General features: G+C 65.5%; 106 protein-coding genes, 2 pseudogenes and 1 riboswitch (1 of these 109 running past the window's edge). Of the genes and pseudogenes, 40 read left to right on the top strand and 68 right to left on the bottom strand.

Annotated features, from left to right (window positions below):
* Nucleotides 1-1,743 carry the 5' portion of a methyl-accepting chemotaxis protein gene (locus tag AKG11_RS07415; protein WP_245290166.1) on the bottom strand. 432 nt of this gene lie to the left of the window's left edge, so the window shows 1,743 of its 2,175 coding nt (coding positions 1-1,743); its start codon is at nt 1,741-1,743; its stop codon lies off the left edge, out of view.
* A gap of 252 nt (nt 1,744-1,995) precedes the next feature.
* Between AKG11_RS07415 and AKG11_RS07410 the strand changes: the two genes are divergently transcribed.
* A complete protein-coding gene (locus AKG11_RS07410) occupies nt 1,996-2,748 on the top strand; it encodes a TlyA family RNA methyltransferase (RefSeq protein ID WP_050743446.1) in 753 nt (250 codons plus the stop codon).
* Nucleotides 2,745-3,995: a class I SAM-dependent RNA methyltransferase gene (locus AKG11_RS07405; protein WP_050743445.1), complete on the top strand. Its 1,251-nt coding sequence runs from the start codon at nt 2,745-2,747 to the stop codon at nt 3,993-3,995. The genes AKG11_RS07410 and AKG11_RS07405 overlap by 4 nt, the downstream gene beginning before the upstream one ends.
* Nucleotides 3,996-4,002: 7 nt before the next feature.
* Here the strand turns inward: AKG11_RS07405 and AKG11_RS07400 are convergent, their stop codons facing one another.
* From AKG11_RS07400 to AKG11_RS07380, 5 genes are all read right to left on the bottom strand, one after another.
* Nucleotides 4,003-4,761: an SDR family oxidoreductase gene (locus tag AKG11_RS07400; protein WP_050743444.1), complete on the bottom strand. Its 759-nt coding sequence runs from the start codon at nt 4,759-4,761 to the stop codon at nt 4,003-4,005.
* A 131-nt stretch (nt 4,762-4,892) separates the two neighbouring features.
* Nucleotides 4,893-6,986: a methyl-accepting chemotaxis protein McpU gene (locus AKG11_RS07395; protein ID WP_024271033.1), complete on the bottom strand. Its 2,094-nt coding sequence runs from the start codon at nt 6,984-6,986 to the stop codon at nt 4,893-4,895.
* Between the two features lie 300 nt (nt 6,987-7,286).
* The gene (locus tag AKG11_RS07390; protein ID WP_050743443.1) at nt 7,287-8,042 is read right to left on the bottom strand and encodes a crotonase/enoyl-CoA hydratase family protein; all 756 of its coding nucleotides are present in this window, start codon (nt 8,040-8,042) and stop codon (nt 7,287-7,289) included.
* 82 nt (nt 8,043-8,124) lie between these two features.
* Nucleotides 8,125-9,921, bottom strand: coding sequence for an acyl-CoA dehydrogenase (locus AKG11_RS07385; RefSeq protein ID WP_050743442.1), 1,797 nt, complete (start codon nt 9,919-9,921; stop codon nt 8,125-8,127).
* Between the two features lie 185 nt (nt 9,922-10,106).
* Nucleotides 10,107-10,706 (bottom strand): BA14K family protein, encoded by a 600-nt coding sequence (locus tag AKG11_RS07380; protein ID WP_023515275.1) that lies wholly within the window; start codon nt 10,704-10,706, stop codon nt 10,107-10,109.
* Nucleotides 10,707-10,912: 206 nt separating this feature from the next.
* Here AKG11_RS07380 and AKG11_RS07375 point away from each other — a divergent pair, with 206 nt between their 5' ends.
* The gene (locus AKG11_RS07375; protein WP_050743441.1) at nt 10,913-12,007 is read left to right on the top strand and encodes a glycoside hydrolase family 25 protein; all 1,095 of its coding nucleotides are present in this window, start codon (nt 10,913-10,915) and stop codon (nt 12,005-12,007) included.
* A 28-nt stretch (nt 12,008-12,035) separates the two neighbouring features.
* Here the strand turns inward: AKG11_RS07375 and AKG11_RS07370 are convergent, their stop codons facing one another.
* The gene (locus AKG11_RS07370) at nt 12,036-13,139 is read right to left on the bottom strand and encodes an FAD-binding oxidoreductase (RefSeq protein WP_023515273.1); all 1,104 of its coding nucleotides are present in this window, start codon (nt 13,137-13,139) and stop codon (nt 12,036-12,038) included.
* 1 nt (nt 13,140) lies between these two features.
* Nucleotides 13,141-14,385 (bottom strand): aromatic ring-hydroxylating oxygenase subunit alpha, encoded by a 1,245-nt coding sequence (locus AKG11_RS07365; protein ID WP_050743440.1) that lies wholly within the window; start codon nt 14,383-14,385, stop codon nt 13,141-13,143.
* 102 nt (nt 14,386-14,487) lie between these two features.
* Nucleotides 14,488-14,685, bottom strand: a riboswitch (cobalamin riboswitch).
* A 298-nt stretch (nt 14,686-14,983) separates the two neighbouring features.
* Here AKG11_RS07365 and AKG11_RS07360 point away from each other — a divergent pair.
* Complete coding sequence (locus AKG11_RS07360) at nt 14,984-15,589, top strand: DUF6656 family protein (RefSeq protein ID WP_023515271.1); 606 nt, start codon at nt 14,984-14,986, stop codon at nt 15,587-15,589.
* A 16-nt stretch (nt 15,590-15,605) separates the two neighbouring features.
* Here AKG11_RS07360 and AKG11_RS07355 read toward each other — a convergent pair whose 3' ends face one another.
* Nucleotides 15,606-16,679, bottom strand: a complete 1,074-nt coding sequence (locus tag AKG11_RS07355) for a diguanylate cyclase domain-containing protein (RefSeq protein WP_050743439.1) — start codon at nt 16,677-16,679, stop codon at nt 15,606-15,608.
* Nucleotides 16,680-16,830: 151 nt separating this feature from the next.
* On the opposite strand from AKG11_RS07355, the gene AKG11_RS07350 reads away from it, so the two are divergent.
* A complete protein-coding gene (locus AKG11_RS07350) occupies nt 16,831-17,805 on the top strand; it encodes an L-threonylcarbamoyladenylate synthase (protein WP_050743438.1) in 975 nt (324 codons plus the stop codon).
* A gap of 62 nt (nt 17,806-17,867) precedes the next feature.
* The gene (locus AKG11_RS07345) at nt 17,868-19,298 is read left to right on the top strand and encodes an FAD-binding oxidoreductase (RefSeq protein WP_050743437.1); all 1,431 of its coding nucleotides are present in this window, start codon (nt 17,868-17,870) and stop codon (nt 19,296-19,298) included.
* Between the two features lie 105 nt (nt 19,299-19,403).
* Here AKG11_RS07345 and AKG11_RS07340 read toward each other — a convergent pair whose 3' ends face one another.
* Complete coding sequence (locus AKG11_RS07340; RefSeq protein WP_050743436.1) at nt 19,404-21,725, bottom strand: DUF1217 domain-containing protein; 2,322 nt, start codon at nt 21,723-21,725, stop codon at nt 19,404-19,406.
* A gap of 262 nt (nt 21,726-21,987) precedes the next feature.
* Between AKG11_RS07340 and AKG11_RS07335 the strand changes: the two genes are divergently transcribed.
* Nucleotides 21,988-22,551 carry a DUF6101 family protein gene (locus AKG11_RS07335; protein WP_023515266.1) on the top strand — a complete coding sequence of 188 codons (564 nt, stop codon included), beginning with the start codon at nt 21,988-21,990 and terminating at the stop codon, nt 22,549-22,551.
* A 169-nt stretch (nt 22,552-22,720) separates the two neighbouring features.
* Complete coding sequence (locus AKG11_RS34465; RefSeq protein ID WP_024271035.1) at nt 22,721-22,891, top strand: hypothetical protein; 171 nt, start codon at nt 22,721-22,723, stop codon at nt 22,889-22,891.
* Here AKG11_RS34465 and ubiA read toward each other — a convergent pair whose 3' ends face one another.
* A complete protein-coding gene (gene ubiA / locus AKG11_RS07330; protein ID WP_023515264.1) occupies nt 22,892-23,845 on the bottom strand; it encodes a 4-hydroxybenzoate octaprenyltransferase in 954 nt (317 codons plus the stop codon).
* Between the two features lie 76 nt (nt 23,846-23,921).
* Entirely contained in the window at nt 23,922-24,725 is an 804-nt protein-coding gene (locus AKG11_RS07325; protein ID WP_371260046.1) for a MipA/OmpV family protein, read from the bottom strand.
* Between the two features lie 174 nt (nt 24,726-24,899).
* Here AKG11_RS07325 and AKG11_RS07320 point away from each other — a divergent pair, with 174 nt between their 5' ends.
* From AKG11_RS07320 to AKG11_RS07310, 3 genes are all read left to right on the top strand, one after another.
* Nucleotides 24,900-25,139 carry a hypothetical protein gene (locus tag AKG11_RS07320; protein WP_023515262.1) on the top strand — a complete coding sequence of 80 codons (240 nt, stop codon included), beginning with the start codon at nt 24,900-24,902 and terminating at the stop codon, nt 25,137-25,139.
* A 147-nt stretch (nt 25,140-25,286) separates the two neighbouring features.
* Nucleotides 25,287-26,558 carry a phosphoribosylamine--glycine ligase gene (gene purD, locus AKG11_RS07315; RefSeq protein WP_050743581.1) on the top strand — a complete coding sequence of 424 codons (1,272 nt, stop codon included), beginning with the start codon at nt 25,287-25,289 and terminating at the stop codon, nt 26,556-26,558.
* Between the two features lie 105 nt (nt 26,559-26,663).
* Nucleotides 26,664-27,140, top strand: coding sequence for a plant virulence effector HPE1-like domain-containing protein (locus AKG11_RS07310; RefSeq protein WP_050743434.1), 477 nt, complete (start codon nt 26,664-26,666; stop codon nt 27,138-27,140).
* Between the two features lie 102 nt (nt 27,141-27,242).
* On the opposite strand, the gene AKG11_RS07305 is transcribed toward AKG11_RS07310, so the two are convergent.
* From AKG11_RS07305 to AKG11_RS07280, 6 genes are all read right to left on the bottom strand, one after another.
* Nucleotides 27,243-27,737 carry a 2-thiouracil desulfurase family protein gene (locus tag AKG11_RS07305; protein ID WP_023516158.1) on the bottom strand — a complete coding sequence of 165 codons (495 nt, stop codon included), beginning with the start codon at nt 27,735-27,737 and terminating at the stop codon, nt 27,243-27,245.
* 13 nt (nt 27,738-27,750) lie between these two features.
* On the bottom strand, nt 27,751-29,865 hold the full coding sequence (gene glyS / locus AKG11_RS07300; RefSeq protein WP_050743433.1) for a glycine--tRNA ligase subunit beta: 2,115 nt from the start codon (nt 29,863-29,865) through the stop codon (nt 27,751-27,753).
* A 183-nt stretch (nt 29,866-30,048) separates the two neighbouring features.
* Nucleotides 30,049-30,528: an SRPBCC domain-containing protein gene (locus tag AKG11_RS07295; protein WP_050743432.1), complete on the bottom strand. Its 480-nt coding sequence runs from the start codon at nt 30,526-30,528 to the stop codon at nt 30,049-30,051.
* Nucleotides 30,525-30,947: an ArsR/SmtB family transcription factor gene (locus tag AKG11_RS07290; RefSeq protein WP_245290244.1), complete on the bottom strand. Its 423-nt coding sequence runs from the start codon at nt 30,945-30,947 to the stop codon at nt 30,525-30,527. The genes AKG11_RS07295 and AKG11_RS07290 overlap by 4 nt, the downstream gene beginning before the upstream one ends.
* Before the next feature lie 52 nt (nt 30,948-30,999).
* Nucleotides 31,000-32,943: a DUF2207 domain-containing protein gene (locus AKG11_RS07285; RefSeq protein ID WP_050743430.1), complete on the bottom strand. Its 1,944-nt coding sequence runs from the start codon at nt 32,941-32,943 to the stop codon at nt 31,000-31,002.
* A 14-nt stretch (nt 32,944-32,957) separates the two neighbouring features.
* Entirely contained in the window at nt 32,958-33,506 is a 549-nt protein-coding gene (locus AKG11_RS07280) for a LemA family protein (RefSeq protein ID WP_050743429.1), read from the bottom strand.
* A gap of 201 nt (nt 33,507-33,707) precedes the next feature.
* Between AKG11_RS07280 and AKG11_RS07275 the strand changes: the two genes are divergently transcribed.
* Nucleotides 33,708-33,905, top strand: coding sequence for a hypothetical protein (locus AKG11_RS07275; RefSeq protein WP_050743428.1), 198 nt, complete (start codon nt 33,708-33,710; stop codon nt 33,903-33,905).
* A gap of 57 nt (nt 33,906-33,962) precedes the next feature.
* Here the strand turns inward: AKG11_RS07275 and AKG11_RS07270 are convergent, their stop codons facing one another.
* Complete coding sequence (locus AKG11_RS07270; RefSeq protein ID WP_050743427.1) at nt 33,963-34,667, bottom strand: SDR family oxidoreductase; 705 nt, start codon at nt 34,665-34,667, stop codon at nt 33,963-33,965.
* Between the two features lie 128 nt (nt 34,668-34,795).
* On the opposite strand from AKG11_RS07270, the gene gcvA reads away from it, so the two are divergent.
* On the top strand, nt 34,796-35,710 hold the full coding sequence (gene gcvA / locus AKG11_RS07265; RefSeq protein ID WP_023515128.1) for a transcriptional regulator GcvA: 915 nt from the start codon (nt 34,796-34,798) through the stop codon (nt 35,708-35,710).
* Nucleotides 35,711-35,737: 27 nt separating this feature from the next.
* Here the strand turns inward: gcvA and AKG11_RS07260 are convergent, their stop codons facing one another.
* The 6 genes from AKG11_RS07260 to AKG11_RS07235 form a co-directional block, all read right to left on the bottom strand.
* Nucleotides 35,738-36,700, bottom strand: a complete 963-nt coding sequence (locus AKG11_RS07260; RefSeq protein ID WP_037405784.1) for a glycine--tRNA ligase subunit alpha — start codon at nt 36,698-36,700, stop codon at nt 35,738-35,740.
* A 92-nt stretch (nt 36,701-36,792) separates the two neighbouring features.
* The gene (locus AKG11_RS07255) at nt 36,793-37,863 is read right to left on the bottom strand and encodes a dTDP-glucose 4,6-dehydratase (RefSeq protein WP_023515126.1); all 1,071 of its coding nucleotides are present in this window, start codon (nt 37,861-37,863) and stop codon (nt 36,793-36,795) included.
* Between the two features lie 268 nt (nt 37,864-38,131).
* The gene (locus AKG11_RS07250; protein ID WP_023515125.1) at nt 38,132-38,323 is read right to left on the bottom strand and encodes a hypothetical protein; all 192 of its coding nucleotides are present in this window, start codon (nt 38,321-38,323) and stop codon (nt 38,132-38,134) included.
* A gap of 27 nt (nt 38,324-38,350) precedes the next feature.
* Nucleotides 38,351-39,226 carry a S49 family peptidase gene (locus AKG11_RS07245; RefSeq protein WP_023515124.1) on the bottom strand — a complete coding sequence of 292 codons (876 nt, stop codon included), beginning with the start codon at nt 39,224-39,226 and terminating at the stop codon, nt 38,351-38,353.
* Between the two features lie 78 nt (nt 39,227-39,304).
* A complete protein-coding gene (locus AKG11_RS07240; RefSeq protein WP_050743425.1) occupies nt 39,305-40,111 on the bottom strand; it encodes a tRNA1(Val) (adenine(37)-N6)-methyltransferase in 807 nt (268 codons plus the stop codon).
* Complete coding sequence (locus tag AKG11_RS07235; protein ID WP_037405787.1) at nt 40,108-40,329, bottom strand: putative signal transducing protein; 222 nt, start codon at nt 40,327-40,329, stop codon at nt 40,108-40,110. The genes AKG11_RS07240 and AKG11_RS07235 overlap by 4 nt, the downstream gene beginning before the upstream one ends.
* A gap of 108 nt (nt 40,330-40,437) precedes the next feature.
* Here AKG11_RS07235 and AKG11_RS07230 point away from each other — a divergent pair, with 108 nt between their 5' ends.
* The 5 genes from AKG11_RS07230 to AKG11_RS07210 all read left to right on the top strand — a co-directional run bounded on the left by AKG11_RS07230 (nt 40,438) and on the right by AKG11_RS07210 (nt 46,132).
* Entirely contained in the window at nt 40,438-41,454 is a 1,017-nt protein-coding gene (locus tag AKG11_RS07230) for a polyprenyl synthetase family protein (RefSeq protein WP_023515121.1), read from the top strand.
* Nucleotides 41,455-41,765: 311 nt separating this feature from the next.
* Nucleotides 41,766-43,607 (top strand): tetratricopeptide repeat protein, encoded by a 1,842-nt coding sequence (locus AKG11_RS07225; RefSeq protein ID WP_023515120.1) that lies wholly within the window; start codon nt 41,766-41,768, stop codon nt 43,605-43,607.
* A gap of 8 nt (nt 43,608-43,615) precedes the next feature.
* Nucleotides 43,616-44,527 (top strand): 4-(cytidine 5'-diphospho)-2-C-methyl-D-erythritol kinase, encoded by a 912-nt coding sequence (locus tag AKG11_RS07220; RefSeq protein ID WP_050743424.1) that lies wholly within the window; start codon nt 43,616-43,618, stop codon nt 44,525-44,527.
* Nucleotides 44,514-45,062, top strand: a complete 549-nt coding sequence (gene moaB, locus AKG11_RS07215; protein ID WP_023515118.1) for a molybdenum cofactor biosynthesis protein B — start codon at nt 44,514-44,516, stop codon at nt 45,060-45,062. Before AKG11_RS07220 ends, moaB begins: the two co-directional genes overlap by 14 nt.
* Before the next feature lie 77 nt (nt 45,063-45,139).
* Nucleotides 45,140-46,132 (top strand): calcium-binding protein, encoded by a 993-nt coding sequence (locus AKG11_RS07210; protein ID WP_050743423.1) that lies wholly within the window; start codon nt 45,140-45,142, stop codon nt 46,130-46,132.
* A 36-nt stretch (nt 46,133-46,168) separates the two neighbouring features.
* Here AKG11_RS07210 and AKG11_RS07205 read toward each other — a convergent pair whose 3' ends face one another.
* A complete protein-coding gene (locus AKG11_RS07205; protein ID WP_050743422.1) occupies nt 46,169-46,699 on the bottom strand; it encodes a glycosyltransferase family protein in 531 nt (176 codons plus the stop codon).
* Between the two features lie 171 nt (nt 46,700-46,870).
* On the opposite strand from AKG11_RS07205, the gene AKG11_RS07200 reads away from it, so the two are divergent.
* The 5 genes from AKG11_RS07200 to AKG11_RS07180 all read left to right on the top strand — a co-directional run bounded on the left by AKG11_RS07200 (nt 46,871) and on the right by AKG11_RS07180 (nt 50,349).
* Nucleotides 46,871-48,028, top strand: a complete 1,158-nt coding sequence (locus AKG11_RS07200) for a PA0069 family radical SAM protein (protein WP_037405793.1) — start codon at nt 46,871-46,873, stop codon at nt 48,026-48,028.
* 237 nt (nt 48,029-48,265) lie between these two features.
* Nucleotides 48,266-48,934 carry a ribonuclease HII gene (locus AKG11_RS07195; RefSeq protein ID WP_050743421.1) on the top strand — a complete coding sequence of 223 codons (669 nt, stop codon included), beginning with the start codon at nt 48,266-48,268 and terminating at the stop codon, nt 48,932-48,934.
* A 77-nt stretch (nt 48,935-49,011) separates the two neighbouring features.
* Complete coding sequence (locus AKG11_RS07190; RefSeq protein WP_023516710.1) at nt 49,012-49,326, top strand: ArsR/SmtB family transcription factor; 315 nt, start codon at nt 49,012-49,014, stop codon at nt 49,324-49,326.
* On the top strand, nt 49,323-49,682 hold the full coding sequence (locus tag AKG11_RS07185; protein WP_023516711.1) for an SRPBCC family protein: 360 nt from the start codon (nt 49,323-49,325) through the stop codon (nt 49,680-49,682). Before AKG11_RS07190 ends, AKG11_RS07185 begins: the two co-directional genes overlap by 4 nt.
* A 43-nt stretch (nt 49,683-49,725) precedes the next feature.
* Nucleotides 49,726-50,349 carry an ATP-dependent Clp protease proteolytic subunit gene (locus AKG11_RS07180; protein ID WP_050743420.1) on the top strand — a complete coding sequence of 208 codons (624 nt, stop codon included), beginning with the start codon at nt 49,726-49,728 and terminating at the stop codon, nt 50,347-50,349.
* A gap of 34 nt (nt 50,350-50,383) precedes the next feature.
* On the opposite strand, the gene AKG11_RS07175 is transcribed toward AKG11_RS07180, so the two are convergent.
* Complete coding sequence (locus AKG11_RS07175; RefSeq protein ID WP_050743419.1) at nt 50,384-51,070, bottom strand: helix-turn-helix transcriptional regulator; 687 nt, start codon at nt 51,068-51,070, stop codon at nt 50,384-50,386.
* A 78-nt stretch (nt 51,071-51,148) separates the two neighbouring features.
* Between AKG11_RS07175 and AKG11_RS07170 the strand changes: the two genes are divergently transcribed.
* Nucleotides 51,149-52,033: a DMT family transporter gene (locus AKG11_RS07170; protein WP_050743418.1), complete on the top strand. Its 885-nt coding sequence runs from the start codon at nt 51,149-51,151 to the stop codon at nt 52,031-52,033.
* Between the two features lie 75 nt (nt 52,034-52,108).
* Here the strand turns inward: AKG11_RS07170 and AKG11_RS07165 are convergent, their stop codons facing one another.
* The 12 genes from AKG11_RS07165 to AKG11_RS07110 form a co-directional block, all read right to left on the bottom strand.
* Complete coding sequence (locus AKG11_RS07165; RefSeq protein ID WP_023517407.1) at nt 52,109-52,594, bottom strand: F0F1 ATP synthase subunit B; 486 nt, start codon at nt 52,592-52,594, stop codon at nt 52,109-52,111.
* Nucleotides 52,595-52,604: 10 nt separating this feature from the next.
* On the bottom strand, nt 52,605-53,258 hold the full coding sequence (locus tag AKG11_RS07160) for a F0F1 ATP synthase subunit B (protein ID WP_023517408.1): 654 nt from the start codon (nt 53,256-53,258) through the stop codon (nt 52,605-52,607).
* A gap of 87 nt (nt 53,259-53,345) precedes the next feature.
* Nucleotides 53,346-53,573 carry a F0F1 ATP synthase subunit C gene (locus tag AKG11_RS07155; RefSeq protein ID WP_024270186.1) on the bottom strand — a complete coding sequence of 76 codons (228 nt, stop codon included), beginning with the start codon at nt 53,571-53,573 and terminating at the stop codon, nt 53,346-53,348.
* A gap of 66 nt (nt 53,574-53,639) precedes the next feature.
* A complete protein-coding gene (locus AKG11_RS07150; RefSeq protein WP_024270187.1) occupies nt 53,640-54,392 on the bottom strand; it encodes a F0F1 ATP synthase subunit A in 753 nt (250 codons plus the stop codon).
* 61 nt (nt 54,393-54,453) lie between these two features.
* Nucleotides 54,454-54,849 (bottom strand): AtpZ/AtpI family protein, encoded by a 396-nt coding sequence (locus AKG11_RS07145; RefSeq protein ID WP_023512461.1) that lies wholly within the window; start codon nt 54,847-54,849, stop codon nt 54,454-54,456.
* A gap of 260 nt (nt 54,850-55,109) precedes the next feature.
* Nucleotides 55,110-56,285: a cell wall hydrolase gene (locus AKG11_RS07140; RefSeq protein ID WP_050743578.1), complete on the bottom strand. Its 1,176-nt coding sequence runs from the start codon at nt 56,283-56,285 to the stop codon at nt 55,110-55,112.
* A 222-nt stretch (nt 56,286-56,507) separates the two neighbouring features.
* A complete protein-coding gene (locus tag AKG11_RS07135) occupies nt 56,508-58,409 on the bottom strand; it encodes a potassium transporter Kup (RefSeq protein WP_050743417.1) in 1,902 nt (633 codons plus the stop codon).
* 13 nt (nt 58,410-58,422) lie between these two features.
* Nucleotides 58,423-59,406 (bottom strand): magnesium transporter CorA family protein, encoded by a 984-nt coding sequence (locus AKG11_RS07130; protein ID WP_050743416.1) that lies wholly within the window; start codon nt 59,404-59,406, stop codon nt 58,423-58,425.
* 139 nt (nt 59,407-59,545) lie between these two features.
* The gene (locus AKG11_RS07125) at nt 59,546-60,721 is read right to left on the bottom strand and encodes an Mrp/NBP35 family ATP-binding protein (protein WP_050743415.1); all 1,176 of its coding nucleotides are present in this window, start codon (nt 60,719-60,721) and stop codon (nt 59,546-59,548) included.
* A gap of 115 nt (nt 60,722-60,836) precedes the next feature.
* The gene (locus tag AKG11_RS07120; protein ID WP_023512466.1) at nt 60,837-61,580 is read right to left on the bottom strand and encodes a helix-turn-helix transcriptional regulator; all 744 of its coding nucleotides are present in this window, start codon (nt 61,578-61,580) and stop codon (nt 60,837-60,839) included.
* 84 nt (nt 61,581-61,664) lie between these two features.
* The gene (locus tag AKG11_RS07115) at nt 61,665-62,402 is read right to left on the bottom strand and encodes a helix-turn-helix transcriptional regulator (RefSeq protein ID WP_023512467.1); all 738 of its coding nucleotides are present in this window, start codon (nt 62,400-62,402) and stop codon (nt 61,665-61,667) included.
* A 263-nt stretch (nt 62,403-62,665) separates the two neighbouring features.
* A complete protein-coding gene (locus AKG11_RS07110) occupies nt 62,666-63,454 on the bottom strand; it encodes an IclR family transcriptional regulator (RefSeq protein ID WP_050743414.1) in 789 nt (262 codons plus the stop codon).
* A 102-nt stretch (nt 63,455-63,556) separates the two neighbouring features.
* Here AKG11_RS07110 and AKG11_RS07105 point away from each other — a divergent pair, with 102 nt between their 5' ends.
* The 5 genes from AKG11_RS07105 (at nt 63,557) to AKG11_RS07085 (ending at nt 67,708) form a co-directional block, all read left to right on the top strand.
* Nucleotides 63,557-64,318 (top strand): SDR family NAD(P)-dependent oxidoreductase, encoded by a 762-nt coding sequence (locus AKG11_RS07105; RefSeq protein WP_050743413.1) that lies wholly within the window; start codon nt 63,557-63,559, stop codon nt 64,316-64,318.
* On the top strand, nt 64,318-65,253 hold the full coding sequence (locus tag AKG11_RS07100) for a 2-dehydro-3-deoxygalactonokinase (RefSeq protein ID WP_050743412.1): 936 nt from the start codon (nt 64,318-64,320) through the stop codon (nt 65,251-65,253). The genes AKG11_RS07105 and AKG11_RS07100 overlap by 1 nt, the downstream gene beginning before the upstream one ends.
* Nucleotides 65,254-65,312: 59 nt before the next feature.
* Nucleotides 65,313-65,951: a 2-dehydro-3-deoxy-6-phosphogalactonate aldolase gene (locus tag AKG11_RS07095; RefSeq protein ID WP_050743577.1), complete on the top strand. Its 639-nt coding sequence runs from the start codon at nt 65,313-65,315 to the stop codon at nt 65,949-65,951.
* Nucleotides 65,948-66,832, top strand: coding sequence for an SMP-30/gluconolactonase/LRE family protein (locus tag AKG11_RS07090; protein ID WP_023514077.1), 885 nt, complete (start codon nt 65,948-65,950; stop codon nt 66,830-66,832). The genes AKG11_RS07095 and AKG11_RS07090 overlap by 4 nt, the downstream gene beginning before the upstream one ends.
* A 198-nt stretch (nt 66,833-67,030) precedes the next feature.
* Nucleotides 67,031-67,708: a PRC-barrel domain-containing protein gene (locus AKG11_RS07085; RefSeq protein ID WP_050743411.1), complete on the top strand. Its 678-nt coding sequence runs from the start codon at nt 67,031-67,033 to the stop codon at nt 67,706-67,708.
* 78 nt (nt 67,709-67,786) lie between these two features.
* Here AKG11_RS07085 and AKG11_RS07080 read toward each other — a convergent pair whose 3' ends face one another.
* Nucleotides 67,787-69,334: a trimethylamine methyltransferase family protein gene (locus AKG11_RS07080; protein ID WP_245290243.1), complete on the bottom strand. Its 1,548-nt coding sequence runs from the start codon at nt 69,332-69,334 to the stop codon at nt 67,787-67,789.
* An 88-nt stretch (nt 69,335-69,422) separates the two neighbouring features.
* Here AKG11_RS07080 and AKG11_RS07075 point away from each other — a divergent pair, with 88 nt between their 5' ends.
* Nucleotides 69,423-70,349, top strand: coding sequence for a LysR substrate-binding domain-containing protein (locus tag AKG11_RS07075; RefSeq protein WP_023514080.1), 927 nt, complete (start codon nt 69,423-69,425; stop codon nt 70,347-70,349).
* A 3-nt stretch (nt 70,350-70,352) separates the two neighbouring features.
* Here AKG11_RS07075 and AKG11_RS07070 read toward each other — a convergent pair whose 3' ends face one another.
* Nucleotides 70,353-70,688: a PilZ domain-containing protein gene (locus AKG11_RS07070; protein WP_023514081.1), complete on the bottom strand. Its 336-nt coding sequence runs from the start codon at nt 70,686-70,688 to the stop codon at nt 70,353-70,355.
* A 115-nt stretch (nt 70,689-70,803) separates the two neighbouring features.
* Nucleotides 70,804-72,159 carry a putative bifunctional diguanylate cyclase/phosphodiesterase gene (locus AKG11_RS07065; RefSeq protein WP_023515451.1) on the bottom strand — a complete coding sequence of 452 codons (1,356 nt, stop codon included), beginning with the start codon at nt 72,157-72,159 and terminating at the stop codon, nt 70,804-70,806.
* Nucleotides 72,160-72,449: 290 nt separating this feature from the next.
* On the opposite strand from AKG11_RS07065, the gene AKG11_RS07060 reads away from it, so the two are divergent.
* Complete coding sequence (locus AKG11_RS07060; protein ID WP_050743409.1) at nt 72,450-73,457, top strand: calcium-binding protein; 1,008 nt, start codon at nt 72,450-72,452, stop codon at nt 73,455-73,457.
* A 21-nt stretch (nt 73,458-73,478) separates the two neighbouring features.
* On the opposite strand, the gene AKG11_RS07055 is transcribed toward AKG11_RS07060, so the two are convergent.
* Nucleotides 73,479-75,176, bottom strand: a complete 1,698-nt coding sequence (locus tag AKG11_RS07055) for a response regulator (protein WP_050743408.1) — start codon at nt 75,174-75,176, stop codon at nt 73,479-73,481.
* Nucleotides 75,177-75,483: 307 nt separating this feature from the next.
* Between AKG11_RS07055 and mutL the strand changes: the two genes are divergently transcribed.
* Both mutL and AKG11_RS07045 read left to right on the top strand, forming a co-directional pair.
* Complete coding sequence (mutL, locus tag AKG11_RS07050) at nt 75,484-77,292, top strand: DNA mismatch repair endonuclease MutL (RefSeq protein ID WP_023515454.1); 1,809 nt, start codon at nt 75,484-75,486, stop codon at nt 77,290-77,292.
* A gap of 251 nt (nt 77,293-77,543) precedes the next feature.
* Entirely contained in the window at nt 77,544-77,777 is a 234-nt protein-coding gene (locus AKG11_RS07045; protein WP_050743407.1) for a DUF2093 domain-containing protein, read from the top strand.
* Between the two features lie 64 nt (nt 77,778-77,841).
* On the opposite strand, the gene lpxK is transcribed toward AKG11_RS07045, so the two are convergent.
* From lpxK to AKG11_RS07015, 6 genes are all read right to left on the bottom strand, one after another.
* Nucleotides 77,842-78,882, bottom strand: a complete 1,041-nt coding sequence (gene lpxK / locus AKG11_RS07040; RefSeq protein ID WP_050743406.1) for a tetraacyldisaccharide 4'-kinase — start codon at nt 78,880-78,882, stop codon at nt 77,842-77,844.
* 239 nt (nt 78,883-79,121) lie between these two features.
* On the bottom strand, nt 79,122-79,856 hold the full coding sequence (locus AKG11_RS07035; RefSeq protein WP_023516989.1) for an HAD family hydrolase: 735 nt from the start codon (nt 79,854-79,856) through the stop codon (nt 79,122-79,124).
* A 13-nt stretch (nt 79,857-79,869) separates the two neighbouring features.
* Nucleotides 79,870-81,183: a lipid IV(A) 3-deoxy-D-manno-octulosonic acid transferase gene (gene waaA, locus AKG11_RS07030; RefSeq protein WP_023516990.1), complete on the bottom strand. Its 1,314-nt coding sequence runs from the start codon at nt 81,181-81,183 to the stop codon at nt 79,870-79,872.
* A 108-nt stretch (nt 81,184-81,291) separates the two neighbouring features.
* On the bottom strand, nt 81,292-81,528 hold the full coding sequence (locus AKG11_RS07025) for a DUF4170 domain-containing protein (protein ID WP_024271172.1): 237 nt from the start codon (nt 81,526-81,528) through the stop codon (nt 81,292-81,294).
* A 61-nt stretch (nt 81,529-81,589) separates the two neighbouring features.
* Nucleotides 81,590-82,396, bottom strand: a complete 807-nt coding sequence (locus AKG11_RS07020) for a 3'(2'),5'-bisphosphate nucleotidase CysQ (protein ID WP_050743405.1) — start codon at nt 82,394-82,396, stop codon at nt 81,590-81,592.
* A 4-nt stretch (nt 82,397-82,400) separates the two neighbouring features.
* Entirely contained in the window at nt 82,401-83,747 is a 1,347-nt protein-coding gene (locus tag AKG11_RS07015; protein ID WP_050743404.1) for a TldD/PmbA family protein, read from the bottom strand.
* Nucleotides 83,748-83,857: 110 nt separating this feature from the next.
* On the opposite strand from AKG11_RS07015, the gene AKG11_RS07010 reads away from it, so the two are divergent.
* Complete coding sequence (locus AKG11_RS07010) at nt 83,858-85,651, top strand: monovalent cation:proton antiporter-2 (CPA2) family protein (protein WP_050743576.1); 1,794 nt, start codon at nt 83,858-83,860, stop codon at nt 85,649-85,651.
* Between the two features lie 76 nt (nt 85,652-85,727).
* On the opposite strand, the gene AKG11_RS07005 is transcribed toward AKG11_RS07010, so the two are convergent.
* Genes AKG11_RS07005 through AKG11_RS06995 form a run of 3 tightly spaced genes read right to left on the bottom strand, consistent with a single transcriptional unit; the run spans nt 85,728 to nt 89,165 of the window.
* On the bottom strand, nt 85,728-86,594 hold the full coding sequence (locus tag AKG11_RS07005; RefSeq protein ID WP_050743403.1) for a patatin-like phospholipase family protein: 867 nt from the start codon (nt 86,592-86,594) through the stop codon (nt 85,728-85,730).
* Between the two features lie 42 nt (nt 86,595-86,636).
* Nucleotides 86,637-87,197 (bottom strand): 16S rRNA (guanine(966)-N(2))-methyltransferase RsmD, encoded by a 561-nt coding sequence (gene rsmD, locus AKG11_RS07000; protein ID WP_050743402.1) that lies wholly within the window; start codon nt 87,195-87,197, stop codon nt 86,637-86,639.
* A 6-nt stretch (nt 87,198-87,203) separates the two neighbouring features.
* A complete protein-coding gene (locus tag AKG11_RS06995; protein ID WP_050743401.1) occupies nt 87,204-89,165 on the bottom strand; it encodes a pseudouridine synthase in 1,962 nt (653 codons plus the stop codon).
* 70 nt (nt 89,166-89,235) lie between these two features.
* Here AKG11_RS06995 and AKG11_RS06990 point away from each other — a divergent pair, with 70 nt between their 5' ends.
* Complete coding sequence (locus AKG11_RS06990; protein ID WP_050743400.1) at nt 89,236-89,679, top strand: nucleoside deaminase; 444 nt, start codon at nt 89,236-89,238, stop codon at nt 89,677-89,679.
* On the opposite strand, the gene AKG11_RS06985 is transcribed toward AKG11_RS06990, so the two are convergent.
* From AKG11_RS06985 to AKG11_RS06965, 5 genes are all read right to left on the bottom strand, one after another.
* Entirely contained in the window at nt 89,680-90,165 is a 486-nt protein-coding gene (locus tag AKG11_RS06985; protein ID WP_023513630.1) for a GNAT family N-acetyltransferase, read from the bottom strand.
* Between the two features lie 3 nt (nt 90,166-90,168).
* Nucleotides 90,169-90,783 carry a hypothetical protein gene (locus AKG11_RS06980; RefSeq protein ID WP_023513631.1) on the bottom strand — a complete coding sequence of 205 codons (615 nt, stop codon included), beginning with the start codon at nt 90,781-90,783 and terminating at the stop codon, nt 90,169-90,171.
* A gap of 169 nt (nt 90,784-90,952) precedes the next feature.
* Complete coding sequence (gene ileS / locus AKG11_RS06975; protein ID WP_050743399.1) at nt 90,953-93,844, bottom strand: isoleucine--tRNA ligase; 2,892 nt, start codon at nt 93,842-93,844, stop codon at nt 90,953-90,955.
* Nucleotides 93,845-94,253: 409 nt separating this feature from the next.
* The gene (locus tag AKG11_RS06970; RefSeq protein ID WP_050743575.1) at nt 94,254-95,234 is read right to left on the bottom strand and encodes a bifunctional riboflavin kinase/FAD synthetase; all 981 of its coding nucleotides are present in this window, start codon (nt 95,232-95,234) and stop codon (nt 94,254-94,256) included.
* 14 nt (nt 95,235-95,248) lie between these two features.
* The gene (locus AKG11_RS06965) at nt 95,249-96,097 is read right to left on the bottom strand and encodes a TIGR01459 family HAD-type hydrolase (RefSeq protein WP_023517185.1); all 849 of its coding nucleotides are present in this window, start codon (nt 96,095-96,097) and stop codon (nt 95,249-95,251) included.
* 319 nt (nt 96,098-96,416) lie between these two features.
* Here AKG11_RS06965 and groES point away from each other — a divergent pair, with 319 nt between their 5' ends.
* From groES to AKG11_RS06950, 3 genes are all read left to right on the top strand, one after another.
* Entirely contained in the window at nt 96,417-96,713 is a 297-nt protein-coding gene (gene groES / locus AKG11_RS06960) for a co-chaperone GroES (RefSeq protein WP_024271046.1), read from the top strand.
* Between the two features lie 53 nt (nt 96,714-96,766).
* Nucleotides 96,767-98,407 carry a chaperonin GroEL gene (gene groL / locus AKG11_RS06955; protein ID WP_023517468.1) on the top strand — a complete coding sequence of 547 codons (1,641 nt, stop codon included), beginning with the start codon at nt 96,767-96,769 and terminating at the stop codon, nt 98,405-98,407.
* A gap of 592 nt (nt 98,408-98,999) precedes the next feature.
* Complete coding sequence (locus AKG11_RS06950) at nt 99,000-99,446, top strand: hypothetical protein (RefSeq protein WP_050743398.1); 447 nt, start codon at nt 99,000-99,002, stop codon at nt 99,444-99,446.
* A 6-nt stretch (nt 99,447-99,452) separates the two neighbouring features.
* Here AKG11_RS06950 and AKG11_RS35680 read toward each other — a convergent pair whose 3' ends face one another.
* The 8 genes and pseudogenes from AKG11_RS35680 to AKG11_RS06915 form a co-directional block, all read right to left on the bottom strand.
* Nucleotides 99,453-100,094, bottom strand: a complete 642-nt coding sequence (locus AKG11_RS35680; protein ID WP_256364419.1) for an EAL domain-containing protein — start codon at nt 100,092-100,094, stop codon at nt 99,453-99,455.
* A 65-nt stretch (nt 100,095-100,159) separates the two neighbouring features.
* Nucleotides 100,160-102,019 (bottom strand): annotated as a pseudogene (locus AKG11_RS06945) (diguanylate cyclase domain-containing protein); the annotation flags it as partial.
* Nucleotides 102,020-102,434: 415 nt separating this feature from the next.
* Nucleotides 102,435-103,652, bottom strand: a complete 1,218-nt coding sequence (locus AKG11_RS06940) for an NAD(P)/FAD-dependent oxidoreductase (protein WP_050743574.1) — start codon at nt 103,650-103,652, stop codon at nt 102,435-102,437.
* Between the two features lie 105 nt (nt 103,653-103,757).
* On the bottom strand, nt 103,758-104,465 hold the full coding sequence (locus AKG11_RS06935) for a glutathione binding-like protein (RefSeq protein WP_023516045.1): 708 nt from the start codon (nt 104,463-104,465) through the stop codon (nt 103,758-103,760).
* A gap of 130 nt (nt 104,466-104,595) precedes the next feature.
* Nucleotides 104,596-105,291: an ATP phosphoribosyltransferase gene (gene hisG, locus AKG11_RS06930; RefSeq protein ID WP_023516046.1), complete on the bottom strand. Its 696-nt coding sequence runs from the start codon at nt 105,289-105,291 to the stop codon at nt 104,596-104,598.
* Entirely contained in the window at nt 105,288-106,421 is a 1,134-nt protein-coding gene (locus AKG11_RS06925) for an ATP phosphoribosyltransferase regulatory subunit (RefSeq protein WP_023516047.1), read from the bottom strand. The genes hisG and AKG11_RS06925 overlap by 4 nt, the downstream gene beginning before the upstream one ends.
* Nucleotide 106,422: 1 nt before the next feature.
* Complete coding sequence (gene hisS / locus AKG11_RS06920; RefSeq protein ID WP_050743397.1) at nt 106,423-107,946, bottom strand: histidine--tRNA ligase; 1,524 nt, start codon at nt 107,944-107,946, stop codon at nt 106,423-106,425.
* 86 nt (nt 107,947-108,032) lie between these two features.
* Nucleotides 108,033-108,668: a helix-turn-helix domain-containing protein gene (locus AKG11_RS06915; protein ID WP_050743396.1), complete on the bottom strand. Its 636-nt coding sequence runs from the start codon at nt 108,666-108,668 to the stop codon at nt 108,033-108,035.
* Between the two features lie 248 nt (nt 108,669-108,916).
* Between AKG11_RS06915 and AKG11_RS06910 the strand changes: the two genes are divergently transcribed.
* Nucleotides 108,917-109,348: a hypothetical protein gene (locus tag AKG11_RS06910; RefSeq protein ID WP_023517095.1), complete on the top strand. Its 432-nt coding sequence runs from the start codon at nt 108,917-108,919 to the stop codon at nt 109,346-109,348.
* A 157-nt stretch (nt 109,349-109,505) separates the two neighbouring features.
* Here the strand turns inward: AKG11_RS06910 and AKG11_RS06905 are convergent, their stop codons facing one another.
* Nucleotides 109,506-109,724, bottom strand: coding sequence for a hypothetical protein (locus tag AKG11_RS06905; protein WP_130518699.1), 219 nt, complete (start codon nt 109,722-109,724; stop codon nt 109,506-109,508).
* Nucleotides 109,725-109,883: 159 nt separating this feature from the next.
* Nucleotides 109,884-110,510, bottom strand: a complete 627-nt coding sequence (locus AKG11_RS06900) for a DNA-3-methyladenine glycosylase I (protein WP_050743395.1) — start codon at nt 110,508-110,510, stop codon at nt 109,884-109,886.
* Nucleotides 110,511-110,728: 218 nt separating this feature from the next.
* Between AKG11_RS06900 and AKG11_RS06895 the strand changes: the two genes are divergently transcribed.
* Nucleotides 110,729-111,469, top strand: coding sequence for a L,D-transpeptidase (locus AKG11_RS06895; protein WP_023515777.1), 741 nt, complete (start codon nt 110,729-110,731; stop codon nt 111,467-111,469).
* 72 nt (nt 111,470-111,541) lie between these two features.
* Here AKG11_RS06895 and AKG11_RS06890 read toward each other — a convergent pair.
* A pseudogene (locus AKG11_RS06890) lies at nt 111,542-112,292 on the bottom strand (IS630 family transposase); the annotation flags it as partial.

Below are 112,292 nucleotides of genomic sequence, written 5' to 3'. Positions count from 1 at the left end.
GCGTGCTGCCTGCGCCGAGCGCTGTGCAAGTTCCCGCACCTCCTGCGCCACGACGGCGAAACCCTTACCGGCCTCGCCCGCGCGCGCCGCCTCGACACCCGCATTGAGGGCGAGCAGGTTGGTCTGGAAGGCGATCTCGTCGATGACACCGAGAATGTTGGAAATCCTGCTGGACGACGTCTCGATGCGCTTCATCGCCTCGACCGCGCCGGCAACGATCTCGCCGGATTTCAGAGCGCTGCGGTTCGCTTCGCTGGCGACGCTGCGCGCCTCTTCCGCCCGCTTCGTCGAACTCGCCACATTGGCCGTGATCTCGTCGAGTGCCGCGGCCGTTTCCTCCAGCGAGGCGGCCTGTTGCTCCGTACGCTTGGAGAGATCGTCGGCGCTCTCGCTGATCTCGCGCGAACCGTCGTCGATGGAGGTGCTGGAGAGCGCGACGGAGCCGAGCGTTTCGCCAAGCTGTGCGACGGCCGAGTTCAGGTCATGGCGCAGCTGTTCGAAATCGGGCGCGAAGGGTTCGGTCAGCTGGAAGCTGAGATCGCCGGACGCAAGGCGGCGCAGGCCGCCGGCAAGCCCCGAGGTGGCCTGCTGCAGACGCGCCTGCGCCGAAGCTTCGGCCTCGTCCTGCAGGCGGACACGCTCGGCCTCGGCACGAGAACGGTTCTCCGCGGCTTCCGCTTCCAGACGGCGATTGGCGATGGCCGCCTGACGGAAAACCTCGACCGCGCTGGCCATCTGGCCGATTTCATCCCGGCGGCTGGCGAAAGGGATGGCCGAGGCGGTGTCACCGCCGGCAAGTTGCGTCATCGCCTTTGTGGTGGCGACGATCGGGCGGGAAATCGAACGGCCGATGAGAAGGACCGTGGCGGCGATCGCCGCGATGGCCGCAAGGATCGCGGCGATCGCGATCCTGTGCGCCATCTCCAGGGCGCTTGCGCTTTCCGACTCGGCCTTCGCCTTGTCCGAGGCGATGGCGGCCGATACCCGGTCGAAGAACGGCTCGACGGCGGCAAAGGCCCCGGAGACACCGGCGCTGGCTGCAGCCTCGGTCTCGGCAATCGCCGCATAGTCCTCGAAAGCCTTGCCGTAGGTGTCCAGCGCCTTGAGGATGGTCGCCTGGTTTGCGGCACCACCGAACCTGTCCACCGGCGCGCTGGCAAAAGCCGCGCGCTCCTCGGCATGCCTGGCGACGTACTTCGCGTCGCGGCGCATGATGAAGTCCTTCTCGTGGCGGCGCATCATCAGCATGCTGACCTGGAGGCCCTTGTCGTCGACGGTCTTCAGCAGCTCCTCGATCGAATGCACGGCCGACCGCATGGCGCCTTCCCGCCCGGACGACGGATCAAGCCCGAGCGCAATGCTCGCATCGGCGAGCGTTGCGAAACTCTTGCGGTAGGCCGCATACCCTTCCGAGATCGCCTGGAGGTCAGCACGGGTCGCCGGCGCTTCGATGAGGCCGTCGAGCGTGGCAAGCGTCTTCTCCGCCCGCGCGGAAATCTCCTTGTGGGCGGCGGTGTATTTCTCGTCCCGTCGCAGCAGGAAATCCTTCTCCGCCCGCCGGTTCTGCAGGAACTCGGTCTCCAGCACCAGCAGCTGCGCGTCGGCGCTGCGATGGCGCTCGACGGTAACGCGGTAGTCGTCGGAGATGCGCTTTTCGACTTCGAAAATGCCGACGATGAGAAGGATGCCCGCGACAGCAATCGGCGCCATCAGGCCGATGCGGTGTGACAGACGAAAGGTCATGCATGCTCCTTGCGCCCGCACCGGGCGGGCCGCTCGTTCATGGGATTTTGTGGATGCCCCCTGCTCGGGAGTCATAGGGCAAAGCGCCGTCGTCATGCCGGCTTATGCTTAACAAATGCTAATTGTCATAATTTAAGGAGCGATGAATATAGCTCAACAGTTTTAGGGTTTTCATCTGTTCCAGCGAGCCTTGCCGGGCGCAACACACCGTATGGGGCTTGCCACCCGGGGCGTGAGGCGTCATGAGAGGCGATGTCCCAAACTACAGAAACCATCCGCCTCGACCAGCTCCTGCTGAATGCCGGCCTTGTCGCCAGCCGCTCGCGGGCGCGCGACGCCATCACGCGCGGCACCGTGCGCGTCAACGGCCGCGTCGTCACCAAGCCGAGTTCGAGCTTTTCCCCCTCCGTCACCATCGAGATCGACGATCCCGCCCAGGCCTATGTCTCGCGCGCGGCGCTGAAACTGAAGGCCGCGCTGGAGACCTTCGGGTTCGATCCCGCGGGCCTTGACTGCCTCGACATCGGCGCCTCCACCGGCGGCTTCACCGAGATCCTGCTGGAGCGCGGCGCAAGCCACGTCGTCGCGGTCGACGTAGGCCACGACCAGCTTCACCCGCGGCTCATGGCGGATGCCCGCGTCACCAGCCACGAGGGCCTCAACGCCCGCGTGCTCGACGCGGACCATCTCGACGATCGTACCATCGGCGGCGTCGTCTCCGACGTTTCCTTCATCTCGCTGAAACTGGCGCTGCCGCCGGCCCTCTCGCTCGCCGAGCCCGGCGCCTTCTGCGTGCTGCTCGTCAAGCCGCAGTTCGAGGCTGGGCGCGAGGCGATCAGCAAGGCGGGCCTGCTGAAAGACCCGGACAGCGCGCCGGCTGTTGCGGCCGAACTGGAGCGCTGGCTCGTCGAGGACATGGGCTGGCAGAGCCTCGGCCTCATTCCCTCACCGATCGCCGGCGGCGACGGAAATGTGGAGTTTCTTCTGGGAGGCCGCAAGCCATGACGACGGAAACGCTCACCATCGCCCGGCTCGGCAGCGGCGGCGACGGCATTGCGGAGGCAGCCGGTGGCCCGGTCTACGTGCCCTTCACCCTGCCGGGCGAGACGGTCGCCGTCGCGCGCGTCAAGAACCACGGCACGGTCATGTCCATGTCGGTCGCCTCGCCCGAGCGGGTGGAACCGGCCTGCGCACATTTCGGCCCCGACGGCAAGAACGGCACCTGCGGCGGCTGCACGCTGCAACACGCCTCCGATGCGCTCTACCACGACTTCAAGCGCGACCTCGTCGTTCATGCTTTGAAGAGCAAGGGCCTGACGTCCGAGGTCGCCCCGCTCGTCATCGCCCGGCCGGGTGAACGCCGCCGCGTCGTCTTCACCGCACGCCGGACGGAAAAGGAGATGCTGCTCGGCTTCAACCAGGCCGGCAGCCACCACATCGTCTCCATCGACCACTGTCCGATTTCGAGCGACGGCATCATGTCCATGCTGGAGGCGATCCGCCGGGTGGCCGCCGCCATCGCCACCTCGGCCGAGCCCTTCCGCGTAACCGTGCTCGAAACCCTTTCCGGCCTCGACCTTGCCTTCGAGGGCGTGAAGAAGGTGGGCGACAAGGAGCGGCGCGCCGTTACCCAATGCGTCCTGTCACTGCGCGGCATTGCCCGGGTTTCCAGCGACGGCGAAATCCTCATCGAGCCGCAGAAGCCGGTGATCGATTTCTCCGGCGTGCGCGTCTTCCCGCCCGCCGGCGGCTTCACCCAGGCGACGAAACCGGCCGAGGACGCCATGGCCGAGCTGGTGCTGGACGCGCTCGGCAAGGCCAAGCGCGTCGCCGATCTCTTCGCCGGCTCCGGCACCTTCGCGCTGCGTATCGCCCGGCAGGCCAAGGTGCATGCGGTGGAAGGCGAGGAAAAGGCGCTGAAGGCGCTCGACCAGGCCGCACGCAACACGCAGGGCCTGAAGCCGGTGACGGTGGAGCGGCGCGATCTCTTCCGCCGCCCGCTGATGGCCTCCGAGCTGAAGGTGTTCGACGCCGTGGTCTTCGATCCGCCGCGCGCCGGGGCGGAGGACCAGTGCAAGGAGCTTGCCCGCTCCGGCGTCAAGACCATTGTCGCCGTCTCGTGCAATCCCGTGAGCCTTGCCCGCGACCTCGCGATCCTCACCGCCGCCGGCTACCGCATCCGCCTCGTGACACCGATCGACCAGTTCCTCTGGTCGGCCCATGTCGAGGCGGTGGCGGTGCTGGAGAAGTAGGCCTCGTTCAATCGACCTGCGTGGCGAACACCCCGCCATCGTCCGCGTCCAGCACGATGGAGAGGGAAACGTGGCGCGGGCGCGTGACGGCGAAGAGCACGGCTTCGACCACATCCCGCGTGGTGCCGCGCGCGCCCTTCGCCCGCTCGGCCACCGCAGCCCATTCCGGCGAACCCGGCTGAACGTCATCGAGATAGGGCGGGTGCACCACGATGGAGCGCAGGGGCGTTCCCGCCAGCATCTGCTGCAGCCCCTCCGCGATGGCAGCCTGGGCACGCTTTGCGGCGTAGAAGGGCACGGACACATCCCGCATGAGCGCATTCGGCAAGCCGCTGATCGAGCCGATCGTCACGATGTCCGGATGGCTGGACTGCCGCAGCAGCGGCAAGAGGCCCTGCGTGAACAGAAACGTACCGGTAACGGCGGAATTGACGGTGCTCAGCACGTCTTCCGCCCTGTGCGGCTCGTCGCTCGCCCCCAGCCACATCGCGCCGTTGTTCACGAGGAGATCGACACCACGCTGCAACCGGTTGATCGCCTCGACGCCGCGCTGCACGCTTTCGCTGCTGGCAAGGTCGACCTCGATGCAGGTCGGACGGGCGCCCGTTGCCTGCCAGACGGTCTCCGCGACGCGCTCAACCGCCGCCAGGGTGCGACCGCACAGGATGAGCTCGCACCCCGCTTGCGCAAGGGACATTGCAAGCGCCGCTCCCAAGCCGCGGCCCGCGCCGGTGATGACGGCCGTACGTCCCTGTAATTCAACCATTTTCTGCCTCTGCTATCTGAACTGCGTTCGGGTCGCCTATAGATGGAGCGCCATCGGCCGCACGGCAAGAAGTGGCCAGAAAAGAGAAAGGCCCGGGATCGCTCCCGGGCCTTTCCATGGTTCCCTATGCCTCAAGCCGCGCGGCGTGCCGGTGTTGCGGCGTAGCCGGCACCGCCCGAGCCAAGCTTGAACTGGGCGAGCAGCGCGGAGAGTGCGGCTGCCTCGCCGGCAAGGCCGTGGCTGGCGGCGGTCTGCTCCTCCACCATGGCGGCATTCTGCTGCGTGCCCTGGTCCATCGTGTTGACCGCAGTGTTGATCTCCTGCAGGCCCGTCGACTGTTCGCGCGCGGCAAGCACGATGGCGTTCACATGGCCGTTGATCTCCTGCACCTCGCGCACGATGGCTTCCAGTGCGGCGCCCGTCTCGTCGACAAGGGAAACGCCGGAGCGGACCTGCTCGCCGGAGGCGGTGATTAGCGCCTTGATCTCCTTGGCCGCGTTGGCCGAGCGCTGGGCAAGCTCACGCACCTCCTGTGCGACGACGGCAAAGCCCTTGCCCGCCTCGCCTGCCCGGGCCGCTTCCACGCCGGCATTGAGCGCGAGAAGGTTGGTCTGGAAGGCGATGTCGTCGATGACGCCGATGATGTTGGAAATCTCGTGCGAGGACTTTTCGATGCCCTGCATGGCCGAGACGGCGCGGCGGACGACATCGCCCGACTTCTCCGCGCCCTGACGGGTGCGCGAGACGAGCGAGCCGACTTCTTCCGCGCGGCGCGTGGAATCCTTCACCGTCGTGGTGATCTCTTCCAGTGCGGCGGCGGTTTCCTCCACGGAGGCGGCCTGCTGTTCGGTGCGCCGGGCGAGATCGTCGGCGGCCGAGCGGATTTCCGTGGCGCCGGCATCGATGGCGCGGGCGTTCTGGCCGACCGTCGTCATTGCCGTGTGGAGCTTGGTGAGCGAGTGGTTGAAGTCGGTGCGCAGGCGATCGAGATGGCCGACGAAGGGCTTTTCGATACGGTGGGCAAGATCGCCCTCGGCAAGACGGCCGAGGCCGTCCGCAAGCGCCTCGACGGCGTGCTGGATCTCGCCGGCTTCGCGCGCCTTGACGGCTTCGCGCTCGCGGCGCTCGCTTTCGGAGAGCACGCGGCCTTCTTCCGCAGCGTTTTCAAGACGGGTGCGCTCGATGGCATTGTCGCGGAAGACCGCGACGGCAGCAGCCATGCGGCCGATCTCGTCGGTGCGGTTCTCACCGGGAATATCCGTGCGGACGTCACCCGCGGCGAGCTTGTCCATGGCCGATGTCATATCCTTGACCGGGCGCACGACGAGGCGGGAGAGCACGGTGGCAAGGAAGCCCATCATGACGACGACGGCAAGGATCGTGGCGATCGTCGCGGCGATGCGGAACTGGTCGATCGCCGCATAGGCCATGCCGCTGTCGATGGTGAAACCGAGATACCATTCGACCGACGGCAGACCGGTGACCGGCACGAAGGAGACGAGCACCGGCTTGCCGGCATAGGTCGTGTGCGTGATGCCGCCGCCGATGGCCGGCGTTGTCTCGGGGAAAGCATCGGTGAGCGTCTTGGTGACGAGCGCCTTGTCCTGGTGCACGAGGATCTGGCCGTTCTTGCTGACGAGGAAGGCGAAGCCCGTGCCGCCGAGATCGACCGAATTGACCATGTCGACGAGGGACTTCAGCGAGAAGTCGCTGCCGGCGACGCCCAGCAGCTTGCCGTCGTGCTTGACGGGTGTCGCGGCGCTGATGATCAGGTCGTTGGTGGAAGCGTCGATATAGGGCTCGGTCAGCACGCTGCCGTTTGCCTTGACGGCATCCTGATACCACGGGCGCTTGCGCGGATCGTACCCCTCGGGCATCTCCGATTTCGGCCACTGGGTGAAGAGGCCCGTCTCGTCGCCGACATAGGTGGTCATGAACTGGCTGACGAGAACGTCATTCTGCAACACGGCTTCGATGCCCGTCGCATCCACGGCCTTGCCGGCGGCATTGCCGGCCATCTCGGTCAGCGAGACGCGGGCATTCAGCCAGTTGGCGATGCTCTGGGCGGCCTGCTTGCCGGAACTGTCGATGCTTTCCTCGACGGAATTCGTCAGGACGCTGCGCTGCAGGCTGTCGATATAGAGGGAAAAGCCGGTGAAGGCGGCAACGACGACGAGGGACGCGACAACGAGAATGCGCGTCATCAGATTGGAGCGCTTGGCCATGGGCGATGTTCTCTGGGGCGCCGCGCCGGAAACGGCGGGGACGCGATGCTGAACGGCATGCCGAAAGGCGAAAAATCGGGCGCATCATGCGGCCGCCGGCTGGACGCCGGAGAATGCCGCACAATAGGAAAACGTGTTTAAGGCACCGTTAAAATTGACAGACCACAAATGGGGTGTAACCGGTGCCTGCGGAACGGGGTGCGGAAAATCGACCGGATCGGGAGGCGCCGAAAGGCGCTCCAACCCACCAATCTGCCGGTTTTCCCGGCGGAAGAGCGGTTCCCGCTTTCAGGACCGGTTCTAGCGACGGGCCATGAAGGCTTCGAAGGCGGCGCGAGCTTCCGGGCTCTTCAACTGCGCCGCGAAATGTTCGGCCTCCTCGTCGATCCGCCGTGCCACATCCGCGCCGTCGCCCCGGATAAGGGTGCGGGCGATGGCGAGCGCCCTCGGCGGCTTGGCGGCAAGACGCACGGCGGCGGCGAGCGTGTCGCGCTCCACCGCGGCGGGCTCGACGACGGCATAGACGAGGCCCGCCTCCCGCGCTGCGGTGGCGGAGAAGCCCTCCCCCGCAGCCAGCAGCGCGAAGGCCCGCTGGTGGCCCATCAGGCGGGGGGCGAGAAGGCTGGACGCCGCCTCCGGCACCAGCGCCAGGTCGACGAAGGGCGTGCGGAACTCCGTGCGGATCGAGGCATAGGTGAGGTCGCAGTGCAGATGGATCGTCGTACCGATGCCGATCGCCAGACCGTCGACGCCGGAGACCAGCGGCTTGCCGTGCGCAGCGAGCGCATGGAGAAAATCGACCACCTCGCGCCCCATCGTGCCGCCCATTGCGAAGGCGAGGAAATCGTTGAGATCGTTGCCGGCGGAAAAGCAGCCTTCCGAGCCGAGGAAGACGGTGGCGCGCACGCTGTCATCCGCATCGCCGGCCTTCAGCGCGTCGGTCATCGCCTGGTACATGGCGCGGGTGATGGCGTTCTTCTTGTCGGGGCGGTTGAGGCGGATCACCTGGACGCCCGGCGCGTTTTCCGGGTGCTCGATCAGGATGTGGTCGGTCATGGGTATCGGTTTCCTTCGCCGGATGGCAATCGTACGGGGCCGGCCCCCTCTGCCGTAGTCCTATCGGTTCGATCGCGGCATCCTATCCCAGCACCACACGTGCGGCTTCAAGGCTCCCGGCACCGGAGATCACCCGGTCGCGCAGCGCCGCCGTCTCGCCGATGATGTTTTCCGCGGCGAAGCGGCACAGGGCGGCCCGTTCGCCGTTGCGACCGTCACCGCCATCGGCAAGCGCGCCCTTGGCGAGATAGGCCCCCGTCAGCACCAGGCCGAAGAGGCGCTGGTAGGGCGTGGCACCGGCAAGCGCTTCGGCCTGCCTGCCCGCGGCGAGCGTGGCGAGCAACCATTCGGTGGCGGCTTCGAGATCAGCGATGGCAATATCGAGGCGCTCGCCGGTTTCGCCGAGATCCGGCGTATTTGCCGTGCCCGCACGAAGACGGGCCTTTTCGGCGATCTCGCGCAGTTCGCCGACAAAACCCCGCACATGGCCACCATCCGACAGCGGCAGCTTGCGCGTGACGAGGTCGATGGCCTGAATGCCGTTGGTGCCCTCGTAGATCGGCGCGATGCGGGCATCGCGATAGAGGCGGGCGGCGCCCGTCTCCTCGATGAAGCCCATGCCGCCATGCACCTGAACGCCGAGCGAGGCGACGTCGACGCCGGCATCGGTGGCGAAACTCTTGGCGATGGGGGTGAGCAGGCTGGCGCGCTCGGCCCAGTGCCGTGCCTCCGCGCCATGACTCATATCCACCGCGTGGGCGCAGGCATAGGTGATGGCGCGGGCGCCCTGGGTCAGCACCTTCATGGTCAGGAGCATGCGGGCGACATCTGGATGCTCGATGATCGGACTCATGCCCGAACCCTGGTCGCCACCGTGCCAGCCCGGCGCCTTGCCCTGCGTGCGCTCCTTCGCATAGGCGATCGCCTTCTGCATCGCGGCCTCCGCGATCGCCACGCCCTGCATGCCGACAGCGAGGCGTGCGTTGTTCATCATGGTGAACATACAGGCGAGACCCCGGTTCTCCTCGCCAACCAGCCAGCCGATGGCGCCCGGCTCGTCACCGAAGCGGCCGTCGCCGTAGATCATCGTGCAGGTGGGCGACGCATGGATGCCGAGCTTGTGCTCGATGGAATGGCAATAGGCATCGTTGCGGGCGCCGAGCGATCCATCCACGCCGACCAGGAACTTCGGCACGAGGAAGAGCGAAATGCCGCGCGTGCCGGCCGGCGCATCCGGCAGACGGGCAAGCACCAGATGCACGATGTTGTCGGTGAAATCATGCTCGCCATAGGTGATGAAGATCTTCTGGCCGAAGAGGCGATAGGTGCCGTCGTCACGGCGTTCCGCGCGGGTCTTCATCACGCCGAGATCCGAGCCGGCATGGGGCTCGGTGAGGTTCATCGAGCCCATCCATTCGCCCGACACCATCTTCGGCAGATAGGTGGATTTCAGGTGGTCCGAGCCGTGCGCCGTCAGCGCCTCGATGGCGCCGATCGTCAGCGTCGGGCCGATCGCAAAGGCCATGGAGCCGCTGTTCCACATTTCGAGCGCGGCGACGTGCAGCATGTGCGGCAGGCCCTGCCCGCCGAAATCGGGCGAAGCCGTCAGCGAGTTCCAGCCGCCTTCCGCCCAGGCCTTGTAGAGCGCCGGCCAGCCGTCGGGCATCGTCACCGCGCCATCGGCGAGGCGGGCACCCTGTCTGTCGCCGATCTCGGCAAGCGGCGCCACGGCTTCCGTGGCGAACCGGCCGGCTTCGGAGAGGATGGCATCGACGAGGTCGTCCGAGAGATCGCCGAGATGGCCGCCTTCGAGCGCGGGCGCAAGGCCCGCCACATGCTTCAGCGTGAACGCAATCTCCTCGACCGGCGCCTTGTACATCTCTATCCTCCTCCGGCCGCCTGCCCGCTTCGGCGGGGCGATCCGCTGGCGCACAGATTATTGATTTTTACGTAAACGTCAACTTGCGATGAGGCCCCAGAAACGGAAACGGGCCGGCCGGTCTCAACGACCGGTCAGCCCGTTCCAGGAGCCGGGGGACCGCCGGCTCGGAGAGGATTGCCCTATCAGCTATAGGGCGAGATGCACTGGCGGCGCGGACCGTTGTAGGGCTGGAACGTGTTGTCGTAGGCCCTGTACGAACGATAGCGGTTTGCGCACCAGTTCACATGCGAACCACCACCGCCGACATAGGTCCGGTCGTTGGCAATCGCGCCGCCGATGATGGTGCCGATGCCGAAGGCGGCAAGCGGGAACCAGTAACCGTCATAATAACGATAGCCCGGGCGCTGGTAGCGGTAGCCGCGATGGCCGCGGTACCAGCCGTAGCGGTCACCGCGGTCACGCCAGCCCACATCCCGGTCGCGATAACGGTAGTCGGGACCACGGTAGCGGCGGATATCGCGCCAGCCCCGATCGTCGTTCCAGCTGCGCCCGCGGCGCCAGCCGTCGTCGCCCCGCCCGCGGTCAGCGCGCCAGCCACGATCGGAATTCCGGCGCACCCAGATACGGCGGTCATGGTCGCGAACGAGCTGCACATCGTTGCCGCCGGCCGCGGTCGTCTGCACCTTCGGAACCCCAAGCGGCATGGCGCTGGCCGGCACGACCGGGGTGGCGGCAAAGAGCGCCGACATGGCGACCGCCAGGCATTTGTTGAGAAATCTCATGACACTTCTCCCTGAGAGGGCCTTTCGACTGTTGCTCGAACGGCAATTTGAACGCGAAACGCACCAAAGTCCCTTTCGTTCCATATGCGATCTTCTCGCGCGCGATTCAATGTTCAACGCCGGGTTTTGTGCATGTTAGCCATCCGTTAACCATGTTTCGCGCACCATGCGCACTTGCGCCGGCGCGATATCGAACAGGAGCGTCCATGAACCCGAAGCATCTTTCCGGCCTGGCCGCCCTTCTCCTGCTGGCCGCCCTGCCCTTTTCAGCAAGCGCCGCGAACGTCGAACCGTGGAAGAAGCCGGAAAACGCCATCGTCATCGATGCCTATGAGCTGAACGAGATCGACTGGTCGGAGATGCTGTCCGACACGCGCATTGCCGGCTTCATCTCCAAGGCGTCCGACGGCCTGCCGGAAAGCTTCAGCTGCAAGGGCGAGCACAGCGGCGACACGGTGGCGCATTGCAAGACCATGTGGCGCAAATATGCGGTGAGCCGCGAACTCTACGAGACCCGCCGGCTGCTCGCCCGCTCGAAAGGGCTGCTCTGGGGCGCCTATCACCTCGCCCGGCCGGGCAATCCGATCGATCAGGCCAACCATTTCCTCGACTATGCCAATCCCCAGGACGACGAGATGATGGTGCTCGATATCGAAGGCATCGATCCCGACAACTACATGTCGCTGGAGGATGCGCAGGTCTTTGCCGGACACATCAAGACGCGCACGGGCCGCTATCCCGTGCTCTACACCAACCATTCGACCGCCCGGTTCATCGCCCTCAACCGTGACAGGTATCGCATCCTCTCGCGCCTGCCGCTCTGGTATGCCCGCTACAAGCCGGGCATCGAGGACGCCTTCCCGATGGGCAACTGGGACAATTACGCGCTCTGGCAGTTCTCCGCCGGCGTCAACTGCTCGAAACGGCGCTGCCCCTACCGGGTGAAGGGCGCGCTGACCGATATCGACGTCAACGTCGCACCGATGACCAAGGCGGCGCTCGGCAGGGCCTGGGCCTTCGGCGAACTCCTGCCGGAAAAGCCCTTCGAGCCCGTCGACACCATGCTCACCGCCTCCATCCCGTCGGGCGGCAGCTTCAAGGCAACGGTAAGGGCCGAGGCCGAAGCCGGCACCGGCGCACAGACGGCCGGCGCCGTCACGCTCGCCTCGGGCGCGACAGCATCCTTCCCCGTCGCCGTGACGGCCGAAGTCCGCGCCGGCATCATGGCCAAGGGCACCGCGACCACCACGGTCGGCCGCCGCCTGGTCGAGGTGACGCCGCTGAACTATCAGGATTTCTGAAACGCTTGCGGCGGGCGCAGGCCCGCCCCTACGCCTCGATCTGCACGTCGCCGACCGGTCGCGAGCAGCAGGCAAGGATGTAGCCTTCCTCGATCTCGTCGTCGAGGATGCCGCCGTTGTGGCGCATGTCCACCTCGCCAGAGAGCTTCATCACCCGGCAGGTGCCGCACAGGCCGCCTTCGCAGGCCGCGCCGATGCGCACGCCGGCCGCCCGGGCGGTCTGGAGGATCGTCTGGCCGGGCGGGCATTTCGCATCCTTGCCGGCCATGGTGAAGGTGACGGTCGCAACGGCATTGGCATCGACGTCGTGCTCACCGGCGCCGGCGCGGATGGCGATCTCCTCCGGGGCAGGCGCTGCGGCCGGCTGGAAGCTCTCCTCGTGGTAGCGCTCCATGTTGAAGCCGCAAACCTTGAGAAGGTCTCTGACGCCGCGCATGAAAGGTTCCGGGCCGCAGCAGAAGACGGTGCGCTCGCGAAAATCCGGCGCGAGCAGCGAGAGACGGGCGGCATCGATGCGGCCGCGCAATCCGTGCCAGCCGTCGCGCGGATTGTGCCCCTCGACGACGAAGCCGAGCGTCAGGTTCGGCATCTGCGCGGCAAGACATTCAAGCTCCGCCTTGAACAGCAGATCCTCCGGCTTGCGCGCGCAGGTGACGAAGGCGACGTCGGACTGCGGCGCGCAATCCGACATCCAGCGCGTCATCGACATCATCGGCGTGACGCCGGAGCCGGCCGAGATGAAGAGATACTTTTCGGCGGGATAGCGCACGAGGGAGAAGTCGCCGAGCGGGCCGAAGGCCTTCAGCTTCATGCCGGGCTTCAGGTTGTCGAACATCCAGCGCGTGCCGATCGAGCTCTTCTGCGCCTTCACCGTCACGGAAACGGAGAAGGGCCGCGAGGGCGTCGAGGAGAGCGTATAGGTGCGCAGGACGGGATCGTCCTGCGCAACCGGAATTTCCAGCGTGACGAACTGGCCGGGCAGGTATCGGAACCAGTTGTCGCGGTCGGACCGGAAGGTGAAGGTCATCACGTCTGATGTCTCCACCGTTACGGCAATGCATTCCAGCATGTGCTGGCGATCGTTCCACGGATGAAGCTCGTCGAAATGGCGGAAATGGCTTGCGATCGTCATGTCATGCCACCCGCGAGAGCGGCTTCTTGGCGCCGTCGAGCCGATCGACCATGAAGTTCACGTACCATTCGACGAACTGCATGACGCCCCCCTCGTCTTCCGGCGAATAGGGGCCGGGCTGGTAGGCCGGCGAGCGGATGCCGAAGGCGTTTTCCTCGACGATGCGGCGGTCCTGGTCGTTGGTCTCGGTCCAGACATGGGTGAGCTCGTCAAGGCGGTAATCGACGCCCTCGACCGCGTCCTTGTTCACCAGCCATTTCGTCGTGACCTGCGTCAGCTCCGGCCCAAGCGGCAGAACGCGGAAGGTGATGGCATGGTCGGCGAGCACATGGTTCCAGGTCGTCGGATAGTGGAAGAGCAGCAGCGTGCCGATGTGGTTTTCCAGCACATCGTTCGACAGCGGGCGGTTGACGGCGCGGGCGCCGGACATCGTGTAGCTCTCGGCATCCTGGATGAGCGGCATGCGGGCCGCGCGGAACTGGCCGGTCGACGACATGCGGAATTCGCTCGGCAGGCCCGCCGCCTCGCATTTCTCCCAGTGCGCGGCGATGACGGGATCGTCCTTGGCGCCCTGCACGCCGGTGGCGCTCGGCGCCTCGGGATAGGTGCGGCAAAGCTCGGGATGGTTGGCGGCGCAGTGATAGCACTCGCGGTTGTTTTCCCAGACGAGCTTCCAGTTGCCCTTCTCGACGATCGTGCTTTCGAAGGCGACCTTGGTCTCCCCGAGGCGGTGACGGGCAAGATAGGGCTCGACCAGGTTGCGGAAAGCGGAAAAATCCGGCGCCTCGTTTGCAAGGCAGATGAAGATGTATCCGCCGACGGTCTCGCAGTGCACGCGCTTCAAACCGTGCTGGCTCTTGTCGAAATCCTCGGCCATGTGGCGGGCGAAGAGCAGCGAGCCATCCAGCTCGTAGGTCCACTGGTGGTAGGGACAGACGAGCTTGGCCGAGGACCCCTTGTGCTGCGTGCAGACGCGCGAGCCGCGGTGACGGCAGGAATTGTGCAGGGCGCGCACGGTCCCCGTGCGGTCGCGGGTGATGACCACGGGATAGTCGCCGACCTGCACGGTAAAATAGTTGCCGGCCTTCGGGATCTCGCAGTCATGGCCGATGAACAGCCAGTCGCGATACCAAATCGTCTCGAGATCGAGCCTGTAGTGATCGGGGTCGATGTAGAAGGCCTGCTCGAGGCTGTGGCCCTCGCGCCGGTTCTTGAGCTTGCGGAGCACGTCGCTGCTGATGTCCATGCCGGATCCTCGATATCCTGTTGGGGATGAGGCGCACGGAAGGAGACGGCATCCGGGCGCGGGGGCGCCGGACTGCACGCTTCCCGGCCGCCCGCCGCAGCCAGTCACGATCATTCCCAAGGCTGGTTTCCGGGCTCAGGAGCGTCCGTCAGGACCGTCGCGGCGCCTTCCCGGACTTTCTGTCCAGTGGCGTCTCGCCGCGCGTTTCTCCTACACCGTTGCGGGGGCAGCGCCGGATTTCAACCGGCTTCCCAATTCTCCGCTCTTCGTCAGAACGGCACCTCGAGTGTTCTTATCTAAACGCAAGACCCGGCAAACGACATGTCAGTTAGCGACATGCCATTCCGATTTGGCGACAGAGATAAAATGGGCAGAGGCAAGCCAACCTCAGGCCTAATTGCATATATTTCAATCAATTATGCAAAAGAAACGAGCAGCATGAATACCCTTTTGGCCACCTGGCCTGCCCGGTGACACAATTGTCATATTGCGACCCCTCCGGAACCTTTGGAAAAAGCGGGGGCGGATTGGCAAGGAATGCTTAACGCCGTTTCCATAAACTTCATCGCATCGGGGCGCGAGGATGGAGTGCCGACGCGTGCAGCAAACCAAGTTCCGTTACTACGACGCAGTCGCCTACAAGCGCGCGAATCAGCCGAAATCGGCCGCCCATACCGAGTTCCTGCGCACCGGCCGCATCGACCGGAATGTCAGCTGGAGCCCGAACGAGAAGCGCTACCTCAGCTACCAGGAAGTGGCCGAGCGTACCGGCCGCAAGCTGGAAAATGCCGGCAGCGTCACGCATGACCGCATCAACGGCTTCCACCAGTCGATCCGCTTTCCCAAGCTGATCTTCCACCGCACGCTCGCCCAGACGCCGCATCTCGGCTATTGCCACATCACCGTCGCCAATTCCCGCTTCGCGGAATTCGAGAATGTGCAATGGGCCTTCTACATGGCCAATTTCTTCGCCGAGATCGGTGAGGAGGAGCAGTTCTTCGCCGACATCTCGAAGAAGGCCGGGCGGATGTATTTCGCCGTCGCCATCACGCCGGCCGAAGAGGAAGGCCGTCTGCAGATCGACCGCAAGGTGCGCGGCAACGGCGTGCTCTTCCGCACCGACGATCCGAAGCTTGCCATGAAGAACGTGCTGATGCTAGGCGCGCACAACGAGGCGCTGCGCAAGATCATCCGGGCGCTCTAACCCCTACCCCGCTGCGTCAGGCCACCCCGGACGGCCGGTAGATCAGCCATTCCTTGCCGGCCGGCACCTCGTCGCCGCGGCCATAGACGACGATCTGGTCGCCGCCCGCGCCCCGCGCCTCCGCCAGTGCCCGCTCGCAGGCCGCCGAAAGGTCGAGCGCGCTGTCGGCACGGTCCGCCATGCACACGCCGGCAGACAAGGTGAGGTGACCCAGATTGCGCCCGGTGCGCGGATCGCGCAGCGCCACCGTCTGGAAGGCGGCCCGCAGCAGGTCGATCAGCCGCGTCACCTCCCCTTCGTCAGCGGTGCGAAACAGGAAGCCGAAGCGCAGGCCGTCGAAACGCACGGCCAGCTCGCCGGCGGGAAAAGCCTGGCGGATAAGGCCGCCGTAGAAGGTGACGAGATGATCGGACAGGGCCTCGATCTGGCCGGCGGAGAACCGCCGCTCGGCATCCACCTCGGCGATCGCGACGCCGCAGAGCATCGGCAGGTCCGGATTGGCATAGACCCGGGCGAGCGCCTTGTTGAAGGCACGGCGGTTGCCGAGCTTCGTCGGCGGATCGACGAACTTCATCGCCTCGAATTCCGCCATCTCCTTCTGGATGCCGTCCATGACGACCGATTGCGCGGCGACCTTCTCCGCCATCTCCGCCGTATGGGTGACGCGCAGTTCGGTCGCGCGCTGCAGCGCCTCGAGCGAGGAGCCGAGTGCGCCCTCTCCGAGGCTGCCGGCATCACGGATGACCTGCGAGGCCTCGCCGATCAGGCGGCCGTAATCCGACAGCGAGGTGCGTTCCTGGCTGAGCAGATCCATGAAATTTGCCATCTCGTTGCTGATGGCGCCGGCCGAGCGCTGCAGCACGCCCGCCTCATGCTGGTGCGGCAGATACTTGCGGCCGAGTTCGTCGAGCGCGCCCTGCGTCTTGTATTTGCCGAGCGCGATGAAATCGCGCACCAGATCGGGATTGCACCCCGCATAGGCCTCGTAGACCAGTTCATAATTGCGCGGCAGGCCGTCGATGCCCATCTGCTTCATCGCCGTTGCGACGCGCAGGGCGATATCGGTCGTCGAGGATTTCTTATGCGCCATCAATGCGGACCTGCTGCTTGATTTTTCAACCCTCCATAGCAGCCACCACTTTCGGCCGATCTAATCCGGTCGCTCGCATTTTAGGCAATGGGCAACCCTTGGCTTTTGCGGGAAAAGCCCTGTAAAGGAAGCCCGGACAAGGAAGGGCGACATGGCTGATATCGTGGATACGCGGACGGATGCGGAGACGGCGCTGGCCCGGGCCTGCGAAGCGCTCGGCCGGGGCGTGCCGGTCGCCATTCCCACCGAGACGGTCTACGGCCTTGCCGCCGACGCCACCAATCCGCTGGCCATCACGCGCATCTACGAGATGAAGGGACGGCCACGCTTCAATCCGCTGATCTGCCACATGGCCGACCTCGCCATGGCAGAGGAGCATGCGGTCTTCGATCCGCTGTCGCGCGCGATCGCCGAGGCCTTCTGGCCGGGGCCTCTGACGCTCGTGTTGCCGATCCGCCCGGAAAGCGCCATCCATCCGCTCGCCCGCGCCGGGCTCGACACGATCGGCATCCGCGTGCCCAAGGGCTTTGCCAGCCGCCTGCTGTCGGCCTTCGGCCGACCTCTTGCAGCGCCGAGCGCCAACACGTCCGGCCGCATCAGCCCGACCACCGCCCGGCATGTCGCCGAGGATTTTGGCGCAAAGCTCGAGCTGGTTCTGGATGCCGGGCCGGCCGTCGTGGGGCTGGAATCCACCATCCTCAAGGTCGAGGGTGACACGATCCGCCTGTTGAGGCCGGGCGGGCTGGATGCCGCCGAGGTCGAGCGCGTCACCGGCCTGAAGGTGGTGCGCAACGAAAAGGCGGGGGCCGCGATCGAGGCGCCGGGCATGCTTGCCTCGCATTACGCGCCCGATGCGCCGGTGCGGCTCAATGCACGCGACGTGGCGCCCGGCGAGGTGCTGATCCGCTTCGGCGGCGCGGCATTGCCCGGCGAGGCCGATGCCGCACTGGTGCTGGACCTCAGCCCCAGCGGCGACCTTGCGGAGGCCGCCGCCAATCTCTTCGGCTACATGAAACGGGCGGATGCGGCCGGCGCGCGCGCGATCGCCTTCGCGCCGATCCCCTCCCGCGGCCTCGGCGAGGCGATCAACGACCGACTGCAACGCGCGGCTGCCCCGCGCGGCTGACCGCTGCGAACCGATCCAAGCGCACCAGCCCTGTGCGAGGCGGTGCCAACGAGGACAGAGCCATGACCCAGGCGACGCTTGCCCCAGATCTCATCGACCGCTTCGCCACCATCACAGGCCCGGCCCACGCCCTGACGGCGGAGCGCGACATCGCGCCCTATCTCGTCGAAAGCCGGGGGCTCTATCACGGCACCTCGCCGCTCGTGCTGCGGCCGGGCTCCGTCGAGGAGGTCTCGAAAATCCTCGCGCTCGCCACGGAAACGCGCACGGCCATCGTCCCGCAGGGCGGCAATACCGGCCATGTCGGGGGCGCGGCGCCGCGTGAAGGGGCGACGGATGTCGTGCTGTCGCTCTCCCGGCTCAACCGCATCCGCGATGTCGATCCGGTCGGCAATGTCGTCGTCGCCGACGGCGGCTGCGTCCTCGCGGAGATCCAGAAGGCGGCCGAGGCCGCGAACCGGTTGTTTCCGCTGTCGCTCGGCTCGGAAGGCTCCTGCCAGATCGGCGGCAACCTGTCCACCAATGCCGGCGGCACCGCGGTGCTCGCCTATGGCAACATGCGCCAGCTCTGCCTCGGCCTCGAAGTCGTTCTGCCGACCGGCGAGGTCTGGAACGGCCTGCGCCGGCTGAAGAAGGACAATACGGGCTACGACCTGCGCGACCTCTTCATCGGGGCGGAAGGCACGCTCGGCGTCATCACCGGCGCGGTGCTGAAACTCTTCCCGCGGCCGCTCGGCCACGAGGTGGCCTTTGCCGGGCTGAAATCCGTCGCGGATGCGCTCGCCCTCTTCGAACGTGCCTCCAGCCGCTGCGGCACCGCGCTGACCGGCTTCGAGCTGATGCCGCGTCTCGGCGTCGATTTCACCACGCGGCACATTCCGGGCGTGCGCGACCCGCTTGCCAGCCGGCATGACTGGTACGTGCTCGTCGATATCTCGACATCCGACGCGGCGGAGACCGCCGCGCGCATGATGGAGGCCCTGCTGGCCGAGGGCATCGAGGCCGGGCTCGTCGAGGACGCGGTGATCGCCGCCAGCGAGGAGCAGCGCCGGGCGCTGTGGCACATGCGCGAGAGCATGTCGCCGGCGCAAAAGCCGGAGGGCGGCTCGATCAAGCACGACGTCTCCGTGCCGGTCTCGGCCATCCCGGCCTTCATGGCGGAAGCGGATGCGGCGGTCATGAAAGCCATCGACGGCGCGCGCATCTGCTCCTTCGGCCATATGGGCGACGGCAACATCCACTACAACATTTCCCAGCCCGTCGGCGCCGACAGGGACGCCTTCCTCGGCCGCTGGCGCGAGATCAACGACCTCGTGCACGCCATCGTGCTGAGCTATGGCGGGTCGATTTCCGCCGAGCACGGCATCGGCCAGCTGAAGCGCGACGAGCTCGCGGCGGTGCGCGCGCCGATCGAGATGGACCTGATGGCAAGGATCAAGCACGCCTTCGACCCCGCCGGCATCATGAACCCCGGCAAGGTCGTCAGGGGCTAGCCTATTTCCGCTTTTCTTCGAACAGCGAAAACGCTCTCTCTATCTGTTTGATGCCGTTCCGGGCGTAAAACCGCGCCGCGCTTCTGCTGGAATTGCGCCAGGCGATCAGCCGCCGGTGCGCAGCTGCGCCAGCGACATCATGAGATCGGCACTGATGCCGGCCGAACCCGAACTGGTGAGCACGGAGAGCGCCGGATCCGTCGTGCTCTGGTTCTCGAGATCGTAGAGCACGGAGAACTTCACGATCATCTTGGAGACCTTCTCCGGATCCTGCAGGTCCTTCAGCTCGAGATAGCGCTCGACCATGTCGGCCTGGGCGTCGACATCGGCGCTCGCGATCTCGTCGGGCAGCTGGTAGAGCACCTTGAAGACTTCGAAGAGCGCGTCGTCGGCCAGAAGGTCGTAAGGGTTCGAAACCGTTTCCGCCTTGCGCTCGAAATAGAGCGCGAGGCGCACGCCGGCATTGTCGTTGCCAGCATCCGCCTCCAGCTTCTGGCGCACGTAGCCGTCGATCGTCTGGTAGATGCCGCGGCGCGACTGAATCTCGGCATCGTCCTGCCGCTCGACCTGGCCCTCGGCATTGAAGTTGAACGAGGCCACGATCTGGCGATAGGCGCGGTCGGGCTGCTGGTTGGCAAAACTGTCGGGGTCGTCGAGGTCGGAGGTGAAGATCTTCGCCATGAACTCCGCATCGACGCTCTTCGTATCGATGCCGTTGGCCGTCAGCACGAAGGCGACGAGACGCGGATCGGACAGGAATTCCTTGACGCTGTCGATCTTCTGCATCTGGAGGGAGTAATATTTCGCCTCCTCCTCCGCCAGTTTCTTGTCATCTTCCGTTCCGAAACGGGATTTGGCCGTCACATAGGCGCGCGACATGACGAGGATCTCGGATTCGGACTGTGCCAGCTTCGGCGCGGTGATATTGCCGTCCGACCCGAAATTGAACGCCTTGGCGAATTCGACGAAGCGCGGGTCGCCGAGCTGGTACACGTAGCTCTTCGGATCGTTGAGATCGCTCTTCAGCACGTTCTTGACCGTCAGGGCCGAGACCTTGGCCGGATCGAAACCGAAGGCCTTCAACGCGAAGTCGTAGAGGCTCGCCTCGCCGACGAACTCGTTGACGGTCTTCACCGCGCCGATCTGGCTCTTGAACCGCCGGATGGCCAGCTCGTCCGCCTCGTCGTCCTTGTCATTGTAGCGGCTCATGTAACCGGAGGCGACCGTTGCGGTCTGGGTCGCGGTCTGCGCCGCATCGCCGGCGGCCAGCGTGCCGTCCTCCTGGAAATTGAAGGCGGCGCGCAGGGCGAAATAGGCTTCCTTGTCCGATCCGCCGAACTTGTTGATGTAGCTGTTGGCGTTGTTCGGGTCAGGATCGCTGGTCAGGATGTTGGCGATGGTCGAGCTGACGATCGACAGCTTGTCGAGGCCGAAGGCCACCTTGAGATAATTGACCATGCGCGGATTGCCGGCAACCTCGCTTGCCGTCGTGACGCTGCCGATCCGGCTTTCGAAATACTCCTTGTGGATCAGCGCGGCGGCCGATGTCGCGCGCGGATTGGAGAGCGTGTAGAGCTCGGTCGTGCTGGTCTTCTGGCTGGCGTTCTGCACCGTGCCGGCGACCGCCGTGCCATCGGCGGCGAAATTGAAGGCGCTGGCGAGCGTGCCGTATTTCTCGGCATTGGCGATGATGGCGTTCTGGCGGACGATCTCGGCCTTGAGCTGGGCGATGCGGGCCGCGTTGGCGTCGTTGGGTTCGAGTGTCGCCAGCTCGTCATTGGCCGCCTGCATGGCTGCCTGCGCGGCGGTCGCCTTGGCGCCGAACTCCGTGTTGAAGTAGCTGGCGGGATCGTCGAGGTCGCTGGTCAGCACCCCGCGGATCGTCTGGCGCGACCAGGTCGACGGATCGATGCCGAAGGCCGTGAAGACGTAGCTGCGCAGCCGGTCGTTGTTGAGCAGCTGGTCGACGCTCGTGACCGTGTCGATGACGGCATTGTAGTAGCGCGTCTCCTCCTTGATCGCCGCGCCGGCATTGGCCGCCGTCGCCGAATAGAGGCCGATGATCTCGTCGAGCTGCACCTCGGTCTGCGCCGAGGCGGTCGACGCCTCGAAACTGAAGGCGGTTGCGAATTCCCGGTAGCGCGAATCCGTCAGGAGGTTGACGAAGCTGTTCGCATCCGACGTATCGCTTTCCAGCACCTTGCGCATGAAGGCGGTGGCATAGGTCATCTCCTCCAGGCCATAGGCCTTCATGGCATAGGAATAGAGCTGGTAGTCGTCGAGGAACGCGTCGACGCTGGTCACCTTGCCGATGTTTTCCTTGTAGTACTCGGCCTCGCGCGCGGTGACCGTCTCGCTCGCCGTGCGGTCCAGCGACACCAGCATGTCACGCGCGATGAGGTTGTAGCTCGTATAGGTGGACAGCATCGGAGGGATCTCTTTCGACAATGCGGGCGGGCCGATCAAGGGCCACTCTCGCGCGCGGGGCTTGTCCCGACCTGTCGCACGCGTTCACCTCTCCTAAACCCTAGCCCGTGCGGTTTTGCTAACCATCAGGAACTGCAAAGTTTTCTTAACCGCGATTTTTAAGCGGCTCGGAAGGGGGTGCGCCTATTCTCGCCCTCAGAGGACGAAAAGTCCCGATGAGAAGACCGGACACCGGCTCTCAAGGAAAACAAGGGCGAAAGACATGCTGAATACCGTTTCCAAGCCGGCCTGGGCCGGCACCACGCTCCGGCTCGATCCCAAGCGCTTTCCGCAGCAGGTGACCTTCGAGCTGCGCGCCGAGGGAACCGACGCCACCATCACGCTTGACGAACGCGGTGCCGTGCTGCGCAAGGTCCTGCCGTCCAGCGGCCTGCCGCTCTCGATCGCCCTGCCGGCCCGCGCCTTCAAGGGCGTCGCCGCCCGCGCCATCGACCACGGCAACGGCGACGTGACCGTCACCCTCGAACTGCACCACGACGATCCGGACCTCTGCATCCCGCTCCTGGTGGCGCACGACCTGTGCGATATCGCCGCCGACTGGCGCAGCTGGGCCGAGGCCTACCGCATCCCCATGCTGATGGTCGAGGCCGACGGCATCGCCCGGCCGCTCGACGACAACCTGACGGTCGGCAGCCGCCCCGCCAAGCAGCGTCGCCGCCACTCCTACTTCGCCGACCGCCGCCCCCGCTTCCTGGTGCGCCGCACCACCGGCAAGCTCGGCGTGCAGATGAAGATCGACGGCCGGGAAATCATTGCCCGGCGTTGAGCCTGAGACAGCCGCATGACCTCCAGAAAAGCCGGCCGTTCCCTGCGGCCGGCTTTTTCGTGCGCCCTTGCCTGTTCCCTCCGGAACACTTTTCCCGTGCCCGGCGTGGGAAACAGCGTTCAACACACCGGGTTCGTACCGGGGAACGCGAAGCAAGGGACAGATCACGATGGCAAAGTTCTTCACCACCCTCCTCGGCCGCATCCGCACCGTCGACAGCGCGACCGTCGATCGCGTTCGCCCGCCACGCCGCGGTTTCGAGATCGCCCTTCATCCGACAACGCTGCGGCGCGGCGAAGACCGCCCGCAGACCGGCTCGCGCGGGCCGCGGCACCGCTGATCAGGCGAACGGGATGGCGACGGTGAGCGCAAGGAAGAGGCAGAGGCCGACGACGCCGTTGAACTTGAAGAGTGCGAGGCACTGTTCCGGGTCGTCGATGTCGAGCGTGGCGATCTGCCAGGCGAGCATGGCGGCAGCCACGCCGAGGCCGAGCCAGGCGACGATGCCGATGCCGGCAAGCCAGAAGGAAAGCGCGACCAGCACGACCGTCAGGCCGTAGAGGCCGATGAGCCATCCCGCGGTCTTCTCGCCGAAGAGGCGCGCGGTGGAACGCACGCCGATCAGTGCATCGTCCTCCTTGTCCTGGTGGGCATAGATCGTGTCGTAACCGATGGTCCAGGCGATGGCGGCGACGTAGAGCGCCAGCGAGGCGGCCGACACTTCGGAAAATTCCGCCGCCCAGCCCATCAGCGCCCCCCAGGAGAAGGCCATGCCGAGGAAGAATTGCGGCCAGTCGGTGAAGCGCTTCGCGAAGGGGTAGATGGCGACGATCGCCAGCGAGGCGATGCCGAGCACGATGGTGAAAAGATTGAACTGCAACAGCACGACGAGGCCGACAAGCGCCTGCAATGCCATGAAGATCTTCGCCTGCCGGCGCGTGACGCGGCCGGAGGGCAGCGGACGCGAGCGGGTGCGGGCCACCGCCTGGTCGATCTCGTGGTCGACGAGGTCGTTGTAGGTGCAGCCGGCGCCGCGCATCGCGACGGCCCCGACGAAGAAGAGGAAGAGCTGCGTGACGAAGCGCGCAAGATCGAAGGTGCCGATCGCCGCCGAGACATTGGCCGCCAGCGCCGCCGACCAGAGGCACGGCAGGAGGAGAAGCTGCCAGCCGATCGGCCGGTCCCAGCGGGCGAGCTGCGCATAGGGCCAGGCCGCGCGCGGCAGCACGCGGTAGACCCAGTTTCGGGACGGCGCATCGGCGACGCGGCCGGAATCGGAGGGAGAGCTGATCATTCCCCTAGATCGCAAGCCGCCCGGCGCCGGTCAAGCCGGCACCGCGCCGCAGGGCAGGTCGCGCGCGCCGAAAAGGTTACGGCAGCGTGAAATCGAACCGGTAGGTGGCGGAAAGGCCGATCAGCACCTGATCGCGGCTGCCGCGCTCCTTGACGAGGCTCGACTTGGCCGCATCGCCAACGAGGCGCTTGTATTCGGCAAAGGCGCTCGTCTCGATCTTCTCGTTGACCTGCCAGGTGATCGCCGCGCCCGCGCCCACCGAGTGGATGCCGCCGTCGGGATCGTAGGCGGAAAGACCGGACTTGGCGACCTGGTTCGGTTTCACGCCATAATAGGTGTCCATATAGTCGTTCGAGGCAAGCGTCACACGCGGGCCGGCCGAGATGCGCACATCCGGGCGCACGTCGACGAAGGCGTCGGCCGCGATATCAGCAACGATACCGTCATGGCTGCGGATGCCGTGGCGCACCTCGCCGCGCACGCGCAGCCAGTCCGTAGGATAGGCTTCGGCGAAGGCGCCGAGTTCGCCGCCGAACTTCACCGGGGTCAGGCCGCGCAGATCCTTCGAATCGTCGTCGTCACGCGGCATGACGAGTTTACCCGTCGCACCGGCACGAAAGCCGCCATTGTCGATCAGCGCGAAGGACGGGTTGTCATTGCGCGAGGAGAAGCGGACGGTGCTGCCCGCCTTGCCGAGCGAGATCATCGGCGTGACCTGGAACAGGTATTTTTTCGCCCCCTCGTAGCGCGGCGCGGCAAAGCCGGCGGCGCCGACCTTCAGATACCAGTCGCCGGACCAGAAATAGCCGCCTTCGCCGGCAAGGGCGGAAACGGGCGCAAAAAGGAGAGCGGCCGCAGTCATTGCGGTCGAAACACGGATACTCAAGACACAATCCTCGCTTCACCGGCAGACCCGCCGCGGGCTGCCGAAACCTTTGATTGCGTGAACATTAGCTGCGTTTCATTACCGCTTTGCTAACCATCCCGCCTGGCGGCGCGCGGAACGATTCGGCCGTGCCGACGTTTTTGCGGGGAACGAACAAGGAGTTTCCCGATGACCGTCAGCACGATGGAACTTAAGCTGCAGGCGATCCGCAACGACAGCGGCCTTTCCCGCAAGGAGAAGATCGCCAGGCTGGAAAAGCTGCGCACCGAAGCCCGCGCTCTCCAGCGCGCCGCCACCGAAAGCGCCATGGTGGAGGATGATGGCTGGTACGAGGACGTGCACCTGATCGACACGGAGCTGGAGGCGCTCGGCCGTACCGTGGAGGAAAAGGGTGCGGCGACCCTATAGGGGCGGTACCGTACAGTCGCGGCAGCGGGATGAGGGGCAAACCTGACATTCTCCTGCCCGCGCGCGCTCCCGGTCCCCGCAGCCCTTGACCTTTCAGCCCCATCCCCTTAACCCGCCAGCAACGAAGGACGGATCGAGGATATGGGCATGAAGGTTCTGTTGATCGGATCGGGCGGACGCGAACACGCCCTTGCCTGGAAGCTGGCGCAATCTCCCCTCCTCGAAACGCTCTACGCCGCCCCCGGCAATCCCGGCATCGCCGACTGCGCCACGCTCGTCGCGCTCGACATCGAGGATCATGCGGCCGTCGCGGCCTTCTGCAAGGAAAACGGTGTCACCTTCGTGGTGGTCGGACCGGAAGCCCCGCTGGTCGCGGGCATGGCCGACGTGCTGCGCACCGCCGGCATCGACGTCTTCGGCCCCTCGGCCGCCGCCGCGCAGCTCGAGGGATCCAAGGGCTTCACCAAGGATCTCTGCGCGAAATACGACATTCCCACCGGCGCCTACCAGCGCTTCACCGATGCCGCGGCCGCCAGGGCCTATGTGGAGCGCGAAGGCGCGCCGATCGTTATCAAGGCGGACGGACTTGCCGCCGGCAAGGGCGTGACGGTCGCCATGACGCTCGACGAAGCGCTGGCCGCCGTGGACGACTGCTTCGACGGCGCCTTCGGTGCGGCGGGCGCGGAAGTCGTGGTGGAGGCCTTCCTCGATGGCGAGGAGGCGAGCTTCTTCTGCCTGTGCGACGGCGTGAACGCCCTGCCGCTCGCTTCGGCGCAGGACCACAAGCGCGTCGGCGACGGCGACACCGGCCCCAACACCGGCGGCATGGGCGCCTACTCGCCCGCCCCCGTCATGACGCCCGACATGGTCGCGCGCACCATGAAGGAGATCATCGAGCCGACGATCCGCGGCATGGCGGCAGACGGCCACCCCTTCCAGGGCGTGCTCTTCGCCGGGCTGATGATCACCGCCAAGGGCCCTGAGCTCATCGAATACAATGTGCGGTTCGGCGACCCGGAATGCCAGGTGCTGATGATGCGGCTCGAAAGCGACCTGCTCCCGATCCTGCATGCGGCCGCGACCGGCCGGCTCGACACGGTTTCCGCCAGCTGGCGCGATGCCCCGGCGCTCACCGTCGTCATGGCCTCGAAGGGCTATCCCGGCGCCTACGAGAAGAACACGCCGATCCGGGCGCTACCGGCCGACGACGCAGCCAGCAAGGTGTTTCATGCCGGCACAGCCCTGAAGGACGGCCAGCTGGTGGCGACCGGCGGGCGCGTGCTCAACGTCACGGCCGTCGCCGCGACTGTCGCGGAGGCGCAAAAGGCCGCCTATCAGGCGCTCGACCAGGTGGAATGGGACAACGGCTTCTGCCGCCGCGACATCGGCTGGCGCGCCGTCGCGCGCGAAAAGGCGTGAGGTCCGGCACGAAAAACGCCGGATCGCTCAAATTTTACCATTTCCCCTGACGGGACCGTAACCGGCGGGCGCTATTCTCCCTACAACCATAAGGGAGAACCGTTGATGCGCACCCTGCTGCCGACCTTTGCTTTCATGCTTCTCGCCACCCCCGCCCTTGCGGGTTCGATCGAGCCCGTTTCCGGCGCATCGTCCGAGGGGTCGAGCATTTCGGCGGTCCGCTGCGGCGACTGCCCGGCGCTGAAGCCGAAGCCCAAACACGCCACCTACCAGGTCGATGCCATCGACCCCGGCACGCAGAAGGTGGAGATCCGCGAGGAGAACGGCGAACGCAAGATCTTCCGCACCGAAGCCTGGATGGGCGGCTCGCCCGTGCTCTTCGTCAGCAAGGCCCCGGCGGAAGTCCGGCAGGCGGCCGCTGTCGAAACGACGGTGGACGAGAAGGCCACGGCCGTGGAAACCGTCGATGCCGGCGCCCATACCAGCGCGCTCGACGAGACCGCCGCCCGCAAGACGGCGGCGGCCGGCATGGCAACTTCACAGGAGTTTGATCCGTCAGGGTTTGAACTTCGGGTCAACTGACCCCATAGTGGGCACGCCCTGCCTCTCAGTCCCTCCAGGCTGACAGGAATCCGCGGAAGCGGACGTTTTGCGCCCCTGACCTCAAGCGGGGGCGCAGGCGTATCAGCCCCTCTCTCCGAGATCGCCGACCAGCCGATCGACCTCCCGGTCGGAATAGACCGCGATGCCGCCGCGCCGCAGCAGCGCCGCCGTCACTCCCTGCCCCGCATGCCGGATACCTGAAAACGTGCCGTCATAGACGAAGCCGGACCCGCAGGACGGGCTGCCGTCGATGAGCAGCGCATGCCGGCAGCCATTCTCCCGCGCCACGTCGAGCGCAATGCGCGCGCCCGCGATGTAGGCGGCGGAAACATCCCCACCGGACACTTCCAATACCCGCGCCCGGCCGTCGAGCACATCCTCGCCGTCAAGCCCGTTCTCGATCTCCGCTGGCGGCCGCGGCACCTGGAAGCCGCCGGAAAGCTCCGGACAGAGCGTCACCAGCCGCCCCTCCACTCGCCAGCGCTCGACCGCGCCATGGACAAGCGGCTTGGCCGACCCGTTGTACCGCACCGGCAGACCGGCAAGACAGGCGCTGATGAGGATCTTCGCCGACATCAGCGCCCTTCCCTCATCCCGCGATCTTGGAGAAATCCGCGACTGTGCCGGTTGCGGCGCGGATGGCGGAGAGCAGGGCGAGGCGGTTGGCGCGGATGGCGGGGTCCTCGTCGTTGACGAGCACGTCGTTGAAGAACTGGTCGACCGGGGCACGCAGCGCCGAAAGAGCTTCCATGGCGGAACGGAAATCTTCCTTCGAAACGGCGGCAGCGGCGTCCTTCGTCGCGGTCTCGACGGCGGCGTGGAGGGCCTTTTCGGCATCGAGCAGGAGAAGGTCGGCCGAGACGGCGCCTTCGACGACGGTGCCTTTCTTCTCTTCGGCGGCGAGAAGCTGCGTGGCGCGTTTGGTGCCGGCGAGCAGGTTCTGCCCCTCTTCCGAGGTGATGAAGGCCGTCAGCGCCTCGACGCGGCGGGCGACCATCAAGAGATCATCGGCTTCGGGCGTCAGCACGGCATCGATGAGATCGTGGCGCGCGCCCATGTCGCGGAGATAGACCTTGAGGCGATCGTGGAAGAAGGCAACGAGGTCCGGATCCTTCGCGACGGAGGCGAGCGGCAGGCGGATGTTCTTTTCGAGCAGCATGCGGATGACGCCGAGGGCGGCGCGGCGCAGCGCGTAGGGGTCCTTCGAGCCGGTCGGCTTCTCGTCGATCGCCCAGAAGCCGATCAACGTGTCGAGCTTGTCGGCGAGTGCGACGGTAAGACCGACCTTGCCGGCCGGTACGCGGTCCGAGGGGCCCTGCGGCTTGTAGTGATCCTCGATCGCCTCGGCCACCGCGGCGTCCTCGCCCTGGAGCGCGGCGTATTTCCGGCCCATGATGCCCTGCAGCTCCGGAAACTCGCCGACGGCCTCGGTGCGCAGGTCCGCCTTGGCGAGCACCACGGCCCGGTCGACGAGCGCCGCATCGGCGCCGATGACGGGGGCAAGTTCGCCTGCAAGCGTGCGGATGCGCTCGACGCGGGCGCCCTGGGTGCCCAGCTTGGCATGGAAGGTGACGTTCAGCGCGTCGAGCTTGGCCATGCGCTGGTCGAGCGGCTTCTTCAGGTCGAGGCCGAACTTTTCGGCCGATGCCTTCAGCGTGTCGAGGTCCGGCAGGTCGCGCTGGTCGCGCAGCCAGAAGTGCTTTGCATCGGAAAGACGGGCCCGAACGACCTTGCCGTTGCCGTGCACGATCTCCTTGCCGCCGTCCTTCGCCTCGATGTTCGAAATGAGGATGAAGTGGTTGGAAAGTGTTTCAGCGCCCGGCTTGCGGGTGACGAAGCATTTCTGGTTCGTCTTGATGGTGAGGCGGATGATTTCCGAGGGGATCGCCAGGAACTCCTCCTCGAAGGTGCCCATCAGCACCTGCGGCCATTCGACGAGGCCGGAGACCTCCTCCAGCAGGCCCTCGTCCTCGACCAGTTCGAGGCCATTCGCAAAGGCGATGTTGCCCGCATCCGTCGCGATGATCTGCTTGCGGCGTTCGGCATCGAGCACGACCTTCGCCTTCTCCAGATTGGCGACATAATCCTCGAAGCGCCGCACGGTGATCGCGCCCGGCGCATGGAACCGGTGGCCATAGGTAACATTGCCGGCGACGAGCCCGTCGACCTCGAAGGGCACGATGCGGGTTTCCTCCGTTTCCGAGCCGAAGGTGCAGACGATCGACTGCAGCGGGCGCACCCAGCGCAGCGCACCGGGCTTGGCCGAGGCGGCGCCGGAGCGCATCGATTTCGGCCAGGGGAAGTTGCGGATGATGCCCGGCATCACCTCGGCGATGATCTCGTCGGCCGGGCGGCCCGGCTTGACGATGTGGGCGACGTAGAAATCGCCCTTCTTCGGGTCCGAATGCACATGGGCTTCGGAAACCGATGCGAGGCCCGCCTTGCGCAGGAAGCCCTGGATCGCCTGTTCGGGGGCCGAGGTCGCCGGGCCCTTGATGTCCTCGCGCACGTCGCTCGAGCGGGCATTGAGGCCGCGGATATCGAGCGTCAGGCGGCGCGGCGTCCAGTATTCGCGCGCACCCTCATAGGTCAGGCCCGCATCCACCAGCGCGTCCGTGACGAGCTTCTTCAGATCGCCCGCGGCCTTCCGCTGCATGCGGGCGGGGATTTCCTCGGAGCGGAGTTCAAGCAGAAGATCGGGCATGTCAGCTTTCCTCGCCCTCCCCTTCGCCGGAGAGGGCCGGCGCAGCGGCCGGAGTGGGGTCAAAATCGTGCGCCTCTGCTAGCAAAGTTCGGCGGTGCTGTTCAACGGCAAATGTGCGCCCCGCCGGCCAATCGCGCCGAATAGGCGGACCGGACGGCGTTCCCGCCGGCCCGCGCTTGCCGTTCAGGCGGCGACGCTGGCCGCCACTTCCCTCGCCAGCTGCTCGAGCAGCCCCCGCGTTCCCTCCTTGCGGCCGTCGATGTTGCCGTCGCGATAGGCGCCCTGCTCGGTGAGGAGAAGACGCGTTCCGCCACCCTCCGCCTGAAACTCGGCCGTCAGCAGCGAGGCGGAGAGCGGTGCCCCGTCCAGCGTCATTGCATAGGCGAGGATGACGCATTCCCCCTCGCGCACCTCCAGGAAGGTCGTCTCGTTGGTCAGCACGACATCCGCGCCGGGCGGGCTGAACTTGCTGAATTCCTGCGCGCCGGCAGCGACGCTCCCGGCGGGCCGATATTCGTGCACCGTCCAGCCGTCAGAGCTGATGAGCCAGCGGTAACGCGCCTCGGCTTCCACATAGGCGGCAAAGACCTTTGCCACGGGCGCATCGTAGAGACGGTCGAGCGTGAAGCTGCCGTGAATGATCTTCGGATCGGTCATGTTCATTCCTCTTCCTTGGTTTCTTTCAGATAGGCATCGAGATGGTCGAGCTTGCGCTCCCACGGCCGGCTTTGCGCGGCAGCCCAGCGTTCCAGATCCTTCAAGGCCCCCGGCTTCAACGACACGGTCCGCACGCGGCCGACCTTTTCCGACACGATCAGCTTCGCCTCTTCGAGCACGCCGAGATGCTGCATCACCGCGGGCAGCGAGATCGGCGCGACCTGCGTAAGGCCGCTGACGGAGCACGGCCCCTTGGCCAGCCGCTCGACGATACGTCGGCGCACGGGCTCGGAAAGGGCGTTGAGCAGGATGTCTATCGGGTCTGAATAGTTAGGCATACGCTTAAGTATTGGAAGGCAACCTTCCCTGTCAACAAAAAACTTCAGCCGCGACTTAAGTGTTTGAGAAACGCGCTCCTGCGGCATGTGCCATCGACGGAGCAAGCCAGCTGCAAATGATTCTGCCTGAGCCGGCCGGCTACCAGCCGCCACCTCCACCGCCACCGCCGCCGCCCCCGGACGAGCCGCCACCGCCGCCCGAGGAGAAGCCGGAAGAGGAGCTTTTCGGCGGATCCGGCAGGGAGGAGGTCATGGTGCTCGCCATGGAGCCGGCAAAGCCGCCCATGCGATCGGAAAACCGGCCGGAGGAGAAGCCGTCGCCACGGTACCAGGCGGGCTGGTAGGCGGCAGCGGCGGCACCGGCTGCCGCGGCGGCGACGAGCCAGCGGTCGAAGGTTTCAGACCAGGGTTTCTCGACGCCCAGCGCCACGGCATAGGGCAAGAGGGTCTCGTAGTGGCGCGGCGACATGTCCGGCGCGCCGGCCATGTTCATGCGGTCCTTCTCGGCAAGCGTCAGATACTGGCGCAGGCCCTCGATGCCGTCCATCATCCTGCGGCCGAGCGGCGTCGGCGCGCCCATCAGGAAGAAGAAGACGAGATTGGTGACGACGATGCCGCCGACGGCGGCAAAGAGCGGCATCTGGCCGGCGGCGGCGCTGGTGACGAACAGCGCGAGGATGATGCTGCCGAAGACCGTGAGGAAGACGAAGCCGACGAAGGCGATCATAACGACGGCGAGGATGCGCGCGCCGAGCGACTTCGCCCGCCGGAAATTCTGCCCGAGCGCCAGCGCGAAGATGGAGATGAAGACCGAGGCGAAGACCGGCAGGATGACGAGCGCGATGCCCTCCTCCGGCAGCGAGCCGAAGATGAGGAGAGCCGCAAGGCAGACGAGCGACAGGAGAATGCCGCAGATCACCTGCGGCCAGTTGGCAAGGTAATATTTGTAGCGGTGCTCCTTCTCCATCGCCTCGCTGAAGTCCAGGCCGAGCGTCTGCACCCGCTTGCCGTTCGACTTGTCGATGATGAAGGTGCTGCCCGCCGAGCCGACGGTCTTCAGCAGGGTCGCCTCGCCGGTCGGCAGCGCGCCTTCGACCGGCTTTTCCGTCCGGGTAACGGTGATCGAGGTCTTCAGGTCCTTCAGTTCGACGAGCCCCTTGACCGCAAGGTTGAGGAAGGCGGCGGAAATCGCCGTCCAGCCCTGCCCGCCGAAGCCTTTCTCGTCGATATAGTTGACGAGCGCCGGCGACAGGCCCTCCGGCGCATCCCAGCGCGGCACGATGACGCCACGCGCCGGATCGCGGCCCACGGAAAGCCAGGCCCAAAGGTAATAGCCGACGACCAGCACGAGCCCGCCGAAGGCGAGGAAAAGGTTGCGGTTGTCCTTGAGGAACAGGGTCCGCTCTTCCGCCGCCGTCGGGCGATCGATGCTGCCGGCCGGCATTTTCACGCCGATCGTCAGCCCCTCGTTCGGGCCGAGTTCGCGCGTCGTCTCGAAGGTTGCGCGGTTGCCCTGGTTTTCGCTGCGCGCGTCCTTGCCCGTGGCGCCGAGCGGTCCGGTGAAGACGGTCAGTTCCTCCGCCCGCACCCCCTCGGGCAGGGTCACCGTCGCCGTGGCCTTGTCTATCGGAAAGGCCCATTCGGTGCCGGTGACGTTCCAGAAGAGTTCGTCATGCGTGTTGAAGAAACGGATCTGCCGCGTCGTCTCGTAGGTCAGGCGATACTGGTGGAAGCCGGGATCGAGGAGCACGTCGGCCGAGCCGAAATAGATGCGGATGCCGCGGCGGATGGTTTCCGTGCGGTAGGGCTCCGGCCGGCCGTCCCGCTCGACGCTGAGGATCTTGAAGCCCACCTCCCGCTCCCGCCCGCCGGCGTCGACGAAGGTCAGCGGAAAATCGCGATAGATGCCGCGGCGGATCTGGTTGCCCTCGGCGTAGACGCGGATCGTTTCCGTCACGGTCAAGGTGCCGTTCTTCGCGACAGCGATGTCGGAATGATAGCGGTCGAAATACTCCTCCGCCCGCGCCGCGTTGCCAGCCAGAAGGCAGAGCCACAGCGTCAGGACAACGGCAATCCGCATCATGAAGGGCTCCGGTATTAGAACTTGACGGTCGGCACGACCCGGTCGGCCGGGTTCTCGATCTCGAAATAGGGCGCCTTCAGGAATTTGAAGAGGCTGGCGACGAGATTCGAGGGGAAGCTTTCGACCTTGACGTTGAGATCGCGGGCGGCGCCGTTGTAGTAGCGGCGGGACATCTGGATCTCGTTTTCCAGTGTCTCCAGCGTCTCCTGCAGCTCGGCGAAGTTCTGGTTGGCCTTGAGGTCCGGATAGGCTTCGGCCAGCGCGAAGATGCGGCCCAGCGCCTGGCTGAGCAGGCCTTCCGCCTGCGCCCTGCCTGCGACGTCCCCGGCCGGCACGGCCTGCGCCCGGTTGCGCAGCTCCACCACCTTTTCCAGCGTGTCCTTCTCGTGCGCGGCGTAGCCTTTCACGGTTTCGATCAGGTTGGGGATGAGGTCGGCGCGGCGCTTCAGCTGCACGTCGATGCCGGACCAGGCCTCCTCCTTCACCTGACGGGCTTTGACGAGGCCGTTGTAGAGAATGATGGCGTAGAGGACGACCACCGCCGCGATTGCCAGACCGATCATGAAAGTCTCCGCTCGTTCTTTGTCTCGGGCACGACCTTAGCATCCGCATCGCCGCAGAAAAGCCCCCCAAGGGGCCTGGCGCCGTCTCCTCTTCCTCAAAGCAGGCGAGCGCCCGCAAACCCTGTCACCCCGGGAACCGCGCCACGGCGCGCTTTGGCCGATAGTCGCTTCACCAACCACACGAACCCTGAAGCAACCGCCATGAAAGCCCTCGTCCTCCCCATCAACGTTCTCGGTTTCACCGCCCTCTTCCTCGCCTACACGATGGGCGCTGCGGTCGACCGTCCGAAGGGTGTACGCCGGGCGCTCCAGACCTATGCCGGCCAGCTTCCCACCGGCGCGATGCCGACGCTGAAGCCCGTCTGGGAACTCGGCGTGAAGGTTTCGACCCTCGCCTGAAGAAAATGCCTCCCCGGCCGGACCGGAGAGGCACAACGAGGCATCCTGCTTTCCGCCTCAGATCGCGCGCGTGATGCCGCCATCGACGCGGATGTTCTGGCCGGTGATGTAGGCGGCGCCATCGGAGGCGAGGAAGGCCACCGTCGCGGCGATCTCCTCGCTCGTGCCGTAACGCTTCATCGGCACACCGTCGCGCCGCTCCTCGGTCGCCGGCAGGCTGTCGATCCAGCCGGGCAGCACGTTGTTCATGCGGATGTTGTCGGCCGCATAGGTATCGGCGAAGATCTTGGTGAAGGAGGCAAGACCCGCGCGGGCGACGGCCGATGTCGGGAACATCGCGCTCGGCTCGAAGGCCCAGGCGGTGGAGATGTTGATGATCACGCCGGACTTCTGCTTCTGCATGACCGGGGTGACGAGGCGCGTCGGGCGCACGGCGTTGAGGAAATAAACGTCGATGCCAGCGTGCCAGTCCTCGTCCGTCAGATCGAGGATCGGCTTGCGCGGGCCGTGGCCGGCGCTGTTGACGAGGACGTCGATACGGCCCCAGCGTTCCAGCGCCCCATCGACGAGCCGCTTCAGGTCGTCAATCGACTGGTTCGAGCCGGTGACGCCGAAGCCACCGGTCTCGGCGGCCAGCGCCTCGCCCTTGCCGGAGGAAGAGAGGACGGCGATCTTGAAGCCATCCGCCGCCAGCCGCTTTGCCGCCGCCGCACCCATGCCGCTGCCGCCAGCCGTGATGATTGCCACTTTTTCTACTGCCATCGCTTGTCTCCCTCTTGAGAACCAGTTGCGGGCAAGCCGCCTTTCTTCATTTTCCGCCAAGTGATATCATTGCTCCAGCAGGAGTGCGAGCCAGTTCCACTCTCATCATCCAGTAGAAAATCTACTCCATGACAGACGCCATACGACGCCTCCCCCCACTCAACGGCCTGCGTGTTTTCGAGGTGGTGACACGGCATCTCAATTTCCGGCTGGCTGCCGAGGAGCTCGGCGTCACCCAGGGCGCGGTGGCCCAGCAGATCCGCGGGCTGGAGGCCGAACTGGGGCTAAAACTGTTCGACCGCCAGCCGCGCATGCTCGCGCTCACCGAGGCCGGGCGCAGCTATGTCGCCAACGTCCGCCGCGCCTTCGAGCTGATCGCCGAGGCGACGGAGGCCCTGCGACCGGAGCCGCAGCACCTGACGATCAGCGTGACGCCGACCTTCGCCTCGAAATGGCTGATCCCGCGCCTGCCCGAATTCACCGCAGCCCATCCGGACATCGACCTGCGCATCCTGGCGACGGACCGGATCTCCAATTTCCAGACGGATGCGGTGGATCTCGCCGTGCGTTACGGCCGCCCGCCCTTCGGCCCGGGGCTCGATGTGGACCTCCTGTTCGAGCAGGTGCTGGTAGCCGTCGCCAGCCCGCTGCTCATCGAGAAGCTGGGGAACCCGACACACCCGGAGACCTTCGCCCGCTACGCGCTGCTGCACGATGCGCATGACTTCTGGCCGCAATATCTCGAAACGGTCTTTCCGGATGGCACGCCCGCGGCAGCGAAGAACATCCGCTTCAACCAGACCGCCCATGCCATCGAGGCCGCGATCGCCGGCCAGGGCATGGTGCTGGCGAGCCAGTTCTTCGTCGAGGAGGATATCCGCACCGGGCGGCTGGTTCGCCTGTTTGCAGGCGACATGCGTGCGGGGGCGGACTTCTATGCCGTCTCGCCCCGCAAGCCGCGCCACGCCGCATCCGTCGCAGCGGTTCGCGCCTGGCTGGCCACCACCGGCGGCCAGGCCTTTCGGAGCCCGCGTTTCCGCTGAAAGACGGAAACGCGCGGAAAAACAGGCTCAGGCCGCGTCCTTCGTCCAGTTCACGCCGCCGGCATCCGTCAGCAGGAAGGCCTCGCCGCAGGCCTTTGCCAGCGTGCGCACGCGCAGGATATAGCTCTGGCGTTCGGTGACGGAGATCACGCCGCGCGCATCGAGCAGGTTAAAGACGTGGCTGGCCTTGATGCACTGGTCATAGGCCGGCAGCACGCATTTGTGCAGGCGCTGGTTTTCCGCATCGCCCGGCGCGCCGGCCGCGAGCAGCGCCTGGCATTCCTTCTCCGCATCGATGAAATGGCGGTGCAGCATGGCCGTATCGGCGAATTCGAAATTGTGGCGGGAATATTCCTGCTCGGCCTGCAGGAAGACGTCGCCATAGGTGATCTTTTCAGCGCCCTCGCGGCCGTTGAAATTGAGGTCGTAGACATTGTCGACGCCCTGAACATACATGGCGAGGCGCTCGAGACCGTAGGTCAGTTCGCCCGCAACGGGGGAGCACTCGATGCCGCAGACCTGCTGGAAATAGGTGAACTGCGAGACTTCCATGCCGTCGCACCAGCATTCCCAGCCGAGGCCCCAGGCGCCGAGCGTCGGGCTTTCCCAGTCGTCCTCGACGAAGCGCACATCGTGCAGCAGCGGATCGAGGCCGATGGCGGCCAGCGAGCCGAGATAGAGCTCCTGCAGGTTCGACGGGTTCGGTTTCAGGATGACCTGGTACTGGTAATAGTGCTGCAGGCGGTTCGGATTCTCGCCGTAACGCCCGTCGGACGGGCGGCGCGAGGGCTGCACATAGGCGGCGCGCCACGGGCGCGGACCGAGCGCACGCAACGTCGTTGCCGGGTGGAACGTGCCGGCGCCCACTTCCATGTCATAGGGCTGAAGCACCGCGCAGCCCTTGTCCGCCCAGTAGTTGTGCAGCGTCAGGATCAGCCCCTGGAAGGAGCGCGTCGGGTTCATGTGGTCAGGCAGGGCGGCAGGGGTCATCGGTTTCGTCCGGGCATTCTGGAAAAAGGTGCCGGACTGGTGCCACGATGCGCCTTGGGGGTCAAGGGTTTCGGCCCCCGGCCCCGCATGCATCAATGCCGTTCGAGCGAACGAAAGAGCCCGGAGCCGGCCGCCTGAGTGACGGCCTGCACGCGCTGCGGGGCGAGATCCGGCACATGCCGCACCTGACGGCGCAGGCCGACCGGAATGCGTGCGCCATACCAGGCGGCAAGCATGGGTAACTCGCGGCGCAGTGTGCCCTTCGCCTGCCAGCCGAGCGCCTTCAGCGCCCGCGTGTCGAGCGGCGGACGGCTGACATTGTCCGGCCGGCCAGCCGTGAAGCTGACGCCGGAAACCGGGTCCTGCACGGCATCGAGGACAAGGCGGGTGATTGCAAGAATGTCGAGGAAATCGTCGCCGGCGACATTGTAGGTGGCGTTCTCCGCCCCGCGCGTCACCACTGCCCGCAGCGCCGAACAGAAATCCGCCATGGTGACGAAGCCGCGCGTCTGCAGGCCGTCGCCATGCACCGGAAGCGGACGGCCGACGGCGGCAAGCTCGAGGAAGCGTGGCAGCAGTTTTTCCGTGTTCTGGCGCGTGCCGACGATGTTGACGGGGCGCAGCACGCGGATATCGAGATCGAACGAGCGGCGCAGGCCGGCGATCAGCATTTCGGCGGCGGCCTTGGAAGCGCCGTGCGGGTTGTCCGGCAGGAGCGGCGCAAGCTCGCCCATCGGCTGGCCATTGCCGGCGCCGTAGACCTCGGCGGAGCTGACATGGATCATCAGCGGCACGCGGCGGCGCCCCATCGCCTCGACCAGCACCTGCGTGCCGAGCGCATTGGCCAGCGTGAACCGCTCCGGCACCGAGAAGGCGCGCTCGACATGGCTTTCGCCCGCCGCATGCACGACGAGGTCGGCATCCTTCAGCATTTCGGTGACGAGATCGAGATTGCCGACATCGCCATCCTGCAGCGTCACGCGGCCGGTGCGGAAGGCGGCATCGAGATGCGACATGTCGGCGGCATAGGTGAAGGCATCGAGCACGCGGATGCGCGCATTCGGGCAATGGGCGAGCAGATCATCGACGATGTGCGAGCCGACGAAGCCGGCACCGCCCGTTACAACGATGGTGCGAATCCAATCGAGGTCGAGCGAGGCCATGCGCATTCTCCGTTCACTGCCGGGCCTCCCTCATGGCGGCCCTGACCGCTAGATCGGCCTTCCTGCGCGCGGGGGCAACGCCGGCCGGCAGACGCAAAAGCATAAATCCCGCGTTAACCTTACGGAGCGTGGTTAATGTGCCGGAGCCGCACGGCAGGCCTTCTGCTCCAGTCCCGCGCTGGCACACAGTCGTATCGCGGCGACCGGTTTTTTCAACGTGCCCGCGAACCGAAGGTGTAAAATGCTTGGAAGCCGGGCTGACACAGCCCTAGTCGTCGTCACGGCGCAGGCGGTATTCGCCGGTTTCCGGATCCTTGACGAGCGTGCCGTTGGCGCCGGTGCGGCGCTCCTCCTCGGAACGCTTGCGTGCCTTGCTGAGGCGCTCGGCATCGGCCACGAACTTGCGATAGCCGAACCAGGCAAGGCCGACGACCAGCAGCAGAAAGATGATCTGGGCCATCGCCCCTCCCCTCGTTTTCCCGGCGCCTTATCCGGAAAGGCCGAAGCGGCCCCACAGCGCCTTTTCTTCCGCGAGGCCCGCCACGGCGGCCACGCCCGCAGAGCCTATACGCTCCGCCACATCCGATGAAAGCCCCCCGATGCCCGGCGCCTTGCGACCAAACAGCCCCTTGGGCGCGGAGACCAGCTCCAGCCGCGTCTTGTCGCCATACCGCTTCTTCAATTCCGAACGCATGTCGGCAAGGCCGTCGACGAGGCCGAGCGTCACGCCGCGCCCGCCAGTCCAGAACAGGCCGGAGAAGAGATCGGGATCGTCGGCGAGTTTCGCACCGCGGCGCTCCTTCACCATGTCGATGAACACCTGATGGATCTCGAGCTGCAGGGATTTGAGGTATTCGATCTCGTTTTCACGCTCGGGCTGGAACGGATCGAGGATCGCCTTGTTCGTGCCGGCCGTATAGACGCGGCGCTCGACGCCGATCTTCTTCAGCATTTCCGGAAAGCCGAAACCACCCGAGACGACGCCGATCGAACCAACGATGGAGGTCGGGTCGGCATAGATCTCGTCGCCAGCGAGCGCGATCATGTAGCCGCCGGAGGCCGCCACGTCCTCGACGAAGACGAGCACACGCTTGTTCTTCTCCGCCGCGAGCTCGCGGATGCGCTGGAAGATCAGTCGCGACTGCACGGGCGAACCGCCCGGCGAATTGATGGAGATCGCGACAGCGGGTGCGTCCTTGTAGGCGAAGGCCTTTTCGAGCGCCGGCGCGGCGGTGGCCAGATTGAGCGGCGGCCGGAACTGGCTGCCCGACGCCATGATCGCCCCGTGCAACCGGACGACCGGGATCGCGACACCCTCCTTGCGGAACCTCTTCGGCACCAGCGTCTTCAAAAATCCGGCCATCGCGCGATCCTGTCTCCTGTTCGTTTGCCCGGCTGATGTATGCACGACGAGCGAAAACGCAAGACAATCACGGAATATTCAGGGCTTCGACAGGCGTGGATAGCTTGTTCGACCGTTGTTGAGATCGTCGACGAAGGGGGTGAAGGCGTGCCGGCCGGGCTCGTGCATGACGAACGGCATGCGCAGCGTCAGTCTGGCGCGCGAGCCCTTGATGGCGGTGACGAGGATGCGCAGGGCCGGCTCGCCGGGGCGGGGATGGAGCGCCGTGATCTCGATGCCGCCGAAGCGACGGCCACAAGCGGCGACAATATCGGCGATCGATTCCGGCCGGGCGATGAGGGAAAGCTGGCCGCCCGGCTTCAGGATCGCGCCCGCCGTCCGGATCCAGCGTTCGAAGAGGTTCTGCTCCATGGCATGGGCCTCGGCCTTCAGCGCATCCGGCGTGCGGCTGCCGATGCGGTCGTTGAAGGGCGGGTTCATGATGACCTGATCGAAGGCCTCGTCGGCAAGGCCCGCCGCGACACGCGCCGTGCCCGCGAGCCCGACATCGGCCTCCAGCACGCCGACACGGGCGGAAAACGCGGCGTTTGCCGCAAGCGCTATCGACTTGCGGGCAAAACCTGCCATCAGCGGCGAGCGCTCGACAAGCAGCACCTCCGCCTTTTCGTTGCAGGCGGCAACGGCAAGGCCGGCAGCCCCCGCCCCCGCACCGAGATCGGCGACGCGCGTCGGCCCCTCGTCGTCCACCAGCGCGGCGAGCAGCATGGCATCCATGCCGGAACGATGGCCTATGCCCTTCGGCTGGACGACGTGGAAGCGGCCGCGATGGAAGGCGTCGATGGTCTCGGTGGCCGGTTTTTCCGGCGCCGGGTCGGCTTCGCTCACGCCCGCAGCTCCGCCACCAGACCCGCATCCGTCAGGATCTGCCGGGCCTCGTCCTCCCGGTCGCTTTCAACCAGGAAGCGGCGCGGCAACATCCCGAGCGAACCTTCGAGGATGCTCATCGCCTGATCGGCGATCAGGCAATGGATTCCGGCCTCCTTCATCAGGCTTTCCGCAAAGGAGAGCAGGACGGCGTCGTTGGTGCGGATCAATTCGATCATTCCGGTCGTTTTCCAGCCATAATTGGGGAGGCGGGACAATTCGCCTCTTGCCGCAGGAAGCCCCGCTTTCTATTGTCTTTCAACAAAAATGAACAGGAGTCCGGGCATTTGGGCGTCGTGATACCGCTTGAAGAAGGCAAAAACAAACAGGCATCGGTGAAGCCGCTCGTCGATCTGACAAAGGCCGACATGGAGCGGGTGAACCAGCTCATCCTGTCGAAAGCCGGCTCCGACGTCGCGATGATCCCGGAGGTCGCCAATCACCTGATTTCGTCCGGCGGCAAGCGTCTGCGCCCGATGCTGACCCTCGCCTCCGCCGCAATGTTCGGCTACGACGGCGACCAGCATATCAAGCTCGCGACCAGCGTCGAGTTCATGCACACGGCGACGCTGCTGCATGACGACGTGGTGGACGAGAGCGACATGCGCCGCGGCAAATCCACCGCTCGCATGATCTGGGGCAACCAGGCGAGCGTGCTCGTCGGCGACTTCCTGCTCGGCCAGGCCTTCAAGATGATGGTGGAAGTGGGGTCGCTGGAGGCGCTTGATGTGCTCTCCACAGCCGCCACCGTGATTGCGGAAGGCGAGGTGCTGCAGCTCTCCGTCGCCAAGAACATGGAGACGACCGAGGACGACTACCTCCAGGTCATCCGCGCCAAGACGGCGGCGCTCTTCGCCGCGGCCGCGGAAGTGGGCCCCATCATCGCCAATACCAGCCGGGCCGAGCGCAATGCGCTGAAATCCTACGGCATGAATCTCGGCCTCGCCTTCCAGCTCGTCGACGATGCGCTCGACTACGGCGGCAAGGCGGCCGATCTTGGCAAGAACACCGGCGACGATTTCCGCGAGGGCAAGATCACCCTGCCGGTCATCCTCGCCTGGCGGCGTGGCACGGCGGAAGACCGCGCCTTCTGGCGCGAGGCCATCGAGGGCGGAAAGAGCGACGAGGCGAACCTCGAGCGCGCCTTCGGCCTCATCACCCGTTATGGCGGGCTGACGGACACCATCGCCCGTGCGCAGCACTACGGCATGATCGCCCGCGATGCGCTGGCGCCTCTGCCGGCCTCGCCGTGGAAGAACGCCCTGCTCGAAGTCATCGACTTCTCCATCGCCCGCGTGAGCTGATCGGCGGCCACCCAGGCCTGTTGCCATCAGAGGCGGCCGTGGCGGAACGGCCGCCCTCTTGTGACGCTTTCATAGCGGCAACGTCGGTGCTCGAAGCGCGCCGTTCCATCTCGCGCAAGACGAAAACGATCCAGCAGGATTTTCTTGCCGCACCGCGCCAAAAAAGCCATTCTCTACCGTCATGAGTCCGTGACTGATTTGGGCGCCATCGTGGCTGAATTTGCCGCGGCAGGTCCTATATGAGGGTTGCGGCGTCCTTGCGAGGATGCCGCACGGGGCGGACTCCATAGATTCTGGCGAAAGGCATTTTGATGCGGCATTCCCTTTTCCTTCGGCTTTTCTCCGGCGTGGCGCTTGCGGCCAGCATAGCGTTCACCGGTCCTCTGGCGGCATACGCGGAGGAAAAGCCCGCAGCCGCGGCCGCAGAGGAAACGCCGTTCGACCCCTTGAGCGTCAATACGTTCTCCGGCGCCTTCCTTGCCGCCCGCACGGCCGACTATGACAAGGAATACGAAACCGCCGTCGCGCTCTACAAGATCGCCCTGCAGTTCGACCCCACCAACAAGGACGTCAAGCAGCGCCTGATGGTGACGCAGCTGATGAACGGCGAGTTCGAAGAGGGCGTCAAGCTGGCCGACGCGCTGCGCAACGACCCGGCCGTCGAGCGCATCACCGCCGTGGTGCGCGGCATGGAGGCGATTCGCAAGCGCGAATACAAGAGCGCCGAAAAAATCCTCGTCTACAAGGGACCGAACGACCTCGACCGCATGATGAACGACCTCCTGCTCGCCTGGGCCAAGTTCGGCGACGGCAAGTCGAAGGAAGCAATCAAGCTGATCGGCGGCATGGAGGGACCGGACTGGCTGGCCATCTTCAAGAACTACCATGCCGGGGCGCTGGCCGCCGCGGCCGGCGACAAGGCGACGGCGCGTGCGCGCCTCAACGACGCCATTCTCGACCGCAACGGCGCCAGCGCCGCGCCGGACACCTTCATCCGCGCCGTGATGGCGCTTGCCCGTCTCGAGGCTCATGAGGGCAACAAGCAGAAGGCGCTCGATGCCATCTCGGTCGGCGACAACTTCATCACCAGCTATGCGCCGCTGAAGGCGCTGCGCCAGAGCATCGAAGCCGGCGAAAAGCAGGAGCAGCAGGTCCGCAACGCTGCACAGGGCGCTGCCGCCGTGCTCTTCTCTATCGGCGGCGCGCTCAACCGCGACGGCGCGGAAGACATCGTCTCGCTCTATCTCCAGGCCGCCCGCGCGCTCGACCCCGACAGCGACGACATGCTGGTGCTGCTCGGCGGGCTGGCCGAGAACCAGAAGAAGCCGGAGCGGGCGATCGAATATTACCGCGCCGTGCCGGAAAAATCGCCGATGCGGCGCATTTCCGAGCTGCAGCTCGGCCTCAACCTCGCCGATACCGGCAAGGTTCCCGAGGCGAAGAAGCACCTTCAGGCACTGATCGAGGCCGATCCGTCGGACCTTCGTTCCTACCTCGCGCTCGGCAGCGTGCTGTCGGATGCCAAGGACTACAAGGACATGGCCGCGCTTTACGATCGCGCTGTCGCCGCCATCGGCCCCGTTCCGACGCGCAACCACTGGAGCATCTTCTTCCAGCGCGGCATCGCCTATGAGCGCCTGAAGGAATGGGAGAAGGCCGAGCCGAGCTTCCGCAAGGCGCTGGAGCTGAACCCGGAGCAGCCGCAGGTGCTGAACTATCTCGGCTATTCCTGGGTCGACATGAACATGAACCTCGACGAAGGCTTGGACATGATCCGCCGGGCCGTCAGCATCAAGCCGGATGACGGCTATATCGTCGATTCGCTCGGCTGGGCCTACTACCGCCTCGACCGCTTCTCCGACGCCGTGGCGGAGCTGGAGCGGGCGGCGGAACTGAAGGCCGGCGACCCGACGATCAACGACCATCTGGGTGACGCCTACTGGCGCGTCGGCCGCAAGCTGGAAGCCACCTTCCAGTGGAACCGCGCACTCGGCCTGAAGCCGGAAGAGGCGGAAATCCCGAAGATCAAGCTGAAGATCGAGAACGGCCTGCCGGAGCTGAAGAAGACCGAGCCGGCCTCCGCCGAAGCCAAGGACGAAAAGCCGGTGCAGAACCCCTCGCCCGAGGGCACGGCGGCCGACCGCAAGTCCTGACGCGCCCTATGGCTGACGCCGACGCCTTGTCGGGGTTTGCGGTGGTCGAGCCGGCCCCGGCCAAGATCAACCTCGCGCTTGCCGTCACCGGCCGGCGCGAGGATGGCTACCACCTCCTCGACAGTCTCGTGACCTTCACCGCCTTCGGCGACCGCATCGGCCTTGCGCCGGCCGCCGAGGACCGCTTCACCCTGTCCGGCCGTTTTGGCGAAGCGCTTTCGGCCGACGCCGACAACCTCGTGACCCGCGCCCGCGACCGGCTGCGCGCGGCGCTCGCCCCGATAGGCCAGGCGACCCCGCCCGTGCACATTCATCTCGAGAAGAACCTGCCCATCGCGTCGGGCATCGGCGGCGGCTCGGCGGACGCGGCCGCGACGCTGCGCGGCCTCCTCTCGCTGTGGCGGGCGGTTCTGCCTGGCGACACGCTGGAGGCGCTTGCCCTCGGCCTTGGCGCCGACGTGCCGATGTGCCTTGCCAGCCGTCCGCTGCTCGCGCGCGGCATCGGCGAGGCAATCACCCCCGTCGCCCTGCCGGCCCTTCCCATGGTGCTGGCCAATCCGCTCGTCGGCGTTTCGACGCCTGCCGTCTTCAAGGCACTCGCCTCGCGGAACAACCCGCCGCTTGCCCTTGCGGGCGCCGCTGGCTGGGCGGAGGCGCTTGCGGGCCTGCGCAACGACCTGGAGCCCCCTGCCCGCACGCTCTGCCCGGAGATCGTCGCGCTCTCCGAAAGCCTTGCGACAACAGGTCCCGGCCTGGTGCGCATGTCCGGTTCCGGCGCGACCTGCTTTGCGCTATACGATACGGACGCGGCCGCAAGAGGCGCGGCAGCGGCACTCGCGCGCCGGCATCCGCACTGGTTTTTCACCGCCACGCGCACGCTTGAAGCGAAAGGCAAAGGAGCCGACGATGGCGCATGTTGACGAGACGAGACCCTTCATTCCCGTCGGCATCGCCGTGCTCACCGTCTCCGACACGCGCACGCTCGACACGGACCGTTCCGGCGACACGCTGGTCGCACGCATCACCGAGGCCGGGCACCGCCTTGCCGACCGCGCCATCGTGACGGACGACGTGGCCGCGATCCGCGCCAAGGTGGAAGCCTGGACGCGCGACGACGCGGTGGACGTGGTCATCACCACGGGCGGCACGGGCTTTACCGGCCGCGACGTGACGCCGGAGGCACTGGAACCGTTGTTCGAAAAGCGCATGGACGGATTTTCAGAAGTCTTCCACCGTATCTCCTACGACAAGATCGGCACCTCGACGATCCAGTCGCGCGCGACCGGCGGCGTTCTCAACGCCACCTTCATCTTCGCGCTGCCGGGCTCGCCCGGCGCCTGCAAGGACGCCTGGGACGGCATCCTGAAGGCGCAGCTCGACTATCGCCACATGCCCTGCAACTTCGTGGAAATCATGCCGCGGCTCGACGAGCACCTGAAGCGCACGGCCGGCTGACCTGTTCCCCGGGGGACTGCGCGCCTCCCGCCGCACCCCTATGACTTTCCCGGCATCACGGAGCTGAGGAGAGACAAATGGCACGCACGATCACCGGAACCAACGGCGCAGACCGCATCGTCCAGGGCGGCAACATCAACAACACCGAACTGACGATCTTCGCCCGCGGCGGCGCGGACACCATCATCCTCAACCGCACCGACGATTTCGGCGGCCGCAACCAGGTCGATGCCGGCAAGGGCAACGACAGCGTCGTCAACATGAAGGAAGACGGCAACGTCATCCTGCTCGGCGCCGGCAACGACACCTATGTGGGCACCGGCTTCGGCTCCTTCGTCAACGAGCGTGCCGATATCGTCAAGGGGGGCTCCGGCAACGACAAGATCGTCGTCAGCACCTTCAAGAGCAGCTATTTCGGCGAGAGCGGCAAGGACAGTTTCTTCTCCGTCGGCCAGCAGAACACCTTCCACGGCGGCTCGGGCACCGATTCGATCAGCTACATCGCGCGCGACGACGACACCGTGCTCGGCGGTTCCGGCGTCGCCATCGATCTCGGCGCAGGCCTGGCGCAGACTGTCGCCAATCGCTTCGAACGCCTCATCAGCATCGAGAATGCCGCCGGCACGGGCGTCGCCGACGCCATCGCCGGCTCCAGCGTCGGAAACGTCCTGAGGGGCCTTGGTGGCGACGACGAGATTGCCGGGCGCGGCGGCAACGACGTGCTCGTCGGCGGCCGCGGCCGGGACCTGCTGCAAGGCGACAGCGGTGCCGACCGGTTCGACTTCAACGGCGTGCTCGATACGGCGTCCGGCGCGCGACGCGACGTCATCCTCGATTTCAACAGCGGCGAAGGCGACCGCATCGACCTGCGCGACATCGATGCCGATGCCGGCCGCGGCGGCAACCAGGCCTTCGATTTCATCGGGGGGAACAGCTTTTCCGGAACGGCCGGAGAGCTGCGCTTTTCCGGCGGGATCGTTGCCGGCGACACCAATGGCGACGGCGAGGCCGATTTCGAAATCGAGCTTTCCGGCGTCGGCAGCGTCTTCCGCGGTGATTTCCTGCTCTGAGAAAGGCACGGCACGGCCGCCGTCAGCCGGGGTTGCTCAACCGATCTCCGCCCGCATGGCCTTTGCGACCCAGGCCGGCACCAGTTCCACGGCGAGGCGGCGAACGCCGGCGCCCGTGGCGATGTCGGCGAGCGTCATGCCGGTGCGCACGGCGGCCGAGGCCTGGCGCTTGCTGACGAGATACCCCTGCTCCAGCGGCGCGCGGCGGCGCGCAAGGCGCTGGAAGAACGGCCGGCGATGGCTGCGCGAGCCCAGGAACTGCGCCGGATTGCGGTTGACCGCCACATGGTCGACGACGGCGTCCACCCAGCCCGACATCGGCCGGGCACCCGGCTCCAGCAGCAGCAGCCAGTCGCCACGGGCGGAGCCCACCACATCCTTCATGTCCCAGCTTGTCAGGAAGTGGCAACCGGCGGCGTCCGCCACCTCAGAGGAACCGTCGCGCGAGCCGTGATCGAGCACGATCACGTCGCGAACGACCCCCTCGACGGCGCCGGAAACCAGCGCCGACAGCGTCTGCGCAAGCTCGGCCTCATTGTCCCGGCATTCCATGATGATGGTCAGCATGTCCTCCCATACCGCATTGCAGCATCGATTTCCACCGCAGGCTTCCGTGATGTTTCCTGCATGGTTAGGCAGCATGGTTAGCGGCACCCTGAAATTTGTTCTTGCATTGTTCTCATTCGCGCGATAGGAATATAGTCATTGAATCGGGGCCTGTCCCCGGCGGAGACACCCATGAACGATCTGGCCAGCCTCAGGCAGGGCGCCCTTGCGCCCGGCCATGCGAAAGACGTTGCCGAAGCGCTGATGGCCGAGACGGGCATGCGCGTCGAGAGCGAGCGCCGGCGCGGCCGGGGTGCGGGTCTCAATTTCACCGGCCGCTTCGAACCGATGACGCGGGAGACCTTCGACGACGGCTGGCAGACGCTGGAGGAGCTGCCGCCCTTCCGCACCGAGGTGCAGGTGGAGAAGCCGCGCACCATCATCACACGCAACGAATCGCCCGACATCCCCTTCGACCGGTCGATCAACCCCTATCGCGGCTGCGAACACGGCTGCATCTACTGCTTCGCACGGCCGACCCATGCCTTCATGGGTCTGTCCGCCGGCCTCGATTTCGAGGCGCGGCTGTTTGCCAAGCCGGATGCGCCGAAGCTGCTGGAGCGGGAGCTTTCCAAGCCCGGCTATAAGCCGCGCGTCATCGCGATCGGCACCAACACCGATCCGTACCAGCCGATCGAGAAGGAATGGCGCATCATGCGGCAGATCCTCGAAGTGCTGGATGCCGCCAATCATCCGGTCTCGATCGTCACCAAGTCGGCGCTCGTGCTGCGCGACATCGACATCCTCTCGCGCATGGCGGCACGCGGCCTTGCCTGGGTCGGGCTATCCGTCACCACGCTCGACCGCAAGCTCGCCCGCACCATGGAGCCGCGCGCTGCAACGCCGCCGCGCCGGCTGGAGGCCATCCGCACGCTTTCGGAGGCCGGTATTCCCGTCGCCATCATGATGGCGCCGATCATTCCCGGCCTCAACGACCATGAGATCGAGCGCGTGCTCGATTCGGGCAAGGCCGCCGGGGCGCTGGAGGCGAGCTATGTGCTGCTCCGCCTGCCGCTGGAGGTGAGCCCCCTCTTCCGCGACTGGCTGCTGCGCCACTACCCGGACCGCTACCGCCATGTCATGTCGCTGGTGCGCTCCATGCGCGGCGGCAAGGACTACGACGCCGAGTTCGGCAAGCGCATGAAGGGCGCCGGTCCCTATGCCTGGCAGATCGCCCGCCGTTTCGAGATGGCGGCCAAGCGGCTGGAGTTGACCCGCACCCGCCGCAGCCTTGCCTGCGACCAGTTCGTGCCGCCCTCGGGCAGCGGCGTGCAGCTCTCGCTGCTGTGAGGCGGAAAGTTTTCCGCCCGCGTTCCCCAAAGCGTTTGGCAGGGCAAATCGCGCCGCCCTCCCGAAGGGACTGACAGCGCGGGGAGATCCGGTTCGGCCCGAGGCGGACGGACTGCAAAACGAAATCTCGCCGGGCGTCCGCGCCCGGCCTCTTCTTCCGGTTTGCCTTTCCCCGGGGCACACCGGCGCTCCTCCGGCGTCCGCCTCCTGCCGGAGGACTTGCAGGGAATCGGATGGATGTGCGAGGTTCGCCGCATGTCCCGTACCGCATCCTCCGATTCCCGCCTTCTTTTCGACCTCCCCGAAGGGCCGGATTTCCAGATGGAGATCGCCGCCCGCAAGCGCGGGATCTGGCCGGTGGCCGGCACGGACGAGGCCGGCCGCGGGCCTTTGGCAGGCCCCGTCGTCGCCGCTGCCGTGGTGCTCGACCCGGACAACATTCCCGCTGGGCTCAACGATTCCAAGCAGCTCAATGCCGCAAGGCGCGAGGCGCTCTTCACGCTGATCCTGCAGTCAGCCTTCGTCTCCGTCGCCTCCAGCTCATCGCGCCACATCGATACCAGCGACATCCGCAAGGCGAGCCTCGACGCCATGCGCCGCGCCGTGGCCGGCCTGGAGGTTGCGCCGAAACTCGTGCTTGCCGACGGCCGCGACGTGCCGCCGGGCCTTGCCTGCGAGGGCCGCGCCGTCGTCAAGGGCGATGCCCGCTCGCTCTCCATCGCCGCCGCCTCCATCATCGCCAAGGTGATGCGCGACCGCATGATGGCACGCGCCGAGGACACCTATCCCGGCTACGGCTTTGCCATCCATGCCGGCTATGCCACCGAGGTGCACCGCAAGGCCATCACCACGATCGGCCCCTGCCGGCTGCACCGCATGAGCTTCCGCCCGCTCCGCCAGGACTGAACCCGGCGAAAACCAGCCGCTCCTGCCGGCATGAAGGGCCATTGCAAATCAGATAAGTCTATGCTTATCTCATTCTCATGATCGAGAACGAGATATTCAAGGCCCTTGCCGATCCTACGCGCCGCACGATCTTCGAGAAGCTGGCGGACGGCGCCATGAATGCCAGCGCCCTGCGCGAAGGCATGGAGATCAGCCAACCCGCCATGTCCCAGCATCTGGCGGCGCTGCGCAATGCAGGGCTGGTGCGCGAGGAGCGGCAGGGGCGTTTCATCAACTACGAGGTCGATCCGGACGGGCTTGCGCTCATCGCCGGATGGCTCGCGAGGTACCGGGCCTACTGGCCGGCACGGATCGACGCCCTCAAGGATTTGCTGAAGGACATGGACCAATGAGCGACAGGCAGGCCGGGCAGGCAACGGATCTCGTGCTCGAATACGACCTCGACGCACCGACCGAAAAAGTGTGGCGGGCGATCAGCATTCCGGCCTTCCGCGAGCGGTGGCTGCCCGACGGCGCGCTTACCGATGCCGAGCCGATCCTGGCGGCGCCCGGCGAGGAAATCCGCTTCAGGATGCGGGACCGGGAACCGCCCCATCTCGAAAGCGTCGTGGCGTTCCAGCTACGCCCGAATGAACAGGGCGGCACCACGCTCCGGATCGTCCACGGCCTTGCGGACGCGCGCGTCGCGCCGCGGCCCCTCAACGACAATGGCAACGACAACGGGCGCACGCTGATGCGCGCCGCCTGACCTACCCCCTCCCCGAAACAATCCGGAAGACAGGAGTTCGCCCATGCGCGAAACGATGCAACTCGTCCCTATGGTCGTCGAACAGTCCAGCCGGGGAGAACGCTCCTTCGACATCTATTCCCGCCTTCTGCGCGAGAGGATCATCTTCCTCAACGGCGAGGTGAACGACACTGTGTCCGCACTCGTCTGTGCACAGCTGCTGTTCCTGGAGGCCGAGAACCCGCAGAAACCGATCCAGCTCTACATCAATTCGCCCGGCGGCATGGTGACCAGCGGCTTTGCGATGTACGACACCATGCGCTACATCCGCGCGCCCGTTCACACGCTCTGCATGGGCACGGCCCGCTCGATGGGCTCGTTCCTGCTTATGGCCGGCACCCCCGGCATGCGGGCCGCCCTGCCCAATGCCAGCATCCTCGTCCACCAGCCCTCCGGCGGATTCCAGGGTCAGGCCTCCGACATGCTCATCCATGCCGAGGAGATCCTGAAGACCAAGCAGCGCATGACGCGGCTTTATGCCCGCCATTGCGGGCGCAGCTACGAGGAATTCGAACTGGCTATGGATCGCGACCGGTTCATGACAGCCGAGGAGGCGCAGGACTGGGGCCTGATCGACCGCATCCTCACCGAGCGTGACGTTCTTGAGATACAGCACGCCGGTCCGTGAGCGGCGCTTCGGCGATCGATAGGCGCCACCCGTCTCACGACGGCATGGCCCGTTTTGCCATCCACTCCGCCATGATCTGACGGCTGTCCACGGCAAACGTCGCCTCGAGCACCGTGGACCTGACGATGCGTTCGGCCCGGAAATGCCGGAAGTCTCCGCGCAATTCGCACCAGGCCGCAATCAGCGTGACATCGACATAATAGACCGTGGCGATCGGCCAGATCGTCCGCTGCGTGCGGCGATCCTGTTCGTCGCGATAGGTGATGCGGATCTTCCGGCAGGCACGAATGGCGTTGCGCACGTCGAGCAGAGCGATGCCCTCGGGGCGCACGGTGTCGCCTTCGGAGACCAGAAAGCGCGGGGCCTGCAACTGCGCACAGAGTTCCGCCGGAATGGCGTGCTGGAGCTTGCTCAGCACGCTTTCCGCCGCATCCTGCAACTTGGGATCCCGAATGCGGTGAACGAGGTGCGCGCCGATGGAGATGGCCTCCACCTCCTCCATCGTGAACATCAGGGGTGGCAGGTCGAACCCCTTGCGCAGCACATAACCGAGCCCCGGCGCGCCCTCGATCGGCACGCGCCGGGCCTGAAGGGTGGCTATGTCGCGATAGATGGTGCGGGCCGTCACCTCCAGCCGCTCCGCCAGCGCCGCCGCCGTCATCGGCTTGGCGCGGCCGCGCAGCGTCTGGATGATGTCGAACAGGCGATCGGCGCGGCGCATGCGAAACTCCCGAACACCACTGACAAAACGCTGTCAGCAGCATGGGCCTATAGACATCCCGAGACAAGGGAGGGCGTTATGCGCGACGAACAAAACACCTGGCTGGGCACGGTCCTGATCGTCGGATCGGCGGTGGCCTACAGCCTGTCGGGCTACTTTACCCGGCTGATCACATTCGACGTCTGGACGATCCTGTTCTGGCGCGGCCTTTTCGGCGGGCTCTTCATCGCCGCCTTCCTCGCCTGGCGCCATCGGCACGAGGGGTGGGCCGCCATCCGCGCCATGGGGCTGCCCGGCCTGTGGGTGACACTGCTCTCCACCCTTGCGACGATCTGCTTCATCAATGCCCTGCGCCTCGCGCCGGTCGCCGATGTCATGACGATCCATGCGGCGATCACGTTCATGACCGCCATTCTCGCCCTGCTTGCCACCGGCGAGCGGGAGGACTGGGCGACATGGGGCGCCAGCATCGTCGCGCTCATCGGCGTGGTCATCATCGTCGATCCGGGCGCCTCCGGCGGCCATCGCGTGGGTTATGCCTCCGCAACGGTGAAGGCCCTCGCCTATGCGGCGATGATGGTGCTCATCCGCCAGAACCGGCATGTCTCCATGCTGCCGGCCGCCGCGCTCTCGGCGTTTCTCTGCGCGGCCATCGCCCTACCCTTCTCCCGGCCGTTGCAGGTTCCCCTGGCGGACATGCCGGATCTCGTGCTCTTCGGCACCGTACAGTTCGGCCTTGGCCTTTTGCTGATGACAATCGGAACGCGGTTGATCTCGGCCACCCGCTCGGCCCTCATCGGCAGCATGGAAAATCCGCTCGCCCCGCTCTGGGTGTGGCTTGCCTTCGGGGAACGCCCGCTGCCGGCGACCTTCATCGGCGGCGGGCTGGTCATGGGGGCGGTGGTGCTGGATGTGCTGGCGAAGTCGTGGCGCCAGAGACGCGCCGTCATAGCGGCGCAATGATATCCGCCGGGGTCTTCAGGCAAAGAAAAAGGCCGGATCGCTCCGGCCTTTTTTGAAATTGGTCGTCCGGCAGCCTCAGTTGAGGCGGGTCTTGACTTCGCTGATGGCGTTGTCGAAGAGCGCCTTGCCGGTCGTGGCATCAGCCTTGGCAGCGATCACCTTTTCGGCGGCGGCGACGGCGAGGTCGACGGCGGCGGCGCGCACGGCATTGATCGCGTCGGCTTCGGCCTGGCGGATCTTCTGCTCGGACAGCGTCGTGCGACGGGCGACGTATTCCTCGGTCTTCTGCTTGGCGTCGGCCGTCAGGGCGCTTGCCTCGCGTTCAGCGGCGGCAACGATGCTTGCGGCTTCCGCCTCGGCATCCTTACGCTTGCGCTGGTATTCGGCGAGCAGGTGCTGGGCCTCCTCGCGAAGACGCTTGGCTTCCGCCAGCTCGTTCTGGATCTTCTCGGCGCGGGCGTCGAGACCCTTTGCCATCATGCCGGGAACCTTGAGGTAGGCGATGAGGGCAAGGAACAGAAGGAGGCCGACAAAGGCATAAAATGTTGCGTCGAATGCCATGATGTCCTCCTTATTCGCCCGCTGCCGTCTTCACGGCGGAAGCGATCTCGGCTTTGGTGGCCTTGGCACCGAGCAGCTGCTCGACGAGGGCTGCCGTGGTGTCCTCGGCGATCGAGCCGACATCGGCGAGGGCCTTGGCCTTGATCTCGGCGATACGGGTCTCGGCACCGGCAATCTTTTCCTGCAGCGAGGCTTCGATCTTGGCGCGCTCGGCGTCGGCCTTGGCCTTGGCTTCTTCGCGGGCGGTCGAGGCGATCGCATTGCCCTTGGTGCGGGCGCTGGCAAGGTCCTGCTCGTAGGAAGCAATCGCGGCGTCGGCTTCCGCCTTCAGGCGCGAGGCCTCGTCGAGATCCTGCGCGATACGGTCATGACGCGTCTCGAGGATCGAGCCGATGCGCGGAATGACGACCTTCGACATGAGAAGGTAGAACAGACCAAAGGTAATCGCCAGCCACAGGAGCTGCGATGCGAACGTGGTCTGGTCGAAAGGCGGGAAAACGCCGGAACCGGCTTCTTCACCATGGGCAACACCCGTTTCGGTGTTGACTTCGCCTGCCGGCTGAGCCGCATGCGCATCCGCAGGGGTCTCATGCGACGTCGCAGGGGTTTCCACCTGGGCGATTTCGAAAGGGGCGGACTCGGCCGATGCCGGGGTCACGGACATGCTCACCTCCAGGGGGCACTCTCAGATCTTGTACGGAACGTACGATGGACCACGGCCCGAAGGCCATGGTCCAGTCCTCGGCCGATATCAGACGGCGAAGAGGAGGAGGAGAGCGATGAGCAGCGAGAAGATGCCCAGAGCTTCCGTAACGGCGAAGCCGAATACGAGACGGCCGAACTGGCTGTCAGCAGCAGACGGATTGCGAAGAGCGCCGGCCAGGTAGTTGCCGAAGATGTTGCCGAGGCCGAGAGCCGTGCCGGCGAGACCGAACGTGGCAAGACCTGCGCCGATGAACTTTGCTGCTTCCGCTTCCATGTTGAACTCCTTGAATGGGTTGTTGCGGCTTATGAGCGACGCCCGAAGGCGCCGACGACTGTTTCCTTAGTGACCACCCGGATGCACGGCATCGTTGAGGTACATGCATGTCAGAACTGCGAAGACGTAGGCCTGCAGGAACGACACGAGGAATTCGAGACCGGTCAGGGCGACGGTCATGAGAAGAGGCAGGATCGCACCGGCGACACCGACGGCGCCGAGCGCGCCGAGCGAGGTGACGAAGCCGGCGAAGACCTTCAGCGTGATGTGACCCGCCAGCATGTTGGCGAAGAGACGGATCGAGAGGCTGATCGGACGCGAGAGGAACGAGATGACCTCGATCGAGACGACCAGCGGCAGCAGCGCGCCGGGAACGCCCGACGGCACGAAGAGCTTCAGGAAGCCGAAGCCATGCTTGTAAAAGCCGTAAACCACCACGGTGCCGATGACCAGGATGGCAAGGGCGAAGGTGACGATGATCTGGCTGGTGACCGTGAAGAAGTAGGGAACCATGCCGAGCAGGTTCGCCGTCAGCACGAACATGAAAAGCGAGAAGACCAGCGGGAAGAACTTCATCCCGTGGCTGCCCGCCCCTTCGCGGAGCATCGAGGCGATGAACTCGTAGGACATTTCCGAGACGGACTGCATGCGGCTCGGAACGAGGCCGCGCTGACCGGTCGTGAAATAGAGGAAGCCCACAGCGGCCGCGACGGTGGCGACCATGAACAGCGAAGCGTTGGTGAACGAGAAATCGATACCGCCGATTTCGATCGGAACAATCTTGTTGACCAGGAACTGATGGGTCGGATCGTTTGCCACCGTGTATCTCTCTCGCTTGCCCGCCTTGCAGCGGAAGTCACCCGTGAATGGGACAACGCCGTCAGGCGCCGTCCTTCGTGTCTTTCTCGTCCCGTCCGCTGCCGGCCTTGCCGGGCTCTCGCCCCGCCAGCCTGTCGACCGGATGGGGCGCCGCCACCATGCCAGCCGCGCGCATGACGTTCAGAACGCCGGCACAGAAACCGAGGAGCAGGAGTACGATCATCCCCCACGGCCCTGTACCCGCAAAATGGTCCAAAAGATAGCCCAGAAGCGCCCCGACGATGACGGCAGCGACGAACTCGCTCGAGAGCTTCATAGCCACCGCATAGCCCTTGCGGCTCTCCGATGCCCGTGCCTCGGCGGCTGCTTCCGCCCCGTCATCCTTGCGCCGTTCCGCGAGTTCCGCGTCCAGGCGCTTCAGCCGGTCTTCCAGACTTGTCTTTTGATCGTCGGCCATGGCGCGTTCCTCATACCCTTCCGCGGGGCTTTCGCCCCATTGCGGACATATTGCAGGCTAGGATTCAAGCCATATCCGACCCCTTTCGAAGTCGGCCGCAACATAGTTTTAGGTGCCAGTATAGTCAAGGCATGGCGAAGCTTTGCGCAACAGCAAATATTTTGAGGAAAATCAATAGATTAGCCGGAATCGCACATCAGGTGTGACCGATCGCCCCGGGAATCGCGAAGGCTGTGGCACGGACTCACCACACGCCGCCCTCAGCTCCAGCCGCCGCCATAGGTGCGGTAGAAGATGTGCTTGCCGATCTTGGCCACCCGCTTCATCGTGCGGCCCCACGGCGGCTTCACATAGGTCGCGTGGTAGTGGGTGGAAGAGCCCACGTCATCAAACCAGATCTTTCCCGCGGTGACCGCCATAGCGATCTCCTTGGCGGTCTTCCAGTGCCAGGGCGAGAGGATCAGGTCGGGAATGCGGTCGCAGGCGAAGGAGAACTGGCAGCGGTTGCGCCAGTTTTCGTTCTGGTAGACGACGCCACAGATCGTGTTCGGATAGGCAGGATTGCGCACGCGGTTGAGGATGACCTGCGCGACGGCGGCCTGGCCCTTCAGCTCCTCGCCGCGCGCCTCGAAATAGATGCCCTCGGCCAGGCATTTCTGCTCCTTGGCGGTGAAGACTTCCGCCGGCAGCGGGGTGGCGGCCCAGGCGTGGTCGTCCGGCGAGATATCGGGCACGAAGCGGCCAAGCTCCTTCTTCGGCTTGAGAATCGAATCGAAGGGCGATTCCCGGGCATAATCCGGCTCGACGCGGGCATAGGCAGTCGCGAGAACGTCGGCCTTGTCGTTGGTGACGAGGCTCGCGATCATCGGCGAGACGCCGGGGTCCTTGCGCACGGGCTCCTTTTTATAGAAGGCGGTGGCGATCTCGATTTCCTTGCCCTTGATCCTGGGCTTGTCGAACGCCATGCGCTGGCCGCTGTCAAAGGCCGGGGACAACAGGAAACTGGTGCGCTCGAGGATGGAGCCGGCGGCGAACCCCTTCGGCGGCAGGACAGGCAGGACGGCGATGATGCGGCCCTTCTTGTCGCGGCGGTTGACGCGATCCTCGTCGGGAATGCCGCCCGCACCCTTGTGCTCGCTGCGCAGCGCCGCCGTCACGCCGCCCGGAAGCTCGACGCCGGCACCGCTTTCGACACCGCCCGTCGTCATGGCGTCGGCAAAGTCGATCTCGATCTCATGGACGGAACCGGCGGGCGAACGGGGGAGCACCATGGTCTGGTTGCCGCCCTTGCGGTTGAGGCCGGCGAGGTAGGTGGCAAGGTCCGTATGGGCGATGGGCGTCGGAAAGGTGGCGACGAGGCCGAGGCCGACGGCCAGGGGGATTTTCCATTCCCGCTTCAGATAGGCGAGGAAACGGCCTGCCCCTGCATGACGAATGCTACGCTTACGCAACTTTTTACTCCGCACGCATGCGCAGGCGCGCCGCCCCTGTCTGTGGCGTGTCTCCTGCCCGAAACTGACTGTATGGGAGCCCTGCCGCACCGAAGCACGGGCCCGAAGCGGCTCGTTGTCAGGGTAAAATGAAGCATTAACCTTGATGGTTGGTTAATGCTGATAAACGGCTTTCGGGGAGGCGCCCGCCTCCCCTTCACGTTTTCGTCAGATCACCACATGCGAGCCGAGCTCGACCACGCGGTTGGTCGGCAGGCGGAAGTAGTCGGAAGGGTCGGTGGCGATGTTGGCGAGCGCGATGAAGAGCCTGTCTTGCCACATGGGCATGCCCGATTCGGCATCGGGCACCAGCTTGCGGCGGCCGAGATAGAACGAGGTCGACATGATGTCGAACTTGTGCCCCGCCTTGCGCATCAGGCCGAGGGCGTGGGAAACGTTCTGCGTTTCCATGAAGCCGAAATGCATCTCGATGCGCGAAAAGCGCTCGGAGACCTTCTCGACCGAGAATCGCTCTGCCGGAATGACGCGCGGCGTGTTGGCGGTCTTGATCGTCAGGATGAAGTTGCGCTCGTGCAGGACATGGTTGTGCTTGATGTTGTGCAGGAGCGCGGCAGGGGCGAAATCCGGATCGCTGGTGAGGAAGATTGCCGTGCCGGTGACCTGCACCGGGGCATGCGCGCTCTGCTTTTCCACCGACTTGACGAAGGCCGGCAGCGGCACCTCGATGCGCCGGGTCTTTTCGCGCAGGATCTTCGTGCCGCGTGTCCAGGTCCACATCAGGACGACGACGACGCCGGCGATCATGACCGGCACATAACCGCCGTCATGCACCTTGAGCAGGTTGGCGCCGAGGAAGGTGAGTTCGAGCAGGAAGAGCGGCAACAGCACGGTGGCGGTGGCCAGCAGCGACCAGCGCCAGCGCTTGCGCAGGAACTCGAAGGCGAGCACGGTCGTCACCACCATCGCGCCGGTGACGGAAATGCCATAGGCGGTCGCCAGCGCTTCGGAGGAGCCGAAGATGAAGACCAGCATCATGACGCCGAAGAGCAGCACCGTATTGACGCCCGGCAGGTAGATCTGGCCGGTCTGGGTTTCCGATGTGTGGAAGATCTCCATGCGCGGCAGGAAGCCGAGATGGATCGCCTGGCGCGTCAGCGAGAAGGCCCCCGTTATGACGGCCTGGCTGGCGATGATCGTCGCGAAGGTCGCAAGGACGACGACCGGCAGCAGCGCCCATTTCGGGAACATCAGGAAGAACGGATTGGCGATCGTCTCGGGATGGGCGAGCACCAGAGCGCCCTGGCCGAGATAATTCAGCGTCAGCGCGGGGAAGACCAGACAGAACCAGGCCCACTGGATCGGCCGGCGGCCGAAATGGCCGAGATCGGCGTAAAGCGCTTCCGCGCCCGTCACCGTCAGGAAGACCGCGCCCAGAACGACGAGGCCGACATAGCCTTCGTTATACATGAACAGCACGGCGTAATACGGGTTGAAGGCGGCGAGGATGCCGAGGTCGTCGCTGATATGGTTGATGCCGCCGACGCCCATGACGATGAACCAGAGGGCGGTGATGGGACCGAAGAACTTCGACACCGCCGCCGTGCCCCAGGACTGTACGGCAAAGAGCAGGACGAGGATAACGACGGAGATCGGAACCACATAGTCGCCGAGCGTCGGCGTCACCAGCTTCAGGCCCTCGACGGCCGACAGGACGGATAGCGCCGGCGTGATCATCGCATCGCCGATGAAGAGCGCAGCACCGGCAGCGCCCATGAAGAAGAGCACGGTGGCGTGGCCACCCGCCGTCTTGGTGAGCAGCGCCAGCAGGGAGAGCGTGCCGCCCTCGCCATGGTTGTCGGCACGCAGCAGGAAGAGCACGTATTTCAATGTGACGATGATCGTCAGCGTCCAGATCATCAGCGAGATGAGGCCGACGACCTCCTCGCGCACGAGACCGTCATCGGCGACCGGACGCAGCGCCTCGCGAAAGGCGTAGAGCGGGCTGGTGCCGATGTCGCCATAGACGACACCGACGGAACCAAGGGCGAGGAGAAACAGCGTGCGCGCCCTGCTGCGGGAATGCGGAGCGCTAGCGGCATGTGCTTGCATGGGACGATCAGGCCTAGAGCCAGCCTTTCCAGCGGAAGAAGAAGAAGGGAACGATTGCCGACAGGACCATGGCCGCCAGCGTCAGCGGATAGGCGGCAGCGATGCGCAGTTCCGGCATGAACTCGAAATTCATGCCGTAGATGGAAGCGATCAGCGTCGGCGGCAGCAGCACCACGGAAGCGATCGAGAAGATCTTGATGATGGCGTTCTGCTCGAGGCTGATGAGGCCGAGCGAAGCATCGAGCAGGAAAGTGATGTTGCCGGCGACGAAATTGGCGTGCTCGGACAGCGACTGCACGTCCCGCGTCACGGTGCGGCAGAGTTCCAGGCTGTCGCGATCGGACTGCAGCCCCGGCAGGCCGTGCAGGAAGGTCAGGACGCGCGAGAGCGACATCAGGCTGTCGCGCGTCTTGGCGACGAGGCGATGGAGCGCGGAGACCTGCACGACACGGTCTTCCAGATAACGCGGCGGGCGGCGGCTGAGATGCCGCTTGTCGCCGAACACTTCGAGCGAGAGCTTGTCGGCACGCGCAACCGCTGTTTCGAGAATTTCGGCGGTGCGGTCCGCGACGGTCTCGAGCAGCCGCGTGATCATCACCGTCGGCGAGCTGCAGCCGCCCGGAATGCGGTGCATGGCGCTCTTGAACAGGGAGAACGAGCGCGGCTCGGCATAGCGCACCGTCAGCAGCCGGTCGGGCATGAGGATGAAGGCGACGTCGGTGAGGTGCGGCAGGCTGCTTTCCGCCTTCACCATCAGCGAGGCGGTCATGTAGGCCGCGCTGCCGTCCGTGTAGAGGCGGCTCGACGGCTCGATGTCCTTCAGCTCATCGCGGGTCGGCACCTCGATCGACAGGATCCGCTCGATCAGCGCCTCCTCGTCGCGGCTGGGTTCGAGCAGGTCGACCCAGACGGCGCCGGCAAGCGCTTCGGCGACCTCAGAATCGGTTGCTACCGGCAGAGTGCGCGCCTCGCCGTTGGGACGGAAAACCGTGATCACCGGCGAGTGGCTCCGGGAAGGACCATCGCTCACACTCCTGATTGGACGCCACCTTTCAGCGGTCGGCCGCGCATATTGCGCGGCGCAACATAAAAAGCAAGGCCGTCCCCGGCAACCTCCCGGGACGCGAAAGGTTCGGTTATTCGAAGACGATGGACGGCGCACCGCGGGCGCCCTTGCCTTCGATTGCCTGCAACTCCTGCCAGACCCGGGTGGCGATGGCGCGATAGGTCTTGGCGGCCGCGCCCTCCGGATTGGAGACGACGACGGGCGTTCCGGCATCCGACGTCTCGCGGATGTCCATGGTCAGCGGCACCTCGCCGAGGAAGGGCACGCCGATGCGCTCGGCCTCCTTGCGTGCACCGCCGTGGCCGAAGATGTCGTAGCGGTTACCCGTATCCGGCGCGATGAAATAGCTCATGTTCTCGACGAGACCGAGCACCGGCACCTCGACCTTGTTGAACATGTTGAGGCCCTTGCGCGCATCGATGAGGGCGAGGTCCTGCGGCGTGGAGACGATGACGGCACCGGCAAGCGGCACCTGCTGGGCCATGGTGAGCTGCGCATCCCCCGTGCCCGGCGGCATGTCGACGACGAGCACGTCGAGATCGCCCCAGGCGACCTCGCGCAGCATCTGCATCAGCGCCGACTGGATCATCGGGCCGCGCCAGATCATCGCCACCTCCTCGTCGACGAGGAAGCCCATGGACATGACCTTGATGCCGTAATTCTCCATCGGCTTGATGGTGCGGCCTTCGAGCTGCTGCGGTCGGCCGGAGATCTTCAGGAGCCGCGGCATGGAGGGGCCGTAGATATCGGCATCGAGGATGCCGACGCGAAGGCCGTTCGCCTTCAGCGCCAAAGCGAGGTTGACGGAGGTGGTGGACTTGCCGACACCGCCCTTGCCCGAGGCGACCGCGATGATGGTGCCGACGCCGGGAATGCCCGATTTCGCGCGCTGCTGCGGCTGGCCGGATGCGGCATGGGCATGGCCGGCATGGCTGTGGGCATCGCCGCGGCCCGGCGGCGTGGGCGCGCGCGCGGCGGCGGGGCCGGAAGCGGCGCGCTTGTCCGCCGTCAGCGCCACCATGGCGGCCTTGATGCCGGGGATTTCTTTCACGACGCGCTCGGCGGCGGCACGCATCGGGTCGAGCTCGCGGGCGCGTTCGGCCGGCACGGTGATGGAGAAATAGGCCTTGCCATCGGAGATGAAAACATCGGAGACGAGGCCGAGGTCGACGATGTTGCCGTCCATGTCGGGGCCGCGCACCGAGCGCAGCCGTTCCAGCACCTGTTCCTTGCTTACGTCAGTCATGAAACCCTCGATCGACCCGTCGCGGCATCAGGCCGCGGCCCTCTTTCCCGTAGATAGTGCACGGGAAGGCGCGCGCCAAACGTTTTCGCCCGCGACCGAAAGCCTCGGCGCCCCTTCAGGCGATCAGCCCGCGGCGGATGGCCTTGACCACAGCCTGGGTGCGGTTGACCGCTTCCAGCTTGCGGGTGACCTGGTTGAGGTAATGGTTCACCGTGTGCTCGGAAAGGCCGAGGATTTCGGCAATCTCCAGGCTGGTCTTGCCCGCCGCCGTCCAGCTGAGGCACTGGATCTCGCGTTCGGTGAGGACGACCTGGCCGGATTTCCAGGCTGCGCCGATCTCTGCCAGACGGTTGAAGAGGTGGATGGAGATCATCTGCAGCATCAACCGCTCGTCGCGGCCGAGCGCCGGGTTCTCGCCGCCCCAGACGATGGCGCCGCGATTGCCGAGCGCATCGTGCACCGGGAAAAAATGGCCGACCAGCATGCCGTGGCCGGTCATGACGTCGAGCAGTTCGGTAAAGTCCAGCGACTCGGAGGCGTCGCCGATCCATTCCCGCATGTCATAGGAAAACGGCACCGTGGTGAGCCGCAGCTTGCGGATGCCGGCGCTGTGGCGAACCATGCGCAGGGCATCGTATTTCGCCAGGATTTCCTGCGGCCAGTTGCTGACGATGGAGTAAGCCGACAGCTTTTCCGCCTCGAAACCCGGCAGGTTGAAGACAATGAAAAATTTGAGCCCGTATTCTTCGCACTTGCGCCGCATATAGCGCACGATGTCGAACTGCGTTTCGAGAGCGGCGATCTCGCTGCCTTCGTCCCGTAGCTGGTTGTCGGTGCTGCTCGTTTCGTCAGCCGTCATGGTTCCCCGCAATTTTATTCTTAGCCTTGGGCATTTGGAGCGGAACCGCGCGCATTCCAGAAAGTCGCAAGGTTTTTTTATACATCAGTTCAAAAGCCCAGCGCGAATCGCCTTGGCGACCGCCTGGACACGGTTGACGGCATCAAGCTTGCGCGTCGCCCGGTTGAGATAATGATTGACCGTATATTCCGAAAGGCCGAGGATTTCAGACATTTCCACGCTCGTCTTGCCGGCGGAGGCCCAGGACAGGCACTCGATCTCGCGGCGTGAGAGCGAGACGTTCTGCCGGCGGCCGGCCCGCAGTTCGACAACCTCGGTGAAAATGAGGTTCGCGACGGCGTTGAGCTCCGCCATTTCCCGCGGATTGAGCGCTTCGCGCGTGCCGCCGAAGGCAAGCGCTCCGCGCAGACCGGCCGAATTGTGGGCCGGGAAGTAAGCCCCGCGCGACAGGCCGTGCCGTTCGAAAAGGCCGGCCGCGATCGCCGCCTTGCCGTCGGGCCGGCGATGGTTCGTGCGGTCGGCGTCGTAGGTGAAGGGATTGGTGCTCTGGCGCAGGCGCTCGATGACGGGGCTGCCGAAGATCAGACCGGCATGGTCGTAGGTCTTGAGCATTTCGTCCGGCCAGGACGTCAGCAGCACATTCGAAGAGAAGTCGGTCGAGGTTTCCGACGGCACGTTGATCAGGAGATAGCCGCGAAGGCCGTAGTGCTTGGCAAGGCCATCCAGTGTTTCGGCCACGTCCGCCTGCGAGCCCAACGCCGCAGGCCCCGGGTCCCAGCGGTGCCGGAACTGTGCAGATGCCGTATGAAATCGATCGGCCATATCCATCTTCCTTCAGCACGCACGCGCCCGTGCGGCAAGAAACTGCCGTCACAATGCACTGCTTGCCTCAGGAACCCCCGTATCCCAATGCAAGTATGTTCGATGAACCGCGCCTCAAGTTCGCGGTGAGCGACGCAACTCGTGAGCTGGTCGTGACGGAAGCTAATGATGCCCCTACTCCGCGTCCAGCGCGATTTTCTAATTTACCGTAAAATGGTGCCAGAAGACAACCATGCCATCATCCGCGGACTTTCTTTCTCGACTTACCGTTGCGGACCGAGACGAGCGGTCAATTCCGCCATGATGGCGCCGGCCGCATGACGCACGCGCGGCGCCCAGTCGTCAAGCTGCGCCTCGCCGACGCGGTAGGCCGGCCCCGTTACGGAAACACCGGCGACGAGCGCACGGCCGGCATCGAAAACCGGTGCGGCGACGCAACGGATGCCCGGCTCGTGCTCCTCCCGGTCGAAAGCAATTCCGCTTGAACGAATCGTTGCTAGTTCGTCGACAAGCACAGCCCGGCTGGTAATCGTCTGCGGCGTGAAGCGGCGGAATTCCAGCTGCGACAGGAGAGCGTCGAGCGCTTGGGCATCGAGTGCGGCGAGCGCCGCCTTGCCGACACCGGTACAATAGACCGGCGAGGCGTTGCCGATCTGCGAGTTCATGCGCACGGCCTGCCGGCTCTCGACCTTGTCGAGATAGATGATTTCCCGGCCGCGCAGGACGCCGAGATGCACGGTCTCGCCGGTCTCCCGGTGCAGCGCCTCGAGGAAGGGCGCGGCGACGGCGCGGAACTCGTTGCGTGCCCAGCTGGCGGATGCGAGCTTGAGGAGCCGCAGGCCCGGCACATAGGCATGATCGGGGCGCAGCTCCAGCAACCCCTCCTGCACGAGATGGGTGAGCTGGCGATGCAGCGTGCCGCGCGGCTGACCGCTGACCGCGAGCACATCGGTGAAACGCATGGGGCGCTCGGCGAGCGCCACCGTCTCCAGCACCGCCATCGCCTTGCCGAGCGTGCCGGTGCTTCCCTCCTCGTCCCGTTCGTTCGTCATTGTCGCAGCCCCCGGCCATCCCTTGACAGGCCGGCATCGTAGCGGAATAATTCCGAATAATCAAACTCAGTTCCAAATAATGGAATTTACGGGAGAGTGCCGATGACAGGCCGCTATCCGGATCTTGCAGGACAGGGCGTTCTCGTCACCGGCGGCGGCTCGGGTATCGGCGCGGCGCTGGTGAAGGGCTTTGCCGCCGCTGGCGCCCGTGTCGCCTTTCTCGACATCGCCGAGGTTGAAAGCCGCAACCTCGTCTCGGAACTCGACGGAACGGTCGAGCATCTCCCCCTCTATATTAAGGCAGATCTGCGCGACATCGATGCACTGCGTGGAGCGGTCGAACGGGCCGCCACCGTGTTCGGCGGCCTTCGCGTGCTCGTCAACAATGCAGCGCGCGACGACCGGCACGACCTCGATACCGTCGAACCCGACTATTGGGACGAGAACCAGGCGGTGAACCTGCGCCATCATTTCTTCGCCGCCCAGGCCGTGGCGCCGCATATGCGCGCGGCCGGTGGCGGAGCGATCGTCAACTTCTCCTCGATCGCCTACCTGCTCAACATGGGCGAATTTCCCGGCTATGCCACCGCCAAGGCCGGCATTGTCGGCCTCACCAAGTCGCTTGCCGGCCGGCTCGGGCCGGACAATATCCGCGTCAACGCCATACTGCCCGGCATGGTGCTGACCGAGCGGCAGAAGCGCCTGTGGATCGACGAGAACGCGGTGGCCGGCGGCATCGCCCGCCAGTGCCTGAAGCGCTCGCTGATCGCCGACGACATGGTCGGCCCCTGCCTCTTCCTGGCGTCGGACGCCTCGGCCGCCATAACCGCACAAACGCTCATCGTCGACGGAGGCATGCTCTGATGACCACACCCGATACCGCCCCCGACGCCGCCTATGCCGCGGTCGACTGGGGAACTTCCAGCTTCCGCCTCTGGCTCGTCGGCAGGGACGGCGGCGTGATCGCCGAGCGCCGCAGCGGCGAAGGCATGACAACCGCCGCCCGCACCGGCTTTGCCGCGGTGCTGCAAGGCCATCTTGCCGCCGTCTCGGCCCCCGCGGACCTGCCGGCCCTCATCTGCGGCATGGCCGGCGCCAAGCAGGGCTGGGTCGAGGCCGGTTATCTCGATACGCCCGCCGCGCTTACCGACATTCCCGCCGCGGCCGTGCGCATTCCCGGCGTTTCCGCCGACATCCGCATCCTTCCCGGCCTTGCCCAGCGCGATGCGGCCGCACCCGATGTCATGCGCGGCGAGGAGACCCAGCTGCTCGGCGCGGCCGGCGCACTCGGCGACGGTGACCACCTCGTCTGCATGCCCGGCACGCACAGCAAATGGGTGCGCCTTTCCGGCGGCAAGGTGGCGGGCTTCTCCACCTTCATGACCGGCGAACTCTTCGAGGCGATTGCCAAGAACACCATCCTCAGCCACGCCATCGCCGAGGCGGGACCGGTTGCCGGCGACAACGCGGCCTTCCACGCCGCCGTCACGCGCATGGTCGCCAATCCGGCGCTGGCGACGAGCCAGATCTTCTCCGTGCGCGCCGGCTCGCTGATCGCGGGGCTTTCGCCCGTGGATGCCAAGGCGCGCCTTTCCGGCACGCTGATCGGCCTGGAGATCGCCGGCGCTCTCTCGCTCGTCGCCGAGGGCACGCCCGTTGCGCTGGTCGTGTCCGGCGGGCTCGGCGCACTCTACAAGGACGCCCTTGCCGCCGCCGGCATCTCCCCGTCCGTCATCGACGCCGACGCCGCCGTGCGCAACGGCCTTGCCGCGGGCGCAAGGGCGCTCTGGTCCCTCTGAACATGAACTGCAACGCGCATCCGCCCATCCCGGACGCGCTCTCCGAGAAAGCTGAACCGATGAACCGCATCCCCTTCCCCCCGATGAAGTACCCGCTGATCGCCATCCTGCGCGGCTTGAAGCCGAGCGAGACCGAAGCCGTCGTCGGCGCCCTGATCGAGACGGGCTTCACCGCGATCGAAATCCCGTTGAATTCGCCCGATCCCTTCACCTCGATCGAGACGGCCGTGAAGATGGCACCGGAGGGCTGCCTGATCGGCGCCGGCACCGTGCTCACCGTCGCCGATGTCAACCGGCTCGCCGACGTGGGCGGACGGCTGATGGTGAGCCCGAATGTCGAGCCCGACGTCATCTCCACCGCCGCCGCCAAGGGCATGGTGACGATGCCCGGCGTCTTCACCCCGACGGAAGCGCTCGCCGCCGCACGCGCCGGGGCAACGGGCCTCAAGTTCTTTCCCGCCAGCGTGCTCGGTCCGGCCGGCATCCAGGCGATCCGCGCCGTGCTGCCGGCCGAACTGGAGATCGCGGCCGTCGGCGGCGTCTCTGAAAAGAACTTTGCCGACTATGCCGCCATCGGCATCCGCAGCTTCGGCCTCGGCTCCAGCCTTTACAAGGTCGGCATGGGCGCCGACGAGGTGCGCAGCCGCGCCCGCGCGACGGTCGTAGCCTATGACGCCGTCTATGGAGGCAAGAAATGACCGAGATCCATTCCTTTACCGGCCGCACCCTCTGCGAGACGGCCTCGCAGCTCGGCGAAGGCCCGACCTACGATCCGGCGACGGGCAAGGCCTACTGGTTCGACATTACGGGCCAGATGCTGCATGAACTGCATCTTGCGACCATGACCAAGGCGACCCATGCGCTGCCGTTCCTCGGCAGCGTGCTGGCCGTCGTCGATCCGGAGCGCCAGCTCATCGTCTCCGACCGGGGGCTTTTCCTGCGCAAGGTCGCCGATGGAGCGCTCAGCCCCTATCTCACGCTGGAAGACAAGCCGCAGAACCGCTCCAATGACGGGCGCGTCCACCCGTCCGGCGCGCTCTGGGCGAGCACGATGGGCCGCACGGCGGAAAAACATTCGGGCGCGATCTACCACATCGCCGGCACGACGGTGACGAAGCTGTTCTCCAACGTCACGATCCCGAACGGCATCTGCTTCTCGCCGGACGGCAGCACCGGCTACTTCACCGATTCGCATGTCAACCACCTCATGCGCGTCGCGCTCGACCCGAAAACCGGCCTGCCCACCGGCACGCCCGAAGTGCTCAGCGACGAGACCGGCACGCCGGGCGACATCGACGGAGCGGTCTGCGATGCGGACGGGCTCATCTGGAACGCCCGCTGGGGTGCGAACGCCGTCGACGTCTACACGCCCGACGGCACGAAGATCGCCCGCCATCTGGTGCCGGCGTCGCAGGCCAGCTGCCCGGCCTTCATCGGCGACAAAGCCGATCGGCTCATGGTGACATCGGCCTGGCAGGGCCTGGAGGCGGCCGGTCGCCTTGCCGATCCGCATGCCGGCCAGACCTTCGAACTGGGCGTTGCGGTGAAGGGGCGTTTCGAGCCGGCATTCACGCTCTAAGGGCTCATCAAGCCGGGAGCGGCCTGCGATCCCGCGGCCGCTTCCTGCATCAAAAATGCATGGCAGCCATCAAAAAGAAGGCAATTTTTATCGGAACCAAAGCCCGGGGTCGTCGTTCCTTGTCCATCAACCGGTGTGGACGGCCCCTTTTCAAGACCGCCCCGCCTTGATGCCAACGAGACGAAAGGCAGGTTCAAAATGACCAAGAAATTTCTCACTTCCGTTGCCGCTGGTGCCCTTTTCCTCGGCGCGGCCATTGCCCCGGCAGCCTATGCCCAGGACACCAACCAGCCCGCCGCCGGCCAGACCCAGACGATGGAGCAGCAGCCGGGCATGACCGGCGATGACGCAACGGGCACCACGCCCGGAGACACCGCTGCAAACCCGACCACGCCTGCAACCGAGGATACGGCCCAGACGCCGGCAACGACCCCGACCGAGGACACGGCCCAGGCTCCGGCTGCCGGCGGTGACTATCTGACGGCCCAGTCGCCGGAGCAGATCAGCGCCAACACCTATCTCGGCCAGGCCGTCTACAACAGCGCCGACGAAAGCATCGGCAAGATCTCCGACCTGATCATGGAGAAGGACGGCGGCATTACCGCAGCCGTCGTCGGTGTCGGTGGCTTCCTGGGCATCGGTGAAAAATGGGTCGCGGTTCCGTTCGAGAAGATCTCGATCACGCAGGTCCCCGACACGGACGACGTCAAGCTGACGACGACCGAAACCGCCGAAAGCCTGCAGGCCGCGCCGGAATTCAAGACCACGGCGCAGCAGGTTGCCGAACGCCAGGCCAATACCCCGGTCGACACATCGACGACCTCGTCGACAACCGATACGGGCACGGCTCCGGCCACCACCCAGCCGGTCGAATAATCCGGCAGGCTCCGTCTGATCTCCAGCCCGGTGGCACATCCCTGCGCCACCGGGTTTTTCGTGCGCGGCCCAGAGGCCTCAATACCAGGCGTCGGCCATGGCGGCCTTCTTGCGGTCCATGTAGTCGCGGAGCGCCTCGTCGATCGCAGCATCCAGCGGCGGCGCTTCGTATTCGGCGAGCATCTTCTTCCATTGGCGGTTGGCACGGGTCGCCATGTCGGTCGAGCCGCCCTCCTCGCTCCATTTCTCGAAGGGCTCGTTGTCGGACAGCGCCGAATCCCAGAAGGCGGTCTGGTAGTTGCGCATCGTGTGGTCGCAGCCGAGGAAGTGGCTGCCGGGGCCGACCTGAAGGAAGGCGTCCATGGCGAGCGTGTTGTCGTCGACGGTGACGCCGGCGAGATAGGAATGCAGCGCGCCGCACAGATCCGCATCCATCACGAACTTCTCGTAGGACATGGAAAGCAGACCGTCGAGGAAGCCGGCGGAATGCAGGATGAAGTTCGCGCCGCAATGCACCGCCGACAGCATAGACATCAGCCCTTCCTGCATGGCCTGGCCGTCCGGCAGCTTGGAGTTGGAAAAATTGCCGGCACAGCGCAATGGCAGTTTCAGGCGCCGGGCGAGCTGGCCGACGACCATCGAGCCGATGGCGGGCTCCGGCGTGCCGAAGGTGGGCGAGCCTGACCGCAGCGACATGGAGGAGAGGAAGTTGCCGAAGATGACCGGCGACCCCTTGCGCTCCAGCTGGGTGAGCGCGCAGCCGGCAAGTGTTTCGGCAAAGGACTGGGCGATGGCGCCGGCATTGGTGACCGGCCCCATCGCGCCGCCGAGAATGAAGGGCACGATGACGGCGGCCTGGTTGGCGCGGGCGTAGGCGCGCAGGGACTTCGTCATGGTGCCGTCCCAGACGAGCGGCGAATTGACGTTGACATTGCCGAGGATGACACAGTTCCGGTCGACGAAATCGGCACCGAACAGGATGCGCGCCATATCGATGGAATCCTCCGCGCGCTCCTCCGCGGTGATCGAGCCCATGAAGGCGCGGTCGGAATACTTGATATGGCTGTAGACCATGTCGAGATGGCGCTTGTTGACGGGGATGTCGACCGGCTCGCAGATCGTGCCGCCGGAATGGTGCAGCCAGGGGCTCGACTGGGCGAGCTTGATGAAATTGCGGAAGTCCTCCAGCGTGCCGTAGCGCCGCCCCTTGTCGAGGTCCATGACAAAGGGCGAGCCATAGGCCGGCGAGAAGACCACCTTGTTGCCGCCGATCTGGACATTGTTGGCCGGGTTGCGGGCATGCTGGGTGAATTCGGCGGGCGCCGAGGAAACGATCTCACGCAGCATGCCGGGCTCGAAGCGCACGAGCAGACCCTCGACCTTCGCACCGGCCCGCTTCCAGTGGTCGATGGCGGCAGGATCGTCGCGGAACTCGATGCCGACTTCGGCGAGGATGCGGTCCGCTGCCCGCTCGATCTTCTGCAGGTTCTCCTCGGACAGCACATCATAGGTCGGGATGCCCCGCACGATATAGGGCACGCCGAGCGCCTTGGCGGCGCCATCCCGCCGGGCAGGTCGCGCCCTCCCCCTGCGTGCCGGTGCTTCGATCGTCGCTGCGTCTGCCATTGTCGCCTCCATAATCCTGGACGAGGCTAGGCGTGAAACGACGCCTTGTGACGCTGGAAAAAACTTACGAAGACTATAAGCTCCATTTATGGAAACCTTGCGCCGCCTGCTTCCCTCCGCCTCCAGTCTCATCATCTTCGAGGCTGCCGGGCGGCACCAGAACTTCACCCGCGCCGCCGCCGAACTCGGCATGACGCAGGCGGCCGTCTCCTATGCGGTGCGCAATCTCGAGGAGCAGCTGGGTGTCGCGCTCTTCCACCGCGTCCACCGCGCCGTGGAGCTGACCGATGCCGGCGAGCGCTTCCATGCGGACGTGACGCTTGGCCTGTCGCGCATCCAGAAATCGGCGGAAGACATCCGCGCCAAGGGGCGGGAGGCGAATGTGACGCTTGCCGCCTCCACCGCCTTCGCCTCGATGTGGATGCTGCCGCGGCTCGCCAAGCTGCGCGCCGATCTTCCCGACATCGACCTGCGCATCCAGACCAGCGTGCGCGATCTCGACCTCGACGAGGAGCCGATCCCGCTCGGCATTCGTGGCGGCGATCCGGCGAAGTGGCCACGCTATCATGCCGCGCTGCTGGCGCCGGAAGTGATCACGGCCGTCGCAAGCCCGGCCTTCGTGGAGAGCCGCGGGCATGCGACGACGCCGGAAGAACTCTTGAAGCTGCCGCTCATCCACCTGGAGGAGCCGGTGCGGGCGGCCTGCGACTGGCCGGAATGGTTCGCCAGCGCGGGTGTGCGCTATCCCGCGCAGGCGCGGCGGCTTGCCATCAACGACTATGTGCTGGTGATCCAGGCCGTGCTGGCGGGAGAAGGCGTCGCCCTCGGCTGGCGGCACCTCATCGACGGGCAGGTGCGCTCGGGCGCGCTCGTCACCGTCGGCGGCCATGTGCTGAGGACGAACGATGCCTTCCACGTCGTCTGGCCGCGCTCGCGCGAACTCAACGGGCCAGCCCGGCGGGTGCGGGACTGGCTTCTCGAGGAAGGCCGGCTGGGCCGCAGCGGCGAAGCCTGAAGATCAGCGGCGCAGGACCGGCTGTACCTCTTCATGGAAGAAGCGGAAATAGGAGGTGATCTGCGCAAGCGCATTGGTCGACAGCTTGTACTCGATGCCGAGGCGGCCGTTGGTGTACCAGCGTACCGTGCCGCTGAGGCGACCCAGCTCCTCGCTCTCGACCGTTACCAGCTGGCCGGCCATTGCCTGGATGGGTTTTTCCACATCGAAGGCCATGCCCGTCGGGGAAAGGTCGATGACCCGCGCCCGCGTCGATTGATGCATCACCCGCACCGTCGCGAAAATCCGGACCTTGGAACGGCTGTTCGCCCTGACGGGCATATCCTTGATGGTCGTCATCCGTGGCTCCACTCACGAACATTCACTCTGGAACCAACCATACCGCAGGTTGTTTGCCATCCGGCTAAACAAATGCCTGCAATTTTATCGAAGCGACCTGTTTCGGGACGACGCCTCAGGAGGCGGCACGGCCCTCGACGCTGACATAGCGATCGGAGAGGAAACGCATGGTTGCGACGGCATCCTGCGGCTTGCCGTAGAAATAGCCCTGCCCCATGCCGCAACCGAGTGCCTTCAGCTTCAGCGCCTCGGAAAAATCCTCGATGCCCTCGGCGACGACGGCAAGATCGAGACCCTCGCACATGGCGACGATCGCCTTGATGATGTGTTCGGAGGCCTTGTCGTTGGAAATGCGCGAGACGAAGGCGCGGTCGATCTTCACCTTGTCGAAGGCGAAGTCACGCAGGCGCCCGAGGCTCGACTGGCCCGTGCCGAAATCGTCGAGCGAGATGCGCACGCCCGCCGCACGCAGTTCCCCGACGATCTTCTGTGCGGTGTCGGCATCCGTCATCACCGCGGTCTCGGTGATCTCCAGCTCCAGCCGGCGCGGATCGAGCCCGGCGCGGTTGAGGATCGCCAGCGTGTTGAAGGCCGTCTTCGGGTCCATCAGCTGGGCGGAGGAGAGGTTGAACGAGAGGAACAGCTCCTTCGGCCAGGACAGCGCCGTCTCGGCGGCCTTGCGCAGGAGCGTGTCGGACAGCGCATCGATGAAGCCGCGCTCTTCGGCGAGCGGCACGAAGGTGGCGGGAGAAACGTAGCCGAGGTCGGCATCGCACCAGCGCGCCAGGGCCTCGAAGCCGACGACCGTGTCGTCACGCAGGCTGACGATCGGCTGGAAATGCACGTCCACCTCATTGGCGATGATGGCATTGCGCAGCGCCTGCTCGAGCTGCGTGGCGCGCTTCATCTCCTGGGCGATTTCCTGCGAATAGACGGTGATCTGGCCACGGCCGCGGCGCTTGGAACGGTAGAGGGCCGTGTCCGCGCTCTTCAGCAGCTCCGTGAAGTCCTCGCCGGCAAAGGGAAAGATGGCAAAGCCGAAGGAGGCCGAAAGGCGCACGTTGCGGTCGCCGAGGTCGAAGGGGGCCGAAAGCACCTCGCGCAGCATCTGGCCGATCTTCTCCGCGCCCTTGCGCTCGAAGACCAGCGGCAGCACGAAGGCGAACTCGTCGCCGCCATGGCGCGTGACGGTGGCGCCGTCGGGAATGCAGGCTTTCAGGCGATGGGCGACCTGGCAGAGGATCTCGTCCCCCGCACGCGGGCCGAAAAGGTCGTTGATCGGCTTGAAACCATCGAGATTGGCGATGCCGATGGCAAACGGTGCCGGGTCCTCTTCACGCTCCTTGGCGATCTGGCGCACCTTGTCGCGCAGCCGGTAAAGGTTGCCGAGCCCGGTCAACGGGTCCGTATAGGCCATGGCGTGGAGGTCAGTCTGGGAAACATCCAGCGCTGCAGGATCAGCAGACTTCATCAATGATTTCCCGTACTTGCACGCGACCTCCGAGGATGGTTCCACGATGAGGCATGACCGTTAACAAAAACATAGCAAACAATCGTCACTCCTGCCCACCGGCCTCCCCAAATCTGGGGAGTTGACGCGCCTGCGTTGTATTTTTGCGGGCGCAGGACACCCATATTGACAGGCAAGCAGAGGTAACGCAATTTCTGGTTTCAGACGGCACGGACTTGAAGTCGCGAAAAATTTGCGACCCGGGCCGTCGGCATCGTCCGGATGCGGCTGTTTTGCGAGGAGAACAGGCAATGTCGACCATCAGCACCTATTCCACCATCGGCAATTTCTCCACGAGCACGCTCGCGGAAACGGTCGCCCTGCTTGCCAAACGCATTTCTCCAAGCACGGTCAGCTTCAACACGGACGGCACCGCAAGCGTGTCCGTCACCGTCAACGGCCAGACGGTGAAGGCCATCTTCTCCAACCCCTCGGGCACGGTCGACGGATTGGATGCCGACTTCAGCCTCATCCAGTTCCGCAATGCCGGCAACGCATTGACGCTGGAGATCAGCCTCGCCGACCTGAGCCTCAACGACTTCAAGCAGCACACCACGACCGCGACGGCCCTCGACCTGCTTTTCCTCGAAGACGACTATATCAGCGGTGACGACGGCGACGACGTCATCCGCGGATATGACGGCGACGACAACATCTGGGGCTATGGCGGCGACGACTTCCTCGGCGGCGGCAACGACGCGGACATGCTCTCGGGCGGCAGAGGCAACGATTCGCTCGCCGGCGGCGCGGGTCTGGACACGCTGTACGGCGAGGATGGCAAGGATGTCCTCAACGGAGAAAGCGGCAATGACGAGCTTTACGGCGGCTCCGGCAACGATCTTCTCAAGGGCGGCACCGGCAACGACTGGATGAACGGCGACAGCGGACGGGATACGATCGAAGGGGGCAAGGGCGCCGACATGATGCGTGGCGGCTCCGGCCGGGATGTCTTCGTGTTCAAGTCCGTCACGGATTCCACCGTCAAGGAAGCCGGCCGCGACATGATCTCCGACTTCTCGGAGGGGTCGGGCGACAAGATCGACCTCTCGGCGATCGACGCCAGCACGAAATCCGGCGGCAACCAGACGTTCAAGTTCGTCGGCGACGGCGGTTTTCACAAGAAGGCTGGCGAACTGCGCTTCAAGCAGTATGAGAGCGAAACCTACGTCTACGGGGATACGAACGGCGACGGCAAGGCTGATTTCGCGATCGGCTTCTCCGGCCTCATCGATTTCACCAAGGCCGATTTCATTCTCTGAACGCCCTCGCGGGCGGTCGCCTCACGCGACCGCCTTCTCCCTGCCAGAGGAGACATAGCGGCGGTAGATCGCCTCGATCATGTCGGGGCTGACCGGCTTGGTGATATAGTCGTCCATGCCGGCATCCATGCAGTTCTGCATGTCGACATTGAGCGCCTGGGCGGTGACGGCAACGATGGGCGTGTGGGTGCCCGTCAGCTTCTCCGCCTCGCGGATCTCCATCGCGGCATCTATGCCGTTCATCACGGGCATGGAAATGTCCATCAGCACGAGGCGAGGCTGGTGCTTGCGCCAGAGCATCACCGCCTCCTCGCCATTCTCGGCGATGCGGTGCGAAATGCCCATGCCCTCGAGGATCTGCGAGAAGACGAACTGGTTGATCTGGTTGTCCTCGGCGACGAGCACCTCGATGTCGCCGACGGCACCCGGCAGCATGACGGAAATGTCCGTTGCTATGTACCAGTCGTCCGATAGCGACACCGGTGTGAGGATGTCGCCGAGCGGCGATGCGTTCTCCGAGAGAAGTTCGTGCTCTTCGACGAGCGTGCGCATGAAATCCGGGCCGATGCCGTCCGGTACGATAACCCGCGTTGCAATGCCCCGGTCGTTGGAAAGGATTCGCTCGTGGTCCGGCAGGTTGTTGTCGATCACCACGAGATCGACCGACAGGCCCTCGCGGGCCGCAAGGGCGAGGAAGGCATCGTGTTCGTAGACGCTGTGCACCGCGCAGCAATCCGCCCCGCGTGCCCGGAACTCGCCGACCAGGATCTCCTCGATGCGGGGATTGGGCGTGGCGACCAGGGCACGCTTGCCGGAAAGCGCCCGCAGTTCGTCGCCGTTCAACTGTTCGAGGAGCAAGCGCCGCTCGGCGTCGCGCACCGGATCGAAGCAGTTCTGCGCCTCGACGAAGCCGCCGGGCACGCTGAGCAGCACGTCGCCGTCATCCGACACGGCCCTGTTGCCGGCAGCGAGCGCCGTCACGTCTTCCATCACCGTGACGATGGCATGGTGCCCCGGGGCGCCGATGCGGTACTTCCGGGTGATGGCGTAGAGATCGGTACCGTCGGCGCGGATGACGTGCTCCGGCACGCTGTAGGGCTCGCCCGTTTCCAGCACCATGCGGTCGGAGCGCTCGATGCGCTCGGCATTCTCCGCATCCGCCAGATCCCAGACAGAGCGGCCGAGAATGCCGTCGGCATTGGCATTGTAGATCGCGCAGAAGGCTTTGTTGGCCGCGATATAGGTGAAATTGCGATCCTTGATGACGACCGGCGACGGCAGGGTCTCGAGGATCTCCTCGGTGAGCGCGATGCGCTCGAGATCCGAGCGCCACTGCTCCTCCTGCTTCTTCTGCTCGGAGACGTCGACCAGCGTGGTGACATTGTAGCCGCTCGGCAGGCGGCGCTTGCGGAAATGGATCCAGCGGTCGCGGCCGAGCCGTTCCACGGCGTCGTACTGCTCGCGCCAGTGGGCCGAGATGCGGTTGGAAATCCACTCCTCGCGGTTGACGGCCTTGTGGCGCTGCTCGGGCGGAATGCCGTAGCGCACGCCGCTGTCGAAAATGGCGCTCAGCACATCGCGCAGCCGCGTGCCCGGCTTCAGCGTATCGGCGGGAATGGGGAAGTAGCGCAGGACCTGGCGGCTGGCGAAGACGAGGCAATCGTTCTTGTCGTAGACGATCACGGCGGCGGCGAGGATATCGCACGCGGCTTCAAACATACCCAGCCGGATGTTCGCGTCTGGCGACGCTACATCATTCATAGTGGCAGACCTCGCCTGTCTGGCATTCCCGGACGCATGCTGATCGGTGCATCCTGCACCTTCGGACAGAGGGGAATGACAGCGGCCAGCGACGCTGAAATTGTCCACCGGGAAACCGGCCGGCTTGTGTTCATACAAACCTGCGCGCACGTTGGCAGCTTTTTATTAAAGCCTGATTAAACGATTTCAGGTCGCCGGGCGCCGCGGGGCGGGATAAGCCAACTTGCCCCTTCCAAGGCCTCGCCGAATCCGCGAAAATGGCAGCATGACGATCAGGCAGCTTTCCGAAACTCTCATCAACCAGATTGCCGCAGGCGAGGTGATCGAACGGCCGGCAAGCGCCGCCAAGGAGCTGATCGAGAACGCGCTGGATGCGGGGGCGACGCGCATCGAGATCGCAACGGCCGGCGGCGGAAAGACGCTGCTGCGTGTCACCGACAATGGCGGCGGCATGGCGCCTGCGGATCTGGAACTGGCCATCCGCCGGCATTGTACCTCGAAACTCGACAAGGACCTTACCGACATCCGCACGCTCGGCTTCCGCGGCGAGGCGTTGCCCTCCATCGGCTCGGTGGCCAAGCTCTCGCTGCTCAGCCGCACGGCCGAGGCCGGCGAGGGCGCCGAGATCAGCGTGACCGGCGGCAAGGTGGCGCCCGTGCGGCCAGCCGCGGCCAATCGCGGCACGGTTGTCGAGGTGCGCGACCTCTTTTTCGCCACGCCCGCCCGGCTGAAATTCCTGAAGAGCGAGAAGGCGGAAGCCTCCGCCATTTCTGACGTCGTGCGGCGCATGGCGATCGCCTTTCCGCATGTGCGCTTCGTGTTGTCGGGCTCCGACCGCACGACGCTGGAATTTCCAGCGACAGGCACCGACAGGCTCGCCCGCATCGCGCAGGTGCTCGGCCGCGATTTCCGCGACAACGCCATCGAGATCGACGCGGCGCGCGAGGGTGTCGGATTGACCGGCTTTGCCGGCGTGCCGACCTTCAACCGCGGCAACAGCCTCAACCAGTTCGCCTTCGTCAACGGCCGGCCGGTGCAGGACAAGCTGATCTGGTCGGCGCTGCGCGCGGCCTATGCCGAGACCATTCCGCACGGGCGCTATCCGGTGGCGGTCCTGGCGATCGACATCGACCCGGCACTCGTCGACGTCAACGTGCATCCGGCGAAATCCGACGTGCGCTTCCGTGACCCGGGCCTGGTGCGCGGCCTCATCATCGGCGCGATCCGCGAGGCGCTCGCCCGCGAGGGCGACCGGGCCTCCACCACGGGCGCAAGCGGCCTCATGCGCGCCTTCCGGCCGGAGGCGCAGCGCCCGCAGACGCCCTGGAGCCCGGCCGCCTCGCCCTACCGCCCCTTCGAGGCGGCAAGCGCTCCCGCGCCGCATTTCAGCGAGAGGCAGACCGGTTTTGCCGATTTCGCCGCGCCGTCGGCACGCAGCGAACCGGTCTTCGCCCCTTCCCCGGCAACGCCGCGGGAAGAGGAACCGCCGCAGCGCCACCCGCTCGGCGCAGCACGCGCGCAATTGCACGAGAACTACATCGTCGCCCAGACCGAGGATGGGCTCGTCATCGTCGACCAGCATGCCGCGCATGAGCGGCTGGTCTTCGAGGCGATGCGCAACGCCCTCCATGCCCGGGCGGTACCGGCGCAGGCCCTGCTCATCCCCGAGATCGTCGATCTTTCCGAGGACGATTGCGACCGGCTGGTGTCCCATGCGGAGGAATTCTCCCGCCTCGGCCTCGGCATCGAGCGCTTCGGACCGGGCGCCGTCGCCATCCGCGAGACGCCGGCCATGCTCGGCGAGATGGACGCCGTCGGGCTCGTGCGCCAGCTTGCCGACGAACTTGCCGAATGGGACACGGCGAGCGGGCTGAAGAACAAGCTGGAATACCTTGCCGCCACCATGGCCTGCCACGGCTCCGTGCGCTCGGGCCGGCGCATGCGGCCGGAGGAGATGAACGCGCTCCTGCGCCAGATGGAGGCGACGCCCGGCTCCGGCCAGTGCAACCACGGCCGGCCGACCTATATCGAGCTCAAGCTTTCCGATATCGAGCGCCTGTTCGGGCGGAGCTAGAGCATTTCCAGCCGAAGCGAAATCGCTTCGGCGTCGGATAACGCGGTAAAACAAGAATCCAGAGTATTTCCGGTGAACCGGAGTTCACCGGAAATGCTCTGGGCGGAAGGCGTGGCCCGTTCTTCCAACGCCTGCCCCTTCACGGGTGCGACAGCGAAAAGGCTGGAAATTTCGCCGCGGCCGGGATATGGCACGGTATCGACCGCGCAGCCGGCGCGTGCCCCTTGATGAGACGGATATTGAAATCGATGATGAACCGTTTTGAAGGACGCGGCAGCCGCGAAGCGAAGATCCGCTATCTCGACGGCGATTTCCAGATCCTGATGCCCGGCTCGCACGTCATCTGCGCGATGACCGGTGAGACGGTGCCCGTCGACGAGCTGCGCTACTGGAGCGTCGCGCGGCAGGAACCCTATGCCACCGCCGAGGCCTCGCTCGAGGCCGAAAAGCGCGCCGGCGCCCTGCCCACGCAGAAGAAGCAATAGACCGTAGAGACTGTCTGAAGGGGCGGATCCCCTGTCGGTCTCTGCCTGTCCCTGCCCTCTTCCGCTACTTCGCGGCCAGCCGGTGCAGCTTGCGCCGCCTTGCGCCGACGATCGCCGCGTCGATGATCGCGTCCAGCCCCTTGGGGTCGTCGAAACGGATCTCCACCTCGATCACACGGCTCTTCTCCTTCAACTCCTCCGCGCGGCCATGCTCGCCGGCGAGGCGAACGCTGTCCTTGGCGGTGGTGACGAGCTGGTATCCGACACCCTCGGCATGGTCGAGAATCTCCGATACCTCGTCCTCGGAAAGATGATGGTGATCGGGGAAACTGCGCGTCACGTAGAGATGCGCGCCCGTCTCGGTGACGGTACGGAAGAATTTCTCGTTGTCGGCGATGCCCGACCAGGCCATGACGACCTTTTCGACGAGGTCCTCGGCACCGACGGTGACGAGGGTGGCCGAATGGATCGCCTTGCCGGCGCGTGCCGCCTGACGGATCAGCGCATCGGCGGCGTTGCCGTTGCCGATCGCCAGAAGCGCATTCGCCTGGCGCATCTGCTCGTCGAGCGGCGCGCGCACCGGCCCGCCCGGCACCAGATGGCCGTTGCCGATGCCGCGGCGGCTGTCGATGACGAGCAGCGCATAGTCGAAGGTCAGCTGCGCGCTCTGGAAACCATCGTCCATGATGATGAGGTCTGCGCCCTCCTCCACCAGCTTGCGCGCACCCTTGACGCGCCGGCGGGCAATCACGGTCAGCGCCTCGCGGGCGAGCAGCAGCGGCTCGTCGCCAACCGCACGGGCACGGTGGTGCTGAGGATCGACGACGGTGGTGACGTCGAGCGAGCCGCCATAACCGCGTGACAGGAAGCCGGGCTTGAGGCCGCGCGCCTTGGCGGCGCGGGCGAGCGCGATCGCCGTCGGCGTCTTGCCGGCCCCGCCCACGGTGAAATTGCCGACGCAGATGACGGGCACGGCCACCTCGGCGCGCCGACCCTTGCGCATGCGGCGGCCGGCGATCAGGCCGTAGAGGCGGGAGACCGGCCAGAGCGCATAGGCCCGCCAGTCCGGCTTCGTCCACCAGAAAGGCGGCGCTTCACTTACCATTCCGTCCCCCGCGGGCGTCCCGGCCCGGTCTCTTGCAGCAAACGCGAGAAGTTGCGGAAAATCAACCGGGGGGATTTGCATCGGCGTTGCGGGAGCGTGGCCTGCCCCTCATCCGCCTGCCGGCACCTTCTCCCCGCAAGCGGGGAGAAGGACGGCTTTGCACGGCCTTGCCACAAGTCCCTTCTCCCCGCCTGCGGGGAGAAGGTCGCGGCAGCGGGATGAGGGGCTGCCCTCACCGCTCACGCCACCGGTCGCGCGACGGCCGCCTCCGGGAGGAGCGGGACGAGTTCGGTGATGTCGGCGAGGCAATAGTCGGAGGCATCCGCCAGCGATTCCCGCGAGCCGGTGCCCGTCAGCACCGCGACGTTGAGGCCCGCACCGGCATTGCGGCCCATATGCATGTCGTGATTGTTGTCGCCGACGACGGCGACCTGGTGCGGCGCAAGACCCGTCGCCGCACAGAAGCCGAGCACCATGCCCGGCTGCGGCTTGGTGCCGAAGCCGCTGTCGTAACCCGCGACATAGTGCAGGTAGTCCTCGAAGCCGAAGCGTTTTGCCGTCGCGCGGATCGAGGCCTCGTTGTCGCTGGAGGCAACCCCGAGCCAGTAGCCGCGGGCATGCATGGTGGCGAAGAACTGGGCAAGGTCGGTGACGGCGACGGCAAGCTGCGCCGAATTGGCGAAGAGGCTGTCGAAATGGGTGGCCAGCGCCTCCACCGTGAAGGGCGCACCGGCCGCGACCATGCCCTCGGCGATCTCCACCGTGTTGCCGGCGGCCAGCAGGCTGTCGGGCGTGACGTAGCCGGTGTCGGGATCCATGCCGCCCGCCACGAGCAGCTTGCGGGCTAGCGCCTCGTCGCCGGCGGCAGCGATGCGGGCGAGTTCGTAGTTCACCGGCACCCAACTCTTGGCATAGTCGAGCAGCGTCCCGTCCTTGTCGAAGAGGATGCCGGAAATGGTCTCGGTCTTGGACATGACACGCCTTTCGTCAGGACGTCTGGCGCGGATGCAACCGTGCCTTCACAGTGAGCGGGTTGATGTAGGGCTCCAGCCCCTTGATGGTGGCGCGCAGCGCACCGCGCATCTCCTGCACGGTTTCCTGCCCCGCCTCGATCATCTGCTTGCGCATCTCGTCGTTGACGAGCAGGTAGTGCACGCCCTTGGCCAGCATCTCCGTGTCGCGCACCATCTTGGCGCTGCCGTTGCGGGCGAGCTGCTGATAGGCCTCGCGGAAATTCTGCACATTGCCGCCCGACAGGATCGCGCAGCCGAGCATGGCCGGCTCCAGCGGGTTCTGCCCGCCTTCGGCAAACAGCGAGCGGCCGACGAAGGCGATCTCCGTCATGCGCAGATAGAGCCCCATCTCGCCGATCGTGTCGCCGAGGAAGATGTCGGTCTCCGGCGTCAGAACGTCGCCGCGCGTGCGCCGGGCAACCTTCAGGCCCCGCGCCTCCAGCATGTCGGCGATGGCGTCGCTGCGCTCGGGATGGCGCGGCACGATGATGGTGAGCAGGCCCGTGCGTTCCTTCAGCACGCGGTGCACGTCGCCGGCGGCCGCCTCCTCTCCCTCGAAGGTGGAGATCGCCGCCCAGGTGCGACGGCCCTGAATCTGGTCGAGATAGCCGCGCAGCACGGCGGAATCGACCGGCGGCGCATCCGTATCCACCTTGAGATTGCCGGAAACGAGCACCGGCAGGGCGCCGAGCGTGCTGAAACGGTCGGCGTCGAGATCCGACTGGGCGATGACGAGCGCGAAATTCTCGAAGATGGCGTCGGCGACGGCATGGCGCCGCTTCCAGCGCGGGAAGGAGCGATCCGAGATGCGGCCGTTGACCAGGACCTGCGGGATGTGACGCTTGCCGAGTTCCAGGATGGTCATCGGCCAGATCTCCGACTCCGCCATGATGGCGAGATCGGGATGCCAGTATTCCAGGAAGCGGCTGATCGCCGGCTTCAGGTCGAGCGGCACATATTGGTGGATGACGTCCGTGCCCAGGCGGTCGCGCACGACCTTCGCCGAGGTGATCGTGCCCGTCGTCAGGAGCACCGCGATGCCGCGACGGCGCACTTCCTTGATGAGCGGGATGACCGCATTGGTCTCACCGACGCTGGCCGCATGGAACCAGACGAGCGGCCCCGCCGGGCGCGGCACGCCGGCATAGCCGTAGCGCTCGCGGCGGCGGGAACGGTCTTCCTTGCCCTTGGCGGCGCGGAAGGTGAGATAGGGGCCAACGATCGGATAGAGCGCGACGCCGCCCCAGCGATAAAGCGAAAGCGCGAAACGGGCGAGGCGCCGGCTCATGCGCGAGCGCCCTTGGTTGCGGCTTTCGTCTTGTTCGGGATCATGGAAGGTCCGGTCTCTGGTTCGGCGCGGCCTTCTGCCGCGCGGAACGGTGTCGGGAAACGCGCCTCAGTTCTGCTGCGGATCCAGAAGCCGGTGCATGTGCACGATGAAATAGCGCATATGCGCATTGTCCACGGTCTGCTGTGCCTTCGACTTCCAGGCGGCAAGTGCGGAGGCATAATCAGGGAAGATTCCGACGATATCGAGAGCGTTGAGATCACGGAACTGCATATCTGCCAGCGTCGTCAGTTCGCCGCCGAAGACCAGATGCAGGAGCTGTTTCGGTTCTTTGCTGTCGGTCATGTTTTCTCTCTTTTTATGATGCCGATTTCGGCAATGGGTTTGCGGTATTCCGCATCAAAGGTCAATGGCCGGCAAGATGCCTGGAGGCCTCGACAAGCCCGGAAAGCCTGGACAATCCGGCCGCAGCCAGCGTCTCGTGGCTGACGGCCGGCCGGTTGTAGGACAGCGCCGCGCCGTCGAGCGTGACAAGCGCTCCGCCGGCCTGTTCAAGGATGAGGTCGGCGGCCGCCAGATCCCAGTCGTGCGCATTGCGCTTCACCAATGTCGCATCGATGCGCCCGTCCGCCACCATGGCGAGGCGGTAGGCGAGCGAGGGCACATGCGAGATGCGCTGCACGCCGCCGATCATGTGGCGGTCGATGCCGTGCGCCATGTCCTCCGGCGCGGCGATGCGTGTCGGGCGGGCCGCATCCGGATCGGTCGCGTGGATCGGCGCGCCGTTCTTCAGCGCAGCGCCGCCGGCGGCCGCGGTAAAAAGCTCGTCGAGCGCCGGCGCGAAGAGCACGCCGGCGACGGGGCGGCCCCGATGCACGACGGCGGCGCTGACACACCAGACGTCCTTGCCGGCAATGAAGGCGCGTGTGCCGTCGATCGGGTCGATGACGAAGACGGTCTCGCGGTTGAGCCTGCCGGCATCGTCATCGGTCTCCTCCGAGAGCCAGCCGTAGTTCGGCCGGGCGGAGAGCAATTCCGTCTTGAGGATATCGTTGGCCGCAAAGTCGGCCGCGCTGACCGGCGAACGGCCACCGTTCTTCCACCAGACCTCCGGTCCCTTGCGGAAAAAATCGAGCGCCCTGGCCCCTGCAAGCCGCGCGGCACCGACCAGGAGATCAAGGTCGGCGGTCCAGGCGGTGGCGGGGCTCGGCATGGTCTCACGTCCCGGCAAGCGTCATGCCTTCGATGGCAAGCGTCGGCGCGGCGACGCCGAAGGAGCGGTCGATGTCGCTTGCCGGCGTGATGCGCAGGAACATGTCGACGAGGTTGGAGGCGATCGTCACCTCCGATACCGCGAAGGTGAGTTCGCCATTCTCGATCCAGTAGCCGGAGGCCCCGCGCGAGTATTCGCCCGTCACCATGTTGACGCCCTGGCCGATCAGCTCGGTGACGTAAAAGCCGGTGCCGACGGAGCGGATCAGGTCCTCCGGCGAGATGTCGCCCGGTTCGAGCGCAAGGTTCGTCGAGGCGGGGTTGACCGCCGTGCCGCCGCGCACGCCGCGACCGTTGGTCTTAAGGCCGAGCTCGTTGGCGGTGGAGGTGGACAGGAACCAGTGCCGGAGCACGCCGTCCTCGATCATCGCGAGCCGCTCGCCACGCACGCCCTCGCCGTCGAAGGGGCGCGAGGACGAACCGCGCACGATCAGCGGATCATCGGTGACGGAAAGGCCCGCCTTCAGCACCTGCTGGCCCATGCGGTCGCGCAGGAAACTCGTCTTGCGGGCGACCGACGCGCCGTTGAGCGCGCCGGCAATGTGGCCGGTTATGCCGCGCGACACGCGCGGATCGTAAACGACGGTGACGTTCTTGGCCGTCGGCACCTGACGCGGATTGAGCCGGCGCACCGCGCGGGCGGCCGCCTCGCGGCCGATCTCCCCGGCGTCGCGCAAGTCGGCGAAATAGAGGCTCGAATCGAAGTCGTAGTCACGCTCCATCTTCGTGCCCTCGCCCGCGATGACGCTGACGGAGCGGCCGAAGCGGCTGGCGCTGTAGGCGCCGGAAAAGCCGTGCGAGGTGGCGAGCACCAGGCCGCCCATGCCGGCGGAGGCCCCGCCGCCACCGGAATTGGTGATGCCGGGGACCGCGAGCGCGGCGGCCTCCGCGGCAAGCGCGGCCTCGGTCAGCTGCTCGGCAGAAACCTCGGTCGGATCGAAGAGCTCGAGATCTGGCCAGTCCTTCGCAAGATCGGCCTTGTCGGCGAGCGTCGCATAGGGGTCTTCCGGCGAGGCCTTGGCCATGGCGACGGCCCGCTCGGCGAGCACCTTCAGGTCGAAGCCGGGATTGGCCGAGACGCTGGCGACGCGCCGGCCGACGAAGACGCGCAGCGAGAAATCATCGCTCTCGGAGGCTTCGGTGCCCTCGACCTTGCCGAGCCGTACACTGACGGAGGAGGAGCGGCCCCGGACGACGACGGCATCGGCCGCATCCGCCCCCGCTTGAATGGCGCGGTCGATGAGTTCACCGGCACGCGCGAGAAGGCTTGCGGAATCGATCGTCTCTGACATGACTTGGCCTTTCTTTGCTGCCCCATTTATTGTGCAGTCGCACGGGCATCAAGGGAGGCCGCTCCTTTTTTGCCGCGTTGCCGGCGCTCCTTCAGAAGAAAGCCCTCCGCATGCCCTATACCCACAGCCCGTACAACGAGGTTCTGCTGATGCTCGGAGGGGCGCTGCTGGCCGCGCCGATCTTCAAGCGGCTCGGTCTCGGCACCATTCTCGGCTATCTCGCCGCCGGCGTGGTGATCGGCCCGATCCTGCACCAGATCCGCGACGGCGAGGAATTGCTGGGGGTCGCCGAACTCGGCGTCGTCTTCCTGCTCTTTCTGATCGGGCTGGAACTGAAACCCTCGCGGCTCTGGGCGATGCGGCACGACATCTTCGGACTCGGCATGGCGCAGGTCGTGCTCACGGGCCTGGCGCTCGCCAGCCTGACCCTCGCCTTCGGCCTCGAGCGATGGGACGGGGCGCTGATCATCGGCTTCGGCCTCGCGCTCTCCTCCACGGCCTTTGCCATGCAGATCCTCGACGAGCGGGGCGACACCAACACGCGCTACGGCCAGCGGGCCTTTTCCATGCTGCTCCTGCAGGATCTCGCCATCGTGCCGTTGCTGGCGCTGATCCCGCTGCTGGCCGAACAGGCGCCGGAAGACACGACGACGGCCTTCCAGGACTTCCTCATCGCCATCGGCGCCATCGCGGCGCTGTTTGCCGCCGGCCGCTATCTGCTCAACCCGCTGTTCCAGGTGATCGCCCGCACCGGCGCGCGCGAGGCGATGATCGCCGCCGCGCTCTTCGTCGTGCTGGCCGCCGCCATGCTCCTTCAGATGGCCGGGCTCTCCATGGCCATGGGCGCCTTCCTCGCTGGCGTTCTGCTTGCCGATTCCTCCTATCGCCATGAACTGCAGGCGGATGTGGAGCCGTTCCGCGGTATCCTGCTCGGCCTGTTCTTCATGGCGGTCGGCCTGTCGCTGCAACTGGACGTGATCTTTTCCAGCTGGCTGACGGTCCTTGTCGCCACGCCCATCGTGATGCTGGTGAAGAGCCTCGTCATCTACGGCCTCTGCCGCCTCACCGGATCCCCGCACAATGACGCGGTGCGCATCGCGCTCGTGCTGCCGCAGGGCGGCGAATTCGGCTTCGTGCTGTTCACCGCGGCTGCCGCCGCCGGCATCTTTTCCGGCGGCCTCGCCTCGCTGCTCGTCGCCATCGTCACCATCTCGATGGCGCTGACGCCGATCGCCGCGGCGCTTTCGCGCTTCCTGCTCGTCGAGGACATCGAGGAAGAGATGGAGGAGGATTTCGAGGGGGCGGGCGCAGACGTCTTGATGATCGGCTTTTCGCGTTTCGGCCAGATCGCCGCGCAGATCCTTCTTGCCGGCGGACGCGAGGTCACCGTCATCGACCATTCGACCGACCGCGTGCGCCAGGCGGCAAGCTTTGGCTTCCGCATCTATTTCGGCGACGGCACGCGCAAGGACGTGCTGCGCGCCGCCGGCATCGAGCGCGCCAAGATCGTCGCCATCTGCACCCAGGGCAAGGCGACGACGGACCGCATCGTCGATCTCGTGCAATCGGAATATCCCAACGCCACGCTCTTCGTGCGCTCCTACGACCGCGTGCACACGCTGTCGCTGCGCGGGCGCGGCGTGCAGCACGACGTGCGCGAAACCTTCGAATCCGCCCTCGTCTTCGGGCGGGAAACGCTGGAGGAGCTTGGCGTGGAGCCGGATGACGCCCAGGCGATCGGCGACGACATCCGCCGCCGCGACATCGCCCGGCTGGAACTGCAAGCCGCCGAAGGCCTCACCGCCGGCCGGCACATGCTGCACACGAAGCCGGTGAAGCCGGAGCCGCTGGTCAAGCCGAAGAAACTGGCACTGAGCGATGTGGACGAAGAGGAAAGCGCGTGAGGGCGGGCCATTCACCCGGGAATCCTCCCTCCGCCCGGCAGGACAACGAGAGGTATGCCCACCGCAGACGACGATCTCAAACCGCCGACAACTTCTCGTCCAACGCCCGCTTCAGCTCGTCACGGATGCCGGCGGAGGCGGCCAGCACTTCCTCGGCCTTGACGAAATCGAGCACGCGGAAGCGGCCGACATCGGGACGGAGAAAGATGTCCGGTGCGCCCTTTTCCAGTTTCAGCGTCACGATGGAGCGCATGGTGAGCTGGGTGGCACCGTAGAGGCTGTCGATGCTGTTGGGCACGTCGGCCGTGCCGGCAGGCGGGTGGCCGATGACATCGACTCCGATAGTGATGTCGGCCTTGCCGAGCAGGTGATCGAAGGGCACGGGGTTCCACAGGCCACCGTCGATCATCACCCGGCCGCTTATCACCACCGGGCGGAAGACAGCGGGCAGCGCAGCGGAGGCGGCGATGGCCGGAAAGAGCGGACCGCTGTCGCAGACGCATTCGCACTGGGCGTAATAATCCGCCGTGACGACCTTCAGCGGGATCGACAGGTCCTCGAAGGTCTCCGGCAGGGTCTCCGGCAGGAAGGCCTTGAGGATGCGCTCCAGATTGAACTGGCCGACGCGGAAGCCGCCGGCGACCACATCGGAAAACCGGGTGGGCCGGAGGCTCCAGAGGCGGTTCATGATGCGGCTCGGATGGCCGATGGCGGCGAGCGTGTGCTCGCGGATCTCCCGGCCCGTCATGCCGGCCGCCATGGCCGCCCCCATGACGGCGCCGATCGAGGCGCCCGATATCAGCACCGGCCGGATGCCGAGTTCGTCCAGCACCTCGATGACATGGATATGGGCGAGCCCGCGCGCGCCGCCCCCGCCCAGCGCGACGGCGACGGTCGGGCCGTGCGCTTGTGGCTGGCTTGCGGAAACGAGGGCATCGGTCATGGCTCAGGTCTCCGGTTCGTTGCGGCAGCGCCGGCGAAAGGATCAGCCGGGGCGATAGCGGTAGAAATGCATGCGCGTCTCACCGAAGGTGCGGACCTCCAGGAGTTCGTAACAATCGACGACGGCAGGCTGAATATCGGCGCGCTCCTCGAGGATCGCAAGGGCGCCCTCCACCAGCCAGCCGCCACGGGCGGCCGCATCCAGCGCCCGCTCGCCAAGGCCTTTTGCATAGGGCGGATCGGCGAAGAGCAGGTGGAACGGTTCCATCGTGCCGACGCCGCCGAGCGACGTCGCATCGCGCCGGAAGATCTTCGCACGGCCGATCACGCCGAGCGCCTCGATGTTGGAATGCAGAAGCCCCCTGCCCTCGACGCCCTGCTCGACGAAAAGCGCCGCACGCGCACCGCGTGACAGCGCCTCGAGGCCGACGGCGCCGGTGCCTGCGAAGAGATCGAGCACGCGCGTGCCGTCGAGCGCCTCGGGATAGGCGTGCGAGAGGATATTGAACAGGCTTTCGCGCATGCGGTCCGTCGTCGGGCGGATGTCGTCCGATTTCGGCGTCGCAAGCGAACGGCCGCGGAATTCACCGCCGACGATGCGCACGGTCGCTTACTTCCCCTTGCCGCGCGGACGGCTGCCGCCTGCCGGACGGCCACCACCAGGCTTGCCGCCCGAGGGGCGCCCGCCCGGTTTGCCGCCGAAGGACTTGCCGCCGGGCTTTCCGCCAAACGGCTTGCCGCCATCGCGGCGCGGCGGGCGATCCGAGAAGGACCGCTCACCCTCTGCACGGGGCTTGCGGTCGCCGAACGAACGCTCCCCCTCCGCACGGGGTTTGCGATCACCACGGGCCGGGCGATCCCCAAAAGAGCGCTCACCCTCAGCGCGGGGCTTGCGATCGCCGCGAGCCGGACGGTCCCCGAAGGAGCGTTCGCCTTCCGCGCGCGGACGACGATCGCCACGCGGCGGGCGGTCACCGAAATCGCGGCCGGGACGGGCATCGCCGGCGCCGGAGCGCGGGCGGCCGAAACCACCACGGCCACCGTCACCACGATCGCCTGCTTCCGGCTCGCTGGCGCGGATCCATTCGCCGTCCTCGTCGCGCGTCTTCAGGATGCGCGGCTTTTCCGCCCGGTCGTCGCCGGGACGGCCACGGGCCGGCCCCTTGCGATCGGGATCGAACTTCTTCGCCGAGCGCGTCAGCGCACCCTCGGCGGTGCGGCCATAGCGTTTGGTCTTCGGCGCGCCTTCGGGACGTTCGCGCGGCTCGCGCTTCACGCTCTCGGCGGCTTCCGCCTTCTTTTCGGCAACGGGACGGGCACCGGGCGCCATCCAGACATTCGACTTGCGCGCACGAACCGCCGGTTCGCGCTTCGGCTTGCTGTCGAAACGGTCCTCGTCTCGGTCGCGGTCTCTGCCACGGCCACCGTCACGCGGCTTGTCGCCGAAACGGTCGTCACGGCGGGTATCGAGCCGGGCACGGGCCTGCTCGCGACGGTCTTCCGGCTTCTCGCGCCGGCCGGCCGGCTTGTCGCCCCAGGCCGGAGCCTCGCTCCGGCTCTTCGGTGCCGGCTTCTCCTCGGCATCGACAGAGGCATGATCGAACAGCGGCGCGTCGAAATTCGCCTTGGATTCCTCGATAAGGCGCGGGCCGAGCTGGTCGCGCAGCGTGCGGCCGCGGATTTCCTGGGCATGGCCTTCCGGCAGTTCGCCGAGCTGGAACGGGCCGTAGGAGATGCGGATCAGGCGGTTCACGTCGAGGCCGAGCGCACCGAGCACGTTCTTGACTTCGCGGTTCTTGCCCTCGCGAAGGCCCAGCGTCAGCCAGACATTGGTGCCCTGCGTCTTGTCCAGCGTCGCATCGATCGCGCCATAGAGCACGCCGTCGACGGCAATGCCTTCCTTCAGCTTGTCGAGATCGGCCTGCTCGATCTTGCCATGGGCGCGCACGCGGTAACGGCGCAGCCAGCCGGTGGTCGGCAGCTCCAGCATACGGGCGAGGCCGCCGTCATTGGTCAACAGCAGAAGGCCTTCGGTGTTGATGTCGAGACGGCCGACGGACATGACACGCGGCAGGTCCTCGGGAAGGTTCTCGAAGACCGTGGGACGGCCCTCGGGATCGGCATTCGTCGTCACCAGGCCGGCGGGCTTATGGTAGAGCCAGAGGCGTGTGCGCTCGATGCCGCGGATCGGCACGCCGTCCACCTCGATATGGTCGGCAAGCGTGGCGTTGAGCACGGGCGTATCCAGCACCGTGCCGTTCACGCGGACACGGCCCTCCATGATCATGCGCTCGACATCGCGGCGCGAGGCGACGCCTGCGCGCGCCAGCAGCTTGGAGATGCGCTCGGGCGCCAGCTCGGCACTGGCGGATGCGGCCGGCGCGGGTTTGGCGGCCCGGGCGGGCTTGCCATCGCGCGGTGCGGGCTTGCCCGCGAACGGCTTCTTGGCGCCCGACGGCTTTCCGGCGGAAAACGGTTTCTTGTCCGCAGCGGCCGATGCGGCGCCACGCGGCTTGTGATCGCGGCCCGCGGGCTTGGTGCCCGGCCGTTTTGACTTGTCTTTGGATGTCATTTGTGTTGCCTGCGTTTTGCCGTGTCCTATCAGGTCAGGCGTCCGGGGTTAAGAGGAATTCGTGCCGTCGATGACAAATCGCTTCATGGGGATCGCGCTCGAGGAAGCCCGGGCAGCCGGCGCGCGCGGTGAAGTGCCTGTCGGGGCGGTGCTGGTCATGGACGGCACGGTCATTGCCAGCGCCGGCAACCGCACCCGGGCGGAGAATGACGTGACCGCGCATGCCGAGGTCGCCGTCATCCGCGAGGCCGCCGGAAAACTCGGGCAGGAACGCCTCACCGGCGCCGATCTCTACGTGACGCTGGAGCCCTGCACGCTCTGCGCCGCCGCCATCTCGTTTGCCCGCATCCGCCGCCTCTACTACGGCGCGGAGGACCCGAAGGGCGGCGCGGTGGACAATGGCGTGCGTTTCTTCGCCCAGCCGACCTGCCACCACGCGCCGGATGTCTATTCCGGCATCAGCGGTGTGGAGGCGGCGGAGATCCTCAAGGAGTTTTTTGCCGAGCGGCGCTGATCAGCCCGCGGCGAACGTCTTCAGCTTGTCGCCGTCGAGGCGATAGCGGATCCATTCCGTTTGCGGCTCGGCGCCGAGCGCATCATAGACGCGGATGGCCGGCGTATTCCAGTCGAGCACGCTCCATTCGAAGCGCCCGCAGCCCTCTTCCACCGCGATGCGTGCGAGATGACGCAGCAGCATCTTGCCGACGCCCGTGCCGCGATGGGCGGGCGTGACATAGAGATCCTCGAGATAGAGGCCGTTCTTCGCCTGCCAGGTGGAATAGGTCTTGAAGAAGATGGCGGAACCGGCGGGCTCGCCCGCTGCCGTCTCGCAGATCACTGCGCGCGTGACGGACCCTTCGCCGAACAGCGAGGACCTGATGGTCTCTTCCGTCGCCTCGACAGCGTCGAGGGCCTTTTCGTAATCGGCGAGTTCGCGGATGAACCGCAGGATGGTCGCGGCGTCGCTGGCCGACGCCGGACGAATGCCATAGCCCGTCATGGCTTAGAACGGCCACCAGGAAGAACCGCTCTGCTTGGCCGCCTTGGCTTCCTTCTTGCGGCGACGTTCCTTCGTCTTCTCCGGCTCGCCAAGATCGGCCTGAGCCTCTTCGGGAAGGCGGCGATAATCCAGCGGCGGATCGCTCAGGTAACGACGCTTGTCGCCATAGGCGCCCATCTGCAGGCGACGCGCGTCGCGATAGGCCGCCGTCTGTTCCGATGCGGACAGCTTGCGGTTCGTCGCGTTCTGTCCGGCAAGCGGCGAGCGGAAGGTCGTGCTGTTGCTGTTTTCATCCGCCTCGGCGCGCAAGCGCGCGCGCATATCCTCAGGGCTTTCCAGCCACTCGGGATTGTCCTTGCTGGCAACGGACTGCTGCGGCGTCGTCAGCGCGACCTCATCCTTCGGCACGACGAGGCCACCACGCGGCTGGTAGCGGATTTTTTTCGCTTCCTCGTTGTTGGGACGAATCATGATGGCGTTGCCCACGTCGTCCACCAACTGCTCACCGGCAGTCTTGCCGGTGCCGTAGGTCGGTCCCATGCAGCCGGTCAGAACGAAGCTTGCGCCCAAGAGACCGATCAGGCCGGTACGCACCCGAATATTTCGCGTCATTCCCATGAATACCCTTCCAGCAGGGCCGGCGCCCCAAGGCCCGGGCACGGCCGCCGTCCCATGGCGGAAAAATCCGGCCAATTTCAGGCAGCTTTACCGGATGAAAACCGTAAGTGCAATTCATCCGGGGATATCGACGGCCGGAAAGCGCCGGCCGTCAACAGAGCTTCATTCTTTACGCAGCGCGGCGAAAGCCGATTTCACGCAGCGCGGCCGCATCGCGGGCCGAGACGTCCGGGTACTCGGCATCGGACCCGACATCCGTCGTGATGCGCCAGGAGCGGGCGCATTTCTGACCATCCGCGAGCTTCGGCTCGACCGCGACCTTGGCGACATCCGCCAGGCGGAACGCGTCGGCCGGGCCCTCGCCGGCAACCACGGTGATCGCCGAGGTGATGCAGATCTCCGCGAAATCCTGGCCTTCCAGCGCGGCAAGCAGCTCCGGATCGGCGATGGAGACGACCGGGGCGGCCTCCAGCGAGGCGCCGATGCGCTTTTCGCGACGTTCGATTTCCAGCGCGCCGGTGACGACCGAACGCACGGCGCGGATCTTCTCCCACTTGGCTTCGAGCGCGTCGTCGCGCCATTCGGCCGGAACGACCGGGAACTGTTCGAGATGCACCGAGACGGCATCGGGCTTGCGCGACAGCCAGGCCTCTTCCATCGTGAAGGGCAGCATGGGGGCGAGCCAGGTGACGAGGCATTCGAACAGCTTGCGGATGACGCAGAGGCTGGCCCGACGCTTCAGCGAGGACGGCGCGTCGCAGTAGAGCGCGTCCTTGCGCACGTCGAAGTAGAAGGCCGAGAGCTCGACATTCGAGAAATCGATGAGCGCGCGGGCGATCTTCTTGAAGTCGAAGGCATCGTAGCCTTCGCGCACCAGCGCATCGAGTTCCGACAGCCGGTGCAGCATCAGCTTTTCCAGCTCCGGCATATCGGCATAGGCGATCTCCTCGCCCGTATCGTGCGCCAGCGTGCCCAGCATCCAGCGCACCGTGTTGCGCAGCTTGCGGTAGGCGTCGATGTTGGTCTGGATGATCGTCTTGCCGAGGCGCTGGTCTTCCCAGTAGTCGGTCGTCATCACCCAGAGGCGCAGGATGTCGGCGCCCGATTCCTTCATCACGTCCTGCGGCGAGACGACGTTGCCCTTCGACTTCGACATCTTCTCGCCCTTCTCGTCCATGGTGAAGCCATGGGTGACGACGGCGTTGTAGGGCGCGCGGCCGCGCGTCGCGCAGCTTTCGAGCAGCGAGGAATGGAACCAGCCGCGATGCTGGTCAGAGCCTTCCAGATAGACGTCGGCTGGCCATTTCAGGTCCGGGCGGTCTTCAAGCGTGAAGGTATGCGTCGAGCCCGAGTCGAACCAGACATCAAGGATGTCCATGACCTGCGTCCACTTGGCCGGGTCATGGTCGTTGCCGAGGAACCGCTCCTTGGCGCCTTCGGCAAACCAGGCGTCGGCGCCCTCTCCTTCGAAGGCGTCGAGGATGCGGGCGTTGACGGCGTCATCGACCAGCACCTCGCCGTTCTCGTCGGCGAAGATGGCGATCGGCACGCCCCAGGCACGCTGGCGCGACAGAACCCAGTCCGGGCGGCCCTCGATCATGGCGCGCAGGCGGTTCTGGCCGCTGGCGGGCACGAAGCGGGTGTCGTCGATCGCCGAAAGCGAGCGCGAGCGCAGCGTGGTGCCGTCGCCGAGCTCCTTGTCCATGTAGACGAACCACTGCGGCGTGTTGCGGAAGATGACCGGCTTCTTGGAGCGCCAGGAATGCGGATAGGAGTGCTTGATACGGCCGCGGGCGAACAGGCAGTTCGCGGCGATCAGCGCCTTTATGACGCGCTCGTTGGCATCGCCCTTCTTGCCGTTGTCGTCCATGACGCGCGCGCCGTCGAAACCGGGAGCGTCGGCGGTGTAGAAGCCGGCGTCGTCGACCGGGAACGGGATTTTGGACGAGATACCGCGCGCTTCCAGCTGGCGGGCATTGGCCGTCCAGGCGTCAAAGTCCTCGCGGCCATGGCTCGGCGCGGTGTGCACGAAGCCGGTGCCGGCGTCGTCGGTGACGTGGTCACCATCCAGCAGCGGGACCTTGAAGTCGTAGCCGAGAGCAGCCAGCGGATGGGCGCAGACGACCGCCGCCAGTTCTTCCGGCGCGATATCGCGGAGGAACCTGAAGGTGAGCTTTGCCTTGGCGGCCGATTCATCGGCAAGACGGGTGGCGAAAACCAGCTTCTCGCCGGGCTGCGGGCCGAAATCGTTCTGCGCGCTCTCGACCTCGTAGAGGCCATAGGGATAGCGCGACGAGAAGGCGATGCCGCGGTTGCCGGGGATCGTCCAGGGCGTGGTCGTCCAGATGACGATGGAATTGCCAAGCAGATCGGCCGGACCTTCGGTCACCGGGAACTTCACCCAGATCGCATCGCTCTCGACATCCGCATATTCGACTTCGGCTTCGGCCAGCGCGGTGCGCTCGACCACCGACCACATGACGGGCTTGGAGCCGCGGTAGAGCTGGCCGGACTTGGCAATCTTCAGGAGTTCGCCAGCGATGCGCGATTCCGCGTGGAAGGCCATCGTCGTATAGGGATTGTCGAAGTCGCCCTCGATGCCGAGGCGCTTGAACTCGTCGGCCTGGATCTTGATCCAGCCGCTGGCGAAGTCGCGGCATTCGCGGCGGAATTCGTTGACCGGAACCTCGTCCTTGTTCTTGCCCTTCTCGCGGTACTTCTCCTCGATCTTCCACTCGATCGGAAGGCCGTGGCAGTCCCAGCCGGGCACGTAGTTGGCGTCGTAGCCGCGCATCTGGAACGAGCGGTTGATGACGTCCTTGAGGATCTTGTTCAGCGCGTGGCCGATGTGGATGTTGCCGTTGGCATAGGGCGGGCCGTCGTGCAGCACGAATTTTTCGCGGCCGGCGGCCGAAGCGCGCAGCTTCTTGTAGAGGCCCATCGTCTGCCAGCGGGCCACCGTTTCCGGCTCCTTCTGCGGCAGGCCGGCGCGCATCGGAAAGTCCGTCTGCGGCAGGTAGAGGGTGGACGAATAATCGACTTTTTCGGGCGTATCGGTCATGGATATGGCTATCGTCTTTTTACGCGCGCGTTTGCGCATGCGGGGATATTGTCAGGTTCTGACGGCGGGGGCGTTCAGGAAACGCCCGAAATCCCGGACCTTCCGGCCTCGCTCAGAGCGCGCGGAAGGCCGGGCCACTAATTCGCAGATCGATGGTCAGCCGGTTGAGCATCATGCGCGCGGTCTTACGGCGTTTTCGGTCGTTTGAAAAGACGGGTGGCTTATATTTGGGTCCCCCGCCGCCCCGCCGGAGGAACGGCCCCTCATCCGGCCTGCCGGCCACCTTCTCCCCGCAAGCGGGGCGAAGGGGATATGTCGTACCGTTTTCCCCAACCAATACCAGTTTGTTGGGCAAGTCCCCTCTCCCCGCTTGCGGGGAGAGGGTTAGGGTGAGGGGCAAAGTTTGCGCTCAGAAACAGAGCCGCTGGTCGACGACCCCGAGCGGCGTGACGCCCGACAACAGCGCCCGCGCCTCCTCCTCGTCGCGCTTCATCTGCACGACCAGCGCATCGAGGCCATCGAACTTCAGTTCGTCGCGCAGATGACCGAAGAAGGAGACGGCAGAGACTTCGCCGTAGAGATCGCCGGAGAAATCGAAGAGGAAGGTTTCGAGCAGCGGAACGCCGTTCGAGGTGACCGTCGGGCGGCGGCCGTAGCTGGCGACGCCGTCGTGGAGGCTGCCGTCGGGGCGGCGGAAGCGCACGGCGTAGATGCCGTTGCGCAGCTCCACTTCCGGCGGAAGCTGCATGTTGGCGGTCGGATAGCCGAGCGTGCGGCCGAGCTTCTTGCCGTCGATGACCTCGGCCTCCACCGTATAGCGATAGCCGAGCTGGCCGGCGGCCTCGGTGACGGCGCCTTCGCCAAGCAGTGCGCGGATGAAACTGGAGGAGATGACCGAGGCGTTTTCGTCGCGAAAAGCATCGACCAGTGTGACGCCGAACCCGTTGCCCTCGCCGGCGTTCATCAGGAAGGCCGGACCACCCTCCCTGCCCTTGCCGAAGTGGAAGTCGAAGCCGGTGACGACTTCGGAGGCGTGCAGCCAGTCCAGCAGCACGGCGTTGATGAAGTCGTTCGCCGACATTTCGGAGAAGCTGCGATCGAACGGATATTCGATGACGGCGGAAAAGCCCATGCCTTCAAGGATGCGGGCCTTCAACGGCGCAGGCGTCAGCCGGAAGACCGGGCGCTCCGGGCGGAAGACCGTGCGCGGATGCGGCTCGAAGGTCAGCACCAGCGCGGGGATACCGCGGTCTTTCGCAATGTCGAGCGCGCGTTGCAGCACGGCCTGGTGGCCGCGGTGCACGCCGTCGAAATTGCCGATGGCGATGACGCCGCCGCGCAGATGCTCCGGCAGCGGCTCCTTCGTCTCGTTCCTGTGAAAAACCGTCATGACGACCGTCTCCGTCACTGCAGCCGGGGCATCCACCATTTCGGGTGAGTGCCCTCCTCCTTCAGGAAGGCCGAAAGCTTCGCCTCGTCGGTGCGGCCGGCCTCGACATAATGCTGCGCGTGGATGCCGCCCGAAATATAGAGCACATCGAGCCCGAAGGCTTCCGCGCCGCGCACGTCCGTCGGCATGCCGTCGCCGATGGCGATCACCCGTGAGAGATCGAAATCGCCATGCACGTCGCGCGCCTCGGCAATCGATTTCTCGTAGATCGGCCGATGCGGCTTGCCGGCGATCTGGCTCGTGCCGCCCAGCTCCTCGAAGAGCTTGGCGATCGCACCGGCACAGGGGATGAGCCGGTGGCCGCGCTCGACGACGAGATCGGGATTGGCGCAGATGAAGGGCAGCTTCCGCGCCGCAAGCGCCGTCAGCTCGGCGCGGTAATCCTCGACGGTCTCCGTCTCGTCGCTGCGCAAGCCTGCGCAAACCACGATGCCCGCTTCGTCCAGCCCGACCGGTTCGACATCGAGGCCGTCGAGCAGAGGCAGGTCCTTTTCGGCACCGATGAAATAGATCTTCTTCGGCCCTTCCGCGATCAGCGCACGGGTGACGTCGCCCGAGGTGACGATGCGGTCATAGGCGTCGTCGGTGACGCCGAGGCCGCGGATTTGCACCTTTACACCGGGATGCGGGCGCGGCGAGTTGGTGATCAGCACGACGGCAAGGCCAGCGGCGCGGGCCGCAGCAAGGGCTTCCGATGCATAGGAGAAGGCTTCGACGCCATTGTGCAGGACACCCCAGACGTCGCAGAGGGCCACGTCGTAATGCTGCGTGATGTCGCTGAAGGATTGGATGCGTTGAGCCATCAGGGGATTCCCGTATCAAGGTCGAGCCCGGCTGACATCGCAAAGCGGGGGCAAGAAAACAAGCCTCTCCACACAATTTTGCCCCATCCACCGGCAAACTGCCGAAAATTCATCGCGGCGTCTTGATGGCGTGCGATGGCGCTCCCATCTGGCGGCTGGGTAACCATTCCGGGCGAAATATTTTGGAGGCGCCGTTCTTGACTCCAACCGCCCCGCCGCCTATCTCGGCATCGCTAGCACTCATGAAAGACGAGTGCTAACATCAATCCACCGGATCCATCTCGCGATCCGCAATGTCATTTGATCGAGGGATAAGACAATGGCAAGCACCACCTTCCGCCCGCTTCACGACCGCGTCGTCGTTCGTCGCGTCGAGTCCGAAGCCAAGACCAAGGGCGGCATCATCATTCCGGACACCGCCAAGGAAAAGCCGCAGGAAGGCGAAGTCGTCGCCGTCGGCTCCGGCGCCCGTGATGACTCCGGCAAGGTCGTCGCACTCGACGTCAAGGCTGGCGACCGCGTTCTGTTCGGCAAGTGGTCGGGCACCGAAGTCAAGCTCGACGGCGAAGACCTTCTGATCATGAAGGAAGCCGACATCATGGGCATCATCGGCTGATCTGCCGGTAATCCCTTTCCAATTCAGCTGACACCTCTTCAGGAGTTCTCACAATGGCAGCCAAAGAAGTCAAATTCGGCCGCACCGCGCGCGAAAAGATGCTGCGTGGCGTCGACGTCCTCGCAGACGCAGTGAAGGTAACGCTCGGCCCGAAGGGTCGCAACGTCGTTATCGACAAGTCCTTCGGCGCACCGCGCATCACCAAGGACGGCGTTTCCGTCGCCAAGGAAATCGAACTGGAAGACAAGTTCGAGAACATGGGCGCCCAGCTCGTCCGTGAAGTTGCTTCCAAGACCAACGACATCGCCGGCGACGGCACGACGACCGCAACCGTTCTTGCCCAGGCTATCGTTCGCGAAGGCCACAAGGCCGTTGCCGCCGGCATGAACCCGATGGACCTGAAGCGCGGCATCGATCTCGCCGTCGCCGAAGTCGTCAAGGATCTCCAGGCCAAGGCCAAGAAGATCAACACCTCGGAAGAAGTCGCCCAGGTCGGCACGATCTCCGCAAACGGCGACAAGCAGGTCGGTCTCGACATTGCCGAAGCCATGCAGAAGGTCGGCAACGAAGGCGTCATCACGGTTGAAGAAGCCAAGACCGCCGAAACCGAACTCGAAGTCGTCGAAGGCATGCAGTTCGACCGCGGCTACCTGTCGCCCTACTTCGTGACCAACCCGGAAAAGATGGTCGCCGACCTCGAAGACGCTTTCATTCTCCTGCACGAGAAGAAGCTCTCGAACCTCCAGGCGATGCTCCCGGTTCTCGAAGCCGTCGTCCAGACCGGCAAGCCGCTGGTTATCATCGCTGAAGACGTCGAAGGCGAAGCCCTTGCTACGCTCGTCGTCAACAAGCTGCGTGGCGGCCTCAAGATCGCTGCCGTCAAGGCTCCGGGCTTCGGCGACCGCCGCAAGGCCATGCTGGAAGACATCGCCATCCTGACGGGCGGCACGGTCATCTCCGAAGACCTCGGCATCAAGCTCGAAAACGTAACGCTCGACATGCTCGGCCGTTCGAAGAAGGTTTCGATCTCCAAGGAAAACACGACGATCGTCGACGGTGCCGGCCAGAAGGCTGAAATCGAAGGCCGCGTCGCGCAGATCAAGGCCCAGATCGAAGAAACCACCTCCGACTACGACCGCGAGAAGCTGCAGGAACGTCTTGCCAAGCTCGCTGGCGGCGTTGCCGTCATCCGCGTCGGCGGCTCGACGGAAGTCGAAGTGAAGGAAAAGAAGGACCGCATCGACGACGCCCTCAACGCGACGCGCGCTGCCGTTCAGGAAGGCATCGTACCGGGCGGCGGCGTTGCCCTGCTCCGTTCTTCCACGAAGATCTCCGCCAAGGGCGAAAACGATGACCAGGAAGCTGGCATCAACATCGTTCGCAAGGCGCTCCAGGCCCTGGTTCGCCAGATCGCCGAGAACGCTGGTGACGAAGCTTCGATCGTCGTCGGCAAGATCCTCGACAAGAACGAAGACAACTACGGCTACAATGCCCAGACCGGCGAATACGGCGACCTGATCTCGCTCGGCATCGTCGATCCGGTCAAGGTTGTCCGCACGGCTCTGCAGAACGCCGCTTCGGTTGCCTCGCTGCTGATCACGACGGAAGCCATGATCGCCGAACTGCCGAAGAAGGATGCACCGGGCGGTATGCCTGGCGGCATGGGCGGCATGGGCGGTATGGACATGATGTGATAGGCGAAAGCCTATTACAGCGTGACCATCAAGCTTCGCCCATGCATTAAAGTTGGTTCAGCGCGTCAAGCGCGCTGAACTGGCAGCATGGACATGATGTAAGACCTTCGGGTCCTGCATCTGAGCCATCCGGTTCAGTTCGGAAAGGGCGGTCTTCGGGCCGCCCTTTTTGCTTTTGGGGCGGCAGAGGAGCTGCATCGTTACCGTGAAAAGAATTTTTCCATTTGTACAATAATTATCAAAAAGTCGTTGATGGTATCAAAAAACCAACTATAAAGACGCACCAAGTGAACTTTAAAGATTCACCGGGGTTCAGGCGCTGAAAATCGACGGTATTGCAGTCGATTTGTCGTGCAGCCGGATGTCCCCAAGCATTGGAAAGAAACCGCCGGGGGACCTGCATGAAGGTCAGCGGCGGTCTTCACGCGTACGTCCGATCCGATAGCAAAGACGGAGCCGGGCGCAGTTCTGTACATGAGAAAGTGGTTCGGCGGGCTTCGATGGTTGTCAGCCGGCACTACTTTTTAGCGTGTTTTGCGCCATCAAGGGCGAGACATGTCGGCCAAATTCGAGCAACTGCCTGAGGTCGTAGGTGTTCAAAATAATCAAGACTGATCTCTCGTCGCCCTTTCTGCCGGGCTCGATGGAGTTCGACGAGACGGACAATGAACTGCTCACGCAATATTGCGTGACGGAGCGCTGGACCGGTGATCTTTCCAACGGCCTCTTCACGCTGGGTGACAAGGCGGCGATGGCGCATGGCCTGCCGCAGCGCGCCTGCGGCCTTCTGAACCTCATCCGCTGCTACGAGCCGCTGGATCGCACGCGCGTGCTGGAGCTCTTCGAGCAGGCAGCGGCGTCCTCCTCGTCCTTCTGCTTCTCCACGACCATTCATCTCGACGGCGCGCCGCGCCAGCCGGTGTTCTGCGTCGGGGAATCGACAGGCCTCGAGGAAAAGTACGCCGGCTCCATCATCGGCGTCTTCATCTTCCCCCGCTTCCAGATCGACCTCGCCGGCCGCCGCTTCAAGCGACAGTAAGGCGGCTCAGGCCGCCTCGCTCGCGTCGAGATCCGGACGGATGCGCTCCACCGGAACCGGCCGGCCGAGGAAGTAGCCCTGCGCCTCGTCGCAGCCCTCGTCGAGCAGGATGTCGAGCTGGCTGCGCGTTTCCACGCCTTCCGCCAGAACCGGCACGCGCAGCGTCTGGCCGAGCGCCAGGATGGCGCGGATGATGGCCTTCGCTTCGGGGCTCGCCTCCACCTCGCTCATGAAGCTGCGGTCGAGCTTGATCTTGTCGAAGGGGAAGGCGCGCAGGGTTTCCAGCGAGGAATAGCCCGTGCCGAAATCGTCGATGGCGATGGTGACGCCGAAGGCCTTGATGCGGCGGAGCGTCTGGAGGGCGCGCTCCTTGTCGCCGATAATGGTCGATTCCGTGATTTCCAGCTCCAGCCGGTGCGGGCTGAGGCCGGTGTCCAGCAGCACCCGGTGCACGAGGTCGGCGACGTCGGCATTGCCGAGCTGTACCGGCGACAGGTTGACGGCGATCTTGTGCCCGTTGTTCCAGGTCGCCGCCTCGCGGCAGGCTTCGCGCAGCACCCATTCGCCGATCGGCAGGATGGCCCCCATTCTTCCGCGATCGGGATGAAGTCGCTCGGCGGTATGGTGCCGCGCACGGGATGGTGCCAGCGCAGCAGCACCTCGTAGCCGATCGTATCGCCGGAATTGACCGCCTTCTGCACCTGGTAGTGCAGTTGCAGCTCATTGCGCTCGACCGCCTGCCAGAGATCGTTGGCGATGAGGCGACGGCTGCGGGCGGCCTCGTCCATCGAGACCTCGTAAAAGCAGACCCGCTCGGTCAGCGCGTCCTTGGCGCGGTACATGGCAAGGTCGGCATTGTTGAGGAGAGCTTCGAGATTATCGGCATCCTGCGGATAGATCGCGACGCCGAGGCTCGCACCCGGCTTGATGTCGTAGCCGTCGATGCGGATTTCCTCATGCAGGCAGGCTTCCAGCCGCTGGATGAAGTCGTGGAGTTCGGCGATATCCTCGAAACGCTTGGCGGCGGCAAATTCGTCGCCGCCGAAACGGGCGACGGTTTCATCTGCCTCGAGGCAGGCCTGCATGCGCTTCGACAGCGTCATCAGCACCTCGTCGCCGGCCGCATGGCCACGCGTGTCGTTGATTTCCTTGAACTTGTCGAGGTCGATACCGATCACCGCCACCTTGCTGCCGGACCGGCGCGCCGAATCCAGATCGGCCTCGAGGCGGTTGTTGAAGTTCGCGCGGTTTGGCAGGCCCGTGAGGCTGTCGTGGCGGGCGAGGAAGGAGATCTGCTCCTCCGAGCGCAGCCGTTCGGAAATGTCCTCATAGGTGGCAACCCAGGCGCCATCCGGCAGCGTGCGGTAGCGCAGCTGCACGGAAACGCCATTCGACAGCTTCTCGACAAGAACGCCGCCATCATTGGCCAGAATGGCCGCCCGGCGTCGGGCGTACATGTCGCGCGCCCGCGGCTTCCAGATTGCCGGATCGACGAAGACGTCGGCGACGCCCTGGTCGACGATCTCGCGCAGCGTCATGCCGGGGCGGATACGGCCTTCCGGGAAGCCGAAGAGTTCGCTGTAGCGCTTGTTGGCAAGCAGCAGGCGCTCGTCCTTGTCGAACAGGCAAAGGCCCTGCGACATGTTCTCCAGTGCGAGGTCAAGGTTCTTCGTCACCTCGGCGAGACGGTCGGCATCGGCCTTTTCCTTCGTCACGTCCTTGGTGATCTTGGCATAGCCGACGAGTGCGCCGCCCGTGTCGTAGATCGCGTCCAGCACCACATTTGCCCAGAAGCGCGAGCCGTCCTTGCGATAGCGCCAACCTTCGCTCTCGTACTTGCCCTCTTCCCGTGCGGTGGTCAAAGCCCGCTCCGGCACGCCGGCCGCGCGGTCTTCCTCGCCGTAGAAGCGGGAGAAATGCTGGCCGACGACCTCATGCGCCTTGTAGCCCTTGTTGCGCTCCGCCCCCTCGTTCCAGTTGGCGACGCGGCCTTCCGGGTCGAGCATGTAGATGGCGTAGTCCTTGACGCCCTGCACGAGCATCGCGAACTGGCGCGTGCTCTCGTTGGCGGCAAGCTCGGCCTGCCGGGCGAAAACGGCGGCCGTCAGGCCGGTGAAGAGCAACGATAGGGCCACGGCGGCGATCAGCGGCACCATCAGGCTGGTCGACAGCATCGTGTCGTCGGGCGCCGGCATCAGGCCGGGCTCGATGGTCACGGCCGCCATGGCGGTGAAATGCAGCGAAACGACGCCGAGGGCCATCAGCACGGTGGCAAGCGCGCGGTCGCGCAAGCGCGCCTGCGGGCGCATGCAGAAGACAAGTGCAAGCGCGCCGAAGAGACCCGCACATATGATGGACGCCACGACATAGGCCGTATCCCAATGAATGGTCCCCGGTACCTCCATTGCAGCCATGCCGATATAGTGCATGGAGGTGATGCCTGCACCGAGCAGGAGCCCACCGGCGACAGCCGCGACCGTACCGGCAAAGTAGGCGGCGACGGCAAGGCCGATCGTCGTGACGACGATCGCGATAGCCAGCGAAGCCATCGTGAGCTCCATATCGAAGCCCATGAGCACGCCGGGATCATAAGCCAGCATCGCGATGAAATGGGTCGCCCAGATGCCGAAGCCGCTCGACGCACCGGCAACGCCCAGCCACAGGGTACGCGCGGTCCCCTTGGCCACCCCCGCCCTTTGCATCAGCGTCACGGCAACATAGCAGGACAGGAAGCAGATCAGAGCAGCGAGCAGGACAAGTCTCAAGTCGTGCTCGACGGTAATGCAGGTCAAGATGCGGAGCATAAAGGTCACCGAGGGGAGGCAAGATCGCTCCAATCAGCCGGACAACCCTAAAAAATCAATGAATTGTGGGAGCCGGGCAAAATCCGGCCTCCCTTACGTTAGTTCATACTTAATAAAAATCAAACCGGCACAACTGTTCCAACAGGGAACAAGCATTTCGCTCAACCTGCGCGTACACCGGCCTTCAGAGCGTCAGGGCCTTGAGATCCGTCGCGGGATCCTCCAGGACTGCACGCTCGGGCGTGCGCTCCATCTCGATCAGCTTCTTGCCGACCACATAGGCCTTGGCATCGTTGACCGCATCGACGGCGATCAACCTGCCCGCACGGAAGTACCAGACGGAGACACTGCCCTCGCGCGCACCGGGACGCACAAAGGTGTCGTCGAACCCCATGCAGAAGCCGGCGATCTGCAGCTTGACGTCATACTGGTCGGACCAGAACCACGGTTTCGGCTCGTAAGGCTCCTCGCCACCGGCAATGACCGCGGCAGCGGCCTCGGCCTGGTCAACCGCGTTCTGCACGGATTCGAGCCGAACCCGGCTGCCCTTGAAGGGCAGCACCGCGCAGTCGCCCATGGCGAAGATCGCCGGATCCGAGGTGCGGGCCTGGGCATCGACGACGATGCCGTTCGCGACCTCCAGCCCGGCATCGCGCGCCAGCTGGTCATTCGCGGCAACGCCGATGCCGGCGATCACCACGTCGACGGGCAGGACGAAGCCATCGGAAAGCTCCGCACCGGTGACCCGTCCGTTTTCGCCGAGCAGCCGGACGAGGCCGGTCTTTTCCCGCACATCGACGCCGCGCGCCGTATGGATCGCCTTGAGGATCGTGGCGGTTGCCGGCGAGGCGACGCGGGCGAGGATGCGGTCGGCCATCTCGATGACGGTGACGTGCAGCCCCCTGCCCCGTGCGACCGCCGCCGCTTCAAGGCCGATATAGCCACCGCCGACGACGAGCGCCCGGCGACCCTCCTGCATTTCGAGGCCGAGGCGGTCGGCATCACGGTAGTCGCGCACGGTGAAGACGCCGTCGAGGTCGCCGCCGATCTCGGCCGGCAGGCGGCGTGGCGTCGCGCCGGTGGCGAGCGCCAGCACGCCGTAGTGCAGCGTCGAGCCGTCGCTGAGCGTCACCGTCTTTGCGGCACGGTCGATGGCGGTGATTTCGGTCGAAAGGCGGATCTCGACATTGTTGTCCGGGTACCAGCTCTCCGGCCGGAACATCAGCCGGCCGAGGTCCGCCTCGCCGAGCAGGTATTTCTTGGAGAGCGGCGGGCGCTGATAGGGATGGCTCGCCTCGGCGGCGATGATGCTGATCGGTCGCTCGTCCTTCAGCGCACGCAGTTTAGCAACCAGGGCAAAGGCGGCCTGACCGCCACCCGCAACAACCAGTCTTCCCGTCACGATGTCTTCCGTCCCGTTTTCATTCTGTTTTTGCCTCCGGCAGAGGTAGCCCGGCGCGGCGGATGGCGTCAACGCACCGCCGCGCCGCCCGATTTTTCGTTTGCGTCAGGCTTTTGCCGGAATCTCCAGGCCCTTGATGGCCGCCGGGCGGGCCAGGCAGCGCTCCAGCCAGGCCATCACGGCCGGGAAGCCTGCATAGTCCAGCGCCGCGCGACCGCCATAGAAGACATCAGCGCCGCGGATCCACGGGAAGGTCGTGATGTCGGCGATGGTGTATTCGTCGCCCATGATCCACTGGCGATCCTTCAGGCGGTCTTCGAGGATAGAAAGCAGGCGCTTGGCTTCGTCGCGGTAACGCTCGGCAGGATAAGAATTGTTGGCCACCTTGTCGGCGGCAAACTTGTAGAAATGACCGAACTGGCCGAACATCGGCCCGACGCCACTCATCTGGAACATGACCCAGGCAAGCGTCTCGTAGCGTCCGGCGGCATCGGCCGGAATGAGCTTGCCGGTCTTCTCGGCGAGGTAGACGAGGATCGCGCCCGATTCGAAGAGGCCGATCGGCTTGCCGTCCGGGCCGTTCGGATCGATGATCGCGGGGATGCGGCCGTTCGGGTTCAGCGAGATGAAGTCCGCCGACTTGACGCCCTCCGGCCCGAACTCGATGCGGTGCGCCTCATAGGGCAGACCAAGCTCCTCCAGCGCGATCGATACCTTCACGCCGTTCGGCGTCGGCAGGGAATAGAGCTGGATGATGTCGGGGTTCTTTGCGGGCCACGTCTTGGTGATGGGGAAGGACGACAGGTCTGCCATGGAGGACTCCTTGCGATGGGACCTCATAGATAGGACAGATCGCCGAACGATGTCAGGGTGGTGCGGGAATTTTCCGGTCGAGGAAAGAGGGCCAGCAGCAGCCGGCCGCCTCTCGCCGCATGCCGAGCCTTCAGAGTGCGCCGCGCACCCGCGTGATGATTTCGGCGATCACCGCATCGCCCTCGTGCTCTGCCTTGCGGGCGCGCACGAGGCAGGCTTCCGACTTGAGGATCACGCCGTCAGAGAGGATCTTCAGATGGTTGGCCGTCAGCGTCGAGCCGGTCGAGGTGATATCGACGATGATGTCGGCCGAGCCCGAGGCAGGCGCCCCCTCGGTCGCTCCCAGGCTCTCGACGATGCGGTAGAGCTGGATGCCGTGATTGCCGGAAAAGAACTGCTGCGTGAGGCGCCAGTATTTCGTTGCGATGGTGAGACGCCGGCCATGGCGGGCACGAAAATCCTGCGCGACGTCGCCGAGATCGGCCATCGTATCGACGTCGAGCCAGATTTCCGGCACGGCGACGACGACATCCGCATGGCCGAAGCCGAGGCGGGCGCAGAATTCGACGCGGGCATCCGCCTCCGCCAGCCCCTCGCGCACCAGATCCTCACCGGTCACGCCGAAATCGACGGTGCCGTTGGCGATCTCGCGGGAGATTTCGGAGGCCGAGAGGAAGGCAATCTCGATATCGTCGCGTCCCTCGATGCGGCCGCGATAGGAGCGGTCGTTGCCGACGGCGACAACGGAGAAACCGGCGCGGGCGAGCACGGCGGAGCTGTCTTCCTTCATACGCCCCTTGGAGGGAAGGCCGATGGTGATGGTCATGCGGCAGCCCCCTTCACGCCCGCGATACGGTCGAGCCAGAGCGAGAAGCCGACGGCCGGAATGCGCTCCTTCGCCCCGAGCAGGGTCAGCAGCCGGTCGAAGCGACCGCCGCCGGCAAGCACCAGGGCTTCTCCGGCCGGCGCGATCTCGAAGACGAGACCGGTATAATAGTCGAGCGGGCGGCCGAAGGCGGCGCGATAGGTGATCGTCGCGGGATCGACACCGGTGGCGCGGAGCGCCGCGACGCGGCTTTCGAACGGCTCGAGCGCCGCGCCGAGCGAAAGGCCGGCCTTTTCCGCGAAGGCGGCGAGTGCGCCCGGGGCCTCGGAAAGGTTCAGTTCCAGCGCCAGGAACTCCTTGAGAAGCGCCAGCGTGCGGGCATCGAGCCGTGTGTTGGCCAGTTCCATCTTCTCACGCAGGCGCCGGGCGATATCGGCGGGGCTGCGGCTGGCATTGGTGGAATAGCCGGTCGCCTCCATCGTCGCGTCGATATGGGCGATCAGCGTCGCCTCGTCGTCGAGCTTGCCGAGAATGGCGAGGCGGTCAACCTCCGGGCCGAAGACGCCGTCGCGTGCCGGATTGGAAAGGTCGGCCATCAGCCGCTGCAGCTGTGCCTGGTTGCCAAAGGCATGAACGAGCCGCTTCTGCCACCCGCCCGGCAGGCCGCAGGCCGCCACGACAGCCTCGAAGACCGCCTGGTCGCCGAGCACCACGGAGAATGCAACGCCCGGCAGGCGGTTCATGAGAACGGCCAAGGCGTCATGCACCGCGCGCGCATCGGCCTTCGCGACATCAGGCTCGCCGAGATCCTCGATGCCGGCCTGGTAGAACTCGTTCGAGCCCTCGCGGCGCTGGCGGAACACCTCGCCGAGATAGGCATAGCGCTTGGGCGTGCCGGTCGCCGTCTCGATGTGGCGAAGGCAGACCGGGATGGTGAATTCGGGCCGGAGGCACAGACTCCTGCCGGTCTCGCTCTCCGTCAGGAAGATGCGCCGCCTGAGGTCCTCGCCCGCCATGTCGAGAAAGGGCTCCGCCGGCTGGATGACCGGCGTGTCCACACGCTCCGTGCCAAGCCCTTCGAGATCGGCGATGAGATCGGGCGCGAAAGCAGGGAGGTTGACGAGGGGCATATCAGCCGACCCGCGCCCGGTCTTCGGCCTGTGCATCGAGGATTTCACGAACCCTGGCGACGAGCTCGGCCTCCGGGACGGAGACCTGCGCCACGCGGGCCTCGCGCCAAGCGATGTTGTCCTCGATCTCGCCGGAAAGGCGCTTGCCCTCGATCAGGTCCTTGATCTGCACGAGGCCTTCGGCGCGTTCGTCGCCGCCCTGGATAATCGCAACGGGGGCGCCGCGGCGGTCGGCATATTTCAGCTGGTTGCCGAACTTCTTCCAGTTGCCCTGGTACATTTCGGCGCGGATGCCGGCAGCGCGCAGTTCCTGTGTGAAGCGCTGGTAGCGGCCCATGCTCTCGATGTCGCCGTCCATGACCGTGACGAGCACGGGGGCGACGACCTCGTCCTGGCCGAGCTTGCCGAGGTTCTTCAAGGCCGTCATCAGGCGGGAAACGCCGATGGAGAAGCCGGTGGCCGGCACCGGCTGCCCCATGAAGCGCGACACGAGGCCGTCATACCGGCCACCGCCGCCGACGGAGCCGAAGACGACCTTCTCGCCCTTCTCGTTGGTGACAGCGAACTGCAGCTCGGCCTCGAAGACGGGACCGGTGTAATATTCGAGGCCGCGCACGCAGGAGGGATCGACCTTGATGCGGCCGGCATCGTAGCCGGCGCTCGCGACGAGCTTTGCGATCTGCTCGAGTTCCTCCACGCCCTCGCGGGCGCGCTCGTTCTGCCCGAAACGGCTATCGAGCGAGGCGACGGTCTCGAGGTTGTCGCCGAAGGACGCGGTGTCGAGCACGCCGACCAGCAGCTCGATCCCGGCAGGGTCGAGGCCGACGCCCTTGGTGAAGTCGCCGCTTTCGTCCTTGCGCCCCGCGCCGAGAAGCTCGCGGACGCCGGGAATGCCGAACTTGTCGAACTTGTCGAGCGCGCGCAGGGCATTGAGACGGCGCGCCGTGTTTTCCTCGCCGCCAAGGCCCACGACCTCCAGCATGCCGTCGAGAACCTTGCGGTTGTTGACGCGGATGACGTAGTCGCCGCGGGCGATGCCGAGGGCTTCCATCGTGTCGGCAAACATCATGCACATTTCGGCATCCGCCTGCACGCCGGCAGCGCCGACCGTATCGGCATCGAACTGCATGAACTGGCGGAAGCGGCCCGGACCCGGCTTCTCGTTGCGGAAGACGTAGCCGGCGCGATAGGTGCGGTAGGGCAGCTGGATCTCGTTGAAGTTCTCCGCGACATGGCGGGCGAGCGGCGCCGTCAGGTCGTAGCGCAAGCTCATCCACTGGTCGTCGTCGTCCTGCAGCGAGAAGACGCCCTCGTTCGGGCGGTCGCTGTCCGGCAGGAACTTGCCGAGCGCGTCGGTATATTCGAAAAGCGGGGTTTCGACCGGATCGAAGCCGTAGTGCTCGTAGACCGCGCGGATCTTCGCGGTCATTTCGGTGAGGGCGCGGATGTCCGCGGCGTCACGGTCGACGAAGCCGCGCGGCAGGCGGGCTTTCAGCTTCTGCGGTTTTTTCTGCTTTTCGCTCATCGGGATACCCGAAATTCCTGTATTTCCGTTGCGGTTTCCCTAGCGGATTGGGCGGGCAGCGGCAAGGGCGGAAGCGCCCGGTGGCGTCACGGTCGGCGCGACAGCGCGTCCCAACTGTGCACGATGACGGCAGAAGCCGTCGGCGCTTCGGCGGCGGGGATGAGGATGGAATGGGTGTCGCCGCGAATGATGCCGCGCATTTCCGACTGAAAGGAAAGCCGCTTCATCTGCACATGGCCCTCCGGGATGGAGGTGACGGACAGTGCCGTGCCGCCGTAGATCTCGATGCTGGCGATCTCGCGGGCATAAAGGCCCGCCACCAATGCCCGGTCCTCCAGACAGTCGCGGTAGGAGCCGGTGATGTAGCGGCGGATGCTGGTTCCGACGACGGCACGCATCTCCGGGCTTTCGCGATACTCCTGCTGCGAGCCGCCGAGATAACGGATGTCGCGGCCCTCCCAGAGATTGCGGCTGTCGCGTGCGTTGAGGATCGCCTTCAGCAGGCGACGCTCGGTCTGCGCGTCGGCACGGCGCAGGAAATCGACGATGGCGCCGGTGGCGCGCAGATCCGGCACCGCGACGCCGCGCTCCCAGCGCGAGACGGTCGTCGGCGAGAAGCCGAGCTTCCAGGCAATGTCGTCCTGCGTCAACGCAACCTTGAGGCGATACGCGCGCAGCTGGTCGATAAGGTCATGGCCCGTGGAGAGGACGAAATCGGACATACTCAACCCATGGAAGCAAGCATAGATTTCCGCATCCCTCAGTCGAGCAAACGACCAGCGAGCCTGCTTTCTGATGAGCCCGATGTCGATTACCCTTGAGCCTAGGTAAACGATCATCATGACCGTTTGGCAAGCGGCCAGCGGCGATCGCATGAATGTTTTCCAACCGGCAACGACCGAGCCGCACCGGTGCCTTCCCGTCGGCACCTGGTGCCCGCCGGCGGCAACACCCTCTCGGACCGGACCGCATGAGCTTGAAATCGCCTCTGACCGCCTCTCGCCTCGCCCAGGTGGCGGAGCTTGCCGGCATGGACTGCCGGGAGATCGAAACCGCCTTCGTCTGCGAGGAGTGGAGCGCGGAACTGTCGACCGGCCTGCTCCGGCTCGGGACCGAGACGGCGCTCCTGCACGGCATAGCCGGCCCGCCCTGCGGCGTCATGGATCTCATCCGCCTCTATGATCCCGCCGACTGGGCGAAGGTGCTGCAGGCGCTTGAGGACGCGGCGACGCCACCGGTCACGTTCAGCTTCGCCACGACGATCCGCCCCGGTCCCGGCCTCTACCGGCCCGTTTTCTGCTTCGGCCAGTCGGAAGAAGCGGGCGGCACGATCAACGGCACGTTCGCGGTGGCGCGGCTGTGCGTCGAGATGAACGCGGAGCGCCCGAACCTGCTGAACTGATCCTGGTTTCGGCGCCCGTCTCAACGCCGCGCGTCTGACGAGGCGGGTTCTCGCACCAACGGCCGGCCGGCGACAAGCCCCCGGCAAGCACGTCGAAAAACGGCAGAGGCCCGCCGATTTCCTGGCGGGCCTCTCTACGGTTCCATGGATTGATGCGTCACTCGGCTGCCGGATTGCGATGCGCCGCCGAGGCCTCGACCAGCGAGGCAGCGATGGCCCGGGCCATCAGCAGCGTTGTTTCGCGAATTTCGGTGTTGGTGCCGCTTCTTGCCGACCGGATCAGGCGAAAGCCCTCCCGGAGCATGATCTCCTGCGCCTTGTCACAGGCCCAGCCCTCGAGTCGAGAATCGTCCATTGCAGGTGTGCTCGCCGCCATTTGTCCCCTCATGCCAAATCATTCAGCACAAAGCGGCACGTCGCTACTACGCACGCGTACGCCGACCCCAGAACTTGCGATGTATGATTTTGCCGCTCAACCTCAAGCTACATGATTCGCTGTAGAATCAAAGATATATTTGTGGCGGCAAGTCCTGAATTATGGCCGTTGCAGCTGATTTCTCTTCTCTTCGACTTCCGCGCGGCAAAAACAACCTTCCACGTGATCGTTGACGAGGCCCATGGCCTGCATGAAGGCATAGACGGTGGTGGGGCCGACGAAGGTCCAGCCGCGCTTCTTCAGGTCCTTTGAAAGCCGGACGGAGGTGGGTGTCGTCGGATTGGCGACGATCGTCTCCCAGTCCACCCGTGCCGGCCGTTCGTCCGGGCCCGGCTCGAAGCTCCAGAAGTAGCGGGCGAGCGTGCCGAACTCATCGCGCAGCGCCTGCGCCCGGCGGGCATTGTTGATCGTCGAGACGATCTTGCCGCGGTGGCGCACGATGCCGGCATCGGCAAGGCAACGGGCGATGTCGTCATCGCCGAAATTGGCAACCTTGTCGAAATCGAAGCCGGCAAAGGCGGCGCGGAACCCCTCGCGCTTGCGCAGGATGGTGAGCCAGGAGAGGCCCGACTGGAAGCCTTCGAGGCAGATCTTCTCGAAGAGACGCTGGTCGCTGACGACGGGATAGCCCCACTCCGTATCATGGTAACGGCGGTAGTCATCCAGATTGCCGGGCCATGCGCACCGCACCCGCCCGTCATCGCCGTCCAGAAGTCCCTTTGTCATACGCGCTCTCCGTTGCCTTTTTGTTCCGCTTTACCACTCATCAACCACATTTGGAAAGCGGGTAATAACCCTACTCAAAGCTTTATCGCCAACGTCGATATCGAATGAACGCCCGTTTACCATTCCCTTCATCGCAGGGTGCAAGCATCCCCGTCGAACCGGCGCTGCATTCCAGTTCCCGCGGCGCATCCCGGCACGATCAGTAGCGAGTACGTCCGATGTTGATACGAATCCTCCTTGCAACGACCCTTCTGTGCACGACCACGGTGGCCCAGGCGAACGAGCGCTACATGAGCCAGCCGCCGATCATCGTCAGCCCCGACCTCACCGCACCCTGGCTGATGCAGCTTACCGGCGGGGGCGTGCAGCCCGCCGTCAACACACGCCGCATCATCCAGCGCCAGAAGGTGCAGCAGCGCCGCGTCCTGCGCCGCGAAGGGGCGGCCCGTGTCCAGCAGGTCTCGGCGACCGGCACGGCGCGCAATCCGATCAAGTCGAAATTCGACCCGACATATCTGCCGCAGCTCGTCGACTATGGCAGCGAGCACAAGCCGGGCACCATCGTCATCGATACCAACAACCGATTCCTCTACCTCGTCCTCGACGGCGGCAAGGCGCGGCGCTACGGCGTCGGCGTCGGCAAGCCGGGCTTCGAATGGGCCGGCGCCCACAAGATCACCCGCAAGGCCGAGTGGCCGAGCTGGACGCCGCCGAAGGAAATGGTCGCCCGCGAAGCCGCCAAGGGCCACTACCTGCCGGCCTTCATGGAAGGCGGACCGGAAAACCCGCTCGGCTCGCGTGCCATGTATCTCGGCTCGACGCTCTACCGCATCCACGGCACCAACGCGCCCTGGACGATCGGTTATGCCGTTTCCTCGGGCTGCATCCGCATGCGCAACGAAGATGTCGTCGATCTCTACGAGCGCGTGAAGGTGGGCACCAAGGTCATCGTGATCTGATTCTGTGGTATCGGGGCCACAAGGCCCCGAAGAAATCCGCCCTCACAAGCGTCTTATACGGCCCCTCACTGATCAAAACCCATTGGCCCATTCTCTGCGTCCGATCGACATGACGCGCCATGGCTGGCTTTCGAGCCGCCGCCAGGCATCGCAGCAATGATCGACGATGTCGTCGTATGATTTGAACACGCGGTTTGATAACCAGTTGTCGCGCATGAAATGCCAGAGGTTTTCGACCGGGTTCAGCTCCGGCGATTTCGGCGGGAGTGGCAGAATGGTGATGTTTTCGGGCACGACGAGATTGTTGGACATGTGCCAGCCTGCCTGATCCATGATGAGGATAGCGTGCGCGTCGGCATCGACGTGTCGGGCGATTTCGGCCAGATGCTGGGTCATGGCGTAGGTGTCGCACCATGGCATGACCAGCGCCGCCGCCTTGCCGAGCTTGGGGCAGATTGCGCCGAAGATGTAGGCCGACCTTGTGCGCTGATCGTGCGGTGCTGAAGGCCGTGTTCCTCGCCTGGCCCATCGGCGGGTGATCTTGTTCTTTTGCCCGATACGGGCCTCATCCTGAAACCAAATCTCTATGCGTTTTCCTCGGGCCGCTCCAGCGGCAATCTCTGCCACTGCGGCAGGGAAGCTTTTTTAAAACCCTCAATGGGTTGAGGGTCTTGCGCGTGATGTTTGGGCCGAACAGCGAGCTTGCGATAGCCCATGGCCCGGACTTCGCGGCTGAGCGTCTGCTCGCTCACCGAAACGCGAAACTCCTCCCACAGCCATTGCGCCAGATCGCACAGACGCCAGCGAACGACGCCGTCGAGAT

The sequence above is a fragment of the Shinella sp. SUS2 genome (assembly GCF_001262505.1).
Lineage (GTDB): Bacteria > Pseudomonadota > Alphaproteobacteria > Rhizobiales > Rhizobiaceae > Shinella.
The sequence above is the reverse complement of the archived record's forward strand: the minus strand, read 5'-3'. Positions and strand labels throughout refer to the sequence as shown.

Bases quoted from the DNA above. Each gene is read 5' to 3' on its own strand.
- AKG11_RS07410 (WP_050743446.1), top strand. From the start codon at position 1,996: ATGTCCCAAACTACAGAAACCATCCGCCTCGACCAGCTCCTGCTGAAT.
- AKG11_RS07405 (WP_050743445.1), top strand. From the start codon at position 2,745: ATGACGACGGAAACGCTCACCATCGCCCGGCTCGGCAGCGGCGGCGAC.
- AKG11_RS07400 (WP_050743444.1), bottom strand. From the start codon at position 4,761: ATGGTTGAATTACAGGGACGTACGGCCGTCATCACCGGCGCGGGCCGC.
- AKG11_RS07395 (WP_024271033.1), bottom strand. From the start codon at position 6,986: ATGGCCAAGCGCTCCAATCTGATGACGCGCATTCTCGTTGTCGCGTCC.
- AKG11_RS07390 (WP_050743443.1), bottom strand. From the start codon at position 8,042: ATGACCGACCACATCCTGATCGAGCACCCGGAAAACGCGCCGGGCGTC.
- AKG11_RS07385 (WP_050743442.1), bottom strand. From the start codon at position 9,921: ATGTACAAGGCGCCGGTCGAGGAGATTGCGTTCACGCTGAAGCATGTG.
- AKG11_RS07380 (WP_023515275.1), bottom strand. From the start codon at position 10,706: ATGAGATTTCTCAACAAATGCCTGGCGGTCGCCATGTCGGCGCTCTTT.
- AKG11_RS07375 (WP_050743441.1), top strand. From the start codon at position 10,913: ATGAACCCGAAGCATCTTTCCGGCCTGGCCGCCCTTCTCCTGCTGGCC.
- AKG11_RS07370 (WP_023515273.1), bottom strand. From the start codon at position 13,139: ATGACGATCGCAAGCCATTTCCGCCATTTCGACGAGCTTCATCCGTGG.
- AKG11_RS07365 (WP_050743440.1), bottom strand. From the start codon at position 14,385: ATGGACATCAGCAGCGACGTGCTCCGCAAGCTCAAGAACCGGCGCGAG.
- AKG11_RS07355 (WP_050743439.1), bottom strand. From the start codon at position 16,679: ATGGCGCATAAGAAATCCTCGACGACCGATATCGCCCTGCGCGTCGCA.
- AKG11_RS07350 (WP_050743438.1), top strand. From the start codon at position 16,831: ATGGCTGATATCGTGGATACGCGGACGGATGCGGAGACGGCGCTGGCC.
- AKG11_RS07345 (WP_050743437.1), top strand. From the start codon at position 17,868: ATGACCCAGGCGACGCTTGCCCCAGATCTCATCGACCGCTTCGCCACC.
- AKG11_RS07340 (WP_050743436.1), bottom strand. From the start codon at position 21,725: ATGCTGTCCACCTATACGAGCTACAACCTCATCGCGCGTGACATGCTG.
- AKG11_RS07335 (WP_023515266.1), top strand. From the start codon at position 21,988: ATGCTGAATACCGTTTCCAAGCCGGCCTGGGCCGGCACCACGCTCCGG.
- AKG11_RS34465 (WP_024271035.1), top strand. From the start codon at position 22,721: ATGGCAAAGTTCTTCACCACCCTCCTCGGCCGCATCCGCACCGTCGAC.
- ubiA (WP_023515264.1), bottom strand. From the start codon at position 23,845: ATGATCAGCTCTCCCTCCGATTCCGGCCGCGTCGCCGATGCGCCGTCC.
- AKG11_RS07320 (WP_023515262.1), top strand. From the start codon at position 24,900: ATGACCGTCAGCACGATGGAACTTAAGCTGCAGGCGATCCGCAACGAC.
- purD (WP_050743581.1), top strand. From the start codon at position 25,287: ATGAAGGTTCTGTTGATCGGATCGGGCGGACGCGAACACGCCCTTGCC.
- AKG11_RS07310 (WP_050743434.1), top strand. From the start codon at position 26,664: ATGCGCACCCTGCTGCCGACCTTTGCTTTCATGCTTCTCGCCACCCCC.
- AKG11_RS07305 (WP_023516158.1), bottom strand. From the start codon at position 27,737: ATGTCGGCGAAGATCCTCATCAGCGCCTGTCTTGCCGGTCTGCCGGTG.
- glyS (WP_050743433.1), bottom strand. From the start codon at position 29,865: ATGCCCGATCTTCTGCTTGAACTCCGCTCCGAGGAAATCCCCGCCCGC.
- AKG11_RS07295 (WP_050743432.1), bottom strand. From the start codon at position 30,528: ATGAACATGACCGATCCGAAGATCATTCACGGCAGCTTCACGCTCGAC.
- AKG11_RS07290 (WP_245290244.1), bottom strand. From the start codon at position 30,947: ATGCCGCAGGAGCGCGTTTCTCAAACACTTAAGTCGCGGCTGAAGTTT.
- AKG11_RS07285 (WP_050743430.1), bottom strand. From the start codon at position 32,943: ATGATGCGGATTGCCGTTGTCCTGACGCTGTGGCTCTGCCTTCTGGCT.
- AKG11_RS07280 (WP_050743429.1), bottom strand. From the start codon at position 33,506: ATGATCGGTCTGGCAATCGCGGCGGTGGTCGTCCTCTACGCCATCATT.
- AKG11_RS07275 (WP_050743428.1), top strand. From the start codon at position 33,708: ATGAAAGCCCTCGTCCTCCCCATCAACGTTCTCGGTTTCACCGCCCTC.
- AKG11_RS07270 (WP_050743427.1), bottom strand. From the start codon at position 34,667: ATGGCAGTAGAAAAAGTGGCAATCATCACGGCTGGCGGCAGCGGCATG.
- gcvA (WP_023515128.1), top strand. From the start codon at position 34,796: ATGACAGACGCCATACGACGCCTCCCCCCACTCAACGGCCTGCGTGTT.
- AKG11_RS07260 (WP_037405784.1), bottom strand. From the start codon at position 36,700: ATGACCCCTGCCGCCCTGCCTGACCACATGAACCCGACGCGCTCCTTC.
- AKG11_RS07255 (WP_023515126.1), bottom strand. From the start codon at position 37,863: ATGGCCTCGCTCGACCTCGATTGGATTCGCACCATCGTTGTAACGGGC.
- AKG11_RS07250 (WP_023515125.1), bottom strand. From the start codon at position 38,323: ATGGCCCAGATCATCTTTCTGCTGCTGGTCGTCGGCCTTGCCTGGTTC.
- AKG11_RS07245 (WP_023515124.1), bottom strand. From the start codon at position 39,226: ATGGCCGGATTTTTGAAGACGCTGGTGCCGAAGAGGTTCCGCAAGGAG.
- AKG11_RS07235 (WP_037405787.1), bottom strand. From the start codon at position 40,329: ATGATCGAATTGATCCGCACCAACGACGCCGTCCTGCTCTCCTTTGCG.
- AKG11_RS07225 (WP_023515120.1), top strand. From the start codon at position 41,766: ATGCGGCATTCCCTTTTCCTTCGGCTTTTCTCCGGCGTGGCGCTTGCG.
- AKG11_RS07220 (WP_050743424.1), top strand. From the start codon at position 43,616: ATGGCTGACGCCGACGCCTTGTCGGGGTTTGCGGTGGTCGAGCCGGCC.
- moaB (WP_023515118.1), top strand. From the start codon at position 44,514: ATGGCGCATGTTGACGAGACGAGACCCTTCATTCCCGTCGGCATCGCC.
- AKG11_RS07210 (WP_050743423.1), top strand. From the start codon at position 45,140: ATGGCACGCACGATCACCGGAACCAACGGCGCAGACCGCATCGTCCAG.
- AKG11_RS07205 (WP_050743422.1), bottom strand. From the start codon at position 46,699: ATGCTGACCATCATCATGGAATGCCGGGACAATGAGGCCGAGCTTGCG.
- AKG11_RS07200 (WP_037405793.1), top strand. From the start codon at position 46,871: ATGAACGATCTGGCCAGCCTCAGGCAGGGCGCCCTTGCGCCCGGCCAT.
- AKG11_RS07195 (WP_050743421.1), top strand. From the start codon at position 48,266: ATGTGCGAGGTTCGCCGCATGTCCCGTACCGCATCCTCCGATTCCCGC.
- AKG11_RS07190 (WP_023516710.1), top strand. From the start codon at position 49,012: ATGATCGAGAACGAGATATTCAAGGCCCTTGCCGATCCTACGCGCCGC.
- AKG11_RS07185 (WP_023516711.1), top strand. From the start codon at position 49,323: ATGAGCGACAGGCAGGCCGGGCAGGCAACGGATCTCGTGCTCGAATAC.
- AKG11_RS07180 (WP_050743420.1), top strand. From the start codon at position 49,726: ATGCGCGAAACGATGCAACTCGTCCCTATGGTCGTCGAACAGTCCAGC.
- AKG11_RS07175 (WP_050743419.1), bottom strand. From the start codon at position 51,070: ATGCGCCGCGCCGATCGCCTGTTCGACATCATCCAGACGCTGCGCGGC.
- AKG11_RS07170 (WP_050743418.1), top strand. From the start codon at position 51,149: ATGCGCGACGAACAAAACACCTGGCTGGGCACGGTCCTGATCGTCGGA.
- AKG11_RS07165 (WP_023517407.1), bottom strand. From the start codon at position 52,594: ATGGCATTCGACGCAACATTTTATGCCTTTGTCGGCCTCCTTCTGTTC.
- AKG11_RS07160 (WP_023517408.1), bottom strand. From the start codon at position 53,258: ATGTCCGTGACCCCGGCATCGGCCGAGTCCGCCCCTTTCGAAATCGCC.
- AKG11_RS07155 (WP_024270186.1), bottom strand. From the start codon at position 53,573: ATGGAAGCGGAAGCAGCAAAGTTCATCGGCGCAGGTCTTGCCACGTTC.
- AKG11_RS07145 (WP_023512461.1), bottom strand. From the start codon at position 54,849: ATGGCCGACGATCAAAAGACAAGTCTGGAAGACCGGCTGAAGCGCCTG.
- AKG11_RS07135 (WP_050743417.1), bottom strand. From the start codon at position 58,409: ATGCAAGCACATGCCGCTAGCGCTCCGCATTCCCGCAGCAGGGCGCGC.
- AKG11_RS07125 (WP_050743415.1), bottom strand. From the start codon at position 60,721: ATGACTGACGTAAGCAAGGAACAGGTGCTGGAACGGCTGCGCTCGGTG.
- AKG11_RS07120 (WP_023512466.1), bottom strand. From the start codon at position 61,580: ATGACGGCTGACGAAACGAGCAGCACCGACAACCAGCTACGGGACGAA.
- AKG11_RS07115 (WP_023512467.1), bottom strand. From the start codon at position 62,402: ATGGCCGATCGATTTCATACGGCATCTGCACAGTTCCGGCACCGCTGG.
- AKG11_RS07110 (WP_050743414.1), bottom strand. From the start codon at position 63,454: ATGACGAACGAACGGGACGAGGAGGGAAGCACCGGCACGCTCGGCAAG.
- AKG11_RS07105 (WP_050743413.1), top strand. From the start codon at position 63,557: ATGACAGGCCGCTATCCGGATCTTGCAGGACAGGGCGTTCTCGTCACC.
- AKG11_RS07100 (WP_050743412.1), top strand. From the start codon at position 64,318: ATGACCACACCCGATACCGCCCCCGACGCCGCCTATGCCGCGGTCGAC.
- AKG11_RS07095 (WP_050743577.1), top strand. From the start codon at position 65,313: ATGAACCGCATCCCCTTCCCCCCGATGAAGTACCCGCTGATCGCCATC.
- AKG11_RS07090 (WP_023514077.1), top strand. From the start codon at position 65,948: ATGACCGAGATCCATTCCTTTACCGGCCGCACCCTCTGCGAGACGGCC.
- AKG11_RS07085 (WP_050743411.1), top strand. From the start codon at position 67,031: ATGACCAAGAAATTTCTCACTTCCGTTGCCGCTGGTGCCCTTTTCCTC.
- AKG11_RS07080 (WP_245290243.1), bottom strand. From the start codon at position 69,334: ATGGCAGACGCAGCGACGATCGAAGCACCGGCACGCAGGGGGAGGGCG.
- AKG11_RS07075 (WP_023514080.1), top strand. From the start codon at position 69,423: ATGGAAACCTTGCGCCGCCTGCTTCCCTCCGCCTCCAGTCTCATCATC.
- AKG11_RS07070 (WP_023514081.1), bottom strand. From the start codon at position 70,688: ATGACGACCATCAAGGATATGCCCGTCAGGGCGAACAGCCGTTCCAAG.
- AKG11_RS07065 (WP_023515451.1), bottom strand. From the start codon at position 72,159: ATGAAGTCTGCTGATCCTGCAGCGCTGGATGTTTCCCAGACTGACCTC.
- AKG11_RS07060 (WP_050743409.1), top strand. From the start codon at position 72,450: ATGTCGACCATCAGCACCTATTCCACCATCGGCAATTTCTCCACGAGC.
- AKG11_RS07055 (WP_050743408.1), bottom strand. From the start codon at position 75,176: ATGTTTGAAGCCGCGTGCGATATCCTCGCCGCCGCCGTGATCGTCTAC.
- mutL (WP_023515454.1), top strand. From the start codon at position 75,484: ATGACGATCAGGCAGCTTTCCGAAACTCTCATCAACCAGATTGCCGCA.
- AKG11_RS07045 (WP_050743407.1), top strand. From the start codon at position 77,544: ATGAACCGTTTTGAAGGACGCGGCAGCCGCGAAGCGAAGATCCGCTAT.
- lpxK (WP_050743406.1), bottom strand. From the start codon at position 78,882: ATGGTAAGTGAAGCGCCGCCTTTCTGGTGGACGAAGCCGGACTGGCGG.
- AKG11_RS07035 (WP_023516989.1), bottom strand. From the start codon at position 79,856: ATGTCCAAGACCGAGACCATTTCCGGCATCCTCTTCGACAAGGACGGG.
- waaA (WP_023516990.1), bottom strand. From the start codon at position 81,183: ATGAGCCGGCGCCTCGCCCGTTTCGCGCTTTCGCTTTATCGCTGGGGC.
- AKG11_RS07025 (WP_024271172.1), bottom strand. From the start codon at position 81,528: ATGACCGACAGCAAAGAACCGAAACAGCTCCTGCATCTGGTCTTCGGC.
- AKG11_RS07020 (WP_050743405.1), bottom strand. From the start codon at position 82,396: ATGCCGAGCCCCGCCACCGCCTGGACCGCCGACCTTGATCTCCTGGTC.
- AKG11_RS07015 (WP_050743404.1), bottom strand. From the start codon at position 83,747: ATGTCAGAGACGATCGATTCCGCAAGCCTTCTCGCGCGTGCCGGTGAA.
- AKG11_RS07010 (WP_050743576.1), top strand. From the start codon at position 83,858: ATGCCCTATACCCACAGCCCGTACAACGAGGTTCTGCTGATGCTCGGA.
- AKG11_RS07005 (WP_050743403.1), bottom strand. From the start codon at position 86,594: ATGACCGATGCCCTCGTTTCCGCAAGCCAGCCACAAGCGCACGGCCCG.
- AKG11_RS06995 (WP_050743401.1), bottom strand. From the start codon at position 89,165: ATGACATCCAAAGACAAGTCAAAACGGCCGGGCACCAAGCCCGCGGGC.
- AKG11_RS06990 (WP_050743400.1), top strand. From the start codon at position 89,236: ATGACAAATCGCTTCATGGGGATCGCGCTCGAGGAAGCCCGGGCAGCC.
- AKG11_RS06985 (WP_023513630.1), bottom strand. From the start codon at position 90,165: ATGACGGGCTATGGCATTCGTCCGGCGTCGGCCAGCGACGCCGCGACC.
- AKG11_RS06980 (WP_023513631.1), bottom strand. From the start codon at position 90,783: ATGGGAATGACGCGAAATATTCGGGTGCGTACCGGCCTGATCGGTCTC.
- ileS (WP_050743399.1), bottom strand. From the start codon at position 93,844: ATGACCGATACGCCCGAAAAAGTCGATTATTCGTCCACCCTCTACCTG.
- AKG11_RS06970 (WP_050743575.1), bottom strand. From the start codon at position 95,234: ATGACGGTTTTTCACAGGAACGAGACGAAGGAGCCGCTGCCGGAGCAT.
- AKG11_RS06965 (WP_023517185.1), bottom strand. From the start codon at position 96,097: ATGGCTCAACGCATCCAATCCTTCAGCGACATCACGCAGCATTACGAC.
- groES (WP_024271046.1), top strand. From the start codon at position 96,417: ATGGCAAGCACCACCTTCCGCCCGCTTCACGACCGCGTCGTCGTTCGT.
- groL (WP_023517468.1), top strand. From the start codon at position 96,767: ATGGCAGCCAAAGAAGTCAAATTCGGCCGCACCGCGCGCGAAAAGATG.
- AKG11_RS06935 (WP_023516045.1), bottom strand. From the start codon at position 104,465: ATGGCAGACCTGTCGTCCTTCCCCATCACCAAGACGTGGCCCGCAAAG.
- hisG (WP_023516046.1), bottom strand. From the start codon at position 105,291: ATGACCATCACCATCGGCCTTCCCTCCAAGGGGCGTATGAAGGAAGAC.
- AKG11_RS06925 (WP_023516047.1), bottom strand. From the start codon at position 106,421: ATGCCCCTCGTCAACCTCCCTGCTTTCGCGCCCGATCTCATCGCCGAT.
- hisS (WP_050743397.1), bottom strand. From the start codon at position 107,946: ATGAGCGAAAAGCAGAAAAAACCGCAGAAGCTGAAAGCCCGCCTGCCG.
- AKG11_RS06915 (WP_050743396.1), bottom strand. From the start codon at position 108,668: ATGTCCGATTTCGTCCTCTCCACGGGCCATGACCTTATCGACCAGCTG.
- AKG11_RS06910 (WP_023517095.1), top strand. From the start codon at position 108,917: ATGAGCTTGAAATCGCCTCTGACCGCCTCTCGCCTCGCCCAGGTGGCG.
- AKG11_RS06905 (WP_130518699.1), bottom strand. From the start codon at position 109,724: ATGGCGGCGAGCACACCTGCAATGGACGATTCTCGACTCGAGGGCTGG.
- AKG11_RS06900 (WP_050743395.1), bottom strand. From the start codon at position 110,510: ATGACAAAGGGACTTCTGGACGGCGATGACGGGCGGGTGCGGTGCGCA.
- AKG11_RS06895 (WP_023515777.1), top strand. From the start codon at position 110,729: ATGTTGATACGAATCCTCCTTGCAACGACCCTTCTGTGCACGACCACG.